Genomic DNA, 106,368 nt, shown 5'->3' with positions numbered 1-106,368 from the left:
GACCGTGGCATCGAGGAGTTGGTCGAGCGCCGGGGTGACGAGCAGGTCAGCCTGGAGTGGCTGGGCGAGCGCCTGCGTGACTTCGTCGACCTGAACCCGGAGTTCGAGACCCCGATCGAGCGGTTCGCCACCTGGCTGGCCCGCCTCGACGACCCGGACGAGGACTGACCGGTCTCAGCCGGTCGCGCCCCGCCCGGCGACCCGCAGGTTGCCGGTACGCCGCAGCTTCTGCCAGCCAGCCGGCAGCCGGTCAGCGCGGTGCCGACCGCCTGGAGCGGTCGGGCCTTCCACGCGGCCACGTGCAGATGCGAAAAATCCCCACCTTCTCCGCCGGGCAGCCGGTGTGACCAGGCAGAACAGGTAACTCTGACCTCGATCTTGTAGGTTGGGTGCCGTGGCGCGCAGCGTATACCTGACCGGCGTTGGTTCGGGCGGGGGAAAATCAACTGTGGCACTCGGGCTGGCCGAGCTGTTGTCCCGACAGGTGGAACGAATAGGCGCGTTCCGGCCGCTCGTCGCCGGTGACGGAGTCGACCCGATCCTGGCCCTCCTCACCGAGCGCTACCGGATGGATCTACCTGTCGACGAGCTGTACGGCGCCACGTACGCCGAGGCGAGCGCGCTCGTCGCGGACGGCCGCCGGGAGGAGCTGATCTCCCGGATCGTCACCCGCTACCGCGAGGTCGAACGGCGCTGCCCGGCGATAGTGGTGGTCGGCAGCGACTTCGCCTACGGCGACGGCACCGGCCCGCGCGAGCTGGCCTTCAACGCCCGGCTGGCGACCGAGTTCAGCAGCGTCGTGGTGCCCGTCGTGGACGGGTTCGGACAGACGCCCGACACGATCGCCGCGGCGCTGCGTGGCGCGTACCATGATCTGGTCGACCTCGGCGCGACGGTGATCGCGGCGCTGGCCAACCGCGTGCCGGAGCCGATGACGCTGCCCGAGCTGCCGGTGCCCGCGTACGCGATCCCGGAGGTGCCGACCGTGTCGGCGCCGACGGTGGCCGAGGTGGCCGCGGCGCTGCGCGGCACGGTGCTCACCGGCGACGAGAGCGCGCTCGACCGGGACGTGCTCGACTACGTGGTCGGCGCGGCGCACGTGCCGACGCTGCTGGACCACCTCACCGACGGGGCGCTGGTGATCACCCCGGGCGACCGGGCGGACCTGCTGGTCGCCGCCGGCGCCGCGCACGTGGCCGGGCAGGTGTCGCTGGCCGGGCTGGTGCTCACGCTCGGCGAGCAGCCCGACCCGCGCGCCATGCGGCTGGTCGAGCGGATGAACACCGGGCTGGCGGTGCTGTCGGTGCCGAGCGACAGCTACGACACGGTCTCCGCGTCCAGCCGGATCGAGGGACGCCCGAGCACCGCCAACCCGCGCAAGGTCGAGGCCGCGCTCGGTGCGTTCGAACGCTGCGTGGACACCGACGACCTGGCCCGCCGGCTGCGGGTCAGCCGGTCCGCGCGGGTCACCCCGCTGATGTTCGAGAACGACCTGATCGACAGGGCCCGCGCCCGCCGCCGCCGGCTGGTGCTGCCCGAGGGCGCCGACGAGCGGATCCTGCGCGCGACCGAGGTGCTGCTGCGCCGGGGCGTCGCCGAGATCACCCTGCTCGGCCGCCCGGACGAGATCGCCCGCCGCACCCGGGAGCTGGGCGTGGACCTCGGCGACGCCCAGGTGGTCGACCCGGCGACCAGCCCGTGGCGGGACGAGTTCGCGCAGGCGTACGCGCAGTTGCGCGCCCACCGCGGCGTCACCGTGGAACTGGCGCACGACATCGTGGCGCAGCCCAACTACTTCGGCACGATGATGGTGCAGACCGGCCACGCCGACGGCATGGTCTCCGGCGCCACCCACACCACAGCCGCCACCATCCGGCCGGCCTTCGAGATCATCCGGACCGTCCCGGGCGTCTCGGTCGCCTCCAGCGTCTTCTTCATGCTGCTCGCCGACCGGGTGCTGGTGTACGGCGACTGCGCCGTCAACCCCGACCCGGACGCCGACCAGCTCGCCGACATCGCCATCTCGTCGGCCGACACGGCGGCCCGGTTCGGCATCGAGCCGCGGGTGGCGATGCTGTCGTACTCCACCGGCAGCTCCGGCTCGGGCGCCGACGTGGAGAAGGTCGCGGCGGCCACCAAGCTGGTCCGGGAACGCCGGCCGGACCTGCTGGTCGAGGGCCCGATCCAGTACGACGCGGCGATCGACCCGCAGGTCGCGGCCACCAAGCTGCCGGACAGCCCGGTCGCGGGGCGGGCCACGGTGTTCATCTTCCCGGACCTGAACACCGGCAACAACACGTACAAGGCGGTGCAACGGTCCGCCGGAGCGGTGGCGGTCGGGCCGGTCATGCAGGGCCTGCGGCGGCCGGTGAACGACCTGTCCCGCGGCGCGGGAGTGCCGGACATCGTCAACACGGTGGCGATCACCGCCATCCAGGCCGCCACGGAGGCGTCGGAATGAGCCGCATCCTGGTCCTCAACAGCGGATCCTCGTCAGTCAAGTACCGGCTGTACGACGGCGACGACGTCCTGGACAAGGGCACCGTCGAGCGGATCGGCGAACCCGGCGGCGGGCCGGCCGACCACGAGAGCGCGGTCCGGGAGATCATCGGCCGGCTCGACCTGACCGGGCTGTCCGGCGTCGGCCACCGGGTGGTGCACGGCGGGCGGAAGTTCAGCGCGCCGGTACGCATCGACGACGCGGTAGTCGCCGCGATCGAGGACCTGGTGCCGCTGGCGCCGCTGCACAACCCGGCCAACCTCGCCGGCATCCGGGTGGCCCGGGAGGCGCTGCCGGACGTCCCGCAGGTGGCCGTCTTCGACACCGCGTTCCACCACACGCTGCCCGAGGCCGCCGCCACGTACGCGATCGACAAGGCCACCGCCGAGCGGTACGGCGTCCGCCGGTACGGCTTCCACGGCACCTCGCACGCGTACGTCTCGCGTCGCGTCGCCGACCTGCTCGACCGCCCGTACGACCAGCTCAACACGATCACGCTGCACCTGGGCAACGGCGCGAGCGCGTGTGCCGTCCAGGGTGGGCGCAGCGTGGCCACCTCGATGGGCATGTCCCCGCTGGAGGGCCTGGTGATGGGCACCCGCAGCGGCGACCTCGACCCGACGGTCATCTTCCACCTGCGCCGCGAGGGCGGCATGGTCGTGGACGACATCGACGACCTGCTCAACCACCGCAGCGGCCTGCTCGGGCTGACCGGCGTCAACGACATGCGCGAGGTGCTGGCCCGCCGCGACGCCGGTGACCCGGACGCGGCGCTGGCGTTCGACGTCTACTGCCGGCGGATCACCGGCTACGTCGGCGCGTACTACGCGCTGCTCGGCCGGGTCGACGCGATCGCGTTCACCGCCGGGGTCGGCGAGCACGCCGCGCCGGTGCGGGCGGCGTCGCTGGCCGGGCTGGAGCGGCTCGGCGTCGCCGTCGACCGGGCACGCAACGACGGCCACGGCGACCGGCTCGTCTCCCCCGACGGCGCGGAGGTGGCGGTGCTGGTGGTCGGCACCGACGAGGAGCGGGAGATCGCCCGCGAGACCCGTGAGGTGCTCGGCGTCTGACGGCCCGGTCCTCCGCCCGGCCCTCCGTGCGGCCGGGCGCGGTCGGGCCTGCGCCGGGCCGCCCGGTCAGCCCAGGGCGATCCAGGCGATCAGGGCGACCACCACGACGGCGGCGACTGCCACACCGGCGATCAGCGGCAGGCGGGACGGCGCCGCCGCCGACGCGGCCGGCTCGGGAGAATCGACGAATGCGCGGAACTGCGCGGTGTTGCCACTCGGGTCGGTGTAGTTCTCAGCCATGCGGCTGACCCTAGCGAAGCCCACCGGACCGGTCCGCCCCGCCGGGCCGCCACCTGCGGATCCGGGCGGCGGGATCGGGCAAACCCGGCCACCCGGTGGAGGCGGGAGCCGCCCGGGTGGCGGCGTCGACCGGCCCGGACGGCGGGCGCGGACCGACCGCTCGGCTGCCTACCGTGCAGGTGTGAGGGGGCAGCGGCTGGTCGCCGCGCTGATGACGGCGCTGCTGGCCGGTTGCGGCCCGGCCGTGGCCACGTCCGGCCCGGTCCCGGCAGGCGTCGGATCGGCGCCGGAACGCTCGTACGCGGTGGGGATGCGGCAGTTCACGCTCGACCCGGACGGCAGGCGCCCACTGCCGGTCACCGTCTGGTACCCGGCGGCCCCGTCGTCGCCCGGCCCGCCCACGTCTGCTTCCGCCACCCCCTCCGGCTCTCCCCGGGCCGTACCGGCGAGCCCTGCTCCGGCGCGCGGACCGCGCGTCCGGCCGGGCGCGCCGTTCGCCGCCGGACGGTTCCCGGTGGTCCTCCACAGCCACGGGCTACGCAGCCTGCCCGCGTTGCACGCGGCGCTGACCAGCCGCTGGGCCGCCGCCGGATTCGTGGTCGTCGCGCCCACCTATCCGCGGACGAACCAGCGCGCCCGCCCGTTCACCCGCGAGGACGTCCGGAACCAGCCCGCCGACGCCTGGCGGCTGATCCGTCACCTGGTCCGGCTGGGCGCCCGCCCCGGGGATCCGCTCGGGGCGCACCTGGCGGTGGACCGGTTCGCCGCCGCCGGGCACTCGGCCGGCGGGCACACCACGCTCGGCATGTTCACCTCCGGGCAGTCGTCCCCGCTCCGGGCCGGAATCGTGATCGCCGGTGGCCGCATGGTCGCCGGCCCTTCCCGGCCGCTCGCGCCGATGCTGTTCGTGCACGGGAGCGCCGACCGGATCGTGCCGGAGTCGATCGGCCGGGCCGCGTACGCCCGCTGCCTCGGACCGGCCGCCTTCCTGAGCCTCACCGGACAGGGCCACGGCGAGTACCTGACGCCGGGACGACCCGGCTTCCCCCAGGTGCTCGACACCACCACCGACTTCCTGCGGTGGACGCTCTACGCCGACCGCGCCGCCCTGCACCGCCTCCCCACCGACGCGACCGCCCCGAACACCACCACCTTCACCACCCGCGCCCTCCCCACCTGACGCGTCCTACCTCCCCCTCCCCCTTTGTCCCGTCGATCATGAAGTTGACGGCGTCCGCTGTCCGGTTCGTCGCCGCCAACCTCATGATCGACGGGGTCTGGGCGGGCGGCGCGGGCCCGGCGGGCGGCGAGGTCTGGGCGCGGTGGGTAGCGTGCGCGGGATGGACGGGGTGGACGGGGTGGCGGGCCGGCAACTGGGGGCGATCCGGGAAGTGGTCGACGTCGCCGGCGCCTGCGGGATCGACGTGTGGCTGCGTGGCGGCTGGGCGATGGACTTCCACCTCGGCGAGGTGACCCGCCCGCACGTCGACGTCGACTGGTACTGCTGGCGGCGCGACGCCGCGACGCTGGCCGACCGGCTCGGCGCGCTCGGCTGGCGCCCCGACCCCCGGATGCCCGCCGCGACGCAGCTCGACCTGCTGCGCGACGACGTCGAGCTGAGCTTCGCGTACCTCGACCGGGACGCGGACGGCCGGGTGGTCGTCGGCGCCGGACCGTGGGCGGGCACCGCCCTGCCGGAGGGCATGCTGGCCGGGCCGCCCGGCCGGATCGGCACGCTCGCGGCACCCGTGATCAGCGTCGCCGCGCAGATCGAGTTCAAGGAGATGTTCCCGGTCTGGATGCCGGAACGCCCGCGCCGGCCCAAGGACGCCGCCGACCTGGCCCGTCTCCGGGCGTCAGCGGGTGGTCACCCGGCGCGCTGACCGGGCCTGGCCGCCGCGATCGCGAGGCACAATCGAGTTCATGCGCCGTCGTCCCGTCGCCCTGCTCACCGCCGCCGTGCTCGGCGCCGCCCTCGCCGGCTGCTCGCAGCAGCCCACCGCCCCGGCCGGGCGGCCCGCCCCCGACACCCCACCGACGAGTGCCACACCGGCGCCGCGCGTACCCGCCGGCAAGGCACCCACGGAGAGCTTCGCTGTCGGCGTACGCCAGGTGAAGCTGAACCGCGACGGCGACCGGCCGTTGCCGGTGACGCTCTGGTACCCGGCGGCGGGCGCGGCCGGCGGCGCGGTCGAGCGGTCCGCCCCGGCGGCGGACGGGCGGTTCCCGGTGGTGCTGTTCAGCCACGGGCTCAGTGCCCGACCGGAGGACTACCAGGCGCTGCTGACCCGCTGGGCGGCGGCCGGGTTCGTGGTCGCCGCGCCGCGTTTCCCGCACACCTCCCGGGGCACCGACGGCAACCCGCTGGACGTGCTCAACCAGCCGGCCGACGTGTCGTACGTGCTGACCCGGGTGCTCGCGCTCGGTGAGAAGGCGGGCGATCCGCTGCGCGGCCGGCTGGATCCGGAGCGGGTGGCCGCGACCGGGCACAGCGCCGGCGGCGTCACCACGATCGGGCTGTTCACCGCGGGCCGGGACGAGCGGCTGGACGCGGGCATCGTCTTCGCCGGCACCGCGCTCGGCGTGGGCACCGCGTTCGCCGGCGCCGCCGCGCCGCAGTTGTTCGTGCACGGCGAGGCCGACGAGGTGGTGTCGTACGCGGCGGGCAAGGCCGTGTACGACGCGGTGCCGTGGCCGAAGGCGATGCTCAGCCTGCCCAAGGGCGACCACGGCCGGGCGCTGCTCGGCGACGGCAAGGCGCTGGGCGTGGTCGCCGACACCACAGTCGAGTTCCTCCGCTGGACGCTCTACGGCGATCCGGCGGCGAAGAAGCGACTCCCCGCCGACGCGGCCCGCGGCGGCCTGGCCACCCTCGACGACCACCTGTAAGGAAGGGCCCCTTCTTAACGTCTCCGGTAGAGAAGGGGCCCCTTCTTAACAGGCCATCCGCGCCGCCCGCGCCGCCCGCGTCAGGCGGTGTGGTCGACGACCACCTTGCCGAAGACATCGCCGGAGTGCAGCCGGTCGAACGCCTCGGAGATCCGGCTGAACGGCACCACCCGGTCGATGACCGGCCGGACCTCGTGCTCGGCGCAGAACGCGAGCAGCTCGGTCAGCTCGTCCGGGGTGCCCATCGACGTGCCGAGGATCTCCAGCTGCATGGCGAAGACCCGGCGCAGGTTGATCTTCGGCTCGTGCCCGGAGGTGGCGCCGGAGACCACGATCCGGGCCGTCGGGGCGGCCGACTTCAGCGAGTGGTCGAAGGTGGCCGCGCCGACCGTCTCGATCACCACGTCGACCCGTTCCGGCAGCCGCGCGCCGGGTTCCAACGCGGTCGCGCCCAGCTCGGCGATCCGCTCCCGCTTGCCGCCGTCGCGGCTGGTCGCGTACACCCGCTTGCCGAGCGCGACGCCGAGTGCGACGGCCGCGGTGGCCACGCCACCGCCGGCGCCCTGGACCAGCACCGACTCGCCGTCGGCGACCCGGCCCTTGGTGGTCAGCATCCGCCACGCGGTGAGCCAGGCCGTGGGCAGGCACGCCGCGTCGGTCGCCGACAGGCCGTCGGGCAGCGGCAGCAGATTCATCCGGGGTACGGCGACACGCTCGGCGAACGTGCCCTGGTAGTGCTCGGAGAGGATGGAGACCCCGCGCGGGTCCCCGGGGGTGGGCACGACCGGGTAGATGACCACCTCGTTGCCGTCCGGGTCGGTGCCGACCGCGTCGCAGCCGAGGATCATCGGGAGCTGGCCGGCGGTCAGGCCCACGCCGCGCAGCGACCAGAGGTCGTGGTGGTTGAGCGAGCTGGCCCGGACCTGCACGGTGACCCAGTCGTCCTGCGGGTGGGTCGGCTCGGGACGGTCGCCGACGGCGAGCGCGGCGAGCGGGTTGTCGGCGTCGAAGGCCGAGGCATAGGCAGCACGCATGATCGGCACGGTAACAAGCTGAGCAGCAGTTAAGAAGGGGCCCTTCCTCTACCGGAGGCGTTAGGAAGGGCCCCTTCCTTACATCTCAGCGGCGGGCGACGCCGTCGCGGCGGGCGGCTTCGGCGACCGCCTCGGCCACCGCCGGCGCGACGCGCGGGTCCAGCGGCGACGGCACGATCGCGTCGGCGGTGAGCGACTCGGCGACCACGCCGGCGATGGCGTCGGCGGCGGCCACCTTCATCGAGTCGGTGATCCGGGTGGCCCCGGCGTCCAGCGCGCCCCGGAACACACCGGGGAACGCGAGCACGTTGTTGATCTGGTTCGGGTAGTCGCTGCGCCCGGTGGCGACCACCGCCACGTGCCGGGCGGCCACCTCGGGGTGCACCTCCGGGGTGGGGTTGGCGAGCGCGAACACGATGCCGCCGGGGGCCATGCCGGCCACCGCCGCCTCCGGGATCTGGCCGCCGGAGACGCCCACGAGCACGTCCGCGTCGCGCAGCGCCTCGGTGATGTCGCCCTGCCGGCCCTCGGCGTTTGTCATCTCGGCCAGCTCGGCCTTGGTGCCGGTCAGCTCGCGGTGCCGGCCGATGATGCCGCGCGAGTCGCACACCACCACGCGGTCCGGGTCGACGCCACCGGCGATCAGCATCTTGGTGACCGCCACCCCGGCCGCGCCCGCGCCGCTGACCGCCACCCGCAGGTCGCCGAGCTTGCGGTTGAGCAGCGCCGCGGCGTTGCGCAGCGCGGCGAGCACCACGATCGCGGTGCCGTGCTGGTCGTCGTGGAAGACCGGGATGTCCAGCGCCTCGTCGAGCCGGCGCTCCACCTCGAAGCAGCGCGGGGCGCTGATGTCCTCCAGGTTGATCCCGCCGAACGAGGGCGCGAGCGCCTTGACCGTCGCAACGATCTCGTCCACGTCCTGGGTGTCCAGGCAGACCGGCACCGCGTCCACGCCCGCGAACTGCTTGAACAGGACCGCCTTGCCCTCCATCACCGGGAGCGCGGCGCGCGGGCCGATGTTGCCCAGACCGAGTACGGCGGAACCGTCGGTGACCACGGCGACGGTGTGCGACACCCAGGTGTAGGTGTCGGCGAGCGCGGGGTCGGCGGCGATCGCCTCACACACCCGGGCGACCCCCGGGGTGTACGCGAGGGAGAGATCCTCGCGGCTGGTCAGCGGCACGGTGGAGGCGACTGCCATCTTGCCGCCGACGTGCAGGCGGAAGACGGGATCGGCGGGGTCCGGGGTGGACGAAGACATGGTGACTCCAGGATCTGTCGAGCAGACGGACCGGCCGGCGTGGTCAGCGGTGGTCAGCGACCGGCGGCGCGGCGGTGCGGGGGTCACCCGGGCACTTTTCGAGCATAGTCACGCACCGGCGCCCAGTATGTGAGCGGGGTCATATCCGATGCGGCTCCTACCGGCGCTTGACCCGTCCTGGACGCGGCCACCAGCGGGCCACCACCCGGCCGCGGACGTCGGCCACGCCGTACGCCCGGGAGTCGTCGGCGACGAACTCGTTGTCGCCGCGCAACCACCATCCGCCGTCGCGCGGTTCCACGGCGCGCTTGACGACGAGCAGGTCGGGACGGCTGCGGAACACCGCGACGACGACGTCGCCGGGGCGCACCGGCCGGCCTTTCGTGCGGACCAGCACCGCGTCGCCGTGACGCAGCGTCGGGGCCATGGACGGGCCGGTCACCAGCACCGGCACCAGCGAGCCGCGCAGGGCCGGAGGTTCACCGGTGGGCGCCATGTCACCTCCCAGCCCCAGAGGGCGTCTCCAGGAGTAATGTCGTCTTGGATCATCGCAAACAACCCATGGAGGACCCTGATGCGCCTTCCCCGCATCCTCACGCCCCGGGTGACGGCCAGCGCTCACTGCGACCTGCCCTGCGGCGTATACGACCCGGCCCAGGCCCGGATCGAGGCCGAGTCGGTCAAAATGATCTGCGAGAAGTACCAGGCCAACACCGACCCGGAGTTCCGCACCCGCGCCATCCTGATCAAGGAGCAGCGGGCCGAGCTGGTCAAGCACCACCTGTGGGTGCTCTGGACCGACTACTTCAAGGCGCCGCACTTCGAGAAGTACCCGCACCTGCACCAGCTGTTCAACGAGGCCACCAAGCTGGCCGGTGCGGCCGGCGCCAAGGGCGGCACCGACCCGGCGAAGGCCGACGAGCTGCTGGCGAAGATCGACGAGATCTCGAAGATCTTCTGGGAGACCAAGCAGGCGTGACGTCGCCCGACGGCACTCCGACGATCCGGCCGGTACGTCCCGAGGACGTACCGGCCGTCGTCGCCATGGTGCACGAACTCGCCGAGTACGAGCGCGCGCCCGAGCAGTGCCACCTCACCACGGCACAGCTCGACGCGGCCCTGTTCGGCCCGTCCCCGGCGCTGTACGGCCACGTCGCCGTCGACGCGTCGGACCAGCCGGTCGGCTTCGCGCTCTGGTTCCTCAACTTCTCCACCTGGGCCGGCGTGCACGGCATCTACCTGGAGGACCTCTACGTCCGCCCGGACGCCCGGGGCACCGGCGCCGGCCGGATGCTGCTCGCCACGCTGGCCGCGATCTGCGTCGAGCGCGGCTACCAGCGCCTGGAGTGGTGGATGATCCACTGGAACCCGGCGGCCCGCTTCTACGCCGCGATCGGCGCCACGCCGATGGACGAGTGGACGCCGTACCGCCTGGCCGGGCCGGCGTTGCGCGAGCTCGCCACGCACGCGGCGGCCGCGCCCACGCGTCCCGCCCGCTGACCGGGTAGAGTCCCGCACCGGGGGGAGGAGCCGTGACTCAACTGACCGGGCACCCGACGACCGATGACGACGTCGTCCACCTCACCGTGCCCGCCGACGGTGGTTACCTCGGCGTGCTCCGCACCGCCACGGCCGGCCTCGCGGCCCGGCTCCAGTTCGCCCTCGACGAGATCGAGGATCTGCGCATCGCCGTCGACGAGGCGTGCGCCATGCTGCTCGCCATCGCCACCCGCGACGCCGAGCTGGAGTGCCGGTTCGCGGTCACCGACGACGCCCTCACCGTCGAGGTGACGGTGCCGACGGTCCGGGGCGCCACGCTGCCGTCCGAGTCGTCGTTCGCCTGGAAGGTGCTGACCGCGCTGACCACCGGGGCGAACGCCCACGCGTCCGGCGGCCGGGCCACCATCTCGCTGCTGACCCGCCGCGCCGGCGTCTACTGACCGACGCGCGGCCACGGCCCGGCGGCGCTCAGCCGGCCGGCTCGCCGAAGCCCAGCGCGCGGTTCGTCGGCCCGCTCACCAGCAGCCCGACCATGCCGATCCCGAGCACGATCAGCGGCACCCCGAGCCAGCCCATGCCGCCCTCGATCATGAACCACCCGACCGGCAGCAGCATGAGCTGAAGCACGATGGCCGGCGCGCGGGCACCGGCCCGGCGGCGGGACAGCGCGCCGCCGAGCGCCCAGAGCGCCACCGCGCCGCCGACCGCGAAGACGGTCACCAGCAGTGCCGAGGTCAGATCCGTCGTGTCGGCGGTGAGGTCGGACCAGATGAGCCACACCGCGATCAGCCCCAGCGCCACCGCCTGGGCACGTAGCAGGAGCACCGCGGCGCGCAGCGTGCCGGGGAGCGGGTCGGAGTCGATCGTCACGGGCGCCACGATACCGGTGGGTAGTCGCGGTACAGTGCCGCCCATGCGGGCCGTCCTGGTGGTCAATCCGAAGGCCACCACCACCAGCGAGCGCAGCCGGGACGTGCTGGTCCGGGCGTTGCGCAGTGAAGTCGACCTGTCGGTGCGGTACACCCGCCGGCGGGGCCACGCCATGGACCTGGCCCGGGAGGCCGCCCAGGAGGGCGTCGACCTGGTGGTCACGCTCGGCGGCGACGGCACCGTCAACGAGGTGGTGAACGGCCTGATGGCGGCGGAGCCGCCGACGTTCCGTACCGGACAGACCTCGGCCGAGCGGCTGCCCGCGCTGGCCACTGTGCCGGGTGGTTCCACGAACGTCTTCGCCCGCGCGCTCGGGCTGCCCCGGGAGTGGCCGGACGGCACCAGCATGATCCTGGAGGGGCTGCGGCTGGGCCGGTCCCGCACGATCGGGCTGGGCCGGGCCGACGACCGCTACTTCACGTTCTGCGCCGGCTTCGGGCTGGACGCGGCGGTCATCCGCCGGGTGGAACAGGCCCGCAAGAAGGGGCGCGTCTCCACCCCGGCGCTCTACTTCCGCTCCACCGCGGGTCAGTACTTCGTCGGCTCGGACCGCCGTCACCCGTCGATCACGCTGGAGCGCCCGGGTGAGGCGCCCGCGACGGAGCTGGCCACCGCGATCATCCAGAACACCGCGCCGTGGACGTACCTGGGCGACCGGGAGATCAACCCGAACCCGGAGGCGTCGTTCGATCTGGGGCTCGACGTGCTCGCGTTGCGGCGGCTGCGGGTCGCCAGCACTGCGCGTACGGCGGTGCAGTTCTTCTCCAAACGACCGGATCCGCACGGCAAACAGGTGCTGCGGCTGCACGACGTGGCGGAGTTCACGCTGGTCTCGGAGCGCCCGCTGCCGTTCCAGCTGGACGGGGACTACCTCGGCGAGCGGGAGAAAGTCCGATTCACATCCGTACCGGCCGCACTGAGAGTAATCTGCTAGGTCTCGGGTATCCCAGTCGGTTGACGCGGACCCCCCGCCGCGCGGGCGCGGTGGGCCGCCACGCCGAGGAAGGGTGCCGGAAATGTCAGCAACGTCACGCAGACCGTACTACATTGATTATCGACTGTGGCACGCCGGGTAACCAGGGCTCTGGCAAACCCGGACAAATGGGTGGTGAGCCCGCTCACTGTTCGGAGTTTTTCCGAGCGTCACCCTTGACATCGCTGTAGTTCGTGAAAGTATTCACAAGCGAACTCGTGTTGCCGGGACATTGCCTGGATATGCTCGTTCGGTTGAGCTGTTCCAGCAGGTCCGGGCACCCCACAGCCTGCTCACGCTGCGCCGAAATGATGGATGCTGACCGTCACCATTCGGCAATGCGGACGCATATAGAAATAGCAACGAAGCGTTATCTGGCCACCCACTAAGAATGAGGAGTGTTGCCGCCATGGACTGGCGCCACGATTCGGTCTGCCGCGACGAGGACCCGGAGCTGTTCTTCCCGATCGGGACGTCCGGCCCGGCCCTCCTTCAGGTGGAGCAGGCGAAGGCCGTCTGCCGGCGCTGCCCCGTGACCGACCAGTGCCTGCAGTGGGCGCTGGAGTCCGGTCAGGACGCCGGCGTCTGGGGCGGGATGAGCGAAGAGGAGCGTCGCGCGGTGAAGCGCCGCGGCGGCCTCCGAGTGCTGCGCGCTCACTCCGCCTGACCCGTACACGCTGACCGCCCCGGCCGGGATTCCGGCCGGGGCGTTCTGCTGTCCCGGACCGGGTCAGCCCGCCACCGCCGCCACCCGCCGCCGCACCAGGTCGGCCAGTTCCGGCAGGTCGGTCAGGGGATCCGCCACGGCGACCGCGCCCGCCGACCGGGCCGACGCGCGTACCCCGTCGTGGAACCGGCCCGGGGCCAGGAAGTAGGCGGCCACCGCGACCCGGCGGGCACCAGCCGCGCGCAGTCGCGTCACCGCGCCGCCGACCTCCGGGGGCGCCGCCGAGGCGTACGAGACGCGGCAGGGCACTCCGAGCCCGGCGCCGAACGCCGCGGCGACCCGGCCCACCGAGGCCCGCGCCGCCGGATCCCGGGTACCGGCCGCCGCCAGCACCACCGCGTCCAGCCCGTCCGGCCCGTCACCGGTCGCCTCCACCAGACGGCGGCGCAGCCCGTCCAGCAGCCCGCCGTCCACCCCGCCGCCGGTCGGCCCCAGCACGTCCGTCACCCGTACCTCGATGTCCGCGCCGGCCGCCGCGACCGCCGCCGGGATGTCCACCTTCCGGTGGTACGCGGCGGTCAGCAGCAGCGGCACCAGGACCGCCCGCGAGTGACCGGCGTCGGCCAGCCCGCGCAGCACCTCGGCCGGCCCGGGATCGGTGTGGTCGAGCCAGCTCGGCAGCACCGGACGACCGGGGCAGGTGTCCGCCACGGCCCGGGCCAGCGCCCGGGTCGCCTCCGCCGCACGCGGGTCACGGCTGCCGTGGGCCACCAGCACCACCGGTGGCCCGGCGCTCAGGTGTGCAGGCCGCACTCGGTCTTCTCGAACATCGCCCAGCGCCCGGCCCGCGGGTCTTCCCCCGCCTTCGTCCGCCGCGTGCACGGCCAGCAGCCGATCGAGCCGTAGCCGCGGGCGAACAGCTCGTTCACCGGGATGTCGTACCGGGCCACGTAGGCGTCCACCTCCCGCTGCGTCCACGCCGCGATCGGGTTCACCTTGACCTTGCCGCGCCGCGCGTCGAAGCCCACCACCGGCGTGTTCGCCCGGGTCGGCGACTCGTCCCGGCGCAGCCCGGTGGCCCAGGCGTCGTACCCGGACAGCGCCCGCTCCAGCGGCTCCACCTTGCGCAGCTGGCAGCAGTCGTCCGGGGACCTGTTGAACAGGCGCGGACCGTACTGGCCGTCCTGCTGCCCCACAGTCATCCGTGGCCGGATCGACCGCACCCGCACCGGCATCCGCCGGGCCACCTCGTCGCGGACGCGCAGCGTCTCCGGGAAGTGCAGCCCGGTGTCCAGGAACACCACGTCGACGCCGGGCGCGACCCGGGAGACCAGGTGCGCCACCACGCCGTCGGCCATCGAGCTGGTCACGCAGAAGCGCTCGCCGAACGTCTCCACCGCCCACCGGGCGATCTCGATCGCGGGCGCGTCGGCCAGCTCCCGGCCGGCCTGCTCGGCCAGCTCCCGCAGCTCCTCCGGGTCGCGGCGCGTCGGCTCGGCCGCGCCGATCAGGCCGAGGCCGGCGGCCGAGACGAGGCCGCTCACCGGGTCACCGCCCGGCTCAGCAGGCCGGTGAACTTCACCGCGAAGACCCGCGCGCAGGCGTGGCACTCCCAGGCGCCGTGCCCGGCCTCGTGCGGTCGCAGGTCCTCCTCCCCGCAGTACGGGCAGTAGAGAGGCGCAGATCGGGCATCGCTCATCGGAGCTCCTCCTCGTCGGCTCTGATCACCCAGTTGGCGAACGTCTCACCCTCGGTCCGGCCGGCCAGGTAGCGGCGGGCGAGCCGTTCCACGTACTCCGGAAGCTCCTCGGCGGTGGTCTTCAGACCGCGCAGCTTGCGGCCGAAGCCGGCGGTCTGCCCCTGCGCCATGCCGAGGCCGCCGCCGAGGTGCACCTGGAAGCCCTCGACCTGCCGGCCGTCCGGGCCGACCACGAGCTGGCCCTTGAGCCCGATGTCGGCGACCTGGGTGCGGGCGCAGGCGTTCGGGCAGCCGTTGAGGTGGATGGAGATGTCCGCGTCGAAGTCGCGCAGCCGCTCCTCCAGGCGCGCGACCAGCTCCTCGCCGCGCCGCTTGGTCTCGACGATGGCGAGCTTGCAGAACTCGATGCCGGTGCAGGCCATCGTGCCGCGCCGCCAGGCCGACGGCCGGGCCTCCAGGCCGATCCCGCGCAGCGCCGTGACCAGCGAGTCGGTCCGCTCCGGCGCCACGTCCAGCACGAGCAGCTTCTGGTACGGGGTGAGCCGCACCCGGTCGCTGCCGTGCGCCTCGACCACGTCGGCGAGCTGCGCCAGCTGGGTGCCGGACACCCGGCCCACCACCGGGGCCGCGCCCACGTAGTTCGCGCCGTCACTCTGCCGGTGCACGCCGATGTGGTCGACCGGCTTCGCCGGCAGGTTCGCGGCCGGACCGTCGAGCAGCGTGCGGCCCAGGTACTCCTTCTCCAGCACCTCCCGGAAGCGCTCCACGCCCCAGTCGGCGACCAGGAACTTCAGCCGGGCCCGGTTGCGCAGGCGGCGGTAGCCGTAGTCGCGGAAGATGCCGACCACACCGGCCCACACGTCCGGTACCTCGTTCAGCGGCACCCAGACGCCGAGCCGCTTGGCGAGCATCGGGTTGGTGGAGAGCCCGCCGCCGACCCACACGTCGAACCCGGGCCCGTGCTCCGGGTGCTCCACGCCGAGGAACGCGATGTCGTTCGCCTCGTACGGCGTGTCGACCAGCCAGGAGATCGAGGTCTTGAACTTGCGGGGCAGGTTGGAGTACGCCTTGTCGCCGACGTACCGGCGGACGATCTCATCGATCGCCGGCGTCGGGTCGAGCACCTCGTCGCGGGCCACCCCGGCGACCGGGCTGCCGAGGACGATCCGGGGGCAGTCGCCGCACGCCTCCGTGGTCTGCAGGCCGACCGCCTCCAGCCGGCGCCAGATCTCCGGCATGTCCTCGACCCGGATCCAGTGGTACTGGATGTTCTGCCGGTCGGTGATGTCGGCGGTGTCCCGGGCGAACTCGCGGGAGATGTCCGCGATCACGCGGAGCTGGGCCAGGTTGAGCTGGCCGCCGTCCACCCGGACCCGGAGCATGAAGAACTCGTCCTCCAGCTCGTGCGGCTCCAGGACCGCGGTACGCCCGCCGTCGATGCCGGCCTTGCGCTGGGTGTAGAGGCCCCACCAGCGGAACCGGCCGCGCAGGTCCTGCGGGTCGATCGAGGCGAAACCGCGGTGGGCGTAGATGTTCTCGATCCGGTCCCGCACGTTCAGCGGGTCGTCGTCCTTCTTGATCCGCTCGTTGGGGTTGAGCGGCTCACGGTGTCCGAGCGCCCACTGCCCCTCGCCGCGTGGCCGGCGGGGCGCACGGGCGGCAGGCGCCGGGGTGTCGGGACGGGTCGGGGTGCTGCTGACCGCCATCGCGGCGTCCTCCATGGTCTGCTGCGGTGCCTGGAGCGCGGACGCGACGGCCGGCCCTGGAGAGGGCCGTGGACGGCGATGTCGATGACGGCCGGCGCGAGTACGCGCCCGAGACGGAAAGGTCGGGCGTCGTCAGTGGGCCGGACAGATCGCGCTGCGCACGCGGCCGTAATCGACGTGGCGACGAGCCACGAAGCGGCGGACGACAGCGGTGGTCATGTGCCTCATGCTGCCACACCACGCCCCGCACGACCACAGCTCCACACTGTGATCCCACATCACGGGCCCACCCCCACATCGACCCCTGCCCCTGCCCCTGCCTCGCCCTCCCGCCCCGCCCACCACTCCGTTGATCATGAGGTTGGCGGGGACAAAAGGGACGGTGAGTGCCGCCAACTTCATGATCGACCGGGTCGGGGCGTGGGGCCGGGGCGAGGGCGGGGTGGGCCGGGTGGGTGGGAATCGGTGGAGCGGGCGGGCGGGAAGGGCTGGGCGTGTGAGGCTGCGGGGGTGAGGAGGTTCGCGCCCGCGTCCGTCCGCGGCCGGTCGGGTCCGGTGGTGTGGGTGGTACCCGGACTGCTCACGCTCGCGGTGACACTGACCGGCATCGGGCATGCCCAGCCGTGGCGGGACGAGCTGGCGACCTGGAGCGCCGCCACCCGCCCGGTGCCGGACCTGGCCCGGATGACCCGCACGATCGACGCCGCGACCGGGCCGTACTACCTGCTCATGCACGGCTGGACCGCCCTGGCCGGCACGTCGCCGACCGCGCTGCGACTGCCCTCCGCGTTCGCGATGGCAGTGGCTGCCGCGCTCACCGGCCGCCTCGGCGCGGTGCTGGTCGGCCGTCGCGCCGGGCTGCTGGCCGGACTGCTGTTCGCGGTACTGCCGGTCACCTCGCGGTACGGCCAGGAGGCCCGCCCGTACGCCCTCGCCACGCTGCTCGCCGTGCTGGCCACGCTGCTGCTGGTCGAGGCGCTGCGCCGGCCGACCTGGCGACGCTGGGCCGGGTACGCCCTCGCCGTCGCCGCGCTCGCCCTGCTCCACCTGATCGCGCTCACCCTGCTCGCCGCGCACGCCGTGGTGGTGCTGCTGACCGCCGCACGTGGCCCCGCGGGGGTCGTCGATCCGCCCGGCCAGTCCCGAGCCGAGATGCCCGACGCGAGCCGGCCACGCCGCAGACACCCGTGGCGTTCCACCGAGCCACGAGATCGAGCGCCGGAAGCGGAACCGCAGGACGTGACCGGCGAGGCTCGGGAGGCGTCGGCGCCCGGCCGACGGGTGCTGGCCGGGTGGCTGCTGGCGCTGGTGCCGGTCGTCGTGCTCGTCACCCCACTGGCGCTGGTCGCCCGGGGGCAGCGCGGACGGCAGCTCGACTGGGTGGACCCGGCGCGGCTGCCCGACCTGGCGGCACTACCGGGCGCGCTGGCGCAGAGCGGCGTGGTCGGCGGGTTCGTGCTCGCGCTCGCGGCGCTCGGCGCGGCCCGGCTGGGTCGCCGGGCACTGCTGCCCGCCGCCGCCGTGCTGCTGCCGGTGGTGCTGCTCTTCGCCGCCGGAACGACGGTGCCGCTCTGGGTGACCCGATACCTCGTCTTCACCGTGCCGTTCGCCTGCGTACTGGCCGGCGCCGCGCTGGCTGCCGCGCGGGTCACTCCCGCACCGGCCCGGACGCCGGGAACAGCGACGCCCGCCGAACCCGAGCGCACGGCGACACCCGCCGCAGCCGGCCGCCCTGCCGCGCCCGCGGAAGCAGAGCAAGGGCCGACGTCGCCGCGCGGACGGATCGCGGCGGGAATCGCGGTGGTGGTCCTGGCCGGGCTGCTCGGCCTGCCCGACCAGGCGGCCCTGCGCCGTACCCACGAGTGGCCGCGCAGCGCACCAGTCGACTACGCGGGCGCGGCCGGGATCATCCGCGCCGAGCAACAGCCCGGCGACGCGATCGTCTACGCGCCCCGGGACGGCTGGCTGTTCCCGGATCTCGGCATGGCATACCACCTGGGGCCGAGGCTGCCGCGCGACGTGCTCGTGGTCCGCGACCAGCGTCAGGACGCGAGCCTGTGGGCCGTGGAGTGCGACGACCCGGCGCGCTGCCTGGCCGGGGTGGACCGGGTCTGGCTGGTGGTCACCGGCCGCCGCGCCGACCCGCCGGCGACGGTGCCTGGTGCGAAGGGCGACGCGCTGCGCGCGGGCTACACGGTGCGGCGGGTGTGGCCGCGGCCGGGGATCACGGTGGCCCTGCTCGTCCGGTAAGGCGGTCGGTGGTGCCGCGGGCCAGCGGTACGACGATGGCCGCCTCGGTGCCGCCGCCGGCGCCGTTACGCAGCTCGATGGTGCCGCGCAGCTCGCCGGTGACCAGCGCCCGGACGATCTGCAGGCCCAGGTTGCCGCCGCGCTCGGCGTCGAACTGCTCGGGCAGTCCCCGGCCGTTGTCGGCGACTGTGACGTGCAACTGCTTGCGGGCCCGGTGCGCGGTGACCACCACCTCGGGCCGGGGCGCGGAGACCGCCCCCTCCACCGCAGGAGGCGCAGCGGTCTCCTCGTCGGCCGGCGGGAAGCCGTGTTCCACGGCGTTGAGCAGCAACTCGTTGAGCACCATCACCAGCGAGGTGGCGATCTCGGCGGGCAGGATGCCGAACGTGCCGCGGCGGCGCATGCCCACGCTCACCTCGGTGGCGGCGACCTCGGTGGCGGCGCTGGCGACCCGGTCGACGATGCCGTCGAACTCGACCGCCTCGTCGCTGGACAGGGAGAGCGTCTCGTGGACGAGCGCGATCGAGGCGACCCGGCGTACCGATTCCTCGAGCGCCACCCGCGCCTCGGGCATGGCGACGCGCCGGGCCTGGAGGCGCAGCAGCGCGGCGACGGTCTGGAGATTGTTCTTCACCCGGTGGTGGATCTCCCGGATGGTGGCGTCCTTGGTGATCAGGGCCCGGTCGCGGCGGCGTACCTCGGTGATGTCGCGGACCAGCACCAGCGCGCCGATCGGCACTCCGGCGGGCATCAGCGGCAGCGCCCGGGTGAGCATGGTGGCGCCGCGGGCGTCGATCTCCCGGCGGGGTGGTGCCTCGCCGCGCAGCGCGGCGAGTACGGCGTTGCCCGCGTCGGTGCCTTCCAGGGGGTCGCCGGCGAGCCGACGGTGCAGCTTGGCCAGGTCCTCGCCGACGAGGTGGGAGGCGTAGCCGAGGCGGCGGTACGCGGACTGCGCGTTCGGGCTGGCGTAGGTGACCTTGCCGTTGGCGTCGAGCCGCACCAGGCCGTCGCCGACCCGGGGCGCCGAGGTGGTCTCTCCGGGGTGCCGGGGCGGCGGGAACGTGCCGTCGGCGATCATCTGGGCGAGGTCGTCGGCGGTGGTCAGGTAGTTCAGTTCGAGCTGGCTGGGGGTGCGCGCGGTGGACAGGTTGGTGTCCCGGCCCACCACGGCGATCACCTCGCCGGCCTCACCGTCGCCGGTGCGCAGCCGGACCGGGATCGCCTCGTGGCGGGCCGGGACGTCGCCGTACCAGACCGGATCGCCCTCGCGCCAGATCCGTCCCTGCCGGTGGGCCACCTCCAGGTGGGCCACCTCGGCCCCGCCGACGATGCGCCCGACCTGGTCGTCCAGGTAGGCGGTCGGTGCGGTGGTGGGACGGACCTGGGCCACGCAGAGGAACGTGCCGTCACCGTCCACCGGCACCCAGAGCAGCAGGTCGGCGAAGGACAGGTCGGACAGCAGCTGCCAGTCGCCGGCGATCCGGTGCAGGTGGTCGATGTCGGCCGGGCGGAGCGCGGTGTGCTCCTCGGCGAGGTCACGGAGGGTGGACACGCCACACAGCGTGCCACGCCGGGCCTCACATCGTCGCCGTGACCTTCTTCAAGCCGCGCGGCGCGTCCGGGTCCTCGCCCCGGGCCAGCGCCAGGGACAGCGCGAGCCGTTGCAGCGGCAGGATGTCGAGCAGCGGCGCGTACCGCTCGTCGACCTCGGGCACCGCCATCCGGGTCTCGCCGACCTCGGCGGAGCCGACCACGACCACGTCGGCGCGGCGCTCGCCGAGGCGGGGCAGCACCTCACGCATGGACGTGCCGCCGGGGCCGGAGCCGACCACGGCGAGCACCGGGACGTCCGGGTCGGTCATGGCGAGCGGGCCGTGCAGCAGGTCGGCGCCGGAGAAGGCGAGAGCCGGGAGGTACGAGGTCTCCATCAGCTTCAGCGCCGCCTCCCGGGCGGTCGGGTACGCGTACCCCCGGCCGGTGGTGACGAGCTGGGCGGCGAACCGGTAGCGCGGGGCGAGCCGGGCCGGGGTGTCGTCGGCGAGCGTCTGCGCGGCCAGCTCGGGCAGGCGGCTCAGGGCGGCGTGCTCCTCGGCGGGCAGCACACCGTCGCCGGCGCGTACGCCCTCGATCAGCATGAGCAGCGCGAGCAGCTCGGCGGTGTAGGTCTTGGTGGCGGCGACGGCGCGTTCGTGGCCGGCGGCGATGTCGACGCTCAGCTCGGCGGTCTCCACCAGCGGCGAGCCGGGGTTGTTGGTGACCGCGAGGGTGAGCGCGCCGGAGGCGCGGGCCACCCGCAGCACCTCGGCCAGGTCGGGTGAGCCGCCGCTCTGGCTGACGCCGACGACGAGCGCGTCGGAGAGGTCGGGCCGGGCGCCGAAGACGGTGATCGCGCTCGGGGAGGCCAGCCCGGCGGGCAGGCCGAGGCGGATCTCGGTCAGGTAGGCCGCGTAGAGCGCGGCGTGGTCGGAGGTGCCCCGGGCGGTGAAGACGACGTGCCGGGGGTGCCGTTGCGCGACGACGGCCGCCACCTCGGCGATGGCCGCCGCGTGCTCGGTGGAGAGCAGACGCTCGTAACCGGCCGGCTGCTCGTCGATGTCGGCGGCCATTCCGGCCCCTGCTCGCGTCACTCCAGAACCTCCTTCTGCGCGTTTCCCGCGCGTTCGATGCTCAGTCTTGCACGTTTGAGCAGCCTCAATCAACGCAACGAGCAGGAGTGCGCAGTGGATCACTAATTGACGGAAGATCCCCTAGGCTTGCCCGGCTGACGACCGACCCGACCGGCGAGAGGACGACGTGCCCGAGGACGACGCCGCGCTCTCCGCGGAGGAGGAACTCGCACTGGCCCGGCTGGCGCTGGGCGAGGGAGACCTGCGGCACGCCGCCGACCACGTGGCCGCCGCGCTGGTCCGCTCCCCCACGCTGCCCGAGGCGCACGAGACGCTCGCCCGGCTCAACGCGGCCAGCGGCGGCGACCTGGACCTCTTCCCGCTCGGTCAACAGGCGTTCGTCGGCGCCGTGGTGGCCCGCGCGCACCTGCTCGCCGCCGCCGGCCGTCCCGCCGAAGGGCTCGACCTGCTCGCCGCCGCCACCGGCTACGCGCCCGCCGCGCCCTGGGCCGCCGTGCCCTGGGTGACCGCCGCCGACCTGCCGGAACGCCTCGACCCCGAGCGCACCGCGCGGATCCTCATGCAGGTCTGCGCGGCGGCACCGGACCCCGCGCCGCGCCGGCTGCGCGAGCCGCTCGCGCCGTACCTCACGCTGGCCCGCAACGCGATCACCGTCCATCCGGCCCATCCGCTGCTGCTGGGCGCGGCGTCCGCGCTGGCCCGGCGTCTCGGCGAGGTCACCCTCGCCGTCACCTGGGCCACCCGGGGGGTACGCGCACAGCCCACCAAACTCGGCGAGGTGTGGCTCGGGTACGCGTACCGCAGCGCCGGCCGGACCGCCGACGCGCTCGCCGCACTGGAACGCGCTGTCGCGCTCGACCCCGACGACCTCGCCGTCTACGCGGACATCGCCGGCACGCTGGCCGACAACGGCCGGCTCGACGCGGCGCTGGGCTGGATCGACCGGGCGCTGGCGAAGGACCCCGCGTTCGACTGCGCGGTGCACACCGCGCACCGGCTGCGCTACCTGCGCGACGGCGACGTGGACCACCTGGTGGCGCTCGCCGACTTCGTCCGCGACCACCCGGACGACACGCACGAGCACGGTGACCTCGCCGAGTGCTGCCGGGGCCGCCCCTGGCTCGGGCAGGTGACCCCGGCGGGTGACGACACCCCGCCCCCCGACGGTCCCGCTCCCTCGGCAGCGGCGGTACGGCGGCTCCAGCAGCTCGCGCACCCGGCGTGGGCGCATCCGCCGGCCGCGTACGACGCCGCAGTCGGACTGGCCACACTGGACCTCACCGACCTGCTCGCCCTGCTGGCACACCCGCCGGAGGCGCCGGCGACGGCGCTGGGCCGGGTGCTCGGCGGGCAGGATCCGGCACTGTGGACGCGCTGTGCGCAGGTCTGGGCCTGCCTCGGCCTGCTGCACCACCGCACCGACGAGCCGTGGGAGCGGTCGACCCGGCGTCGGGTGCTGGGGGAACTGGCCGCCGGTGATCTCGGCCCGGCCGCCGAGGCGGCACTGTTCGCCCTGGTCACCGCCGCCTGGGTGCACCCGGACACGCGCGCCGACGTGGCCGCGCTGGTGTCCGGGCGGATCACCGAGGTGGCGGCCGGGCCGATCCGGCGTACCCCGGTGGCGGTGTCGCTGGCGTACCTGGCGCGGGCCACCCCGGCCCTCGACCCGGCGGCACGTGCCACCGCCGGGCGGCTGATCGCCGGCGCCGAGGGCGGTCCGCTGCGGCGTCTCTGGCGACGCCTCACCGCCCTGTTCCGCCGAGGCTGAGCGCCGGAACCCATTTCCTGCCGGTTCCCCGGCCCCCACCACCCAGCCGACCCACCCCACCCCGCGCACCGGTTCCCGGGGTCGGGCCTTGTTGCACCAGGCACCCGCAGGCCGCCACCTCGGGGAAGTCGCGCGATCAACTCGCCTTCGACCCCGCCACCACCCCGAACTGGCGGGCGGTGGGCGTCAACCACGACCCCAGGCCAAGCCGCGCGCCGGCTTTCCAGAGCCGGTGCCCCGCCAGTTCGGGGAAGTGGCGCGATCAACTCGCCCCGGACCCCGCCACTTCGCCGAACTGGCGGGCGGATGCAGCGGGCACCGGGGCCGCGACGGCGCGTCAGGCGACGGGGGCCCTGCCGAGCGCGGCCTCGGCCTCGTCCTCCGGTGTGGTGCCGGCCGGCGGTACGTCGTTCGTCGCGCGCAGCGGCACCTCCTTGATGAACCAGGCGAGCACCGGTACGGCCACGGTGAAGACGACGGCCCAGAAGAAGACGTGCGAGATGGCGTCGGACAGGCCGCCGAGCACCGCCTCGCGCATCGGGCCGGTGAGCTTCTTGAGCGCCTCCAGGTCCATCGCGCCGCCCTCGCCGCCCGAGCCCGCGAACGCGGAACCGGCGGCCGAGTCGGCCAGGCGGTTGGCGAAGATCGCGCCGAAGAGGGAGACGCCGAACGAGCCGCCGATGGACCGGAAGAAGGTGGCCGCGCCGCTTGCCGCGCCGAGGTCCTTCTGTTCCACGCTGTTCTGCGCGATCAGCATCGAGGTCTGCATGAGGAAGCCCATGCCGACGCCGAGCACGATCATGTAGAGCGAGGACTGCGCCTTGCCGGTGTCCACGTCCAGCAGGCTGAGCAGGGCCATCCCGGCGACCATGACCACGCCGCCGACGATCGGGAAGACGCGGTAGCGGCCGGTCTTGGTGATGGTCCGGCCGACCACCAGCGACACCACGAGCATGCCGAACATCAGCGGGAGCAGCAGCAGGCCGCTGTTCGTGGCCGACGCCCCCTGCACGGTCTGCTGGTAGAGCGGCAGGAAGTTCATCGCGCCGAACATGGCGAAGCCGAGCAGGAACCCGATCACCGAGATCAGCGCGAAGTTGCGGTTGGCGAACAGGCTCAGCGGCAGGATCGGCTCCGGCACGCGCCGCTCCACCACCGCGAACGCGCCGAGGGCGAGCGCCGCCAGCACGGCGAGGCCGAGGATCTGCGGCGAGATCCAGTCGTACTCGTTGCCGCCCCACGTGGTCACCAGCACGATCGCGGTGATGCCGACGGACAGCAGCGCCGCGCCCAGCCAGTCGATCTTGTGTTCGGTGCGGTACTTCGGCAGGTGCATGGTGGTGGCGAGGACCAGCAGCGCCGCGCCGCCCAGCGGCAGGTTGACGTAGAACGCCCAGCGCCAGGAGAGGTTGTCGGTGATGAAACCGCCGACCAGCGGGCCGGCGACCATCGCGATGGCCATGATGCCGGCGATCATGCCCTGGTAGCGGCCCCGCTCGCGGGGCGGGACCAGGTCACCGATGATCGCCATGACGCCGACCATCAGGCCGCCGGCGCCGAGGCCCTGGACGGCCCGGAACGCGATCAGCTCGGTCATGCCGGTGTCGGCGCCGCCGAAGACGCCGGAGCCGGACATGCCGCAGAGCGCGGAGCCGACCAGGAACACCACCACGGCGGTGAGGAAGACCGTCTTGCGGCCGTACAGGTCGCCGAGCTTGCCCCAGATCGGCGTCGAGACGGTAGTGCCCAGCACGTACGCGGTGACCACCCAGGTGAAGTGGTCGGCGCCGCCGAACTCGAAGACGATCCGCGGCAGCGCGGTGCTGACGATCATGTTGTCGAGCATCGCGAGCATCATCGCGATCATCAGACCGAACAGGACGACCCGGACATTGGGTCTCGTGGTCACCTGGGCTGGTTGACTCATCGGTAGGCTCCCCCGCAGATCGGATGATCGACTTACTTGCCGCCCGGCTAGTTTACTTACTAGCCGGACGGTAAGCTGATGGCGGGCGCACGTCAAGCGGATTGGAAGGATGTCGGCCGGTGAGGGAGACCACAGGTGGCACGCGGGAGCGGATCCAGGCCGTCGCCTTGGAACTCTTCACCGAACAGGGCTACGAGAAGACGTCGCTGCGGGAGATCGCCGAGCGGCTCGGCGTGACCAAGGCGGCGCTCTACTACCACTTCAAGAGCAAGGACGAGATCGTCACCAGCCTGGTCGACGACCGGCTGCGCCGGATGGACGAGCTGATCGCCTGGGCCGCCGACCAGCCGCCCACCCTGGCGACCAGGCGGGCCCTGATCGGCAGGTACGCCGACAGCATGTTCGCCGGCGACCTGCCCCAGGTGATGCGCTTCTTCGAGCAGAACCAGACGGTGCTCAAGAGCCTCGTCGCCGGCCAGCAGATGCGGGACCGGATGATGCGGCTGGCGCACGAGCTGTGCCGGGGCGACGACTCACCCGCCGCCCAGCTCCGCGCCGCGCTCACGCTGTTCGCGGTGCACAGCAGCTGGTTCGCGGTACGCGCGCCGGGCATCACCGACGACGAGCGCAAGCGGATCGCGCTCCAGGTGGCCGACGAGCTGCTCGCCAAGATCGGCGAGACCGGCGAGACCGGCCAGGGCTGAGCCGGTTCAGCCCGCCGCGCTCAGGTCCAGACGCAGGCCGCGCAGGTCGATGCCGGGCAGCGGCGTCCAGTCCTTCTCCGGGTACCTGACGAAACCGAGCCGCTCGTAGAGGCGGTGGGCGTTCGCCGCCATCCCGGCGCGGACGCAGATCACCACAGCCGTGCAGCCCAGCTCCGTGGCGCGCGCCACGCACGCGGACGCGAGCGCGGCGCCCGCGCCCCGGCCCTGCGCGGCCGGATCCACAGCGAGCATCCGGAACTCGGCCTCGCCCGGGCCGGCCAGTTCGGCGTACGGGGTGCCGGGCAGCACGAACGTCACCGCACCGAGCACCTGGCCGGTGGCGTCGTCGACGGCCACCAGCACCTCGCCGGTCTCGGCGCGGCCGGCCACGTCGGCGAGCACCGGCGCGTACCCGCTCTCGTCCTTGAGCTGGCCGTCCGCCTCGTACGCGGCGACGGTCAGCCGGGCCACGACGGGGAAGTCCGCCGGCTCGGCGCGGCGCACCCGCAGGCCGGTCAACCGATCTCCGCGATCAGGTCGCCGTCCTGCACCACGTCGCCCTCGTTGACGGCGAGCTTCTGCACCACGCCGTCGGACTCGGCGACCACCGGGATCTCCATCTTCATCGACTCCAGGATGACGAGGGTGTCGCCCTCGGACACCGTGTCGCCGGCCGCCACGACGACCTTCCAGACGTTCGCCACCATCTCGGCGCGGATCTCCTCGGCCATCTCGCGGCCCTCCTTCTCCCCGACAGCTCCCCGACAATCCTGCGAACGGTATCCAATCATGACGCCGGTCACGCCGGGCCGCGCACCACCGGGCCGCGATCCGCCCCGCCGCGCCCCGGCGGGCGGTGACGGCACTAGCATCGTGCGGGTCGGCCACCGGCGAGCCCGGTGGGCCACACCGCGACCTCCGCCGCGCTCCGCCGCGGACGGAACCGTGACCAGCACAAGGAGGCAGAGCATGGCGAAGAAGGCCCGCAAGAAGAAGGCCCGTAAGAAGAGCGGCGCCAACCACGGCAAGCGCCCCAACTCCTGATCATCCGATCAGGCGGCGCAGTCGCCGGACAGCGCGACGGCCCGGGTCCGTGATCGGACCCGGGCCGTTTCGCGTCGTTCGTCAGTCGGCCAGTTCGCGGGACTCGGTGGTCTCGAAGACCACCAGCTCGGTCAGCCGCAGGCGCAGCCGCTCCCGCAGCTTCTCCGGGGCCGCCTCGTTGCCGCAGCACCGGGCGACGAGCGCCTTGACCTCCTGCTCGATGCCGTACTCGCGCAGGCACGGCCCGCACTCGTCCAGGTGGTGCCGGATCAGCACCCGGCGCTCCTCGGCGCACTCCAGGTCGAGGTAGAGGTAGACCTCGGCGAGGACCTCGTGGCAGTCCGTCTCGTGCGGTTGTCCACAGCTCACGGTCACACCTCCCGGCCGGCGGCGGCGGTCGAACCCTTCTTCGACGAGGCGGCGCTGAAACCCCGCTCCGCCGCGTACTGCTCCAGCAGCTTCCGCAGATTACGTCGGCCACGGTGCAGACGGGACATCACGGTGCCGATCGGCGTGCCCATGATGTCGGCGACCTCCTTGTAGGAGAAGCCCTCGACGTCGGTCAGGTAGACGGCCAGGCGGAACTCCTCCGGCAACTGCTGGAGGGCCTCCTTGACGTCGCTGTCCGGCAGCCGGTCGAGCGCCTCCGTCTCGGCCGAGCGCAGGCCGCTGGACGTGTGCGACTCGGCCTCGGCGAGCTGCCAGTCGGTGATCTCCTCGGTCGGCGCCTGGATGGGCTGGCGCTGCCGCTTGCGGTAGGTGTTGATGTAGGTGTTGGTCAGGATCCGGTAGAGCCAGGCCTTCAGGTTCGTGCCCTGCTCGAACTGGTGGAAGGCGGCGTACGCCTTCAGGTACGTCTCCTGAACCAGGTCCTCCGCGTCCGCCGGGTTGCGGGTCATCCGCAGCCCGGCAGCGTAGAGCTGATCGACGAAGGGCATCGCGTCCCGCTCGAAGCGGGCCCTGCGCTCGTCCGTCTTCTCGGTGGTCAACCGCACATCCCCTCGCGTCGGATGCTTTCCCGCCGAGGATACGCGTACCCACTTACCGGCAGATTCACTTCCGGAGTGTGTGCCGGTGCTCACGACCGACGCCGCCGCGGGCCACTCCGGCGCGTCGAGCAGCCGCCGGAGCTGGCGCTCGTCCCGTTCGTCCCGTTCCCGGCTCCGTGTCTCGATCGGCACCGGTCACCCCCCTCGCGATGGCTCTGTCGTCGTCCACAGGGAGACAACGCGAGTTGTGGGGCGTGGCATTCCTCCGGCCCCACCCGATCCTGGTCCCGGCCTCGGCCGCGACCGACGCTGGGACCAGGAAGGGCCTGGGAGGGTGGCCCCGGCGCGCCCGAACCGGGCGGCCGGCACCAACCGGTGCAACGACCCGCCGCGCCGGACGGTCACGGCGCGCGCCGCCCGGTCAGGACGACCACCCGTGTACGCGCAGCCAGTCCCGCACCACGGCGGCCGTACCGGCCGGATCGCGGCGCAGGTCGTGGCGCTCCCCCGGCCGGACCACCACCTCGATGCCGGGGCCCGGCTCGGGCACGCCGAACGGATCCCGGTCGCCGTTGACGACGAGCGTGGGCAGCCCGGTGAGCAGTTCGCCGGCCCGGGAGCGTTCCGGTCGTCCCGGCGGGTGCAGCGGGAACGCCAGCGCGACGACTCCGGCCGCGCCGACGGCGGTGGCGGTACGGCAGGCCACCCGGGCTCCGCTGGACCGGCCGCCGACCACCCAGTGGCGCACCAGCGGGGCACGTCGGCGCAGGTCGGCCAGGACCGCCGTCCACGCCTCGTCGAGGTGCCCCGCGGGAGCGGGCGCGCGTCGCCCGGCCACCCGGTACGGCTGGGTCACCAGGGCCACCCCGGCCCCGGCGGCGAGCACCGCGTCCCGCACCGCGGTCAGGTCGGGCGCGTCCACGTCACCACCGGCGCCGTGCCCGAGCACCAGCACCGTGGTGGCGTCGGCGGGTGTGTCGAAGCGGAGCCGGGCGGGCCCGCGTGGAGTGTCGATCTCGTCGTCGTGCCGCACCGGCCCATTCTGCGCGGACCGGCGCGCCCGACGGTGGTCCGGCGCGGAAACGCCGACGTCGCCCGCGGCCAGCCGGAGCGGGCCACCGGCGACGTCGGGATCAGCTCAGCGGAACCAGCGTGAGCAGGCGGTCGCGCACCGGCGGACCGGCGTCGTCGAGCGCGTCCGGATCCGGCTGCACCTCGCTGCGCCAGGCCACCAGCATGGCGCGCCGCTCACGCGGCGTGGTGCCGCCCCAGACGCCGTGGCAGTCGCCCACCTCAAGCGCCCAGGCCAGGCAGGAGCCCTGGACGTCGCAGGTGCGGCAGAGCGCCACCGCCGCGTCGGCCGGTTCGTTCGGTGCCGGAAAGAACGTCTCCGGATCGACGTTCTGACAGGTGCCCCTGGTGCGCCACGCGTCGTCCTGGCGTCGTTCGCTCAGCGCCCGCAGCAGTCGCGGATCGCGCCGTGCGGCGGCTACCTCGTGCGGACGCGGCATACGTGCCCGTGTCAATACACCCACCTCCCCCGTGGGAACCGGCGTAGATCTCTCACAAGATCGATGGATGTCATCCGCCCCGTGCGAACAGACGCCCATCACCGGCGCTGTGTTCTATCGCATTCGAATACGTAAGGACAAGGGTCTTCAATGAAACTGACTGAACGTCCGGGCGACTTTTCCGGCCCAACCCCGACAAACGGGGCACCCGCATGTGGCGGAGCGTGATCAGAACAGCGTCGGTCCGGCGGGCGTCCCGGCACCCGCCGGAGCCACCGCGGCGACCAGCTCCGGGCCGTCGTTGCGGACGTCGCCGACGGCCCGGGACACGGGCCGGATCTCCAGCCCGGCGAGCAGGCCGGCGTCCGGCGGCGCGAGCAGTTCCGCCGGCTCCTCGGCCGGGCCGAGCCACTCCGCCCAGCGCTCCGGCGACAGCAGCAGCGGCATCCGGTCGTGCACCTCGGCCAGCTCGCCGGTTGCGGCGGTGGTGAGCACGCTGAACGTGAGCCGGGCCGCGCCGGCCGACTCCCAGACCGACCAGATGCCGGCGAAGGCCAGGACCGAGCCGTCCCGCGGGGTCATGAAGTAGGGCTGACGCCCGCCGTCGGCGAGGCGGACCCACTCGTACCACCCGTCGGCGGGGACCAGGCAGCGGCGGCGGGCGAAGGACGGCGCGTACGCCCGGCTGGTGGCCACCGTCTCGGCCCGCGCGTTGATCATGCGGGCGGCCCCGGCGGCGCTGCGCGACCACTGCGGGAGCAGGCCCCAGCGGCCGAGGGAGAGCAGTCGATGACCGTCCGGGGCGAGCCGGACCAGCGGCACCGGGTCGGTCGGCGCGACGTTGTAGTCCGGCGTCACCCCGCCGGTCTCGTCGGCCGACTCGAACAGCGCGCTCAGGTCGGCGGCGCTCCGGGTCGTGGCGTACCTCCCGCACATGGCGCCCACGCTAGCCGCATCCGGACGTTCCGGCTGTCCCGCCCAACGGGAGCAGAGGCGACGGGCGGTTCCACCGGCCCGCGAGCTTGGCAGAATGTAACGGTGAGCAATCCGACCGCGACGCGTCCGCCGCAGCAGTGGACCGCGCCGACCGCGAGCGACCCGGTCGCCGCGACGCTGCGCCTGCCCGGCTCCAAGTCGATGACCGCCCGGGCCCTGGTGCTCGCCGCGCTCGCCGGCGGGCCGTCGACACTCGCCCGGCCGCTGCGCGCCCGGGACACCGAACTGATGGCCGGTGGCCTGCGCGCCCTCGGCGCCCACATGTCGATCTCGGACGACGACCGCTGGCTGGTCCGCCCCTACCCGCTGGCCGGTCCGGCGCACGTCGACGTCGGCCTGGCCGGCACCGTGATGCGGTTCCTGCCCCCGGTGGCCGGGCTGGCCGCCGGGCGGGTCACGTTCGACGGCGACGCGCACGCCCGGACCCGCCCGCTCGGGCCGCTGATCGGCGCGCTGCGCGCGCTCGGCGTCCGGATCGACGCGCCACCGGCCGGCAGCCTGCCGCTCGTCGTGCTCGGCGCGGGCCGGGTGACCGGCGGCGACGTGGTGATCGACGCCTCCGCGTCCAGTCAGCTCGTCTCCGGGCTGCTGCTGGCCGCGCCGCGCTTCGACAGGGGCGTCGTGGTCCGGCACGTGGGGCCGCCGGTGCCGTCCGCGCCGCACGTGCGGATGACGGTGCAGATGCTGCGTGCCGCCGGCGCCGCCGTGGACGACACCACGCCCGACGTCTGGACGGTCGAGCCGGGCCCGCTGTCCGGGCGCGGCTGGGAGATCGAGCCGGACCTGTCCGGCGCGGCGCCGTTCTTCGCCGCCGCACTGGTCACCGGCGGCGAGGTGACGCTGCAGGGCTGGCCGCGCAGCAGCCTCCAGCCGGTCGAGCGGCTCCGGGAGCTGCTGCACCGGATGGGCGGCGAGGTGAGCCTCGGCACCGACGGCCTGACCGTGCGCGGCACCGGCACGGTGCGCGGGCTCGACGCCGACCTCTCCGACGTCGGCGAACTGACCCCGGTGCTGACCGCGCTCACGCTGCTCGCCGACGGCCCGTCCCGGCTCACCGGCATCGGCCACATCCGCGGCCACGAGACCGACCGGGTCACCGCGCTCGCCAAGGAGTTCACCGCGCTCGGCGCGGACATCACCGAGACCCGCGACGGACTGGACATCCGGCCCCGCCCGCTTCGCGGCGGGACGTTCCGCACGTACGCCGACCACCGGATGGCGCACGCGGCGGCGGTGGCCGGGCTCGCCGTCCCCGGCATCGAGGTCGACGACGTGGCGTGCACCTCCAAGACCATGCCGGAGTTCCCGGCACTATGGTCGGGGATGGTGACCGGCAAGAACTGACAGCGGGGGGACGTCCTGGCGACGAAGCGGCGCGAGTACGACGAGGACGACGTCCGGGTACGACCGGGCCGGTCGTCGCGCCCGCGTACGCGCACCCGGCCCCGGCACGCCGACGCCGTCGACGGGTTCGTCATCGCCGTCGACCGGGGCCGCTACACCTGCGTGCTCCCCGGAGCCGGGCCGGACGCGCCGCTCGTGACCGCCATGCGCGCCCGCGAGCTGGGACGCAAGTCGGTGGTGGTGGGCGACCGGGTGGGTCTGGTCGGGGACACGTCCGGGGCGCCGGGCGCGCTGGCCCGGATCGTGCGCATCGCCGAGCGGACCTCGGTGCTGCGGCGTACCGCCGACGACGACGAGACCACCGCCGAGGGGCGGCTGGAACGGGTGGTGGTCGCCAACGCCGACCAGCTGGTGATCGTCAGCGCGCTCGCCGACCCGCCGCCGCGTACCGGGTTCATCGACCGCTGCCTGGTGGCCGCGTACGACGCCGACATCGAGCCGCTGCTCTGCCTCACCAAGGCCGACCTGGCCGGCCCGGAGGCGGTGCTCGGCTACTACACCGAGCTGGAGCTGCCGTACGTGCTGATCCGCCCGGACTCCGACCTGGCCGCGCTGCGGGCACTGCTCGCCGGCCGGGTCTCGGTGATGGTGGGTCACTCCGGCGTGGGCAAGTCGACGCTCGTCAACCGCCTCGTCCCGGACGCCGAACGGGCGGTGGGCACGGTCAGCGCGATCGGCCGGGGCCGGCACACCTCGACCAGCGCCGTGGCGCTGCGGCTGCCCGCCGAGCCCGGCGCCGACGGCGACACCGGCTGGATCGTCGACACCCCGGGGGTACGCAGCTTCGGGCTGGCCCACGTGTCCGCCGAGAGCCTGCTGCACGGCTTCCCGGACCTGGTCGAGGCGACGGTGGACTGCCCGGCCAACTGCCCGCACACCGCCGACGAGGCGGACTGCGCGCTCGACGCCTGGGTGGCCGCCGGGAAGGCGGACGCGCGCCGGCTCGCCTCGTACCGCCGGTTGCTGGCCTCCCGCAGCGGCGAGGGCGACCCGCGCGAACCGGAGCGCAACCCCGGCGATCCGCTCGCCGGTTCCTGACCGGCGGACCGGCGGCGACCCGCCGTCGCCGGCCGGGCCGCCGCCACTAGCGTGTCCGTCATGACCGGGTACGCCGACGACCTCGCCCTCGCCCACCTGCTCGCCGACGCCGCGGACGCCGTCTCCTCGGCCCGGTTCCGCGCGCTCGACCTGCGCGTCGAGTCCAAGCCGGACCTTACCCCGGTCTCCGACGCGGACACCGCCGTGGAGCGGGAGATCCGCGCGCTGCTGGCCGCCCACCGTCCCGGCGACGGCCTGCTCGGCGAGGAGTACGGCGAGCAGCCGCCGGCCGGCCCGGACGGGCGGCGCTGGGTGATCGACCCGATCGACGGCACGAAGAACTTCGTCCGGGGCGTACCGGTCTGGGCCACCCTGATCGCGCGGCTGGAGCACGACCGGCCGGTGCTCGGCCTGGTCTCCGCCCCGGCGCTGGGCCGCCGCTGGTGGGGTGCGCTCGGCGCGGGCGCGTTCGCCGGTACCGGTCCGGCGGACGGCACGCCGATCCGGGTCTCCGGCGTGACAGCGCTCGGCGACGCGAGCTTCTGCTACTCGTCGCTGACCGGGTGGGAGCAGGCCGGGCGGCTGGACGCGGTGCTCCAGCTCATGCGCGACACCTGGCGCAGCCGCGCGTACGGCGACTTCTACGGCTACATGCTGCTGGCCGAGGGTGCACTGGACGTGATGGTGGAGCCGGAGCTGTCGCTGTGGGACATCGCCGCGCTGGTCCCGATCGTCACCGAGGCGGGCGGAGTCGTCACGGATCTGGCCGGACGGCCCGCGCCGGCCGGTGCCGACTCCGCCGACATCAGCGCCGTGGCCAGCAACGGGGCGCTGCACGACGACATCCTGGCCCGGCTCGGCCGTCCAGCCGAGCGCTGACCCGGGGGGAGCCTCTATCCTCGCCAGGTGGTTTCCTCCGGTTGGTGCTTCCTGGCGGCGATGATCATCGCGTACGGCTTCGCCAACCTCCTCCAGTCGGTCGCGGCCGCGCGGACCACAGTGCACCACACGTTCGACCCGGGGCTGCTGCTGCGCCTGGCCGGGCACCGGACGTACCTGATCGGCCTGACCTGCCAGGTCGTCGGCTTCGTGCTGGCCTTCCTGGCCCGCCGCGACCTGCCGTTGTTCCTGGTCCAGGCCAGCGTGGCGGCCGGGCTCGGGGTGACCGCCGTCCTCGGCGTGCTGGTGCTCAAGTGGCGGCTGCCGGCGGCCGAGGTGGTTCTTCTGGTGCTGCTGTTCGCCGGCATCACCGCGCTCGTGCTCTCCGCCCAGCCGGCGCCGTCACGGCAGCTCGGCACCGCCGGGCTGGTCGGCCTGGCGGTGGCGGTGCTCGCGATCGCCGCCTCCGGCTTCTTCGCCGCCCGGCTGCACGGCGCGCTCGGGTCGGTGGTGCTCGGCTCGCTGGCCGGGATGGCGTTCTCCGCCGCGGCGGTGGCGGCCCGCCCGCTCGCCTCGGCCGGATCGGTCGAGGCGTTCCTCCGCGACCCGCTGCTCTACCTGCTGATCGTCCACTCGCTGATCGGCCAGTTGCTGCTCGGGCTGGCCATGCAGCGGGGGTCGACCACGGCGGCGGTGGCGGCGATGGACGCCGCCGGGGCGGTACCCGCCGCGATCGTCGGCCTGCTGCTGCTCAACGACAAGATCTGGCCCGGTCGGGAGTGGCTGGCCGGGCTCGGCTTCCTGGTGACGCTCGCGGCGGTGGTCGGCCTGACCCGGTACGCCGAACCGCAGCACCACCACAGCGGCGCCCGCCAGAAGGCGATGGTGGGCGCCGCGATGGTGCCGGTTCAGGCGGCCTCGACCGGCCCCCGTTCGGAGACGACCACCTCGACCGGCGGCGTCGCCTCGACCGGCGTCGGCTCGATCGGGGTGGCCGGGCGGCGCCGCCCGATCACCCGCTCGTAGAGGCGTTCCAGCGCGGCGGCGGTCCGTTCCCAGGTGTAGCTGCACCGGACCCGGTCCACGGCGGCGTGCCCGTACGCGAACCGTCCGGCGTTGTCGGACAGCAGCCGGCGCAGCGTGACCCCGAGCGTGCGGACGTCACCCGGCGGCACCAGCTTGCCGGTCACCTCGTCCACCACCGCGTCGGCGATGCCGCCCATGGCGTAGCCGACCACCGGTACGCCGCAGGCCATCGCCTCCAGCGACACCCGCCCGGCTGACGCGTAGTGCGGGGTGCAGGCCACCACGTCGGCGGAGCGGTACCAGGTGGCCATCTGGTCGTGCGGCACCGCGCCGACCAGCTTCACCTGCTCCGCCACGCCCGCCCGCTCGGCCAGCTCGCGCAGCCGGCGCGCCTCGGCGTGCCCGTCCAGCCGCTCGGGCGGCGGACCGCCGGCGATCACCAGCTCCGCGTCACCGACCAGCCGCATCGCCCGGATCAGGTCGTCCTGGCCGTGTCCGGGCGCGAGCCCGCCGACGGAGAGGATCCGGGCCCGCTGGTCCCGGGGAGCCGCCTCGCCGTCCGGGTGGAACTGGCCGGTGTCCACGCCGGTCGGCACCATCGCCACCGCTGTGCGTTGCAGGCCCATCCGGGTCAGCTCGTCGACCTCGTCGTTGCACTGGGCCACCGCCACGTCCACGGCCCGGGTCAGCGCCCGCTCCAGCGGGATGCGCTCCCCCGGCCCGGTGTACCCGCGGCCGAGGTGCCGCAACTGCTCCACGCCGAGCGAGTGGAACGTCTGCACCACCGGGATGTCCGTGGCGCGGACCGCGTGCGCGGCGGCCAGCCCGCCGACCCAGTAGTGCCCGTGCACCACGTCGGGGGTCCAGTCCCCGGCCCACTGCCCGGCCAGCCAGCGGCCGTACTCGGCGACGAACGGGACCAGCTCGGCGGTGGAGAGCATGTCGGGCGGGCCGACCGGGACACGTTCCACCCGGTAGCCGTCGAGTTCGGTCAGGGCGGGCTGGGCAGACGCGGCACGGCGCTCGTAGACGCGGACGTCATGGCCCCGGGCGGCGAGCTCCGCCGCCACGCGCGCAATGTGCTCCTGCGTCCCGACGGTGGGACCGTCGGTGGACGAGCCGGCGTGCGCGCATACAAGGCCGACGCGCATGGTGCACCTCCATGCGTTTCTCGCGAGCGGGGTCTCCGGTCAGAGCGTCCCATTAACCCAGGTCCGGTGCGCCCAAACCTGACAGATCGGGGTCACCCGGCCAGTGCGTCCCGTGGGCGGGACAGCCGACCGATGCCGATCACCGGCGAAAACGGTCGGCATGACCGCCCCGGCCCGGGGTACCGACGGGGAATGCCGCTGACCCGCAGCCTCTCCGACGCCACAGTCGTCATCACCGGCGCCTCCAGCGGGATCGGCGCTGCGACCGCGTACGCGCTGGCCCGCCGGGGCGCCGACGTGGTGCTGGCCGCCCGGACCGAGTCCGCGCTGCGCCGGGTCGCGTCGTTCTGCCGGGAACTGGGCGGGCGGGCCCTGGTGGTGCCCACCGACGTGACCGACCCGGAGGCGGTGGAGCGGCTGGCGGGGCGGGCGGTGGCCGAGTTCGGCCGGATCGACGCCTGGATCAACAACGCGGCGGTGGGCACCGTGGGGCTGTTCGACGAGATCCCGGTGGCCGAGTTCCGCCGGGTGGTGGACGTGAACCTGCTCGGCGCCGTGTACGGGACGCGCGCCGCGCTGCCCTGGCTCGACGCGGCCGGCGGCGGGGTGCTCGTCAACAACGCCTCGGTCCTGGCCGAGGTGGCGATGCCGTACCAGTCGGCGTACAACGCGACGAAGCACGCGATCCGCGGTCTGGCCGACACCGTCCGGCAGGAGCTGCGGGTGACCGGCCGGGGCACCATCTCGATCTGCACCGTGCTGCCCGCGACCATCGACACGCCGTTCTTCCGGCACGCCGCCAACCACTCCGGCCGGGAGCTGACCCCACCGCCGCCGGTGTACCCGCCGGAGATGGTCGCCGAGACGATCGTCAAGCTGCTGCGGCGGCCCCGGCGCGAGGCGTACGCGGGCGGCGCGGCCCGGCTGATCGGGCTCCAGTGGCGGCTCGCCCCGGCGCTGGCCGAGCGCGTGCTGGGCTGGTACACCGCGCGCACCCAGTTCGGCCCCGGCGTACGCGCCGACTCCACCGGCGCGGTCTTCACGCCGGACGCGGCGGCGGAGCGGACCGACGGGTGGTCCGGCCGGCGCGGTCAGGTGCTCAGGCTGAGCGCGGCGGTCGGGCTGGCCGCCGGCACGGCTGTCGGCACGGTGGCGGCGCTCAGCCGCCGGTCGCGGGCCGACCGGTCGTGAGTCCCGTCGACCGGACCGGTGCGCGGGCGTGGACCGAGGTGCACAATGGGGCGATCATGCCGACGGATGCGCGTTGCCTGGTGGAGACCGACGACTCCTCGCCGACGGTCCGGCTGACCGGGGTGCTCGACCGGTCCGAGGTGGAGGCCGTACGGGACGCGCTGCTCGCCCGGCTGTGGCGGCAGCCCGGGGTGCTGCTCGTGGACCTGTCCGGGGTGCGGATCCCCGATCCGATGGCACGCGACGCGCTGGACGAGGTCTGCCGGGCGGTGGACGACTGGCCCGCCGCGCGGCTGCTGCTCGACCCGGACGGGCCGCACCCCGACGCCCCGCCCGAGCCGCTCGACGCCGCGCTGCCCCCGGTGGTCGAGGCCGCCCGGCAGGCGCGGGTGCTGGTGGCCGACGGCTGCGCCAGGTGGGGACTGCCGGAGCTGGCCGAGCCGGCCTGCATCGCGGTCACCGAGATGGTCAACAACGTGGTGGCGCACGCGGTCACGCCGATGACGCTCCGGCTGGCCCCGCGCGGCGGCGCGCTGCACGTCGCGGTCCGGGACCACTCGACCGGGCGGCCCGCGTACGGCGGTCCGGCGCCGGTGGACTCGGTGGGCGGGCGGGGGCTGCTGCTCATCGACACGGTGGCCCGGCGCTGGGGCAGCACGGCGCTGCCCGACGGCAAGGTGGTGTGGTGCGTGCTGTACGCCGAGGACGAGGCGGCGTACCGCAACTGAGGTGCTTTTCGCACTGTTTCTCCCGATCCACCCGGCCGGACGCGGTTAGGGCGGGGAGCGCAGTGGGTAGTTCCCGGGCATGCGCGACGACGAGTACCCCACCCCCGTGTCCGATCCCGAGGCGGCGGGCCTGCCCGACACCGCCGACGACGACTCCACCGCGAACGACGACGTGCTGACCGGGCGCGAGGCGGACGGCCCCGAGCCGGCCCAGCTCCCCGGTGACCGCACGCCGGTCGCCGTGGACCAGTTCGGCACCACGGCGGAGGAGCAGCTCGACGGCGAGTCGCTGGACTACAAACTCCAGCGCGAGCAGTACGAGCGTCCCGCCGACGATCCGCTCGCCGGCCCGGTCGACCCGGACATCGCCGCCGAGGCGGACAGCGAGGAGGCCGCCGCGCAGGCCCAGCTCGACGCCGACGTGATCGACCCGGGCCCGGTCTCGGACCCGGACTCCCCGGTCTCGGTGTACGACCACGGCCAGCTCGGCACCGTCGCCGACCACCAGGTGGGCCGGCTGGTCGAGCCGGACGAGGGCGCACACACCGACCAGGAGACCGACAACGTCGCCTACGACGCCGGCGCGGCCGGTGGCGGGGCCAGCGCGGAGGAGCTGGCGGTGCACGAGACCCGGCCGCCGGAGGCGCGCTGACCGCTCAGTCGTCCAGGCCCCGCTCGATGGCGTACCGGGTCAGCTCGACCCGGTTGTGCAACTGGAGCTTGCCCAGGGTGTTCTGCACGTGGTTCTGCACGGTCCGGTGGGACAGGCTCAGCCGGTCGGCGATCTGCTTGTAGGACAGCCCCTTGGCGACCAGACGCAGCACCTCGGTCTCCCGTTCGGTGAGCCGGGGTGCGTCGTCGTGCGGGGCGGGCGGCGCCGCGGCCAGCCGCCGGTACTCCCCCAGCACCAGCCCGGCCAGGCCGGGCGTGAACACCGGCTCACCGGCCGCCGTGCGGCGCACCGCGTCGAGGAACTCCGCCGGTGCGGCCGACTTGATCAGGTAGCCGGTGGCGCCGGCCTTGACCGCGTCCAGCACGCCCTGCGGCTCGCCGCTCGCCGACAGCATGAGCACCCGCACGTCGGGCAGCGCGGCGCGCAGGCCCCGGATCACCTCGACGCCGGAGATGTCCGGCAGCTGGAGGTCGAGCACGACGAGGTCGGGACGGGCCGCCGCGGCCACCCGTACCGCCTGCCGGCCCTCGCCGCTGGTCGCCACCACCTCGTGGCCCGCCTCGGTCAGGTCCCGGGCCACGCCCTCGCGCCACATCGGGTGGTCGTCGACCACCATCACCCGGACGCTCACCTGCGGCTCCTCGGCACGACCAGCTCGATCTCGGTGCCGGCGCCCGGCGCGGACACGATCCGCACCTCGCCGCCCAGGTCCGCCACCCGGCCCCGGATGGACTGCGCCACCCCGAGCCGCCCCTGCGCGGCGGCCTCCACCAGCCGCCCGTCCGGGATGCCCGGCCCCTCGTCGCGTACCGAGACGGTCACCGTCTCCTCCTCGTCCTCGATCAGCACCCAGGCCCGGCCACCGGCGTGCCGGGCCACGTTGTCCAGCGCCGCGCCGACCGCCGCGCCCAGCTCACCGGCGGTCCGCGCGGGCAACGGCACCGGTGTGGCAGGCGCGGACACCACCACCGTGGCCGAGGCGTACCTGTCGATCAGGTCGCGCAGGTCCTGCTCGTCCCCGCCCGGGTCCGGCGGCGCGCCCGCCCGGCCGATCAGCGCCCGCAGCGCCGCCTCCTGCTCGCCGGCCAGCCGGGCCAGCTCGGCCGCCTCGCCGTCCAGGTCCGCGCCGCGCCGCCGGACCAGCGCGAGCACCTGGAGCACCGAGTCGTGGATGTCGCGGGCCAGCCGTTCCCGCTCGCGGGTGGCCGCCTCCAGCTCCACCGCCCGCTGCAACCGCTCCTCCGCCTGCACCGCCAGCCGCGCCACGTGCCCGACCACCACGCCGGCGAGCAGCATGAGGATCGCCCCGGTCAGCGCGGACGGGCTGATCCGGTCCCGGGTGGCGAGGTCGGCGCCGCCGAGGACGATCGCGGCGACCGCGCCACGTCGCCGCCCGCCGGAGACCGCCCAGGCCAGCACCGGCCCGGCCAGCCAGGCGGCGGTCAGCATCGGCACCCCGGCGGCCAGCGCCGCGCCGCCCACCACCCACGGCGTGACCAGGATGATCGCCAGCACCACGCCGAGGTCGGCCAGGAGCAGCGGCCAGCGCCGCCCGGCCGGACGGCCGTAGCCGGCCGCCGTCACGCCGCTCCACGCCAGCATCGCGAGCAGGACACCGCCTGCGGCGACCGGGTGCGCGTAGCGGTCCGCGTCGCGCAGCACGACCAGTCCGACGTACGCGAGCGCGGCGAAGCGGAACACCGCTATCGATCGCCAGAAGGGGCCCTCGAGGCCGGAGGACGACGGCATGTGGGCCACCCTGTCACAGCCGGTCCAGGGCACCCCGGGCGGTGCGGCCCGAGAAACCCTGACGTACGGTGGAAATGCCGCGAAAGTCGTCGAGAGCCATCGTCGGGACGGGGTCATGACAGACGCAGAACTCCCCGCACCGCGTACGGTTGTGCCCATCGAACCTTCCCTGCTTCTCGCCACCGCCTTCGACCAGGCGCAGGTGACCGGGCTGCGGCACTCGGTCACCTCCTGCGCGCACGGTTCCGGCCTGTCCGGCCAACGGCTGGACGACTTCGTGCTGGCGGTCAACGAGCTGATCACCAACGCGGTCCGCCACGGCGGCGGGCAGGGCTGGCTACGGCTCTGGGAGCGGGACGGCGAACTGGTCTGCGAGGTCGCCGACCACGGGCCCGGGATCAGCGAACGGCGGCTGCGCGACCGCGAGCGGCCCGCGCCGGACACCGCCGGCGGCTGGGGTCTCTGGCTGGCCCGGGAGCTGAGCGACGCGATGGAGGTGGAGAGCGGCGACGCCGGCACGGTCGTCCGGATCACCGCCGCGCTCGCCACCCGCCAGCCCGTCACCGGCCCACGGGACGGCTGACCCGCCGCCGTCAGGCGAACAGGGCGCTCACCGACTCCCCGTTGTGGATCCGCCGCATCGCCTCGGCCAGCGCCGGCGCCACCGACAGCACCTCCAGCTTCGGCACCCGCTTCTGGGCCGGGATCGGCACCGTGTTGGTGCAGACGATCTCCAGGACGCCCTCCTGCGCGCTCAGCCGCTCCAGCGCCCCGCTGGAGAACAGGCCGTGCGTACAGGCCAGCCGGATCGAGCGGACCCGCCGCTCCCGCAGGTGCGAGATCAGCTCGATCACCGTGCTGCCCTTGGCGATCTCGTCGTCCAGCACGATCACGTCCCGGTCCGCCACGTCCCCGATGATCGTGCTGATCTGCACCCGGTCGTCGCTGAAACGCTGCTTCGCGCCGGCCGCCACCGGCGTACCGAGCATCCGGGCGAACGCGGCGGCCTCCTTGGCGTTGCCCAGGTCCGGCGAGACCACCACCGCGTTGCTCAGGTCGTACCCCTTGAAGTGGGCGGCCAGCTCGCGCAGCGCGTGCAGGTGGTCCACCGGGACGCTGAAGAAGCCGTGCACCTGCGGCGAGTGCAGCGTCATGGCCAGCACCCGGTCCGCGCCCGCGGAGGTGAGCAGGTCGGCGACGAGCCGGCCACCGATGGAGATGCGCGGGGCGTCCTTCTTGTCGGACCGGGCGTACGCGTAGTGCGGCAGCACCACGGTGATCCGCGCGGCCGACGCGCCCCGGGCCGCGTCGATCATGAGCAGCAGCTCGACCAGGTGCTCCTGCACCGGCGGCACCAGCGGCTGGATGAGGAAGACGTCGCGCTCCCGGCAGTTCGCCTGCAACTGCACCTCCAGGCAGTCGTTGGCGAACCGGGACACCCGCACCGGGTGCAGCGGGACGTGGAGGTGGGCGCAGATCTCGGCGGCGAGGTCGGGATGGGCCGACCCGCTGAACACGGCAATGTCACGCACGTCTGATGATCGTACGGGCCGCCGGAGGGAGACGGTGGACGCTCGCGGCGGGTACGGTGCTGCCGTGACCGCAGAGTTCGTCGCCGCCATCGACCAGGGCACCACGTCCTCGCGCTGCATCGTCTTCGACCGGGCCGGTGAGATCGTCGCCGTGGCCCAGCGCGAGCACCGGCAGATCTTCCCCCGGCCCGGCTGGGTGGAGCACGACGCCGAGGAGATCTGGACGAACGTCGAGCACGTGGTGCGCGAGGCGCTGGCGAGCGCCGACATCGGCACCGAGTCGCTGGCCGCGGTGGGCATCACCAACCAGCGCGAGACCACAGTGGTGTGGGACCGGGAGACCGGCCGGCCGGTGGCGAACGCGATCGTCTGGCAGGACACCCGCACCGGCCCGCTGCTGCGCGAGCTGACCGAGACGTACGACGAGGAGCGGCTGCGGGCCCGCACCGGCCTGACCCCGGCCACCTACTTCGCCGGCCCGAAGCTGTGCTGGCTGCTCGACCACGTCGACGGGCTGCGCGAGCGGGCCGAACGCGGCGAGGTGCTGTTCGGCACCATGGACAGCTGGCTGATCTGGAAGCTGACCGGCCGGCACGTCACCGACGTGACGAACGCCAGCCGCACCATGCTGATGGACCTGGAGACGCTCGACTGGGCCCCGGAGCTGCTCGACGCGCTGCGCGTCCCGGCCGCCGTGCTGCCGGAGATCCGCAGCTCGGCCGAGGTGTACGGCACCGCCCAGGGGGTGCTGGCCGGGGTGCCGGTGGCGAGCGCGCTCGGCGACCAGCAGGCGGCGCTGTTCGGGCAGACCTGCTTCCAGCCCGGCGAGGCCAAGTGCACCTACGGCACCGGCAGCTTCCTGCTGCTCAACACCGGTGCCAGCCCGGTGCCGTCGCGGCACGGCCTGCTCACCACCGTGGCGTACCGGATCGAGGGCCAGCCCGCCGTGTACGCGCTGGAGGGCGCCATCGCGGTCACCGGCTCGCTGGTGCAGTGGCTGCGCGACAACCTCGGCCTGATCTCCTCCGCCCCGCAGGTCGAGGAGCTGGCCCGCACCGTCGACGACAACGGCGGCTGCTACGTGGTGCCGGCCTTCTCCGGCCTGTTCGCCCCGCACTGGCGCAGCGACGCCCGGGGCGTGATCGCCGGGCTGACCGGCTACATCACCAAGGGGCACCTGGCCCGCGCGGTGCTGGAGGCGTCGGCCTTCCAGACCCGCGAGGTGGTGGACGCGATGAACGCCGACTCCGACGTGGCGCTGCGCCGGCTGCGGGTCGACGGCGGGATGACCGGCAACGAGCTGCTGATGCAGTTCCTCGCGGACGTGCTGGACGTGCCGGTCGTGCGGTCCCGGATCACCGAGACGACGTGCCTCGGCGCCGCGTACGCCGCCGGCCTGGCCGTCGGGTTCTGGCCCGACCTGGCCACGCTGCGCGAGAAGTGGCGCTCGGACGCGCAGTGGGAGTCGACGATGGACCCGGCGCACCGGGAGCGTGAGATGCGCCAGTGGCACAAGGCGGTGCGGCGCACGCTCGACTGGGTCGACTGAGCGTCAGTCCCAGCGGTTGCCGGTGAGCTTCTCGTACACCTCGACGTAGCGGGCCCGGGTCGCCTCGATCACCTCGGCCGGGACCTCGGGCGCGGGCGGCTGCTTGTCCCAGCCGCTCGCCGTGGCCCAGTCCCGCACGTACTGCTTGTCGTAGGAGAACTGGGCGCGGCCCGGCTGGTACGACTCGGCCGGCCAGAACCGGGACGAGTCGGAGGTGAGCACCTCGTCGCCGAGCACGAGCGTGCCGTCCGCCGCCCAGCCCAGCTCCAGCTTGGTGTCGGCGATCAGGATGCCCCGCTCGGCGGCGATCTCCGCGCCGCGCCGGTAGACGTCGATGGTGATCTGCCGCAGCCGCTCCGCGACCTCCGGCCCGACCTTGTCCACCACCTGCTCGTACGTGATCGGCTCGTCGTGCTCGCCCTTGGGCGCCTTCGTCGACGGCGTGAAGATCGGCTCGGGCAGGATCGACGCCTCGACCAGGCCGCGGGGCAGCGGCACCCCGGAGACCGAGCCGGTGCGCTGGTATTCGGCGAAGCCGCCGCCGGTCAGGTACCCCCGGGCCACACACTCGACCGGCACCATCTCCAGCCGCCGGCAGCGGATCGCCCGGCCGGCGAACTCCGCCGGCACGTCCGTCGCGGAGATCACATGGTTCGGCACCAGGTCGGACAGCTGCTCGAACCACCACAGCGACAGCGCGGTGAGCAGGCGGCCCTTGTCCGGGATCGGGGTCGGCAGCACCACGTCGTAGATGGAGACGCGGTCGGAGGCGACCAGGATCAGGTCCTCGCCGTCGGCGTAGACGTCCCGGACCTTGCCCGAGTGCAGAAGTTCCACGGCGCTAGTACACCATGACCGGCACGGACCGCCCGGCGCGCCCACCGCCGTCCCGCCCGGCGTTGACACCCGGCCGGGGGCCGGTGAAATGATCCGTCCACCCCACCTTCGGAGAGACCTTTGCGCGCTCCGCAGTCCGTACCCCGTCCCGGGATCGACCGGCGACGGTTCCTGGGCGCGCTCACCGGGCTGCCGCTCGCCGCCGGCGGGCTGCCGCTGCTCGCCGGGTGCAGCCCGGAGGAGGTGGCCGCCGACGAGGGCCCGATCGAGCTGTCCGTGTTCTGGTGGGGTGGCGCCCGCCGGGCCGCGGCCACCGAACAGGCGCTGCGGCTGTACTCGCAGCAGAACCCGCGGGTCAGCTTCCGGGTCACCTGGCAGGGGCTGGGCGGCTACTACGACCGGCTCGCCACCCAGGCCACCGGCGGGAACGCGCCGGACCTGTTCCAGATCGACGACACCCTGCTCGCCGAGTACGCGGGCCGGGACATCCTGCTCGACCTGACCCGGTACGTCGCCGACGAGCGGCTCGACCTGCGCGAGGTGCCGGAGCAGCTGGCCCGCTACGGCCGGGTGGACGAGCGCACGGTGGGCGTGCCGGCCGCGCAGACGAGCGCGGCGCTGGTGTTCAACCGCCGGCTGCTGCGCCGGCTGGGCCAGCCCGAGCCGCGCACCGGGATGTCCTGGAAGGAGTACGTGAACTGGGCGGCCCGCGTCACCCGCGCCTCCGGCAACCGGGTGGCCGGCACCATGGACGCCTCCGGCGACTACCGGGCGTTCTGGCTCTGGCTGCGCGGCCAGGGCAGCGAGCTGTACCAGGGGCGGCAGCTCGGCTTCAGCTCCGCCGAGTTGCTCGCCTGGTTCGAGTTCTGGGAGGTGGCGCGCTTCGACCGGGCCACACCGAGCGCCGCCCTGGTCGAGCAGGCCGACAGCGGCGAGCTGGCCCGCCAGCTCGTGGTCACCGGGCACACCGCTGCCTCCTTCGCCTGGTCACACCAGCTGCCCGAGTTGCAGGGCCTGACCGACGACGAGCTGGGCGCGGTGGCCTTCCCGGGTACCCCGGCCGCCCAGTGGCCCCGGGCGTCGATGTACTGGGCCGGTTTCCGGGGCACCCGCCACCCGGCCGCGGTGGTGGACGTGCTCGACTTCCTGACCACGAACGTGGCGGCCGGCCGGCTCCTCGGCGTCGAGCGCGGCCTGAACGCCAGCAAGCAGGTGCGCTCGTTCGTGGCGGCGGAGGTGACCGGCCGGGCCGAGAAGCGCATGGCCGCGCTCGGCGCCGAGCTGGACGACCTGGCCGGCCCGTCGCCCGCGCCGCCGCCGAAGGGGCACGCCGCGGTACGCGAGCTGCTGATCGACGCGGCCGAGAGCATCCGCGGCAAGCGGGCCGGCGCCCGTACCGCCACCTCCCGCTTCATGGCCCAGGCGAACGCCGCGCTCGCGAGCTGACCCGCCCCTCCCCCACCCCGCCCGGCGTGGGCGGGGTGGGCGGGGATCAGCGCGGGGGGCGGTTGCGGCGGTTGCGGGTGAGCAGCACCACCAGCAGCACGATGCCACCGACCACCACGAGGCAGCAGAGCAGGCCGAGGAAGCCGAACCCGCCCCGGGAGCGCCGGCGCGCGGCCTCCACCACGATCTCGCCGGTGCCCGACGACGCCCAGGCCGCGACCGGTACGAAGACCGAGAGCACGACCGTACCGAGGACCGCGCCCAGGCGGCCCCACCACTTGTTCCATGCAGACATGCCCCCATCCTCGCCGAGGTCCGCAACCGGGGCACGGCGGACAGGGCGGATGTCGCCGGACACGGCGAAGGGCCCCGGAGAGAACTCCGGGGCCCTTCGTCACGAGTAGCGGGGACAGGATTTGAACCTGCGACCTCTGGGTTATGAGCCCAGCGAGCTACCGAGCTGCTCCACCCCGCGTCGGCTCGTAAAGCTTATCGCACTCCGTTCCTGGAGATCAGCCGGGTACCCGGAATCCCCCTCGGGCGCCGCACGGCGATCCGACGTCTCGCCGGGCGAGGTCGAGCCCGAGACTCTCTGGCCGAAAACGATATGACTGAGAGTCATAACTATGACTCTCAGTCATACGCGTCTCGGGACTTCTCTTCCGCCGGGCCGGTCGGGGACCGTGACCATGGCGAGCCCCCCCGCACAGGGGTACGCACGACACCGGCGAGAACGGCGAAGGCCCCGGAGTTCTCTCCGGGGCCTTCGTCACGAGTAGCGGGGACAGGATTTGAACCTGCGACCTCTGGGTTATGAGCCCAGCGAGCTACCGAGCTGCTCCACCCCGCGTCGGCTCGACAACCGTAGCGCACCGACCCGGGGAGGCGCAAAACGGGTACTCAGTCCAGCCACCGCCGGATCGCCTCGGCCGCCCGGCGGCTGTCCGCGTCGAACTGGGCGCGCTGGGTCGAGGTGCTCTCCCAGCCCTGTTCCCACAGCACCGTCACCACGTCGCCGGAGCGCACCGCGCGCACCAGGTGCACCTCGTCGCCGCCGCTCGGATCGCCGTTGGCGTCCCGGTACGGCGTCCGCGTCTCGAACAGCACCGACTCGTCGCCGTACCCGGTGTCGGGCAGCAGGCGCTGCCGTACCGTCGTCGGCGGCGTACCCCGGGCGGGCTGCTCGGGGCAGGCCCGCACCGCCGCGCGCAGCTCGGCCAGCGCGGCGCCGGCACCACCGGACCGGTAGATCGTGATGCTGTGCCGGTAGTTGCCGGACGGCACCTCGTCCGCCGGCGCGCCGGCCCGCCGGTACGGCAGCGACCGGGCCCGCTGCGCCACCACCCGCTCGTCGCCGGGCGTCGCGCCGCACAGCACCGGCAGCACCGGCCCCGGGCCGAAGTAGTTACCCGTACCGGCGTCGTTCGCGGCGGGCAGCACGAAGAACGCCCGGTCCGGGATCGTGGTCGGGGTCACCGCGGCCGGCGGCGTGGTGGTCACGACCGGGCCGCGCGAGCCGGAGGTACGGCCGGCGGACGGCGACGGCACGGCTGTCGACGGCGCGACCGAGGGCGCGGCGGACGACGGCAGCGGGGTGGGCGTACCCGCGGGGGGTGGAGCCGGGTCGGGCCCCGGCCCGGCGGCGAGCACCAGCTGGCTTCCGGCCACCGTGCCCGCGACCAGCCCGGCGGCGGCCAGGACGGTGATCGCGGCGCGGCGCCGGGCCCAGCGGTCGGCGCTGCGGCGCAGCCGGTCCGGTGCCGGCAGCACCCGCTCGTCGGTGTCCGCGGCGAGGGACAGGTAGTAGCGGTGCAGTTCACGCGACATCGTTGACCTCCAGCTCCTCGGCGGCGACGCCGGGCAACAACTCGGCCAGCCGGGCCCGCCCCCGGGACAACCAGGACTTCACCGTGCCGGCGGGCACGCCGGCCTCCCGGGCGATCTCCTCCACCGGCAGGTCGAACAGGTAGTGCAGGGCGAGCGCCTGCCGGTACCGGGGCGGGAGCTGCCGCAGCGCCGCGACCAGCAGCACGGTGTCCTCGCCGGGCGGCCCGACGTCCGGTGGCGGGCCGGTACGGCTGGCCGCGAGGCGCCACCCGCGCAGCCGCCGGAACCGGTCCGTCGCCAGCCTGCTGATCACCAGTCGCAGCCACGCCTCCGGGGCGGGATGGCCGGCGAGCTTCGCCCACTGCCGCCAGGCCCGGGCGTACGCCTCCTGCACGAGATCCTGGGCCTCGGCCGGGTCACCGGCCACCGCGTAGCCGTACCGGACGGCCCGCCCGGACGTGCTGCGGTAGAAGTCGTCGAAGCTGTCCGCGTCCCGCATGTGCCCTCCGCCCCCACACGTTCACCTGCACTGTTGACGGCGCGGCGGGGTCCGGGGTTGCGGCCGGAGAGTCCGTTCGACGACACGAGCCCGTGGTCCGGGTGACCGTTGCGGTCCCGGACCACGGGCTCGTGGTGTCAGTTCGGCGTCAGCCGCCCGGTGACGGCGCGGGTGACGTCGGCGCCGGTGGCGAGACGCTGCCCGACGGCGCCGGGTTGCCCGAGCCGTTCGCCGCGGCCTGGGCCTGCTGGAACGCGCTCATCGCCTCGTCCAGCGCCTTCAGCGCGCGTCCGTACCGCTCGAAGTCGCCGGACGCCTGCGCGGCCTTGACCTCGCCGATCGCGGTCTGCACCCGGGCGGCCGCCTGGGCCAGCTCCCCGCTCATCGGCGGCGGCGTGTTGTTGTTGTCGCCCCCGGTCGGCGGCGGCGTGGGGTTGTCGTCGGTGCTGGGCGGCGGGTTGGTGTTCGGCGCCCGCTTGCCCTGCTCGACGAGCTGCTTGATGCCGTCGCTGAGGTTGTTGGCGAGCACCACGTACGAGCCGCCGTCACCGTAGGAGAGCAGCACCTTCTGCAACAGCGGGTACGCGTCCTGGCTGCTGCTCTTCACGTACACCGGCTCGACGTAGAGCATGCCGTCGGCGAACGGCAGCGACAGCAGGTTGCCGTACTGCACCTGCGCCTGGTTGGACGAGAGCAGGTTCAGCTGCTGCCGGATGTCGCCGTTGTTCGTCATCTGCTGGTGCACCTGCGTCGGACCGGAGATCCGGGTCTGGTCCGGCAGCTCCAGCACCTCCAGCTTCGGCTGTCCGTCGACGTACGACCCGGAGACCAGCGCGGCCAGGTTCTGCCGCCCGTTCGGGGTCACCGCCGAGGTCAGCTGGAAGCGTGGCCCGTCCTGCCCGGGGAACTGGGTGAACAGGTAGTACGGCGGCTGCTTCTGCCCGCTGTCCGGCGCGTCCGGCACGTTCGGCACCTGCCAGAAGTCCTGGCCGGAGTAGAAGTCGCCGGGGTCGGTGACGTGGAACTTGGTCAGCAGGTTGCGCTGCACCTTGAACAGGTCGGCCGGGTAGCGGAAGTGCTCGGCCAGCTCGGCGGGAATGTCGCCCTTGGGCAGCACCAGGTCACCGCCGAACGCCTTGTTCCACGCCTTGAGCACCGGGTCGGTGTCGTCGTACGAGTAGAGCTTCACCGTGCCGTCGTACGCGTCGACAGTCGCCTTCACCGAGTTGCGGATGTAGTTGACGTTCTCCCGGGCGAGCTGGAACGTGCCCCGGCCGGTCAGCTCGTCGGCCGTCTCGGCCTGGAGGTTGACCCGCTCGGCGTACGGGTAGGTCGCCGCCGTGGTGTAGCCGTCGATGATCCACAGGACGCGCCCGTTCACCACCGCCGGGTACGGGTCGCCGTCGAGCGTGAGGAACGGCGCGACCTTCTCCACCCGGTCGCGCGGGTTACGCACGTACAGCAGCTTCGAGTTCTCGTTCACCGCCTCGGAGAGCAGGAAGTTCGACTCCTGCTCCTTGATCGCGTAGAGCAGCCGGCGCGGGAACGAGCCGATCTTGACGCCGCCCTCGCCGGTGTAGGTGTAGTACTGCTCGCCGCCGGTGGAGGTGGGCCGGTCGAACTCGACGTTGCGGTCACCGGTCTGCCCGACGATCGCGTAGTCGTTCGCCTCCATCCGCTCGCCGTAGTAGATCCGCGGCTGCTGGGCCGGGATCTCCTCGGTCGGCGCGGAACACGCCTCCTGCGCCTTCTCGCCGAGGAAGCCGGAGACGAAGTACGGCTGACCGCCGCAGACCACCTGGTTCGCCGGGGCGGCCACCAGGCCGTACCCGTGGGTGTAGACGGTGTGGCGGTTGATCCAGTTGCTCTGCTGATCGGTCAGCTCGCCGTAGTTGATCTCACGGACGCCGACCACGTAGTCGGAGGTCTTGTCCTTGACCGAGTACCTGTCGATGTCCAGCTTCGAACCGAAGTCGTAGAAGCCGCGGACCTGCTGCAACTGCGTGTACGTCTCGGAGACGAGCTGCGGGTCGAGCAGCCGGATGTTCGACACCACCGAGGTGTCGGTGGCCAGGCTGGCGGGTGGAACGAGGTTGCTGGCCGCGTACGGTGTGGTCTTCGCGCCTTCCAGGCCGAACGCGGACCTGGTGGCCTTGATGCTGCGTTCGATGTACGGCGCCTCCTTGTCGCGGGCGCTCGGCTTGACCTCGAACGTCTGCACGGCCCACGGGTAGATGCCGCCGATCGCCACCGCGGAGACGCCCAGCAGGGCCAGCGAGATGCCCGGCCAGACCAGGTTCCGCATCACCGCGTTGGAGAACACGATGATCGCCAGCGCCACCACGATCGAGATCCAGGCGAGGATCTCCTTCGCCGGGAGCAGCGCGTTCACGTCGGCGTAGCCGGCGCCGTAGAGCTTGGCGCCCTCGTTGTACTCCAGCAGCATGGCCCGCCGGTCCAGCACGTAGGCGACGGCCTTGAGCAGCACGAACACGGCGACCAGCGAGCTGAGGTGGGCGCGGGCGGCGTTCGTCATCCGGTCGCCGACGCCCTGGAGGCGCACGCCGCCGAAGATGTAGTGCACGGCGAGCGCGCCGAGCAGCGACAGCACCACCGCGGTGAAGCCGACGCCGAGCACGTAGCGCCAGAACGGCAACTGGAAGACGTAGAAGCCGACGTCGACGCCGAACTCCGGATCCTTCACACCGAAGTCACCGCCGTTGCGGAACAGCAGCCACTGGCCCCAGCGGCTCTGCGCGGAGAGGCCGGCGAACAGCCCGACGACGGCGGCGGCCAGCGCGATCCAGGTGCCGAGCCGGGGGCTCAGCAGCATCCGGTAGCGCTCCAGGGTCGCCTGCTCGGCCGAGTGCGGGCGCATCTTGGGCCGCAGCCGGTGGGCCAGCCAGAGGTTGCCGCCGACGAGCAGCGCCATGCCGGCGCCGACGACGAGGAACAGCAGCACGCGGGTCGCGAGTACGCCGGTGAAGACCTGGGTGTAGCGGACCTCGTCGAACCAGAGCCAGTCGGTCCAGGCGTTCACGCCCCACCCGAGGAGGGTGAACAAGATGAACACCCCGATCAGGACACCGATGGTGACGCGTCCGCGCCGGCTCATCCTCGGTAAGGGACTGCTACGCATGACCACTGTTGGCTCCGCACGCTCGATGTGATCGGCTCCGACCAGGCACCAAGAGTACGGGGTGTTCCTGAGCACGTCGGGTCAAGGTCACGTCACGATCCGCGCCGTGACCGCCGCCCGGCCCGCGTCAGCAGCGCGTCGGCTGTCCCCCGGCGCGCAGCGTCTCGAGTGCCGTCAATGCCTCACCCAGCGTGGCGACCTTCAGCAGCGGCAGGCCCGGCTGCGGGTTACGGACCGCCTCGGCGCAGTTGTCGGCGGGCACCAGGAACGCCTTCGCGCCCGCGTCCTTGGCGCCGACCAGCTTCTGCGCGATGCCGCCGATCGGGCCGACGCGACCCTCGTCGTCGATGGTGCCGGTACCGGCGATGATCTTCCCGCCGGTGAGGTCGGCCGGCTCCAGCTTGTCGATGATGCCGAGCGAGAACATCAGCCCGGCGCTCGGCCCGCCGATGTCACCCAGGTCGATCTTCAGGGTGAACGGGTGCGGCTGCTGCTGGTCGATCTCCACGCCGATGCGCGGCCGGCCGTCCTGCTCGCGGCTGGTCACCGTGGCCGTACCGGGGGTGCCGCCACGGGTGTAGCCGATCGTCAGCGCGGTGCCCGCCGGCTTCGCCCGGATCAGCTCGGTGAGCTTCGCCGCGCTCGTCACCGGCACCCCGTCGACCGATGTGACCACGTCGTCGGGGCGCAGCACGTCGACCGACGGGCCGCCCGGCGTGACCGCCTTGACCAGCACCTTGATCGGGTAGCCCAGCTCACGCAGCGCCGCCGTCTCGGCGCTGGTCTGCGAGTTCTGGAAGTCCTCCGCGTTGCGCTTCTCGACCTCCTCCTGCGACTCCCCCGGCGGGTAGACCAGCTCCCGCGGCACCACCGCCTCGTCCGAGGAGAACCATCCGGCGAGCGCCGACCGCAGCCGCACCGTCGGCTGCACACCGACTGTGGTGAGCCGGAGCTGACCGGCGGAGGTGGACGTCGCGCGGCCGGTCACCTGGATGACCTCCTTGCCGTCCTCGCTGCCCAGCGTGTTCACCGTCGGACCCGGGCCGAGCACCACGTACGGCAGCGGCACGCTCAGCACGCCGATGCTGAGCAGGGCGGTGAGCAGGGCACCGAGGAGGACGGTCACGCCGCGACGTCTCATGGGCCAGAGCGTACCGATCCGTCCCCTGCCATCCGGCGCGGTGACCGGCGGACTTCGCCCTCAGCGCAACGCCGAGTGGCACGACCTGCGGCGGGGCCCGCGTACCGTAGACGTCGTGCCTGATATTCCGTTCGGCTTCGCGCTCCCGGGTGGTCAACCACCGGACCCCAACGATCCCGCGGCGATGCAGCAGTTCATGTCGCAGTTGCAGCACCTGCTCTCGGCGCCGGGCAGCGGGCCGGTCAACTGGGACCTGGCCCGGCAGGTAGCCGCCAGCCAGCTCGCCGCCGCCGGCGACCCGGCGGTGTCGCCGTTCGAACGCAACGCGGTCGAGGAGGCGCTGCGCATCGCCGACCTGTGGCTGGAGCCGGCGACCTCGTGGCCCTCCGGCATCCGTACCTCGGTCGCCTGGAACCGCAACGAGTGGATCTTCAAGACGCTCGACGTGTGGCGCAAGCTCTGCGACCCGGTGGCCAGCCGGATGGTCGGCGCGATGGGCGACCTGGTGCCGCCGGAGGCCCGCGCCCAGCTCGGCCCGATGCAGTCGATGGTCGCCACGCTCGGCGGCGCCCTCTTCGGCGGCCAGCTCGGCCAGGCGCTCGGCTCGCTCGCCGCCGAGGTGCTCTCCGCCGGTGACATCGGCCTGCCGCTCGGCCCCGCCGGCACCGCCGCGCTCGTCCCCGCCAACATCAAGGTGTACGGCGAGGGCCTGGAGCTGCCCGAGGACGAGGTACGCCTCTACGTGGCCCTGCGCGAGGCCGCCCACCAGCGGCTGTTCCAGCACGTGCCGTGGCTTCGCGGGCACGTGCTGACCGCGGTGGAGAACTACGCCGCGGGCATCCGGGTCAACCGGGAGGCGATCGAGGAGGCGATGGGCCGGGTCGACCCGACCGACCCGGAGTCGATGCAGGCGATCGCGCTGGAGGGCATCTTCACGCCCGAGGACACGCCCGCCCAGAAGGCGTCGCTGGCCCGGCTGGAGACCGTACTGGCCCTGGTCGAGGGCTGGGTCTGCCACGTCGTCGACAGCGCCGCCGGTGACCGCCTCCCCAACGTGGTACGCCTCGGCGAGGCGTTCCGCCGCCGCCGCGCCGCGGGTGGCCCGGCCGAGCAGACGTTCGCCGCGCTGGTCGGCCTCGAACTGCGGCCCCGCCGCCTGCGTGAGGCGACGGTGCTGTGGGCGGCGCTGACCGAGCACCGCGGCATCGCCGGGCGGGACGCGGTCTGGGGCCACCCGGACCTGCTGCCCTCCGACGACGACTTCGCCGCCCCGGAGGCGTTCGCCACGACGAGCACCGATCTCGACGACGAGCTGGCGAACTTCGACTTCTCCGCCCCCGGCGCCCCGGAGGAGAAGTCCCCCGGCGAGGACGACGACAAGCGCTGACGCGTACGCGAGCGGGGCCCGCACGGTTCACCGTGCGGGCCCGTCCGCGTCCCACCCCGTCCCGCCCCGTCCCGTCGATCCTCGATCGGCTTGTTGCCGCGTCGAGCGCCGCCCATCGGGCGAGACTGGCGTTCCGCGAGGTGGGATCGGTGGAGATCTTGGTAGGAAAGGGCCCCTATGGGGGCCGTTTCCTACCAAGATCTCTCGGAGCCGGGAGCCGGGAGCCGGGAGCCGAGAGCAACTGAGAAACCCACTCACAGGTCGACGACGTCGGCGGGGTGGAGCGGTGTGGGCGCGGGCAGGGCGGCGGCGGGGTGTCAGACGGGGTGGCCGGACAGCAGGGCGCGGGTGGCCTCCCAGCCCTCGACGGCCGGATCGAGGGCGGCCAGGTCGGCCGGGCCGCGCATCCGGTGCCAGCCGGCGGTGACCGCCACGTCCCCGGGGCTCGGTGCCGCCCGCCGCACCTCGGCCGGCGCGGCGGCGTCCAGGTCCAGCGCGGGCAGCCACGCCGGTACCGGCAGCCGCGCGGCCACTCCCAGCAGCCCGGTTCCGCCTCCCTCGACCGGGGCCACCGCCACCGGCCGGGTGGTGAGCGGGCGCAGCAGCTTGCCGAGCGTCAGCCCCGGCACGTCCGGCGCGTCCGCCGCCACCACCGCCACCTGGTCGTAACCGCCCGCCCCGTCATCGCGGGCCGCCTGGTCGCCGGTGATCGCCGCGAACACCGCGTTCGGCGTGGGCTCGGGCACCTCGTACACCTGGGTGCCGGGCCAGACCACCGCGTCGGCCAGCCATCGGTCCCGGGCGGTGACCGCGACGGCGGTCTCCACCTCGTTCAGCGTGGCGAGCAGGTCGACCACGTCCTCGGCGAGCGCGGTACGCCATCGCGCCGGATCGACTCCGGGCGGCGTCCAGGTCACCGGGCCGAGCAGCGCCACCACCACACGTCGCGACATTCGCCGACCTTAACCCCACCCCGGCCCGCGTCCGTTCACGATCATGAGGTTGGCGGTGACGAAGCGGACGAAACCTGGGGTCAACCTCATGATCGACCGTGACCGGCGGGGCGGTGGTCAGGGGATGGCGGCGGTGGCTGCCACGCCCTCCAGGTAGCCGCGGGCACGCTCCGACCTCGGGTAGCGGGCGACCAACGCCCAGAACTCGGCGTTGTGGCTGGGCACGATGAGGTGCGCCAGCTCGTGCAGCAGCACGTAGTCGATCACCCAGTCGGGCATGTCCTGGACCCGGTGCGAGAGCCGGATGGTGCGGTCTGCGGGCGTGCAGGAACCCCAGCGGCCGTTCTGGTTGGTCACCCAGCGGACGCTCGCCGGCGCGGCGGCCGACCCGTATTCGGTCAGGTAGAGGTCGATCAGGCGGGCGGCGCGGGCGAGCAGTTCGGCGTCCGAGCGGGCCAGCCGGCCCTCGCGGGCGGCGAGCCGGGCGAGCATCCGGTCGACCCACTCGCTCTCCTCGGCCCGGGAGAACTGGTCGGGGATCAGCACGACGACGCGCTCACCGTCCCGGTACGCGGACACCGTGCGCCGCCGACGCTGGCTGCGCCGCACCTCGACGACGGGCTTCCGCGTCACGGCCATTACCGGTCCGCGCAGCCTCGGTTGACTGTCACGATGGAAAGCTAATGCGTACTGACCAGGACTCCGCAAGAGTCAACACGACGACACGCGCCCGGAAAGTGGCGGTTGATTGTCAGGAGTCCGGAAAAAATTCTTTGCGACGGTAGCTGACCATCACCTGACCGGCCCTGTTCACGTTAAGTGATCTACGACGAGTGACAGTCGGCAGGGCCGCGCGAAGCGGATCTGGGTGCATTCATCCGGCGTGTCCGCGCGAAACTGACTTATCCGACGTTACTCGGCATGCACACTCTCGACGTCGACTTGCTCACAGAGTCGGCGCACAGCTGACATGGAACTGCCCGTACCTGGGTAGGGTCCGCCAACCACGGTCAGGTGACTGACCGCGGAGAACCCCCGGCGCCGGTGCCACGCGTGGGCCGCCGCAGGGAGACCGCCGGGACACCTCCGGCGGACGAGACGAGGAGGCTACCGTGGCCGACCAGGCCCAGACCTACAACGGTTACTGCGTGAAGTGCAAGGAGAAGCGGGACTTCGAGGGGCACGTGGAGGTCTCGAAGACCGGCATGAACATGGCCAAGGGCAAGTGCCCGGTGTGCGGCACAACAGTGAACCGCATCCTGGGCAAGGCCAAGGTCTGACCCGTACGACAGACACCGGGGAGGGCGGCCGTCGGCCGTCCTCCCCGGTCGTGTAGCCGACAGAGTTACCGGCTAGTTGTGGAAAACCGGCGAGAACCTGTGGACAACGCTGGCCACGGCTCGCCGCACCTGTGGACAACGAGCGACGGAGCGCGCGGAGACGGTCACGATCAGTGGCGTGACCGACCCGACACCGCTCGTCCGTCCCGTCCTGCTCCCCGGCCTGACCCGGCTCTGGCGTGACCGGTACACGCTCCAGCTCGGCGAGCCGCCCGGCCGCGCGGTGCTGCTGGAGATGTCCTCGCCGGGGACGGCCCGCCTGCTCGACCTGCTCGACGGCACCCGCAGCGAACGCGCCGTGCTGGCCGAGGCGCGCGCCGCCCGGGTTCCGCCCGACGAGGCACGCGCCCTGTTCGACACGCTCCGGGACGCCGGGCTGGTGGTGCCGGCGCAAGCGCTGCTCCCCCGTGACCTCGCCGGGACGACACGGGCCCGCCTGACCGCCGAGGCCGCCGCGCTGGCGCTCGCGTCGCCCGACCTGCCCGGCACACCGGCCCGGCTGCTGCGCCGCCGCCGCGACGCCCGGGTGCTGGTCACCGGCACCGGACGGCTCGGCGCGGCGGTCACCGTCGCGCTGGCGCAGGCCGGCGTCGGCCACGTCGTACCCGATCTGGCCGGCCCGGTCGGCGGCGGTGACCTGGTCGGGACCGGCCTGACCGCCGCGGAGCTGGGCCGGCCGCTGGCCCTCGCGGTACGCGCGGCGCTGGAGCGGTGCGCCCCCGGAACTGTCACCGTCCCGTCGCGGGCGACCCGGCCGGACCTGGTGGTGCAGCTCGGCGTCGACCGTCCGGCCGAGCTTCTGGCCACCGGGTACGCGCGCCGGCGTCAGCCGCACCTGCTGCTCGACCTGCGCGGCGGCGTACCGGTGATCGGCCCGCTGGTCCGCCCGCCCGTCGGTCCCTGCCTGCGCTGCCTCGACCTGCACCGCGGCGACCGGGATCCGGACTGGCCCGCGCTGGCCGCCCAGCTCGCCGCCGACCGGGGCGAGCGGGCCTGCGCCGCCGCCACCCGGCTCGCCGCGGCGGCCTTCGCGACGGCCGAGGTGCTGGCCCAGCTCGACGGCGCCCAGCCGGAGACGCTCGGCGGCGCGGTGGAGATCCGCGGGCCGGGCCGGGTCCGCTACCGACGGTGGCCGCCGCACCCCTCCTGCGGTTGCTGCCGGCGTCGCCCGATCCGGTCGGCCCCGGCCGCTACCCGCCGCACGGCAGCAGCGGAGGCCCCGCGTCGGTAACAATGGCCGGGTGACCGACATCCCGCGCCGGGCCGTGTCCCGCACCGCCAAACTCGCCGCCCTGCCGCTCGGGTTCGCCGGTCGAACCGTCCTCGGCATGGGCAAGCGGGTGACCGGCCTCGCGTCCGACGTCATCTCCGCCGAGATCCAGCAGCGCACCGCCGAGCAGTTGTTCAGCGTGCTCGGGCAGCTCAAGGGCGGCGCGATGAAGTTCGGCCAGGCCCTGTCGGTGTTCGAGGCGGCGTTGCCCGAGGAGGTCGCCGCGCCCTACCGGCAGGCGCTCACCAAGCTCCAGGAGGCCGCGCCGCCGCTGCCGGCCGCGACGGTGCACAAGGTGCTCGCCGAGCAGCTCGGCCCGGACTGGCGCGACCGGTTCGTCGAGTTCGACGACACCCCGGCCGCCGCGGCGAGCATCGGCCAGGTGCACCGCGCGGTCTGGCGCGACCCGGGGTACGAGGCGGAGGGCGGCCCCCGGCACCGGGACGTGGCCGTGAAGATCCAGTACCCGGGTGCCGGTGACGCCCTGCTCGCCGACCTCAAGCAGCTCTCCCGGCTCGGCGGCATGTTCCGGGCCATCCAGCCGGGGCTGGACGTGAAGCCGCTGCTGGCCGAGCTGCGCGAGCGCATCACCGAGGAGCTGGACTACGAGCTGGAGGCCGAGTCGCAGCGGGCGTTCGCGGCCGCGTACGCCGACGACCCGGACATCTTCATCCCGGAGGTGCTCGACGCCGCACCGCGGGTGCTGATCACCGAGTGGGTGGAGGGCATCCCGCTGTCGCAGATCATCCGGGAGGGCACCGAGGAGCAGCGGAACGAGGCCGGCCGGCTGATGGCCGAGCTGCACCTGTCCGCGCCGGAGCGGGCCGGGCTGCTGCACGCCGACCCGCACCCGGGCAACTTCCGGCTGCTCCCGGACGGCCGGCTCGGTGTGATCGACTTCGGGGCGGTGGCCCGGATGCCGCAGGGCACGCCCGAACCGATCGGCCGGATCGCGGCGCTGGCGCTGCGCGAGGACGCCGACGCGGTGGTGGAGGGGCTGCGCGCCGAGGGCTTCGTCAGCCGTACCGAGTCGATCGACGCCCCGGCGGTGCTCGACTTCCTGCGTCCGATGCTGGAGCCGATCGCCGCCGACGAGTTCCGTTTCACCCGGGCCTGGCTGCGCGCCGAGGCGACCCGGCTGGCCAGCCCGCGCTCCCCCGCCTACCAGCTCAGCCGGCAGCTCAACCTGCCGCCGTCGTACCTGATGATCCACCGGGTCACGCTGGGGTCGATCGGGGTGCTCTGCCAGTTGGAGGCGAAGGCGTCCTACCGGTCGATCCTGGAACGCTGGCTGCCGGGCTTCGCGCCGGTGGCCTGAGCGCAAACCGGCGCCGGAAGACCACGAAGGGGCGGTGACCTGGTCGGTCACCGCCCCTTCCTCACGATCGTTCTACAGGACGCCCAGGTCGCGGGCCGACTGGCTGCGACCCCGCATGGCGACGGTACGGGCGGAACGGGTTGCCTCAGTGCTCGTGGTGGTGCGACCGGCCTGAGGCCGGCGCATTCGAGCCCTGGACAACGCTTCGTGGAGTAGTTGCATCTCGAATCCGTTCGGCAGGTTCAGCATCAGGGTTTCTCTTTCAGGTCGGCCGGTGGAGGGACACCGGCATCGGTCGGTCTCGGAACGTAGGTGTGTCAGGCTGCCAGCCGGACGGAGCTTCGCGACTCGGACAGCCCGCTGGCCGCCAGTCGCGCCTCCGCCTCGACCCGGAGCTGCGCGTCACGGGCGAGATCCTCCTTGCGCGGACGGCCACGGGGCCGCTTGCGCGGGACGACCGCGCCACGCTCGAAGATCTCGCCGCCCCAGACGCCCCAGGGCTCCGCTCGCTCCACCGCACCGGCCAGGCACTCGACGCGCAGCGGGCAGTCCCCGCAGAGCGACTTGGCCAGCTCGAGCTCGGCGGGCGAGTCGGAGAACCACAGGTCGGGGTCGAACTTCCGGCAGGGCAGGTTCGCCTCCACGTCGACGCTCACGTCGAGGGGGGCCAACGCCAGACTCATCCTCCGGTCACCTCTCTCTCACTTCGATCTCGTGGATCGCATTCCGACGTACTTCGGCGGGACAAAAAACTGAGGCCGCGGATCCCGGTGTGCGGGTTCCGCGGCCTCGAGGTGAGCCGGTGGTCTGATGGATCAGACCGGTCTACCTCGAGGTGGAACGCCGCGGACATCCGTGCGCTTCTTGGCGCCATCGATGCCCATGCCCGCGAAGCCACTGGTCCCCTCGACTCCGGTGATCGGCGCAACGGTCAGGTTCAGCTCGGCCTGAACCTGGACCTGGTGCACCTGCGGAGCCGACGGTCGAGCGGCGAGGGCCACCCGGACAGCCGACAGCGGAGCGACGGCAGACGGCATCGCCGCAAGACGCTCATAGGTGAAGATCTTCATTGGTGCCACCTCCCTACTCTCCTCGTGCCGACCGTGGACTCATCCCCGTTGAGCAGCCAGAACGGCGCCGCTCGCGAGGTGTGCCATGAGGCTATTCCTCGCCCTCGGGGGAGGGCAAACGATTTACGGCTAGTTTTCAGAAGTTTTCTGTGGGCAGACGTCGTCCACCGTGGCGCCCGCCACCAGGGCGAGCACCGTATCCCCGTATAGCCCGACTTTTCGGGGCCCGATCCCGGCGATCGCCACCAGTTCCTCGGTGCGTCCGGGCTTCCGTTCGGCCAGCGCGGTCAGGGTGGCGTCGGTGAAGACCACGTACGCCGGCACCTTCTGCGCGCCCGCGACCCGCTGCCGCCACTCGCGCAGCCGCTCGTACAGCTCCTCGTCGATGTCCGACGGGCAGGTCGGGCAGCGGCCCAGTTTGCGGTCCGCGCCGGCGAGCAGCGTGGCGCCGCAGATCCGGCAGGAGACCACCTGCGGCCGCCGCCGCTCGGCCCGCCGCGCCGGCCCGGCGCCGCCGGCCCGCTCGCCGCCGCCGGACCGGTCGAGCTGCGGCAGGAACCGCGACGGCCGCCGGGCCCGGCCACCCGGCGAGCGGGCCGTGGCGTACGACAGCCAGAGCCACTCCCGGGCCCGGGTGATCCCGACGTAGAGCAGCCGCCGTTCCTCCTCGACCTGCTCCATCGTCTTCGCGTACGTGGTGGGCAGCGTGCCCTCGGCCAGCCCGACCAGGAACACCGCGTCCCACTCCAGCCCCTTCGCCGAGTGCAGCGACGCGAGCGTCACCCCCTCGACGGTGGGCACGTGCTGCTGGGCGGCCCGCCGGGCGAGTTCCTCGGTGAACCCGGTCAGGCCGGGTTCCTCCTCGGCCTGCGCCGTGTACTCCTCGGCGAGCTGGACCAGGGCGGCGAGCGCCTCCCACCGCTCGCGGGCGGCACCGCCGGGCGGGGGCGCGTCGGGCGCCCAGCCGACGGCGGTGAGCGCCTCGACCACGGCGGCCGGCAGCGGGGTCCCCGCGTCGGCCGACCGGGTGGCGGCGCGCAACGCGATCATCGCCTGGCGCACCTCGGGCCGTTCGAAGAACCGCTCCGCGCCCTGGAGCACGTACGGCACCCCGGCCTCGGACAGCGCCTTCTCGTACGCCTCGGACTGCGCGTTGGTGCGGAACAGCACCGCGATCTCCCGGGCCGGGGTGCCGCCCGCGACGAGCGCCCGGCAGCGCGCGGCGACCGCGTTCGCCTCGGCCGGCTCGTCGGTGAAGATCCGCAGGTCCGGTTCCGGGCCGGGCCGGCGCTGGCCGTGCAGTTCCAGCCGCAGCCGCGCCTCGGTGCCCCGGGCCTGCGAGATCACCGCGTTGGCGAGCCCGACGACCTGCGGGGTGGAGCGGTAGTCGCGGACCAGCCGGACCACTGTCGCGCCCCGGTGCAGGCGGGGGAAGTCGACCAGGTACGAGGAGGTGGCGCCGGTGAACGAGTAGATCGTCTGGCTGGCGTCGCCGACCACTGTGAGGTCGTCCCGGCTGCCCAGCCACGCCTCCAGCAGCCGCTGCTGGAGCGGGTTGACGTCCTGGTACTCGTCGACCACGAAGTGCCGGTACTGGTTGCGCACCTGCTCGGCCACGTCCGGGTGCTCCTCGATGCCCCAGACGGCGGCGCGCAGCATGTCCTCGAAGTCGATCACCCCGTTGCCGCGTTTGAGCCGCTCGTACGCGTCGAACACGTCTGCCACCCGGGCCGGCTCGTACGGCGTCTCGCGCAGCGCCTTGGCCGCGGCGACGACGTATTCCCCGGGCTCGACAAGCGACGACTTGGCCCACTCGATCTCGGCGGACAGGTCCCGCGCGGCGGCCCGGTCGGCGCGCAGGCCGACCTTGGCGGCGGCGAGCGTGACCACCCGCACCTTGCTGTCCAGCAGTTCCGGCATGGCCCGCCCGGCCAGCAGCCGGGGCGCGAAGTAGCGGACCTGCCGCAGCGCCGCGGCGTGGAACGTGCGCGCCTGCACCCCCTGCACCCCGAGCACGCCGAGCCGGCTGCGCATCTCGGCGGCGGCGCGGGCGGTGAAGGTGACCGCCAGCACATGCCGGCCGGCGATGTCGCCGGTCAGCGCCCGGTACGCGATCCGCGAGGTCACCGCCCGGGTCTTGCCGGTGCCGGCGCCGGCCAGGATGCAGACCGGCCCGGCCGGGGCGGTCACCGCGGAGCGCTGCTCCGGATCCAGCCCGGCCAGCACCTGTTCCGCCGCTGAGTGAACGCCCACAGCAGGGAATCATCCCAGCATCGTGTGACGTTGCAGCGGTTAGCCTGGCCTGATCGGACCGGGCGCGAGTCACCCCTTGGAGGATCAGACCATGCTGACGATGTATTCCACCCCGTGGTGCGGCTACTGCCACCGGCTGAAGTCGCAGCTCGACCGGGAGGGCATCGCGTACGAGGTGGTCGACATCGAGCAGGACCCGACGGCCGCGGACTTCGTGATGAGCGTCAACGGCGGCAACCAGACCGTCCCGACGCTGCGCTTCGCCGACGGCAGCGCCCTGACGAACCCCTCGATCACCCAGGTCAAGCAGCACCTCGCGGCGCTGCCCGGCTGATCTCCCGCGACACCACGAGCGGCCGTACCCGATCCGGGTGCGGCCGTTCGCCGTCGGTCAGGAGCCTCCGCGGCTGAGCACACCGTCGTCGGCCGGCCGGCGTGGTGACGGGATCCGGACCGGCGCGGTGACCGGCGCGGTCAGCCCGCGGCCCCGCCACAGGTAGAGGCCGGCCGCCGTGGTGACGGCACCGACGAGGGCGAACAGCAGCCGGTAGTCGAACACGCCGACGAGCAGTGCGCCGGTGCCGATGGAGAGCGCCTGCGGACCGCTGACCAGGGCCTCGGACGCGGCGGTGACCCGGCCGAGCAGCCGCGGCGGCGTCCGCCGCTGGATCAGCGTGTTCAACCCCACCATGGTCAGCGGCAGCGACAGGCCGGCCAGCAGCAGCGCCACCACCCCGAGCCACAACCGGGGGTACGCCAGCGCCAGCGCTGCCGGTCCGAAGAACGTGACGCCCGCGGCGAGCGCGCCGACCTCGCCGAACCGGCGGACCACGGCGGCCGAGAACAGGCCGCCGACCAGCCCGCCGACGCCCTGCACCATGACCAGCACGCCGACGAACGCGGCGTCGCGGTGCAGGCCCAGATCGACGTACGCGAAGATCAGCGACTCGGTGAAGCCCATCACCAGCGAGCCCAGCCCGTATCCGAGCAGCGCCCGGCGCAGCGCCGGCTCGCGGGTCAGGTGGCGCAGCCCGGCACCCAGTTCGGACGGCCCACGGCGATCCGGCCGCGATGGGGTGCCCTCCTCCACGCGCAGCCGCGCGACCACCGCCGCCGCGGTGACGAAGCCGGTCATGGCGAGCAGGACCAGCAGCCATCCGCCCACGGCGGCGTACACGCCCGCCCCGGCCAGCGGACCGATCAGCCGCAGCCCTTGCCGGACGGTCTGGAGCAGCCCGTTCGCGTCGGCGAGCAGCTCGGGCGGAACCAGTTGCCGGATCAGGCCGTTGAGCACGGCGGTGAGCGTGATGTACGACAGCCCGTAGAGCGCGGCGACCACGTAGATCACCCAGACATCGGACCGGTCCCGGACCGTGAGCAGCGGGCCGAGCAGCACCGCCGCGACCAGGTTGGCGGCGATGAAGAACTGCCGCCTGCGGTAGCGGTCGACCACCCAGCCGACCAGCGGGGCGAGCGCCATCGGCGCGATGACCGCGAAGATGGTCGCCCCGGCCATGCTGTCCGAGCCGGTCAGATCCTTGACCCAGACGGCCAGGGCGAGCAGCAGGACCGACTCCGCCGCCATGCTCGCGACGAGCGCGGCGAACAGGAGACGGAAGTCGGGGCGGCGCAGGACGGTGCGCATCGGGGTCCCTCCACGGTCCTCTTTTTGTCTCGTGACACGCCCGTGCCGGAGCCTCCGACGCCGGTCGCGCCGTCCATACTGACCGTGGGGGGCGAATTTCATACAGTTACCGTCGCGTCAAGCGACGGTCGACGGGAAAGAGGACGCCGTGCCTCCTGCCGTACCAGGCCCGATTCTGCGCCGTCGTCGACTCGGCACCGAGCTGCGTCGGCTCCGCGAACAGGCCGGTCTGACCGGTGACCAGGTCATCGAGCGGATCGGCTGGGCCTCCGCATCCAAGTTGTCCCGTCTGGAGAACGGCCGCAGCCGTCCCGACCCGGACGACGTGGACGTGTTGCTGACGCTCTACGGCGCCGACGAGGAGCAGCGCGCGGAGCTGACCGGGATCACCCACGAGGCCGGCGACATGCGCGGCTGGCTGCGCAACTTCCCGGTGATGACCCAGCAGCAGCGCGCCTTCGCCGAACTGGAGGCGGGTTGCGCGGAGATCTCCGAGTACAACCCGGTGCTGGTGCCGGGGCTGTTGCAGACGCCCGGGTACGCCCGGCACCGGATCCTGTCCGCCGCGCAGGTCGCCGCCGAGGCCGGCGACCCGGAGACCGAGGATCCCGAGACCGAGGTACGCGCGCGGCAGGCCCGCCAGTCGCTGCTGACCCGCTCCCCCGACGTGCCCCGCTACACGGCGGTGCTGGAGGAGGCGGCGCTCGGCCGCCGGGCCGGGCCGCCGGAGGTGCTGCACGAACAGCTCGTCCACCTGTGCGAGATGGCGCTGCTGCCGAATGTGACGCTGCGTCTGCTGCTGCGGGACACCCGGGTCGGTGACTGGTACCTTCCGCCGACCGCGTTCTCGGTCTACCGGTTCGCCGATCCCCTCGATCCGGAGACACTCGCCATCGAAGGTGGGTTCACCGACGTCATGTCGACCGAGGTAAACACCCTAAATCGCTATAAAGTGGTGTTCGAGTGGCTATGCTCGTCGGCACTCTCCGCATCGGACACCCTCTCCTGGTTGATCGAGGCGACGGGACGGCTGACCGGCACGGCAGTCGAGTCCACGGTGGCGTACGGGCCGGCAACGGCGCCGGCCCAGCGTCGCCGGGACTCGGGGCGCCTCACCACGGAACGGTGATCCGGCACGGACACCGCCCGCGCTCCGGCGTCGCTCGGTCCCATCGGAGCACCTCACCAGGAGCAAGCACCATGAACGAGATCCACACCAGCACGACCGCCCACTCGGGACGGCTCGCCGGCGCCCCCTGGCGCAAGAGCACCCGCAGCCAGACCTCCAACTGCGTGGAGGTCGCACCGCTCGGCTCCGGGCCGGCCACCGTGGCGCTGCGGGACAGCAAGGACCCGAGCGGGCCGGTGCTGCTGTTCGACCGGGCCGGCTGGCTCGGCTTCCTCGCCGGCACGAAGAGCGGTCAGTTCGATCTGGACTGATCCGGCGAACCACGGGGGGCCGTCGGCGCGAGCCGGCGGCCCCTCGCGCATCCATCCCCGACAACGGTGCTGACCTGGGATCCCCCGATCGGTCGAGCTAGCGCGTTCCCCTTGCCGGGCGGACACATCGGCGTAACATGACGCGGGAGTGACGTGGAAGTTCCAGCGTGTAACCGCCGATTGTCCGGGGGACACCATGCGGTTCCTGATCGTCCGCACCGAGATCCGCACCGCCGCCGACGCCGACATCGCCGCCGCCTGGGCCGGCGGAGGCCGCCTGCGGGACGAGACGTGCACGCCGGAACCCCGCCGCCAGGTCGTCCACGCCGAGGACCGGGACGCCGCACTCCTGCTCGCCCGCGCACTGTCCGCAGTCGGTGCGGTCCGCGCGGGCCGGCACCGGGTCAAGGTGCTGCCGATCGAGGAAGCCACCCCCGGGCACCCGTACCGCTGGGACGGTGGATGACCGGACGCTGACGTCCGTCGTGGCCGGACCGGCCTCCCCCGCCGTTTTCCCGCCTCACCCGGCCTCGACGGCACGTGTTCCCGGCCCGCGACCGTCGCGGCAACGACGGTCCGGGTCGGGGCCGCGTCCCCGCCCCAGGTCCACCCGGCCCGAGTCCGCCCGGCCTCGCCAGTTCGGCGAGGTGGCTACATCCCACCGCCCTCGACCACGCCACTTCCCCGAGCTGGCGCCACCCACCAGCCGAAACCCGCCAACCCGACGGGCGGGCGGAACCAGGGCGGGTCAGCAGTGGCCGTCGAGCCAGCGGTGCACCAGGAACAACGCGATCGACGACGGCGGCGGCAGGACCAGCCGGTCTCCCCCGCCCACCGGCACCGGCTCACCCGCCAGCGCCCCGCCGATCTCCCGGCGGGTGAACCAGCGCGCGTGCGCGATCTCGGCCGGGTCGACCCGGATCGGCGCGTCCGCGTCGGCGCGGGCCAGGAAGCCGAGCATCAGCGAGCCGGGGAACGGCCAGGACTGGCTGCCCACGTACGCGATCTGCTCGACCGGGACGCCCACCTCCTCGCGGACCTCGCGCAGCACGGCGGCCTCGGCCGACTCGCCGGGCTCGACGTATCCGGCCAGGCAGGAGTAGCGGCGCTGTCCCGGGGTGCGCGGCCAGGCCGCGTTGTTGCCGAGCAGGCAGCGGCCGTCCGGGCCGTCCACACCGTCGTGCACCAGCACGATCATCGCCGGATCGGTACGCGGCCAGACCCGGCCGCCGTCCGGGTCGATCCGCGACCAGCCGGCCTCGTCGGCGCTCGTCGCCTTGCCGGTCGTCGACGAGTAGCCGTGCCGCAGGTGCCAGTTGAGCAGCGCCAGCGCGGTGGTGAACAGGCCCGCGTCCCGGTCGGTCATCAGGTGGCCGACCTCGCGCAGGTGGGCCGGGCGGGTGTCCGGCAGCGCCGGCAGTGGCCCGTCCACCGCGAACACGGGTACGCCGTCCGGCTCGACGCCGAGGAACATCGGCACCGAGCGGGGCACCTCGGGCAGCTCGCCGGGGCCGACCAGCACCAGTTCCGGCGGTGTCGCCGCGCCCCGGACCAGCGCCCGCCCCTCCGCGGCGGAGTCGAGCACCAGCACCCGGGCCCGTTCCCACGCCTCGGTCAGCCAAGCCGGATCGGTACGCCGGTGCGCGGCCCGGTCGAGTGTCGACCGGGCCAGCGGCGGGGCGGGTTCGCCGCTCATGCCGATTCCGTACGCACCGGTGTCAGCGCGGCGAGCGAGTCGGCCACCCGCGCCGCGTCGCCGAGCACGACGGTGACCGCGCGGGCCGGGGCCAGGTAGCGGGCGGCCACCTCGGCCACGTCGTCCACAGTCGTGGCGGCCAGCCGGGCGGCGTACTCGGCGAGGAAGTCCAGCCGCAGCCCGTTGCCGGCGTACGCGCTGGTCAGCGACGCGAGACCGGCTTGGGTGGACATGCCGAGCTGGAGCGTGCCGAGCGCGTACTGACGGGCCTGCTCCAGCTCGTCGGTCTTCGGCGGCACCGTCGCCAGGCGGCCCAGCTCATAGGTCGTCTCCACCAGCGCCGCCGCTGTCACCTCGGTGGCCACCTCGGCGCCGGCGACGAGCAGCGAACCGGCCACCGAGTGCTCGACGAGCGAGTGCGGCCCGTACGTGTAGCCCTTGTCCTCGCGGATGTTCTCCACCCAGCGGGAGGAGAAGTAGCCGCCGAAGATCAGGTTGGCGAGCTGCAACGCGGCGTGGTCCGGGTGCGTGCGGGGCACCGCCGGTAGGGCGAGGCGTACCGAGGACTGCACCGAGCCGGGCCGGTCGACGAGCAGCAGCGGCCCGGGTTCCAGCGGCGGTGCCGGGGGCAGCTCGGCGACGTGACCGTCACCGCGCCACCCGGCGAGCGCCTTCTCGGCCGCGTCCAGCGCCCGTTCCGGGGCCACGTCGCCGACGAGCACCAGCACCGCGCCGGCCGGATGCACGCGCTCGGCGTGCAGCCGGCGCAACGCGGCCGGGCGGACCGCCCGGACCTGGTCCGGGTCGGGCGTCTGCTCCGCGTACGGGTGCCGGCCGTACACCCGCTTGAGCAGCGCGGTGCGGGCCAGGTGCGACGGCTGGCTCTGGGCGACCTGGATGCGGTCGACGAGGCGGTCCCGCTCGGTCTCCACCCAGTCGGCCGGGTAGGTGGCGCCGGTGAGCACCTCGGCGAGCAGCTCCAGCATCCGGTCCAGGCCGGTGACCAGGCCCGCGCCGGAGAGCATCAGCCGGTCCGGGTCGAGGCCGGCGGTCAGTCCGCCGCCGACCTTCTGCAACTCGGCCGCCAGCTCGGTGGCGCTGTGCGCCTCGGTGCCGGAGAGCATGGTCTGCGCCAGCATCGCGCCGCGGGCCAGGTGGGTGCGCCCGAACGGCATCCACAGTCGCAGCTCGACCAGCGGTACGGAGGAGCGGCGTACCGCGATCACGGTGAGGCCGTTGGCAAGCGTGCGCTCGGCCTGCTTGGGCACCTTGAGGCGGCGGTTCGGACCGAGTGCCGGCAGCGGCCGGACGGTGGTGGTGGTGGCGCTACTCATCGGGCACCTCCCGGGATGACCTCGACGGATGCGCGGCGCTCGGGCCGCAGGGTGGCGGCGGCGGCGCGGACCTGTTCCTCGGTCACCTCGCCGACCAGCCGGGGCAGGTCGTTGAGCAGGCCGGGTTCGCCGCGTTGCTGTTCCAGCACCGCCATCCGCAACGCGCGGCCGAGCACCGCGTCCGTGTCGCGCAGCAGGTGGGTGGCCATCCGGGCCTGGGTGCGCGCCAGCTCCCCGTCGGTCAGCCCGTCGGTCGCCAGCCGGTCCAGTTCCTCGTCGACGGTGCGCAGCACCTTGTCCACGTCGCCGCCGGGCGGCAGGTGCGCCTGGAGCAGCAGCGCGGTGGGGTCGCGGACGTCGAACGGGTCGCCCATGAAGCCGAGGTACCCGCCGAGGCTGGTGACCGACCGGTCGCGCTGCACCAGCCGCTCGACCAGCCGGGAGGCGTCACCGTCGGTGAGCACCTCGGCCAGCACCACGTAGGGCAGATATCCGGCGAAGTCGTTGACCGGGTCGGGCACCCGCCACGCGCCGGCCACCGCCGGGAGCGGGGCCAGCGCGTCGGTGTACGTGCTGCGCCGCTCGGTGGTCAGGTCGGGCTCGGCGAAGTCGGGCCGCCGCGGGGCGGGCCGGGCCGGCACGTCCCCGAAGTGCCGCTCGATCAGCGTGGTCGCCTCGGCCACGTCGATGTCGCCGCTGACCGCGAGTACGGCGTTGCCGCTGGCGTAGTAGCGGCGGAAGAAGTCGGCGGCGTCGGCGACGGTGGCCGACTCCAGGTCGACGAAGGAGCCGTAGCCGTCGTGCGCGTTGGGGAAGGTGTCGAACATCACCGGGGGCAGCGTCAGCCAGGGGAACCCGCCGTACGGCCGGTTCAGCACGTTGACCCGGATCTCCTCCTTGACCACGTCGACCTGGTTGCGCAGGTTCTCCTCGGTCAGCCGGGGGCCGCGCATCCGGTCGGCCTCCAGGAACAGCGCCCGTTCCAGGGCGTTCGCGGGAAGCGTCTCGAAGTAGTCGGTGTAGTCCAGGTGGGTGGAGCCGTTGAACGTGCCGCCGGCGCCCTGGACGTGCCGGAAGTGGGCGAGCTTCTCCAGGTTCTCCGAGCCCTGGAACATCAGGTGCTCGAAGAGGTGGGCGAACCCGGTGCGTCCTTCGGGCTCGGAGCGGATGCCGACGTCGTAGACCACCGCCACCCCGATGACCGGGGCGCTGCGGTCCGGCGTGAGCACCACGCGCAGGCCGTTGTCGAGGGTGAACCGTTCGACCGGGTACTTCGTCGCTGGGATCTTCGCTCTCCGCGTCGGCACGAGATCGACACTAGCGCCTCGGCACCGGCTCTATCGCCGGTGTGCCCTGGCCGAACGGTGGACTGTTGCGGGACGGGTCTTGACGCCGGCGGCCACTTGCCCCACTCTTCCTACCAACTAAATAGGAATACTGCGGATTGGACATTCGATGAGAGGGCTTCCCCTGCGCCGCCTGGTCACCCTGGCGACCCTGGCCGCGGTCGGCACGGCCACGCTCGGCACCACCGCCGCCTGCGGCGAGGACAGCGACGCCGCCGCCGGGTCCGGCCCGGTCACGCTGCGCCTGGGCTACTTCCCCAACATCACGCACGCCCCGGCAGTGGTCGGCGTGGAGAAGGGGATCTTCGCCGAGAAGCTCGGCAGCGACGTCGAGCTGGACACCAAGACGTTCAACGCCGGCCCGGCCGCCATCGAGGCCGTCTTCTCCGGCGCGCTCGACGCCACGTACATCGGCCCGAACCCGACGGTGAACGCCTTCTCCAAGTCCAAGGGCGAGGCGGTCCGGGTCATCTCCGGCGCCGCCTCCGGCGGCGTCGCGCTCGTGGTCAAGCCCGGCATCACCTCGGTGGAGCAGCTGCGCGGCAAGAAGATCGCCACCCCGCAGCTCGGCAACACCCAGGACGTGGCGCTGCGCTACTGGCTCAAGGAGAAGGGCCTGGAGACCACCAAGGAGGGCGGCGGCGACGTCAAGGTCGTGCCGCAGGAGAACGCGCAGACGGTCGAGACGTTCGGCAGCGGCGCCATCGACGGCGCCTGGGTGCCCGAGCCGTTCGTCTCCCGGCTGGTGAACGCCGGCGGCAAGGTGCTCGTCGACGAGCGCGACCTGTGGCCGGACAAGAAGTTCGTCATCACCAACCTGCTGGTCAGCACCAAGTTCCTCAAGGCACACCCGGACGTGGTGAAGAAGCTGGTCGAGGGCCAGGTCGCGGCGAACGAGTTCGTCAACAGCAAGCCGGACGAGGCGCAGCAGGCCATCTCCGACCACATCGGCAAGATCACCGGCAAGCCGCTGGACCTCAAGCTCATCAAGCAGGCCTGGCCGACGCTGGAGTTCACCAACGACCCGATCCCCTCGTCGCTGAAGACCGGCCTGGACCACGCGGTCGCGGTCGGGCTCACCCAGCCGGTCGACCTGAACGGCCTCTACGACCTGAAGTACCTCAACGAGGTGCTCAAGGCGCAGGGCAAGGCCGAGGTCAGCCAGCCGTGACGACGACCGGCACGACCCCGCGCAGCGCGACCGGCTCGGTCGCGCTGCGCGGCGTGACGAAGGTGTACGGCCAGGGCGAGCAGGCGGTCCTGGCGCTGGACGGGCTGTCGCTCGATGTCGCCCCGGGCGAGTTCGTCTGCATGGTCGGCGCGTCCGGCTGCGGCAAGAGCACGCTGCTCAACCTCGTAGCCGGGCTGGACCGGGTCAGCGGCGGCACGATCGAGCTGAGCGAGGGCGTCAACCCGGGACTGATGTTCCAGGAGCCGGCGCTGTTCCCCTGGCTCACCGTCGAGGGCAACGTCGAGGTGCCGCTGAAGCTGCGCGGGCTCCCCCGTGACCAGCGCAAGGAGCGGGTGGCCGAGCTGCTGCGCACGGTCCACCTGTCCGAGTTCGGCCGCAAGCGGCCGCACCAGCTCTCCGGCGGCATGCGGCAGCGGGTCGCGCTGGCCCGCACGCTCGCGCTGGAGACGCCGGTGCTGCTGATGGACGAGCCGTTCGGCGCACTGGACGCGATGACCCGCGACATCCTGCACGACGAGCTGGAGCGGATCTGGACCGAGCGCAAGCTCACCGTCCTGTTCGTCACGCACAACGTCCGCGAGGCGGCCCGGCTCGCCGACCGCATCGTGCTGCTCTCCAGCCGGCCCGGCCGGATCATCTACTCCACCGAGGTCGCCGTGCCGCGCCCCCGGCGGATCGACTCGCCGGAGGTCTCGGCCATCGCCGCCGAGGTCACCGACCGGCTGCGCAAGGAGGTGGGCCGGCATGGCCAGTGACACCCTCGCCGGGTCGGCGCGTACCGACGCGGAGATCTCCGGGCTCGACGCGCTGGAGATCGCCGGCCGGGAGAAGGGCCCGTCCCGGGTACGCCGCCTGTGGTCGGCCACCTGGCCCAAGTTCGCCGCGCTCGCGCTAACCGTCGCCATCTGGCAGGCGGTGGTCTGGTCCGGGTGGAAGGAGCCGTGGGCGCTGCCCGGCCCGGCGGTGGTCTTCGGCGACCTCGGGGACTACCTGCTCAGCTCGGCGCTCTGGGAGGGCCTCGCCACCACCGCCCGGCGCGCGGCGGTCGGGTTCGCCGCAGCGGTCGCGGTCGGCCTGCTGCTCGGCCTGGGCGTGGCCCGGGTCAAGGTGCTCCGGGCCGCGCTCGGCTCGATGATCACCGCGTTGCAGACCATGCCGTCGATCGCCTGGTTCCCGCTGGCCATCCTGCTGTTCCAGCTCAGCGAGCAGGCGATCTTCTTCGTGGTGGTGCTCGGCGCCGCGCCGTCGGTCGCCAACGGCGTCATCCACGGCGTGGACTACGTGCCGCCGCTGCTGGTCCGCGCCGGCCGCAACCTCGGCGCCCGGGGGCTCAACCTGTACCGGTACGTGATCGCGCCGGCCGCGCTGCCCGCCATCGTGGCCGGGCTCAAGCAGGGCTGGGCGTTCGCCTGGCGCAGCCTGATGGCCGGTGAGCTGCTGGTGGTCATCGCCACCCGCACCTCGATCGGCGCTCAGCTCACGTACGCACGCGAGCTGAGCGAGGCGCCACGCCTGATGGCCATCATGATCGTCATCCTGGTGGTGGGCCTGCTCGTGGACACCGCGTTCGGGGCCGCCGACAAGGCGATCCGCCGGCGCTGGGGCGTGCTGGACCAGGCCGGCAACTGACGTCGTGTACATCTCCGCGCGCGCCGACTACGCGCTCCGGGCCATGCTCGCCGTCGCCGACGCCGCCGTCACCACCGGCGACCCGGCGGCCGGCGGCGGCGAGCTGGTCAAGGCGGCGAGCCTGGCCGAGAGCCAGGACATCCCGCTCAGCTTCCTCCAGGGGATCCTGCTCGACCTGCGGCGGGCCGGCCTGCTGCACAGTCACCGCGGCACCGAGGGCGGGTACGCGCTGACCCGCCCGCCGGACGAGATCAGCGTCGGCGACGTGCTGCGCGCGGTCGGTGGTGCGATCACGAGCGTCCGCGGCATCCCCGCCGACCGGGCCGGCTACCACGGCGTGGCCACCGGCCTGCGGGACGTGTGGCTGGCGGTGGACGGCGCGATCGCCCTGGTCGTGGACCGGACCACGCTCGCCGATCTGCTGAGCGACCGGGCCACGGCGCCCTGACGCGTGCCGGGTCACCGGGCCGGCGGCTGCGCCTCGCGGAGCATGCGGATCTCGCGTACGCCGTCCTGGACCTGCGTCGTACCGTCGGCCACGAAGCCGTTCCGGCGGTAGAACGCCTGGGCACGGGGGTTGGGGTCGGCGACCCACAGCACCGCCGGCTCCGCCTGGTCGAGGACGGCGCGCAACAACGCCGGCCCGGCGCCGGTGCCGTGGTCGGCCGCGTGCACATAGAGGACGTACAACTGCCGCGCCCACACCGCCTCGGCATCGAGCGGCGGGCCCGACATCGCGATCCCCACCAGCTCGCCTCCCCGCTCGGCCACCGCTGCCCGATTCTCGCGATAGCGCTCGTCGGTCAACGCGGCGGTCCAGAACCGCTCCCGGAAGGCCGGGAGGTCCGGATCGTCGAGCACCGCGCCCGGCATGAGCCCGCGGTACGTCTCCTGCCAGCACCGCACGTGGACGCGCGCCATACCGGCGGCGTCCTCGGCCCGGGCTTTGCGAACGGTCACCGACGGGTCCACCGCCGCATCGTAGGCGGCCGGCCGTTCCGGCATCGCCCCTTTTCGGGGCGTCTACTGGGTCTGCGGGGCGCTCATCCCGGGCGTGAAGCTGCGGGCGGCGCCGCGGTCCGGCGAGCCGCCGTCGGACGGCTGCCACGGCCCGAACGCGGCCACCGCGGCGAGCGCCAGACCGGCCCCCGCCACCGCGAGCACCAGCACCACTTCCCGCGCTCCGCCCGATCCGGCTTCCCCCACCATGAACCGCTCCCTCCGCGTCCGGCCGACCCCCCGACCGGTCCCCCGCGCAGCAGCATCACCGGCGGGTTCCGGCCGCACAGTCGGGCAGCCGACCGAACATCGACTGATTCCCGACTCAGGAGCGAACGCCCGGCCCGACCGGAGACGAGCCGGTCAGGCGCGGGCCGCGGTCAGCGGCGGCGCGGGCGCCGGCGCGGACGGGTTCCCGGAGCGGGGTGCGCGGCGGCGGGCGCGGTGATGGTCACCGGCACGCCGGAGGGCTCCCGGGCGCCGGTGAGCCGGGTCAGCTCGCTGTCGCCGGGGCGTACCCGCGTGGTCTTGGGGTTGATGCCCGCGGTGCTCATCAGCCGGGCGACGTCGCGGCGCTGGTCCGGCAGGACGAGCGTCACCACGGTGCCCGACTCGCCGGCCCGCGCGGTCCGGCCGCCCCGGTGCAGGTAGTCCTTGGCCTCGGTGGGCGGGTCGGCGTTGACGACCAGGTCCAGCCCGTCCACGTGGATGCCCCGGGCCGCCACGTCGGTCGCCACCAGCGCGGTGACCTGGCCGGTGCGGAACTGCTCCAGGATGCGGGTGCGCTGCGGCTGCGACTTGCCGCCGTGCAGCGCCGCCGCGCGTACGCCCTTGGCGAGCAACTGGCGGGCCACCCGGTCGGCGCGGTGCTTGGTGGCGATGAACACGATGGTGCGGCCCTCGCGGGCGGCGATGTGCGCCAGCGCGGCCGGCTTGTCCTCCGCGTCCAGGTGCAGGACGTGGTGCGTCATCGCGGTGACGGTGGCGGTGCCCGGGTCGACGGAGTGCGTCACCGGGTCGGTCAGGAAGCGGCGGACCAGCCGGTCCACGCCGCGGTCCAGGGTGGCCGAGAACAGCATCCGCTGCCCGCCCGGCGCGACCTGCTCCAGCAGCTTCGTCACCTGCGGCAGGAAGCCCATGTCGGCCATCTGGTCCGCCTCGTCGAGCACGGTGATGGCCACCTGGTCCAGCCGGGCGTCCCCCCTGTCGATCAGGTCGTGCAGCCGGCCCGGCGTGGCCACCAGCACCTCGGCGCCGGCGCGCAGCGCGGCCGCCTGGCGGCCCAGCGAGAGCCCGCCGACCACAGTGGCGCAGCGCAGGCCGAGCGTGGCGGCGTACGGGGCGAGCGCGTCGGTGACCTGCGCGGCCAGTTCACGGGTCGGTACGAGCACCAGCGCCAGCGGGCGGCCCGGGCGGGCCCGGCGGCCGGCCGTACGGTGCAGCAGCGGCAACCCGAACGCGAGGGTCTTGCCGGAGCCGGTACGGCCCCGGCCGAGCACGTCCCGGCCGGCCAGCGAGTCCGGGATCGTGGCCGCCTGGATCGGGAACGGCGCGGAGATGCCCTGCGCGGCCAGCTCGGAGACGAGCGCCGGAGCCAGGCCGGTGGCGGCGAACGTGGGCAGGGTCGTGGTCATGCGGAAAGCCTTCCTCGACGCGGCACGTGTCGAGGAAGGGCGCCGGACAGCGGCGCGTCACCGGCGTCACCGGTGGTCACAAGCACGAACCGAAAGGGACGGGCCGGCCCGGCAGAGGCGGGCCGGCCCGTGCACCACGCCCGAGAGGGCGCGATGGTGGTGCCGGTTGATCCGAAGATCAGAGCGGGCGGATGTTCTCCGCCTGCGGGCCCTTCTGGCCCTGGGTCACCTCGAACTCGACCCGCTGGTTCTCGTCCAGGCTCCGGTAGCCGGAGGTCTGGATCGCCGAGAAGTGGGCGAAGACGTCGGCGCCGCCGTCGTCCGGGGTGATGAAGCCGAAGCCCTTGTCAGCGTTGAACCACTTGACGGTGCCAATTGCCATGTGTTTCGTCTCCTTGACGGAACGGTCGGCCCGCACGTGTTGCGGGCCGGAGAGGAGCACCCCGCGCGTGGAATACGCGGCGTGCCTGTCGCTGCTGGTCGCCCCGCCCGGAGAACTCCGGACACAACAAAGAGCGCCTGGGGCCACAATCCGCCAGGCGCACACAGAGTCTCTGGAAACCAAAACTGCAACCCGGCCAACGTATCACGGATTCGTGCGCTGCGGGAGATCCCCCGGGATTTCCGGCACGGCGGCCACCAGACCGGCCAGTCCCTCGGCGTCGAGCAGGTCCGCCGGGCGGACGGTGGCGGAGTCCCGCACGTAGTGGAACGCCGCGCCCACCCGGTCCACCGGCACCCCGGCCAGCTCCGCCCAGGCCAGCCGGTAGACCGCCAGCTGCACCGCCGCCGCATCGGCCTCCGGGCCGGACGGCTGCCGCCCGGTCTTCCAGTCGACCACGTCGTAGCGCCCGCCCGGGCGGGCGAACACGGCGTCCATCCGGCCCCTGATCACGACGCCGGCGATGACGGTGGCGAACGGCACCTCCACCTCCACCGGCACCCGGTCGGCCCACTCGCTGGCCAGGAAGCGCTCCTGCAACTCGACCAGCGCCTCGTCCGGGGCCGCGTCCTCGTCCGCCGCGCCGGGCAGCTCGTCCACGTCGAGCAGCCGGTCCGCGCCGAAGCGCTGCTCCAGCCAGGCGTGGAACGCGGTACCACGCCGGGCGTACGGGGTCGGCTCGGTGGGCATCGGGCGGCGCAGCGTCCGGGCCAGCGCCTCCGGGTCGCGGCGCAACGCCACGAGCTGGGTCACCGACATCTGGCCGGGTAGAGCAACCTCGACCGCCTCGGCCTGCCGGGCCAGCTCCGCCCGCTCGACGAGCAGCAGATCGGCCTCGCGCCGCCAGCGGGCCACCTCGGCGTCCTCCGCCGCTCCCGCGGTGGCGAGCACTGCCGCCTCGCGACGGGCCGTCTCCGGGTCCGCCAGGTGACGGCGGACCAGCGCCGCCGCCTCGGTCAGCGCCGGACGGCGGGCGCCCAGCGGGTCGGCCGGCCACTCGGCCCGCAGCACCGTCTCGGTGGTCGGGTTCACCGCGTCCCCGGCCGGCTCCGGCGTCCACGCGTCCACCACGTGCCCGTCCGCGCCGGCCAGGCAGGCGTCGTGCACCTCCCGCAGGAACACCGACGGGCCGCGGAACCGCTTGGTCCCCTCCCCCCACCAGTAGCCGGAGCAGAGCAGCAGCCGGCGCGGACGGGTCACCGCCACGTACGCCAGCCGGCGCTCCTCCCGCTCGTCGTGCGCCCGCCACGCGTCGGTGAAGTCGGTCAGCGCCCGAGCCACGCCACGCTGGTCCTCCGCCTCCGGCAGGCCCAGTTCGGGCAGCCCGTCCGCGTCGCCGCGCAACGGGAACGGCAGCACGCCCAGCCCGCCCAGCCAGTGGTCGGAGTTGCGGACCGGCCCCGGCCAGACGCCCCGAGTCATCCCGGCCACCGCCACCACGTCCCATTCCAGGCCCTTCGCGGCGTGCGCGGTGAGCACCTGCACCGCGCCGGCCACCACCTCGACCTCGCCGGGTGCCAGCCCGCGCTCCTCGTCCTCGGCGGCGGCCAGGTAGGCGAGGAAACCGGCCAGCGTGGCGCCGGGCGTCTCGCCGCTGAACCGGGCCGCCACGTCGCCGAGCGCGTCCAGATGGGCGCGGGCCAGCCCGGCGTCGCCCGCGCCGTCCCGCCCGGCCCGGACCGCCACCTCCACGTCCAGGCCGATGGTCCGCTCGATGTCCGCGATCAGTTCCGGCAGCGACTGGTCCAGCCGGTAGCGCAGCAGCGCCAGCTCCATCCCGTACGAGCGCAGCCGCGCGTAGCCCTCGGCCGAGTACGCCTGCGCCGGCCCCAGGTCCGCCAGCGCCTCGACCAGCGTCGCCTCGTCCAGCGCGTCCACGGTGATCTCCGGGCCCTCGTCGCCGGTCAGCTCTCGCCGGCTGCGGGCGATCGCGCGGGCCCGGCGGTGCAGGGCGACCAGGTCACGCGGGCCGATTCGCCAGCGCGCGCCGGTGAGCAGCCGCAGCAGCGCCGCCCCGTCGGTCGGGTCGGCGAGCACGCGCAGCGTGCACACCACGTCCCGTACCTCGGGGGTGTCCAGCAGCCCACCCAGGCCGACCACGTCGACAGGCAGCCCGCGGGCACGCAACGCCGCCTCGATGGCCGGGATCTGGCTGCGCAGCCGCACCAGCACCGCAGTGGTCGGGCGACGGTCGGCGGGGATGTGCTCGGGCAGCGCGCCGGGCATGCCGGCCGCGCCCCGCCAGGCCGCCAGCACGCTGTCCGCGATCCAGTCGGCCTCGTCGGCGTACGTCTCCAGCAACGCGCAGTGCACGGTGCCGCCGGCCTGCCCGCCCGGCGTGCGGTGCGGGATCGGGTCGCGGACGCTGAGCGCGGCGTGCAGTTCCGGCACCCGCGCGCCGGCCGCCCGCAGCGGCACCGACAACGTGTTGGCGACGCCGAGGATCTCCGGCCGGTTGCGCCAGCTCGTCGTCAGGCTGAGCACGTCGGCGGGGCTGCCGTCGGTGCGGGCGAACTCGGCCGGGAACCGGTCGAGCGTGCCGGCGCTGGCCCCCCGCCAGCCGTAGATGGACTGGCACGGGTCGCCGACGGCGGTGACCGGGTGGCCGCCGCCGAACAGCGCGTTGAGCAGCACCACCTGGGCGTGACTGGTGTCCTGGTACTCGTCGAGCAGCACCACCCGGAACCGGTCCCGCTCGATCACGCCGACGCCGGGATGGTCGCGGGCCACCCGGGCCGCGCGGGCGAGCTGGTCGGCGAAGTCCATCGCCTCGAAGTCGTCCTTGCGCCGGGCGTACGCGCGCACCAGCGGTAGCAGCTTCAGCCGGGTCCGCTGGAGCTGGAGCGCCTTGCGCACGTCGGCGTAGACCCGGCCCGGCCGGGACTGCACGTCGGCGAAGAACCGGCCGGTCCAGGCGGCCAGCTCGTCCGGGTCGACCAGGTGCTCGTCCAGCTCACCGGCGAGCGCCAGCACGGCGTCGGTGATGGTCGACGGCATCCGGTCCACCTCGGACATGTCGCCGTCGTAGTTGCGCACCAGCAGGTCGACGAGCTGCCAGCGGGACGCCTCGGTGAGCAGCCGGGTGGTCGGCTCGTATCCGGCGCGCAGCCCGTGCTCGGTGACGATCCGCCCGGCGTACGAGTGGTACGTGGACACGGTCGGCTCGCCCGCCAGCGGGTCGTCGTGCGGATCCCGCCCCGGCCGGCCGAGCCGCCGGATGAGCTGGTCGAGCCGGGTGCGGACCCGGTGTGCCAGCTCACCTGCCGCCTTGCGGGTGAAGGTGAGGCCGAGGATGTGCTCGGGGCGTACGTAGGAGTTGGCGACCAGCCACATCACCCGCGCGGCCATCGTCTCGGTCTTGCCCGAACCGGCGCCCGCGACCACCAGCAGCGGCTCCACCGGCGCGGCGATGATCGCGGCCTGTTCCCGGGTGGGCGCCGGCAGCCGCAGCAGCCGGGCCAGCTCGACGGGCGTGTAGCGGGGTCCGGCGTCGGCGGTACGCGGCGCGGGCGTGGCGGAGGCGCCGAACAGCGCCGGCTGAACGCTCATGGTCCGGTCCTTGTTCGCGACTGCGGGGCTCGCAAAACCGGCTCACTCCTCGCGCTCACGGCTGACTCTCCGGGGGCGGCTCGACCACCTGGCGGCCCTGGCCGGAGACCGGGCAGCTGGTGCGTACCGGGCAGACCCGGCACTTGGAGTTGGCCACGGCGGCGAACGTCGAGGCGGCCATCGTGTCCGCGGTACGGCGCACCAGCGCGGTGGCCCACCCGGCCTCCGGCCCCTCCCCGGCCGCGGCCTGGGTCTGCTCCTTGGCGTCCCGCGCGCCGGTGCCGAGCTGCACCAGCGCGGCCCCGCCCGGTTCCTCGCCGAACTCGGCGAACCCGCCCGCCTCCACGGCCGCCTGGTACGCGCCGAGCTGCGGATGCTCGGCCACCTCCCGCTCGGTGACAGCAGTCGACTTGCCGGTCTTCAGGTCGATCACCACGAGCCGCCCCTCGTCGTCGACCTCCAGCCGGTCGACCCGGCCGGTCAGCTCGACCGGGCGGGCCGGGTCGTCGAGGCGGACCGCGAACTCGTGCTCGATCGCGAGCAGCCGGCGCGGGTTGCCGGCCAGCCAGCGCAGCAGCTTGTCCACCATCGCCTCGGCGCGCTGCCGCTCCGGACCGGCCATCCACCGGGCGGCCAGCTCGATCGCGTCGAACCGGGCGGCCACGTACTCCAGCAACGCCTCCCGGTCGACGCTGGCGTCCTCCGCGAGCATCGCGGCGGCGTGCACCAGGTTGCCGACGCCCTGCGCGGCGCTGGCCGGCCCGCTGCCGCCGTGCCGTTCCAGCAGCCAGCGCAGGCTGCACCGCAACGCGCTCTCCATCGCCGACGGGGTGACCCGCACCGGCTCGCCCTCGTCGACCAGCGGCCGGTCGTCGGAGAGGCCGCGCAACCCCCACCAGTCCTCCGGGTGCGCGCCGGGCACCCCGGCGGCGGCCAGCCGCGCCAGCTCACCCGCCGCCGCGTGCCGCCGGGTGATCGGCGTCGCCGGGTCGGTGACGGCGGTACGCAGCTCCGCCACCAGCGCTGACAGCGTGAGCCCTCGCGGCGGCAGGGTGACCGGGAGCGCGGCGGACGGCCCGTCCTGCGGATGCTCGTCCCCGTGCGGCACCGGCCCGTCTGCCGTGCCCCCGCGCGTGGCCGTACCTGTCGGGCCGTTCCCGGCCGGTCCGTTCCCCGTCGGGGCCGGGCCGCCGCCACCGCCGGTGGCGGGTGGGTCGGCGGCGGCCAGCTCGTGCAGGAAGCGGCTCGGCTGCTCCTCGTGGTCGTCCCCGCCGACGGCGGCGGACGCGACAGCGGTGACCAGCAGGCGCCGCCGGGCCCGGCTGATCGCCACGTGGAACAGCCGCCGCTCCTCGTCCAGCAGCGCCGACGTCTGCCCGACCAGGCTGGCCCGCAGCCCGGCGCCGTCGGCGCGACCGGCGAGCACGTCGACGAGCCGCTCCGAGCCGAGCAGGCTGCCGCGCAGGCGCAGGTCCGGCCAGACGCCCTCCTGCACCCCGGCCACCGCGACCAGATCCCACTCCAGCCCCTTGGCGGCGTGCGCGGTGAGCAGGCGTACCGCGTCGCCCCGGTCGGCGGCGGCGGCGAGCGTGTCGGCGGGCAGCTCCTGCCCGAGGACATGGTCGAGGAACACCTCGGTACGCGCGCCCGGCAGCCGGTCGGTGAACCGGGCCGCCGCGTCGAAGAGGACGAGGACGGCGTCCAGGTCACGGTCGGCGGCCTCGGCCCGCCAGCGCTGGGCGGTCTCGTGCTCGCCGGTGGCCGCCCGCCCCCTGGTGATCGCCCCGGCCCAGCGTTCGGCCAGCCCGCTCTCCCGCCACACCGCCCAGAGCACGTCCTCGACTGTGGCGCCGGGCCGGCCGGCCGTCTCCCGGGCGGTCGCGAGCAGGTGCGCCACGGCCTGTGCGGGCGCCGCCCAGCGGCGCTCGATGGTGGCCAGTTCCGCCGGTTCGCGCAGCGCCTCGACCAGCAGCTCCCCGGACGGACGGCGGTCGCCGCCGGCCAGCGCCAGCGCCCGCAGCCCCTGGCGCAGCCGCCGTTCGGCCAGCGGGTCGGCGCCGCCCAGCGGCGAGTGCAGCAGCGCGACCGCCGCCTCCTCGTCCAGCCGGTCGGGTTCGAGCGCGCAGCGCAGCAGGAGCAGCAGCGGCGCGACCGCCGGCTGGAGGTGCAGCGGCAGATCCTCGCCGTGTACGACGGTCGGCACGCCCGCGGTGTGCAGCGCGCGCCGCAGGGACGGCAGTTGCCGGCCGGTGGAGCGGACCAGCACCGCCATCCGGGACCACGGCACGCCGTCGAGCAGGTGCGCCTCGCGCAACGCGTGCGCCAGCCAGGCCGACTCGCTGGTGGCGGACCGGAACGTCCGTACCTCCACCGTTCCGGCCGGCGCGCCGGGAAGCGGGCGTAGCCGCCGGTGCGCCGCCGGGCCGCGCAGCCGCCGGGCCAGCCGGGCGGTCGCCGCGAGCAGTTCCGGCCCGGCCCGGTACGAGGTGGTCATCGTGACCTGGGCCGCCGGCGCACCGGACGCGGTGCGGAAGCGGTGCGGGAACGTGGTGACGCCCGCCGGGTCGGCGCCGCGGAACGCGTACGTGGACGAGTCCGGGTCGGCGAACGCGACAAGGGACCGCCCACCTCCGGTCACCACGGCGAGCAGGTCGAGCTGGGCCGGGTCGGTGTCGGCCAGCTCGTCGACGTACACGTGGGCCAGGCGGCGGCGCTCGGCGGCGAGCAGCTCCGGATCGTCGAGCAGCATGCCGGTGGCGGCACGCACCAGCTCCGCCGGGTCGTACGCCACCGAGCCCCGGTTGCTCACGTCGCGCAGGGCGAGCACGGCGACGTACTCCCGTAGGAAGCGCGCGGCGGCCGGCCAGTCGGCGCGGCCCAGCTTCTCGCCCAGCCGGGCCAGCTCGACCGGCCCGACGCCGCGCTCCGCGGCACGCATCAGCAGGTCGCGGAGCTGCTGGGCGAACGCCCGGGTACGCAGCGCGGGGCGCAGATCCTCCGGCCAGCCGACCGGGTCGTCGCCTGGTTCCTCCCCCACCACGTCGAGCAGCTCGCGGATGATCAGATCCTGCTCGGGGCCGGTGAGCAGCCGGGGCGAGGGTTCGCCGCGTTCGGCCGCCGCGCGGCGCAGCAGCCCGAAGGCGTACGCCGGGAACGTACGCACCAGCGGCTCGCGGACCACGCGGTGTCCGTCGCCGGCGATCCGCGCCTCGATCCGGTGGCGCAGTTCGGTGGCGCCGCGCCGGCCGAAGGTGAGCACGAGGATCCGCTCCGGGTCGACGCCCTCGGCCACGCGGGCGGCGACCGCCTCGACGAGCGTCGTCGTCTTGCCGGTGCCGGGACCGCCCACGACGAGCATGGGCCCGTCGGTGTGCGCGACCACCTCGGCCTGCACCGCGTCGGCCCGGCACGAAACGTTCGTGCCCTCCCCGGCCCCGATCCCCGCCGAAGCAGCCGACGGTGGCGACGCGCCGGTCTCGTTCTGCGGCGAAGCGCCTTCGGGCGGCGCGGCGGTCTGCGGGTGCGCGGCGGTCTGCGGGTGCGCGGCATCGCCCGCCGACCCCCCGGATCGCGGCTCCGCATCGGCCGATCCACCGGACCGACCCACCCCCTGCCCCGCCCCGGCGTCATGGGTGACCCCCGCCCCCAGGCCGCCGGGCCGGCGCACCAACCGGTACGCCTGCATCACCGACATCCCACCACGCCGGTACGACACCCGGAAACCGACCGCCGGCCCGCCCGTCACCAGCTCACCTTGCCCGCAGCGCGCACCATTGCCGGCTCCACCCCACGCCCGGCTCCATGCGTTCACGCCACCTCGGCGAAGTGGCGGCATCCCACCCCTAGATCAACACCACCACGGGGAAGTGGCCACATCACACCGGCCCGGACACCACCACCTCCCCGAAATGGTGTCGATCAAGCCCGCCGAGACGGTGGTGAACAAGGACGGGCCGACCGGGCGCGCGTCAGGTGAGGCGGGTGTCGATCAGGTCCAGGGCGGCGGGGACGCTGTCTGCCACCAGCAGCAGGTCCAGCGCGGCCGGCTTGAGGAACTGCTGCTCGCCGAGCCCGCGGATCCAGTCGAGCAGCGGCCGGTAGAAGCCGTCCACGTCGACGATCACCATCGGCTTGGCGTGCAGGGCCAGGGTGGCTGTCGTCCAGACCTCGAACAGTTCGTCGAGCGTGCCGAGACCACCGGGCAACGCCACGAACGCGTCGGACTTCTCGTCCATCAGCGTCTTGCGGCTGGCCAGGCTGTCGGTCACCAGCAACTCGTCGGAGTCCAGGTCGGCGACCTCCAGGTCGACCAGGGACTGCGGGATGACGCCGACGGTGCGACCGCCGGCCGCCCGCGCGCCCTGCACCACGGCGCCCATCATCCCGACACAGCCGCCGCCGCTGACCAGCGTGTGGCCGCGCCGCGCCAGTTCCTCACCGGTCTCGGTGGCCAGCGCCAGCCAGCGGGCGTCGAGGGTACGGGAGGACGCGCAGAAGACACAGACGTTGGCCACGGGTCAGCTCCGTCCAGCCGGGCCCTCGGGGGCGGCCTCGGCGGCGGCGCGCTGGTCGGCGGCCACCCGGGCGACCGCCTCCTCGCGGACCGCCTCCTGCTCGGCGGAGAGCACGGCCTCGGCCTCGACGATGTGCCGGACCGCCTCGTTGACGTCGTCGGTGAGGCGGATCAGGTCGAGGTCGGACGGGCCGATCTTGCCCTCGGCGGCCATGGTGCCGCGCAGCCAGTCGAGCAGCCCGCGCCAGTAGTCGGTGCCCATCAGCACGACCGGGAAGCGGGTCACCTTGCCGGTCTGCACCAGGGTGAGCGCCTCGAACAACTCGTCCAGGGTGCCGAAGCCGCCGGGGAGCACCACGAACGCCTGGGCGTACTTGACGAACATGGTCTTGCGGGCGAAGAAGTAGCGGAAGTCGATGGCCAGGTCGACCCAGTCGTTGAGGCCCTGTTCGAACGGCAGCTCGATGCCGAGCCCGACGGAGAGGCCGCCGGCCTCACCGGCGCCCCGGTTGGCGGCCTCCATCACGCCGGGACCGCCGCCGGTGATCACCGCGTACCCGGCCCGGGCGAGGGCGCCGCCCAGCTCCTCGGCCATCCGGCACTCCGGGCTGTCCGGCTTGCTGCGGGCGGAGCCGAAGACGCTGACCGCCGGGGGCAGGTCGGCGAGGGTGTCGAAGCCCTCGACGAACTCGGAGAGGATCCGCAGCGCGCGCCAGGCGTCCTTGGTCTTCCAGTCGCTGCGTCCCCGGGAGTCGAGCAGCCGCTGGTCGGCCGTACTCGTCGGAATCGCCCGGTTGCGCAGCGTCACCGCGCCACGGTGCCGTTCTCCCCGGTTCCGCTCCTCCCGCTGGCCGTGCCCGGCCGACATTCCCCTGCTCTCGCCCATGGGCTCACCGTAGTAGAGGGGCTCCGGCGCGGCGCGCAGGCCCGGGAGCCGGAGAAATCTTTGGGATCCGGGCAACTAATTCGGTCGCACGTACGTCTTACTATTCACATACCCGGTATACCCCGGGCGACGCGCCTTCGGGGGAGGAGCCAGCGTTGATCAGTAACAGCGAGATGATCCGGATCCGCCGTCAGATGCAGCGGCGGATCCGTGACGTGGTGGCCGAGCGCCGCCGCGCCCGGATGATGGAGACCCACCGGTCCGACCTGACCGGCGAGACCGGCGAGGCGGAAGCACCCCTGACGACGACCGTCTGACGATCACCGGGGCCCGCGCGGCGGGCGCGGACCCCGGTGGTCGCCGCGCGTCAGGCCGGGGCCAGCCAGCGGTGCAGCGTCGCCGCGCCGTCCCGGATCTTGGTCAGCTCGACGTGCTCGTCCTTGTGGTGCGCCAGGTTCGGGTCGCCGGGGCCGAAGTTCAGCGCGGGAATGCCCATGGCCGCGAACCGCGCCACGTCCGTCCAGCCCAGCTTGCCGATCGGCGCGGCACCGACCGCCGCCAGGAACTCCTGCGCCGCCGGGCTCTCCAGCCCGGGCGGCGCGCCGGCCGCCGCGTCGGTGACCTCCAGCTCGAAGCCGGCGAAGACCTCGCGCAGGTGCGCCTCGGCGCCCGCCGGGTCGCGGTCCGGCGCGTACCGGTAGTTGATCTCGATCTCGCAGCGGTCGGGGATGACGTTGCCGGCCACCCCGCCGGTGATCCGCACCGCGTTGAGACCCTCGCGGTAGTCGCAGCCCTCGATCGTCACCCGGCGGGCCTCGTACGCGGTCAGCCGCCGCAGCACCTCGCTCGCGCCGTGGATGGCGTTCACCCCGTGCCAGGAGCGCGCCGCGTGGGCCCGCTCGCCGTGCGTGGTGACCACCGCCCGCATGGTGCCCTGGCAGCCCGCCTCGACGATCCCGTACGTCGGCTCCAGCAGCACCGCGAAGTCGGCCTCCAGCCACTCCGGGTGGCTCTGCGCGACCAGGGTGAGGCCGTTGTACTTCGACTCGATCTCCTCGGCCTCGTAGAAGAAGTACGTGACGTCGTAGCGCGGGTCGGGCAGCGTCACCGCCAGGTGCAGCGCGAACGCGACGCCGGACTTCATGTCGGAGGTGCCGCAGCCGTACATCAGGTCGCCGCGCATGGTCGAGGGGAAGTTGCCGTTGAGCGGAACGGTGTCCAGGTGGCCGGCGAGCACCACGCGCTGTGCCCGGCCCAGGTCGGTACGGGCCATCACGGTGTTCGAGTGCCGGTAGGTGGTCAGGTGCGGCACACCGCGCAGCACCTCCTCCACGCAGTCGGCGATGGCCTTCTCGTTGAGGGATACCGACTCGATGTCGACCAGGGCGCGGGTGAGCGCCACCGGATCGGCCAGGACCTCGGGGGTCAACGGGTTCTGCATGTCTCGCACGGTACCGTCATCCTCGGTGGGCGCGAGGAACACGTGCCGCGCCCCCGGCCGCGAGCAGCGGCGGACGCCGCCGCCGGAGCAGAGAGGTGTCACCGTGACGTCCGCACCATCCGCCTGGGGTATCGGCCTGGCCACCGTCACCGCGCAGGACCAGGTGCTCGACACCTGGTACCCGACCGGCAAACTGGGCCTGGGCGAGCTGCCGCTGGTGCCCGGCGAGGACCGGGCCGACGTGCTCGACCTGCCGCCGGGTGCGATCGGCGAGCGGACGCTGCCCGGGTTGCGCACTGTCGAGGTGACCACGCTGATCGGCTCGCTGGACGACCCGATCAAGGACGCCGCCGACGCGTACCTGCGGTTGCACCTGCTCTCCCACCGCCTGGTGCGACCGAACGAGCTGAACCTCGACGGCATCTTCGGCAAGCTGGCGAACGTGGCCTGGACGTCGGCCGGGCCGTGCCCGCCGGAGCGGGTGGACGAGCTGCGCGTCATCGAGCGGGCCGCCGGCCGCCACCTGTCCGTGTACGGGGTGGACAAGTTCCCCCGGATGACCGACTACGTGGTGCCGTCCGGGGTGCGGATCGCCGACGCGGACCGGGTCCGGCTGGGCGCGTACCTGTCCGCCGGCACCACCGTGATGCACGAGGGCTTCGTCAACTTCAACGCGGGCACGCTGGGTACCTCGATGGTCGAGGGCCGGATCGTGCAGGGCGTGGTGGTCGGCGACGGCTCCGACATCGGCGGTGGCGCCTCGATCATGGGCACGCTCTCCGGCGGCGGCACGGAGAAGGTGCGCATCGGTGAGCGGAGCCTGGTCGGCGCGAACGCCGGTGTCGGCATCACGCTCGGCGACGACTGCGTGGTGGAGGCCGGCTGCTACATCACCGCCGCCTCGAAGATCACCCTGCCGGACGGCCGGACGGTCAAGGCCCGCGAGTTGTCCGGCGTCGACGGGCTGCTGTTCTGGCGCAACTCGGTGACCGGCGCGCTGGAGGCGAAGCCTCGTACCGGCCAGGGCATCACGCTCAACGCGGCGCTGCACGCCAACGACTGAGCCGTACCCCCGTCCGGGTCCGCGCGGCGCGCGCGGACCCGGACGGCCGGCTCACCGCAGGCGGTACGCCTGGATGATCCGCTGGGTCACTGTGTTGCCGGCGTCGTCCCGGGCGGTGGCCCGCAGCGACGCGTACCCCGGGCCGGCCGGGTGCCGGACGGTGGCCGTCCACGCCCCGCCCTGCTTCTTCAGCGCCGCCTTCTGCCAGGTCTTCCCACCGTCGTAGGAGACGTCGACGGTGAGCGCCACGACCCGGCCGGACGGCGCACCGGGCTGACGTTGCACGGTCACCGGCACGGTGAACGTCCGGCCCGCCGGGGCGGAGCTGTCCACCGCCAGTGGCGGGGTGAACCGGACCGCCATGGCCGGCAGCCGGGCCGGTACGTCACCCGGCACCCGCTTGGAGCGGAACGTCCAGCTCGCCGACACCTCGGTGCTCAGGTCGGTGAAGCCGCGCGTCGCACTGGTCTCCACCCGGTAGTTCGCCGTTCCCGGCGGCACGGTGAACTCGCCGTACCCCGGGTAGGGCGACTCGTCGACCAGCTTGCCGTTGCGGTAGAGCCGGGTGTGCTCGGTGTCGTTGAGCGAGCCGCCCGGGTGCCCGGCCGCGTCGCTGTGCACCGGCAGCGAGACGATGACGGTGTCGCCGGTCCGCGTGATGCCCTGTTCCGGCCACTGCGGCTGCGGGAACGACGGGCCGAACGGGGCCTTGTTCCACTCGTCCCGGTAGGTGTGCCCGGCCCGGTAGCGGGTCGGCACTCGTTCCAGCGCCGCCCGCGGCTCCAGCCAGCCCTCCTCGGACCGCTCACCGAAGGCCAGTTCGGCACTCCAGCGGGTGCGGGTGACGCTGAGGTGGTCGATCCGCTTGCCCGGCACCTGGACGGGCACGACGATCGCCGAGCCGCCCATGTTGTAGTCGCGCTCCGCGTAGACGACCAGTTCGTTCTCCATCCCGGCGTAGCCGGCGGCGAACCGGTTCGTGACGGTGGCCAGGTCGGCCGGCCGGTAGTGCCGGACGAAGCCGGTCGGGAACCGGCCCGGGAACAGGTCGTTCAGGCCGTAGAAGTACGGGCTGCGCTCGGGCGCTGTCGGCTCGGCCCACTGGCTGGCGAGCGCGCCGACGAAGACCCTGTCGGAGACGGTGCGGCCGATCTGGGCCGAGTAGAGGCCCTCGAACCTGTCGGTCCACAGCCCGAAGCTGTTGTAGTAGTCGCCGAATCCCCAGGCCGCGGTGAGGTCGATCAGCAGTGGCGCCGCGCCGCGCTGCGGCACCGTGGTGCGGATCGGCTTCGCCCGCCGGGCGTCCAGCGTGAGCCGCTGGTTCCCGGCCACCACCAGTTCCGGCTGGGCCAGGAAGGAGACCTCCGACCAGCCCTGGTCACCGTCGACGAAGATCAGGCTCTGTACGCCGTACCGGCCCTTCGGCACCCGGATCCGGGTCTCGCCGCCGGCGCCGTAGACGTCCCGGTAGCTACCGGCGTCGAGCCCGAGCAGAACGGTGTAGTAGCCGTCGGTCAGGGCACCGGAGCGGTTGCGGTGGGTCACGGTCAGGTCGTAGCTCTCCACCTCGCGGTCGACCGCGAGCGGGGTCACCGCCACCGTGTCGCCGGCGCGGGCGAGCAGGCGGCCGGTCCAGTAGCCGTCGGCGCCACCGAGCCGGGTGTCGATCACCACCGTCACCTGGGCGCTGCCGCCCGCCGGAACGGTGAGCCGGGAGGTGCTGAGGGTCAGCATGCCGGCCGGCGCGGTCCGCCCGCCCGGTCCGGTGAACTGCGTGCTCAGGTCGAGCGTGAGCGGGGCGGTCCCGCCGTTGCGGTAGGTGACCGTCCGGCTGATCGGCTTGTCGTCGGTGTGCGGCCAGGCCGCCACGCCGAACGAGACGGAGGCCGGTTCGCTCGTCACCTGCTGGGTGATCGCGCGGGCGACGTCGACCCGGCCCGCGCCCTGCTGGAACGCGGTCTGGTCCGGGTGCGGCTTCGCCGAGGCCATCAGCGTCGCCTTGTAGCGCTCGGGCGTCCAGCCGGGGTGCTGCTGGGCGAGCAGCGCGACCGCGCCGGCCACGTGCGGGGCGGCCATCGACGTGCCGGACAGCGAGGCGTACCGGTCCCCCACCGGGTCGCCGATCTGGCCGTGCGCGGCCCGCGCGGCCACGATCTCCACACCCGGCGCGGTGATGTCCGGCTTGATCGCCCCGTCGCCGACCCGGGGACCGCGGCTGGAGAAGTCGGCGAGCGCGTCGTCCCGGTCGACCGCGCCGACCGCGAGCGCGGCGTCGGCGGTGGCCGGCGAGCCGACCGAGCCGTCGGCGCCGTCGTTGCCGGCGGAGATCACGAACAGCGTCCCGTGTTGCTCGGTGAGCGTTCCGACCGCCTCCTCCAGCGGGTCCACCTCGGGGGTGTCGCCGCCGCTGAGGCTCATGTTGACCACTGTGGCGTGCTGTTCGGCAGCGGCCCACTGCATGCCGGCCAGGATGGCCGACTCGGTGCAGCCGTAGACCTCGCAGACCTTCCCGGACAGCAGCGTGGCGTCCGGCGCCACACCCCGGTACTTCCCGCCCGAGGCGGCGCCGCTGCCGGCGATGGTGGAGGCCACGTGCGTGCCGTGCCCGACGATGTCGTCCGGGTCCGCCTCCTCGGTGAAGTTGCGCGACTCGGCGACCTTGCCGGCCAGGTCCGGGTGGCTGAGGTCGACGCCGGTGTCGAGCACCGCGACCCGCACGCCCTTACCGGTATAGCCGGCCGCCCACGCGGTCGGCGCGCCGATCTGCGGCACGCTGTGGTCGAGTGTCAGCCGCCGCCGGCCGTCCAGCCAGATCCGGTCGACACCCCCCGCCGCGTCGAGCCGGGCACCGGAGCGGTCGGCGCTCACCGCCTTCCAGAGCGCCCCGGTGTCACCCTTGTCGGCGACGACCGCCGCGCCGGCGATCGCCGGCAGGTCGCGGGTCACCCGCACGCCGGCGAGCGGGGCCGCCGTCCGCCGGGTAACCCCTGGCCGGTACGTCACGAGCAGCGGTACGCTGCCGCGCCGCGCGTCGTCGTACCCGGCCTCGATCAGCCCGCTGACGTCGAACAGGCGCCGGTCGAGCTTGCCGGCGCGGACCAGCGGGAGCGCGTCCTGCGGCGTCACGGTGAGCCGGTCGCGCTCCCGTCCGACCAGGAACTGGATGCCGGCGCGGCCGGTGCCGGGGCGTACCGCGGCACGGCCGCCCGAGGCGACGGTGACCCGGTCGCCGGTGATCAGGGTGACGGTGACCGGTGGGACGCCGGCGGGGGCGGACGGCCCGGTACGGGCGGACGGGCCGGTCGGCGTCGTGGGCGCGGCGGCCAGCGCGGGCACCGGCAGGCCGAGCGCCAGCGTCAGGCCGAGGCCGAACGCCGTCAGCTTTCTGCGGTTCCGGAGCAACCTTCCTCCTTCGTCGAACGTTTCATCGATGAGAGACACATCGACGCGGATATCAGGATTGCATACCGCGTATGCATCGGGAAGTCGCCGATCCGACGGAATCGCCGCCACCCACCGGAGCGGGCCGGGACGATCGAACGATGACCTCCATGAAGGATCGGATGCTGGCCGGCGAGCAGTACATCGCCGACGATCCCGCGATCATCGCCGACCTGGAACGGGCGGCCCGGCTCAGCGAACGCTTCAACCGCAGCGCCGCCGACGATCCGGCGGGCCGCCTCGCCGCGCTGCGCGAACTGCTCGGCTCGCTCGGCGAGGACGCCTGGATCCGGCCGCCGCTGTACTGCGACTACGGACACCAGACGCACATCGGCGCGCGGACGTTCGTCAACTTCAACGCGGTGTTCCTCGACGTCGCCCGCATCACCATCGGCGCGGACGTCCAGATCGGACCGAACGTGCAACTGCTCACCGCGACCCACCCGGTGGAACCGGAGGCGCGCCGAGCCAAGTGGGAGTCCGCGCAACCGATCACCATCGGTGACAACGTCTGGCTCGGCGGCGGGGTGATCGTGCTGGCCGGAGTGACCATCGGCGAGAACACGGTGGTCGGCGCCGGCGCGGTCGTGACGCGCGACCTGCCGGCGAACGTGGTGGCGGTGGGCAACCCCGCCCGCCCGATCAGGAACCTCGACCAGCCGTCCTGAGCTGCGGAAACAACCGTTCCAGCGGATGCGGATTCCCGCCCCGTCGCGCACTCTGGGTAGTAGCGCGTTTACCGGGAGGCACAATGGAACGGGTTCTCGAACTGCGGGTGCACGGGGTCTCCAACACCCCGCCGGATCAGCTGCTCGGCCTGACCGCCGGCGCCAACGGTGACGGTGCGCAACCAACACTTGTCGCCGGCGGTCAGACCACCGGCTTCTACCGGTCCAGCGCAGCGGGCCGGGACGACCCGATCACCGTCGAGGCGTACAGCTGGGGGCAGTTGACCTCCGGCGCGCGGACCCGGCGGGACGTGGAACGGGCGCTGTGGACGCTGATGCTCCCTTTCGCGCTGGCGAACGTCGCGCTGCACGCCCGCGCCGGCATCCCGCCCGACCCGGACCAGGAACGCTGGGCCAGCCGGTCCGGCATCACCGCCTGGCTCATCCGCCTGTTCTGCCTGAGCCTGACCTGCACGCTCGTCGTCACGGTGACCGGCGTGGGCGTGGACCTCATCGCCTGGCAGTGCGTCGGGGCGGACTGCCTCGGCAAGATACCCGGGCCGTGGGAGTTCCTCGGCGACCCCTGGTGGCGTGAGGGCACCCGGACGCTCGCGCTCGGGCTGCTGCTGCCACTGCTCGTGCTGGCCGGGATCGGGCTCGTCGCCTTCCGCACCTACCAGTACGAGGCGCAGATGCCCGCGGACCCGCACCACCACGCGCCGGCCCGGGAGGACGGCGAGCCGGACGGACGGCCGGACCCGCGTGAACCCCCACGGAACCCGCTCCAGGACCCGACGTTCTGGAACGGGGAGGGGCAACTGCGCCGGACCGCCGTGCTGCACCTGTGCACCGGGGCGGTCAGCGCCGCCGCCGTACCGGTCGCCGCCGTGATGATCATGGACCCGCCACGAGGTGTACGGGCCGCCGTCGCCTGGCCCACAGTGGCGCTGCTCGCCGCCGTGGTGGTGATCGCCGTGGTAGCCGTCGCCCGGCCGTGGCTCAGCCGGCGGCAGGGCGCCACCCCGCTCGGCCGGTGGAGCGCGGCGGTCGTGGCGCTCACCGCGCTCGGACTGATCGGGGCGTTCACCCTGCTGCTGCTCCCCGACGGGGCGGCCGGGCAGCCGCTGTCGGCGTACCGGCCGCCGGACGGGTGCACGGCGCAGCCGGTCACCGCCGGCTGCCGCACCGACAGGTCACTGCCCGGGTACGACACGGCTGTCGCGTGGTTGCTCGCGTACCAGGTGCTGTTGCTGCTCGCCATCGCCGCGGCGAACCGCTCCGGTCGCCGGGCGCTGATCGGCCCCGTCGCCGGGATGGTGCTGCTGCCGGTCGGCGCGACCTGGATCGAACGCGGGCTGCCCGTGCTGCCCGCCGCGCCGGGCGAGGTGCGCACCTGGGTTCTCGTCGCTCCGGCCGTCGCGCTGGCCGCCGCCGGACTGTTCCTGCCCCGCCTGCGACCGGCGGTGCCGACCCAGCCGCTCGGCGCGTACACCGATCTCGCCTGGCGCGGCTGCGCCCCGGCCGTCATCGCCGGATTCGGCTGGATGATGGCGGTGGCGTACTGCGCCGGGCTGCTCTACTGGGTCAGCGACCGGCTCGACGCGTCGGCCGAGCCGAGCGGCCCGAGCCGGGTCGTGCCGCCACTGGCCGTCTTCTGGGCCGGGCTGGCCTGCGCGATCGGCCTGGCCGCGCTGATCGGACTGCTGATCCGAGCCGTCGTCCTGCTGCACCGGCTGCGCCGGGTGGAGTACGCCCGGCTGGCCGCCACCCCCGGCCTGTCCGCACACGACCTGCGGCGCTGCCGCGACGTCAGCACCTACCGGGCGCTGCACCGGCTGATCGGCGAGCACGCGGTACGGCTGCTGGGCTGCTACGCCGCGTTCTGCGCCGTCCTGGTCACCCTCTGCTGCGCCGCCGCCCTGTCCGGCGAGCGGCCCAGCCCGCTGTCCCCGTCCGGCTGGCATACCGCCATCCACTGGACCGCCGAGCGCGGCGACGCGCTCCTCGGCTGGCTGCCGGTGGTGATGGCGGCGCTCGGGCTGCTCGTCTACCGCACCGACTCGGTACGCCGCTCGGTCGGCGTGATCTGGGACGTGTGCACGTTCTGGCCCCGGGCCGCGCATCCGCTCGCGCCGCCCAGCTACGCCGAACGCGCCGTACCGGAACTCCAGACCCGGGTGGCGGGCCTGCTGGCGCTGCCGCCGCACCACGGCGACCGGATGGACGGCGTCATCCTCTCCGGGCACAGCCAGGGCACCGTCATCTGCGCCGCGGTACTGCTGCAACTGCCCCGCCGGTGGCGGCGGCGAACCTGGTTCTTCTCCTACGGCTGCCAGCTCACCCGGCTCTACGGGCGGGTCTTCCCGTCCTACTTCGGGCCGGAACGGCTGCGGGCGCTGGCCGGTGCGCTCACCTGGCCCGGGGGGCATGTGGCCTGGACGAACTTCTGGCGGGACACCGACCCGCTGGGCTGGCAGGTCAGCGCCGGTCAACGGGACGTGCCGGTGGCCGACCCGGAGGCGCTGCACCCGTCCGGCGGCGAGGTGGCCGACCCGCCCATCCGCAGCCACAGCGGCTACCCGGAGGCGGTGGAGTTCACCCGCGAACGGGCGGTGGTGGCGCGGCTGCTGCGCCGCACCGTGCCGTCGCCGCGCCAGCGGACCGGCTGACCGTGCGCCACTGCGGCGGCGGGTCGGCCGCGTCACGCCTGCGGCGGGTCGGCCAGGCGTACCACCAGGTCGGCGTACTCGGCCGTGCCGGCCACCCGCCGGGCGTTCTCCTCGTCGCTGCCGAGCGCCCAGGCGCGGGCCTGCTCCGGCGACTTCCCGTACGCCTCGTGGCGCGCGGTGAGCCGGCGCAGCCGCAGCTCCGCGTCCAGGTCCAGGAACCAGATCCGGTGTACGAGGGTGCGCACCTCCTCCCACGGGTCGTCCCGCAGCAGCAGGTAGTTGCCCTCGGTGACCACCAGGCGCACCTCGGGCGGCACCTCGATCGCCCCGGCGACCGGCTCCTCCAGGTCGCGGCGGAACTCCGGCACCCACACCGACGTCGGTTCCAGCCGGCGCAACCGGCGCAGCACGGAGACGAAGCCGTTGACGTCGAACGTGTCCGGCGCGCCCTTGCGCCCGGCCCGGCCGAGCCGTTCCAGCGCCGACCCGGCCAGGTGGAAGCCGTCCATCGGGACCAGCCGGGCGACCGGGCCGAGCGCGGCCACGATCCGTCCCGCCAGGGTGGACTTGCCCGCACCGGGCGCGCCGGCGATGCCGAGCAGCTGACGCGGACCGGCCTCGGCCAGCGCGCGCGCCCGGACGACCAGCTCGTCGAGCCCGAGCACCTCCGCCGCCGGCATCAGCCCAGCACCGGCTCGCTGATGGTGAACCGCGCCTCGACCGCCGCCTGCACCGGTTGCGGCGCCGGGTCCAGTTCCAGTTCGCGCTCCGGCTCGCCGGAGCGCGAGTACGCCGCCCCGACCATCATCATCGGCGGCCCGGCGCTCATCCCGGTGTCGGACAGCTCGCGCAGCGCGATCACCCGGGCGCCGAGCGCCTCGGCGTACTCCCGGGCCCGGACCAGCGCGTCGGCGATGGCGGCCTGCCGCGCCTCCCGGTAGGCCGGGCTGTCCGGACGCAGCGACCACACCGGCCCGGCCACCTCGACCTGCTCCTGGTCGGCCAGGCGGAGCATCAGCTCGCCGAGCGCGGTGAAGTCGGTGGTCGTGACGGTGGTGCTCACGCTGCCCTGGTAGGCCACCACCCGCTCGCCGGCGCGCTTCGTCACCGGCCAGACGTGGACCTGGCCGGTCTCCCGGCGCTCCACCGCCGGCTCGGCCGCGTCGAGCAGCGCGCGCACCGCGGCGGCCCGTTCGGCCAGCCGGGTCAGCGTGGTCTCCCGGTCCCGGTCGCGCGCCACCGCCGTCACCGTGAACCGGGCCAGCTCGGGAGCCACCTCCCGGTACGCCTCACCGCGTACCGCCACGACCGGTGCGTCAGCCATGCCGCTCAGCCTAACGGCGGGGTGGCCGGCAGGTGCCCCATGTAGGTGACCGCGCCGGCCGCCTCCCGTACCCCGCTCAGGTGACCGCCCGCCGCGCCCAGCTCCCGCAGGTACGCCAGCTCGCCCGCGTGGTCGGCGGCGGCCGGGAACTCCCGCCGGTGCGTGCTGAACGTACGCGCCCGCAGGGTCGCGCGGACGTCCCGTCCCTCGGCGAACCGGTCCGCCAGCGCACCCGCGTCGCCACCGCGCAGCGCCTCGGTCAGCTCGCTCAGGAACGCGCCGAGCGCGTCCAGTTCGGCGAGGACGCGGTCCCGGTTGCCGAGCAGCATGTTCGCGGTCCGTTCGGGCGGCCCACCGGCGACCCGGGTGCCGTCGGAGAAGCTGCCGGCGGCGAGCGTCAGCACCGCGTCCCGCAACGCCGACCGGTGCACGGTGCCGGCCAGCGCTCCCGCCAGCACGTGCGGTACGTGCGAGGCGAGCGCGGCGGCGCCGTCGTGCTCCGGGGCGGACATCGGCACCACCCGGGCGTGGAAGACGTCCACCAGCAGCACCGCCAGCCGCCGGAACGCGCCCAGGCCGGCCGGCCCCGGGCAGAGCACCCAAGCGGCGCCGTCGAGCAGGTCCGGGCCGGCCGCGCCCGCTCCGGCCCGATCCGCGCCGGCCATCGGGTGGCCCGGTACGACCCGGTGCCCGAGCCCTTGCACGGTGGCGGCGGTGCTCACCTCGGCCTTGACGCTGCCCACGTCGGTGAGCACGCAGTCGTCGTCGGTCACGGCGGCGACCCGGGCCAGCGTCGCCGGCAGCGTGGGCAGCGGGCCGCAGAGGAACACCACGTCCCGGCCGGTGACCGCCTCCTCGAGCGTGTCGGGCGCGTCGACGCCCCGGTCGCGTACCTGCCGGCGGGCCGCCGGATCGGGATCCCAGCCGGCGACGTCCAGCCCGGCGGCGTGCAGCCGCAGCAGCACCGAACCGCCGATCAGCCCGGTGCCGACCACCGCCGCCCGCGCCAGCCCGCCCGCCACGTCAGGCCTCGGCGAGCCGCCCGGCCACCGCGTCCACGTGCTCGTCGGACTCGGTGAGGGCCACCCGGACGTGCCGGGCGCCGGCCGGGCCGTAGAAGACACCGGCGGCCACCAGGATGCCCCGGCGGGCCAGCCAGTCCACTGTCTCCCAGCAGTCCTCGTCCCGGGTGAGCCAGAGGTAGAGCCCGGCCTCCGAGTGCTCGACGGTGAAGCCGGCGGCGGTGAACGCCGCGCGCAGCTTCTCCCGCCGGACGCGGTAGCGCTCCCGCTGGGCGTCGGCGTGCTCCTGGTCGCCCAGCGCGGCCACCATCGCGGCCTGCACCGGCGCCGGCACGATCAGACCCGCGTGCTTGCGGATCTTGAGCAGCTCGGCCACCAGCGCCGGGTCACCGGCGACGAAACCGGCCCGGTAGCCGGCCAGGTTGGAGCGCTTGGACAGCGAGTGCACCGCCAGCACGCCGTCGTACGAGCCGCCGCACACCTCGGGCGAGAGCACCGAGACGGGCTCGGCGTCCCAGCCAAGCGGCAGGTAGCACTCGTCGCTGGCGACCACCGCACCGCGCTCGCGCGCCCACTCGACCACCTTGCGCAGGTGGGCGGCGGGCAACACCCGGCCGGTCGGGTTACCGGGCGAGTTGACCCAGACCAGGCGGACCCGGGGATCCGGGCCCAGCGCGGTCAGCGAGTCGGTGCGTACCGTCGTCGCGCCGGCCAGCCGGGCCCCGTCCTCGTAGGTCGGGTAGGCCACCGACGGCACCACCACGACGTCACCGGGGCCGAGCCCGAGCAGCGTGGGCAGCCAGGCCACCAGCTCCTTGGAGCCGATCGTCGGCAGCACACCCAGGCCGTCGACGCCCGCGCCGCAGGCCCGCGCGACCCACGCCGCGATCGCGTCCCGCAGGGCGGGCGTACCGGCGGTCAGCGGGTAGCCCGGCGCGTTCGACGCGTCGGCCAGGGCCCGGCGGATCAGCTCCGGCACCGGGTCGACCGGCGTGCCCATCGACAGGTTGATGAGACCGCCCGGGTGCGCCGCGGCCGTGGCGGCCGCGGCGTCCAGGGTGTCCCAGGTGAAGTCGGGCAGCCGTGCCGAGACCGGCGAGCGCCGGTTCAGTGGCCCTCGCCGCGCGGCGGCTGCGCGGCGACGAAGGTGGCGTCCTTCTCCACCTTGCCGATCTTCGAGGCGCCCCCGGGCGAGCCCAGATCCTCGAAGAACTCGTAGTTGGCCCCGGTGTAGTCCTTCCACTGCTCCGGGACGTCGTCCTCGTAGAAGATCGCTTCCACCGGGCAGACCGGCTCACAGGCACCACAGTCGACGCACTCGTCGGGGTGGATGTAGAGCATCCGGTTGCCCTCGTAGATGCAGTCGACCGGGCACTCCTCGATGCATGCCTTGTCGAGCACATCCACGCACGGCTCGGCGATGATGTAGGTCACCGGTCTTCTCCTCCGCAAGACTCGTCGCGATCAACCGCAACGGTAAGAGCCTAGTATCTCGCCGGGGAGGGGGTCGATCGTGCTCCGACAGCAGGACGTGGGACACCGGATCGTGGTCCGCCGGATTGTGGGGATTCGCGAGGGCCGCACGCTGTTCTCCGACGCGCTCGGCGAGCTCGTGGAGCTGAGCGAGACCCACATCACTCTGTCCACCGACGCCGGGCCGCTGCGCGTACCGGTGGCCGAGGTGCACCGGGCCAAGCGGGTGCCGCCGGCCCGGCGGCCCACCGCCGCCGCGGTGGTCGCGCTGGAACTGGCCGCCGACGAGGCGTGGCCCGCGCCGGTACGCGGACGGCTCGGCGACTGGCGGCTGCGCTGGGCCGACGGCTGGACCGGCCGGGCGAACAGCGCGCTGCCGGTCGGCGACCCGGACCGGCCGCTGCCCGCCGCGCTGGACGCGGTGCAGCGCTGGTACGCCGAGCGCGGCGGGCCCGCCCTGGTGAACACCCCGCTGCCGCTCGCCGCGCCGGTCGGCGCGGAGCTGGACGCGCGCGGCTGGACGTCCCGGCCGCCGGTGCTGGTGCAGACCGTCCCGCTGCGCACCCTGACCGTGCCGCCGCCCGCCGTCCCCCTGCCGGCCGCCATCCCACTGCCGGGCGCCGGACCGCTACCCGCCGACGCCCCGCTGCCGGCCGACGCCGCCGCCGGCGTGCCGCCGGTGACGCTGGCGGACGCGCCGGCCGACGACTGGCTGGCGATCGCCGCCGGCCGCAAGGGCGGGCTGCCGGACGCCGCCCGGCAGGTGCTCACCGGGACGCCCCGGGCCCGCTTCGCCGAACTGCGCGAGGACGGCCGGCTGCTCGCGGTCGGGCGGGGCACGGTGACCGGCGGGGGCCGCTGGCTCGGCGTCAGCCTGCTGGAGACGGTGCCGCAGGCGCGCCGCCGAGGGCTCGCCGCCGCGGTCGTCCGCGCCCTGGCCGCCTGGGGCGCCGCCGAGGGCGCCACCCACGCGTTCCTTCAGGTCGAGCAGAGCAACACCGGGGCGGTGGCGCTCTACCGGCGGCTCGGCTTCACCACCCACCACACCTACCTGACCCGGGTCGCCCCGGCGGCCTGAGCGGCACCCCGGTCAGCGCCGGACGATCTTGCGAGGCCGGGTGCGCTTCATCTCGGCGTACCGCTTGAGCTGGCGGGACCGGTAGTCCCGGCCCAGCGCGGTCAGGATCAGGTAGCCGGCCAGCACGCCCGCCGCGGTGGCCGCGAGATAGAGCCAGATCTGGGCGAAGAACAGTCCCGCGCCGCCGCCGAACGGGTTCTCCCCGACCAGCAGCGGACCGACGAACACGGTGAGCGCCAGCGCGACCGCGACCGCGGCGGCCAGGTCACCGGCCCAGCGGCCCAGCGGCCGGTCGGCGCCCCACCGGAACGCGGTGCCGGCCAGGATCAGCCCGATGACCAGGAACATGGCGAGCGAGACGCGGCCGGAGGCGGTGTCGTCGTCCGGGAACGCGAATCTGATGACCAGCCGGGCCACCACGTTCACCCCGAACAACGCGGCCGCCAGCACGCCTACCGCACGCCACCGCTGACCCATCGCACGCCTCCCGCCGTACCGCCCGCTCCCTCGGCGGGCCTCTTGGCTGGAATGTCTACCACCGCGAGCTGTGCGGCGTCAGCACCTCACCGTGCGTCGGGCGGCGTCACCAGGTGCCGGAAGCCCAGCACCGCGAACGTGACCGCGCCGGCCACGATCAACGCGAGGCCGAGCACGTTGTCACCGGCGAGCGCCAGATCGCCCTCGACGGTCCGGAAACCCCCCACCACGATCACCAGGAACCACGGCAACGCGCCGAGCACCACCGCCCAGCGCGTACCCGTCGACCGGTGGGCGAACCGGCCCAGCAGCACCGTCGTCGCCACCACGGCGACGACACCGGCGGCCACCAGGCCGATACCGAGCAGCGCCCGCAGCCCGCCGGAGCGGCCCTGCACCGTCTCCCAGGCCCACGTCGCGAAGATCAGGTCGAGCAACGCCAGCAGGACGCCGGCCCAGACCGTCACGACGCCGCCGGCCACCCGCAGCGCGCGGTCGAGCACCCGCTCCGCCGGGCTCGGCGTCGCGGCCGTCGGCGGCTGCTCGGGGACTGTCGACACGGGTACGGCCGGCAGCGTCACCGGAGACCGGCCGCCGCGACCGGGGACCGCCGCGGGTCGTCCAGGGCGATGCCGGCGAAGAGGTCGTCCTCCCAGCCGTACGGTCCGGCACCCGGCCCCTTCTCGCCGACCGCGAGCGTGAAGTACTCGACGCCCATGAACTCGCCGCCGAAGTTGCCGGCGATCGAGTAGAGCCACGAGTTCGCCGGGATCTGGGTGGCGTGGGCCCGCATCGCCGCCTCCTTGGCGGCGTGCTGGTCGGTGCCGTCGATCCGCGCGGCGATCTCCGCATCAGGCGTGCCGAACGGCAGCTCGTCGGCGCTCTCGATGCCGGCGAACGGATTGTCAGACGACTCGGTGAACGTCTCCAGGCCCGCGTCGAGCACGCTGCGCGGCATCGCCGTCCAGTAGACCTTCGCCGGGGCGATCCCCTCGGCCGCGGCCAGCTCCACCGCCCGCATCGCCACCCGGTGCGCCTGGATGTGGTCCGGGTGGCCGTAGAAGCCGTCCGGGTCGTACGTGACCAGCACCTGCGGGCGGACCTCGCGGATGACCTCCACCAGGTACCCGGCGGCGGTGTCCAGGTCGGCCTGCCAGAACGCCCGCGGGTGCTCGTTCGTGGCCATGCCCATCATGCCGGAGTCGCGGTAGCGGCCCGCGCCGCCGAGGAACCGGTGGTCGGTCACGCCGAGCGCGGCGCAGGCGGCCGCCAGCTCGCCGATCCGGTAGCCGCCGAGCTGGTCCGCCTCGGCCGCGCCGAGCTGCGCCAGCGCCGGGACGTGGATCTCGCCCTCCTCGCCCAGCGTGCACGTCACGAGCGTGACGTGGGCGCCGGTGGCGGCGTAGTGCGCCATCGTCGCGCCGGTCCCGATCGACTCGTCGTCCGGATGCGCGTGGACCAGCAGAAGGCGTCGGTCGGGCAGCGTCGTCACGCCCGTCACTCTAACCGGCGGTCCTGCCCGCTCGACGGTGATGCGTCCGCCCAGGTCGGCCACATCACCTCCGGCGCCCGCCTACGCTGCAGGCGTGGACTTTCCCGAGCTGGCCGCCCGTACCCGTCGGTTCAGCCACGGGGCGCCGCGTGCCGTCACCGTCGCGGGCGACGGCGCCCGGGTGATCTTCCTGCGTTCCGCGGGACCGGAGGACCCGGCCGACGCGCTCTGGCTGCTCGACGTCGACAGCGGCGAGGAACGACTGGTAGCGGACCCGGCGGTGCTGCTGGGCACCGACGCCGAGCCGGCCCGCCTCGCCCCCGGCGAACGGGCGCTGCGCGAACGGTTGCGGCTCAGCTCCGGCGCCATCGGCTCGTACGCGCTTGACTCGGCCGGCCGGGTCGCCGCGTTCGCGCTGGCCGGGCGGCTGTTCCGGGCCGACCTGGTGCACGGCGACGTGATCGAGGTGGCGGCGATCGGGCCGGTCATCGACCCGCGCCCCGACCCGGCCGGCGAGCGGCTCGCGTACGTCACCGACGCCGCCGAGGGGGTGCGCCGGGGCCAGTTGCGGGTGGTGGAGCCGGACGGCACGGACAACCTGCTCGCCGGGGAGGACCACGGCGTCACCTGGGGGCTGGCCGAACACATCGCGGCCGAGGAGTTCCACCGCTACCGGGGCTACTGGTGGGCGCCGGACGGGCGCAGCGTGCTGGCCGCCCGGGTCGACGAGTCCCGCCTGGAACGCTGGTACCTGCACGACCCGGCCGACCCGGCGACCCCGCCGACGTCGCTCGCGTACCCCGTGGCGGGCGGGCCGAACGCGGAGGTCAGCCTGCACCTGCTCGACCTCGACGGCGGCTGGGTCGACGTGCACTGGGACCGGGAGACCTATCCGTACCTGAGTTCGGTGGACTGGACCGAGGGCGGACCGCTGATCACCGTGCTGCGCCGCTCGCAGCAGCACGGCCTGGTGCTCGCCGTCGACCCGCGCACCGGGGAGACGCAGGTGCACGCCGAGCTGGCCGACCCACGCTGGGTGGAGCCGATCCCCGGCACCCCGGCACACCTGCCCGACGGGCGGGTGCTGGTCGGCGGCGAGCTGGCCCACGACGGGTACGACGCCCGCTGCCTGTTCGCCGACGGCACGCTGCTCACCCCGCCGTCGCTGTACGTGCGGCGGGTGGTCGGACGGCTGCCGAACGGTCCGAACGCGGCGGCCGACCTGCTGGTGGAGGCGAGCGAGGGCGAACCGAGCCAGCGCCACCTCTACCGGGTGCGAACCACCATCGGCGGCGGCATGGACGCCCGCCGGATGGGCAGCGACCCCGGCTGGCACACCGCCTCGATCGGCGGGTCCACGCTGGCGGTGGGCATCGCGTCGCTGGAGCACGCCGGGGTCCGCTGGCGGGTGTGGCACGGCGACCGCGAGGTGGCCGAGTTGCGCTCGTTCGCCGCCACCTGCTCGTACGCGCCGCGGCCGACGATGGTCCGGGTGACCGACAGGCGGCTACCAAGCGCGGTGCTCTACCCGGCCGAGCACGTCAAGGGCACCCGGCTGCCGGTGCTGCTGGACGTCTACGGCGGCCCCGGCCACCAGGAGGTGGTGGCGGCCCGCGGAGTCTGGCTGGAACGGCAGTGGTGGGCCGAGCAGGGCTTCGCGGTGGTCACCATCGACAACCGGGGTACGCCGGGCATCGCGCCGTCGTTCGAGAAGGCGATCCACAGGCGGGTCGCCGACGTGATCCTCACCGACCAGGTGGACGCGCTCACCGCGCTCGCCGACAAGCACCCGGATCTGGACCTGGAACGGGTGGCGGTACGCGGCTGGTCGTTCGGCGGCTGGCTGGCCGGGCTCGCGGTGCTGCGTCACCCCGAGTTGTTCAAGTGCGCGATCGTCGGCGCGCCGGTCACCGACTGGGCGTTGTACGACACCGCGTACAGCGAGCGCTACCTGGGCATGCCGGACGACGGGATGGACGTGTACGCCCACCACTCGCTGGTCGAGCTGGCCGCCGAGCCGCTGGGCGACCCGGCGCAGGCCCGGCCGATGCTGCTGGTGCACGGCCTGGCCGACGACAACGTGCTGGCCGCGCACACGCTGCGGTTGTCGGCGGCGCTGCTGGCGACGGGCCGCCCGCACGCGGTGCTGCCGCTCACCGGCGCGAGCCACCTGGCCGCCGGCGGCGTGTCCGAGCGCCTGCTCCGGCTGGAGCTGGACTTCCTCCGCCGCTACTTGTAAGGAAGGGCCCCCTTTTAACGCCTGCGGCAGAGGAAGGGCCCCTTGTTAACGCGAGGCGTTAACAAGGGGCCCTTCCTTCAGCTACCGGCTACTGCTTGACGTAGGCGTTGACGAAGTTCGGGTAGCCGAACACGGAGGAGATGAACACCCCGCCCGCCTTCGACCCGTGCACGTTGTACGCCACGTCCACGTAGAGCGGCACCACAGGCGCGTGCTCCTTCATGATCCGCTCGTCGAGCTTGCCCCACTCCGGGCCCTGCTCGGACGGCGGCAGCGCCAGGATCCGATCCATCTCGGCGTTGATCGCGTCGTCGTTGAAGTACGACTGGTTGCTGTTGCCCTCGGCCTTGATGGTCCGGCCGTCGTAGAGCACCGGCAGGATCGACGCGCCGCTCGGCCAGTCCGCCGCCCAGTTGCCGATGTACAGGTCCCAGGGGTTGTTCTTCTTCTTGACCTCGTCCAGCTTCGCGTCGTCCGGGATGTTCCGCACCGTGATCTTGAAGCCGGCGCGCTCCAGGTTGCCCTTGAGCTGGACCGCCTCCGCCTGCTCGGTGGTGTTGTCGGCGACGCCGAGGACCAGCTCCGGCGTCTGACCGCCGAGCAGCTCCTTGGCCTTCTCCACGTTGCCGTTGGCGCCCGCCGGGTACGCGTCGTACGCCTTGTAGCCGATTGTCGACGGCGGCATCAGCGTGGTGATCGGCTGCGCGACGGTCTGGCCGCCGAGCGCCTTGACCAGGCCCTCGCGGTCGATCGCGTAGTTGAGCGCCTGGCGGATCTTCAGATCCTTGACCCGCTGGGTGTTGATCACGAGCTGGTTGGCACTCGGGGTCGGGGACAGCAGCGTGCGGGACTTCAGCGCCGGGTCACCGGCCACCTTCGCCACGAGCGAGGCCGGCACCGAGTTGAACGCCAGCGCGCTCTGGTCGGCGCCGTTGTCCGCGATCACCCGGTTGTTCGCGGCGTCGGCGGTCGGGCCGAAGCTCCACACGAACTGGTCCGGGTACTGGTGCCGCACCGGGTCGGTCTTCGCGTCCCAGTTCGGGTTGCGGTCGAGCGTGAGCTGGACCCCGACCTGGTTCTTGGCGATCTTGTACGGGCCGGACGAGAACGGCTTCTGGTCCAGGTTGACCCCGGTGTCCTTCTCCGGCTTGAGCGGCGCCGTGGTGGGCAGCGAGACCGCGAACGGCAGGTCGCAGCGGGGCTTGGCGAACTCGAAGCGCAGCGTCTTGTCGTCCGGCGTGGTCAGGCCCGGCGGCAGCGACGTCTTGTTCTTCTTGAAGTCCCACTTGGTGTCGTACTGCGCGGTGTCGGCCAGCCACTCCTGGATGTAGGTGGGGCCGCCGGTGAGGTCGGGGTCGAAGGAGCGGGCGATGCCGTACGCGATCTCCTTCGAGGTGATCGGGCTGCCGTCCTCGAACTTCACCCCGTCCTTGATGGTGAATTCCCAGACCTTGCAGTCGTTGTTGACGTTCTTGCCCGGGGTCTCGGCCAGGTCACCCACGAGGACCAGGCCGCCCTTGCCGTCGTCCTTCCAGGTGGTCAGGTAGCGGGCGAAGAGCGGGTTGGCCATCAGACCGGCGAACGAGTACGTCCGCTGCGGGTCCAGGTGGGAGATCGGGGTCTCCCGGATGATGGTGAACGTCCCGCCCTTGGCCGCGCCGTCGATCTCGGCGGCCGGGCCCTGTGAGTCCTTGGGGTCGGTCGCGATGACCCCGGTCTGCTGCCGGTTGCCGTCCACAGTGGTGCCTTCGCCCGTGTTCTCCGAGCAGGCACCGAGTGCCACAACCAGTGCGATGGCGCCGCCAGCGGCGGCCGCTGCGCGTGGTCGCATGTCCTACCTCCTCCACCCGTGCGCCGAGCGCATCCGCCGACGTCCCGAGGATCGTAAAGAAGAAAAGCTACGAGTTGGATAACAGTTGTCGATAAATTTCGTCGCGGTTCAGCCGAGCCGTACCCGCGGGTCGATCACCGCGTAGAGCAGGTCCACCACCACGTTCGCCAGCACCACGAAGACCGCCGCGATCAGCACGGTCGCCATGATCGTCGGCAGGTCACCCGAGCGGACCGCGTCGACAGCGGTACGCCCCATCCCGTTCAGACCGAATGTCGTCTCGGTGATCACCGTGCCGCCCAGCGCCCCGCCCACGTCCAGACCGGCGATCGTCACCACCGGTGTGATCGCGGCGCGCAGCGCGTGCCGGCCGTACACCTTGCGTTTGGCCAGGCCCTTCGCCCGCGCGGTCCGGACGAAGTCCTCCGAGAGTGTCTCCAGCATCTGCGCCCGGGACAGTCGCGCGTAGATCGCGGAGAAGAGGAACGCCAGCGCCACCCAGGCCAGCACCAGCCCGCTCGTCCACTTCAACGGATTGTCGAACAACGAGGTGTAGCTCGGTACCGGCAGCAGGCGCAGGTTGTAGACGAAGACGATGAGCAGCACCGCGCCGACGAAGTAGAGCTGCAACGAGGCACCGGTGAGCGAGAAGCCGATCGCCGCCCGGTCCAGCCAGCTGCCCCGGCGCAGCGCCGAGAGCATGCCCAGACCGACGCCGAGCAGCAGCCACAGGATGGCCGCCGGGATGACGATGCTCAGCGTCACCGGCAGCACCCGGGCGATGGTGTCGGAGACCGCCTCGTTCGACACGTACGACCAGCCGAGGCAGGGGGCGTCGCACCGGCCGCCCTGGGCGCTGCCCAGGTCCCGGCCGGTGAAGATGCCCTTCATGTAGCCGGCGTACTGGCTGATCAGCGGATCACGCAGGCCCAGCTCCTGGCGGACCCGCTCCAGCCGCTCCGGGTTGCAGTTCTTCGGGCACATGCCGGTGACCGGGTCGCGGGGCAGCGCGAAGAACATCAGGAAGCTCAGCACGCTCACCGCGAACAGTGTGAGCGCGGCGGACAGCAGCCGGCGGATGAGGAATCGCGTCATGGACCGGCCTCCTACCGGGACGACTTCGGGTCGAGCGCGTCGCGCAGCGCGTCACCGAAGAGGTTGAAGGCGAACACGAGCGCGAAGATGGTGATGCCCGGGAAGAAGACGTACGCCGGGTCGGTCTGCAGGTAGTCGAGGCTGCGGTAGATCATGCGGCCGAAGCTCGGCGTCTCGTCGGTGAGCCCGACGCCGATGAACGACAGCGCGGCCTCGCTGGTGATGTACTGCGGCACCGCCAGCGAGAAGGCGACCAGGATCGGCGCCCAGGCGTTCGGCAGCAACTGGCGGAACAGCATGTGCCCGAGACCCGCGCCGCTGGCCCGCGCCGCCTCAACGAACTCGCGTTCGCGCAGCGCGATGATCTGACCCCGGACCAGCCGGGCCGTACCGGTCCAGCCGAACAGGGCGAAGATCGCGATGAGCACACCGATCTGGAAGTACGCCGGCACGGCCTCGCGCTGTCCGTAGAAGCGCAGCGCGACGGTCGGCATCAGGGCCAGCGCGATGATCAGGAACGGCATGGCCAGGGTCAGGTCGGTGATCCAGTTGATCACCGTGTCCAGCCAGCCGCCCAGGTAGCCGGCGAGCGTCCCGAGCGTCACGCCGATCACCGCGGTCAGCACGGCCGCCGCGAACGCGATGAACAGCGACGTCCGCAGTCCGTGCACCATCCGGATGAAGATGTCCCGGCCGAGACCGGGTTCCAGCCCGAACCAGTGCTCCCCGGTCACGCCGCCGGCGTAGCCCAACGGCATGCCGTAGCCGTCGAGGCGGCTCTGGAACTGCTCCTTCGGGCCCACCCCGTACAGCGCCTCGATGAGCGGTACGGCGAGCGCGACGAGCACGAAGAACGCCAGCAGGCCGCCGCTGATCAGCGCGGTGCGGTCCCGCCTGAGCCGCGCGAGGGCGAGCTGGCCGGGTGACCGGCCGACGAACTCCTTCTTACCGTTCTCGTCACCCTCGCCGGGCGACTCGATCTCGGCGAGCGCGACGCCCTCGACCGGCGACAGGCTCATTGGGACACCTCCACGGGTTCGCCGGTCGGCACGCCGACCGGTCCGC

General features: G+C 73.6%; 102 protein-coding genes and 2 tRNA genes. 43 read left to right on the top strand and 61 right to left on the bottom strand.

Translation table 11 applies throughout. The features are described 5' to 3' along the window. From ACPCK6_RS08280 to ACPCK6_RS08270, 3 genes are all read left to right on the top strand, one after another. Positions 1-168, top strand: a 168-nt coding sequence (locus tag ACPCK6_RS08280; RefSeq protein ID WP_423480778.1) for a DUF6104 family protein, incomplete at its 5' end; no start/stop codon positions are given. Between the two features lie 217 nt (positions 169-385). Beyond that, the gene (gene pta / locus ACPCK6_RS08275) at positions 386-2,461 is read left to right on the top strand and encodes a phosphate acetyltransferase (protein WP_423480773.1); all 2,076 of its coding nucleotides are present in this window, start codon (positions 386-388) and stop codon (positions 2,459-2,461) included. After that, positions 2,458-3,570, top strand: a complete 1,113-nt coding sequence (locus ACPCK6_RS08270) for an acetate/propionate family kinase (protein WP_423480772.1) — start codon at positions 2,458-2,460, stop codon at positions 3,568-3,570. Before pta ends, ACPCK6_RS08270 begins: the two co-directional genes overlap by 4 nt. A 66-nt stretch (positions 3,571-3,636) precedes the next feature. Here ACPCK6_RS08270 and ACPCK6_RS08265 read toward each other — a convergent pair whose 3' ends face one another. Further along, positions 3,637-3,810, bottom strand: a complete 174-nt coding sequence (locus ACPCK6_RS08265) for a hypothetical protein (protein WP_396881167.1) — start codon at positions 3,808-3,810, stop codon at positions 3,637-3,639. A gap of 181 nt (positions 3,811-3,991) precedes the next feature. Between ACPCK6_RS08265 and ACPCK6_RS08260 the strand changes: the two genes are divergently transcribed. The 3 genes from ACPCK6_RS08260 (at position 3,992) to ACPCK6_RS08250 (ending at position 6,699) form a co-directional block, all read left to right on the top strand. Beyond that, positions 3,992-4,990 (top strand): alpha/beta hydrolase family protein, encoded by a 999-nt coding sequence (locus ACPCK6_RS08260; protein WP_423480771.1) that lies wholly within the window; start codon positions 3,992-3,994, stop codon positions 4,988-4,990. Between the two features lie 160 nt (positions 4,991-5,150). Beyond that, positions 5,151-5,693: a nucleotidyltransferase domain-containing protein gene (locus tag ACPCK6_RS08255; protein WP_423480770.1), complete on the top strand. Its 543-nt coding sequence runs from the start codon at positions 5,151-5,153 to the stop codon at positions 5,691-5,693. Positions 5,694-5,733: 40 nt separating this feature from the next. Then, positions 5,734-6,699 carry an alpha/beta hydrolase family protein gene (locus tag ACPCK6_RS08250; protein WP_396881164.1) on the top strand — a complete coding sequence of 322 codons (966 nt, stop codon included), beginning with the start codon at positions 5,734-5,736 and terminating at the stop codon, positions 6,697-6,699. Positions 6,700-6,779: 80 nt separating this feature from the next. Here ACPCK6_RS08250 and ACPCK6_RS08245 read toward each other — a convergent pair whose 3' ends face one another. The 3 genes from ACPCK6_RS08245 to ACPCK6_RS08235 form a co-directional block, all read right to left on the bottom strand. After that, complete coding sequence (locus ACPCK6_RS08245) at positions 6,780-7,742, bottom strand: zinc-binding dehydrogenase (protein WP_423480769.1); 963 nt, start codon at positions 7,740-7,742, stop codon at positions 6,780-6,782. Positions 7,743-7,818: 76 nt separating this feature from the next. Then, positions 7,819-8,994 carry an NAD(P)-dependent malic enzyme gene (locus ACPCK6_RS08240; protein ID WP_423480768.1) on the bottom strand — a complete coding sequence of 392 codons (1,176 nt, stop codon included), beginning with the start codon at positions 8,992-8,994 and terminating at the stop codon, positions 7,819-7,821. 157 nt (positions 8,995-9,151) lie between these two features. Beyond that, the gene (locus ACPCK6_RS08235) at positions 9,152-9,490 is read right to left on the bottom strand and encodes a S26 family signal peptidase (RefSeq protein WP_423480767.1); all 339 of its coding nucleotides are present in this window, start codon (positions 9,488-9,490) and stop codon (positions 9,152-9,154) included. A gap of 78 nt (positions 9,491-9,568) precedes the next feature. Here ACPCK6_RS08235 and sodN point away from each other — a divergent pair, with 78 nt between their 5' ends. Genes sodN through ACPCK6_RS08220 form a run of 3 tightly spaced genes read left to right on the top strand, consistent with a single transcriptional unit; the run spans position 9,569 to position 10,934 of the window. Next, positions 9,569-9,973 carry a superoxide dismutase, Ni gene (gene sodN, locus ACPCK6_RS08230; protein WP_013288353.1) on the top strand — a complete coding sequence of 135 codons (405 nt, stop codon included), beginning with the start codon at positions 9,569-9,571 and terminating at the stop codon, positions 9,971-9,973. After that, complete coding sequence (locus ACPCK6_RS08225; protein ID WP_318335558.1) at positions 9,970-10,494, top strand: GNAT family N-acetyltransferase; 525 nt, start codon at positions 9,970-9,972, stop codon at positions 10,492-10,494. The genes sodN and ACPCK6_RS08225 overlap by 4 nt, the downstream gene beginning before the upstream one ends. Positions 10,495-10,526: 32 nt before the next feature. After that, positions 10,527-10,934 (top strand): ATP-binding protein, encoded by a 408-nt coding sequence (locus ACPCK6_RS08220; RefSeq protein WP_013475278.1) that lies wholly within the window; start codon positions 10,527-10,529, stop codon positions 10,932-10,934. Between the two features lie 28 nt (positions 10,935-10,962). Here ACPCK6_RS08220 and ACPCK6_RS08215 read toward each other — a convergent pair whose 3' ends face one another. Next, positions 10,963-11,364 carry a hypothetical protein gene (locus ACPCK6_RS08215; RefSeq protein WP_318335559.1) on the bottom strand — a complete coding sequence of 134 codons (402 nt, stop codon included), beginning with the start codon at positions 11,362-11,364 and terminating at the stop codon, positions 10,963-10,965. A gap of 43 nt (positions 11,365-11,407) precedes the next feature. Here ACPCK6_RS08215 and ACPCK6_RS08210 point away from each other — a divergent pair, with 43 nt between their 5' ends. Beyond that, a complete protein-coding gene (locus tag ACPCK6_RS08210; RefSeq protein ID WP_135241886.1) occupies positions 11,408-12,358 on the top strand; it encodes a diacylglycerol/lipid kinase family protein in 951 nt (316 codons plus the stop codon). 448 nt (positions 12,359-12,806) lie between these two features. Further along, positions 12,807-13,064, top strand: a complete 258-nt coding sequence (locus tag ACPCK6_RS08205; RefSeq protein WP_013288358.1) for a WhiB family transcriptional regulator — start codon at positions 12,807-12,809, stop codon at positions 13,062-13,064. A 63-nt stretch (positions 13,065-13,127) separates the two neighbouring features. On the opposite strand, the gene ACPCK6_RS08200 is transcribed toward ACPCK6_RS08205, so the two are convergent. The 4 genes from ACPCK6_RS08200 to ACPCK6_RS08185 are packed head-to-tail and all read right to left on the bottom strand — an operon-like array spanning position 13,128 to position 16,469. Further along, positions 13,128-13,877: a sirohydrochlorin chelatase gene (locus ACPCK6_RS08200; RefSeq protein ID WP_396881160.1), complete on the bottom strand. Its 750-nt coding sequence runs from the start codon at positions 13,875-13,877 to the stop codon at positions 13,128-13,130. Next, positions 13,859-14,608 carry a phosphoadenylyl-sulfate reductase gene (locus tag ACPCK6_RS08195; RefSeq protein ID WP_396881159.1) on the bottom strand — a complete coding sequence of 250 codons (750 nt, stop codon included), beginning with the start codon at positions 14,606-14,608 and terminating at the stop codon, positions 13,859-13,861. The genes ACPCK6_RS08200 and ACPCK6_RS08195 overlap by 19 nt, the downstream gene beginning before the upstream one ends. Then, positions 14,605-14,763: a hypothetical protein gene (locus ACPCK6_RS08190; RefSeq protein WP_013288361.1), complete on the bottom strand. Its 159-nt coding sequence runs from the start codon at positions 14,761-14,763 to the stop codon at positions 14,605-14,607. The genes ACPCK6_RS08195 and ACPCK6_RS08190 overlap by 4 nt, the downstream gene beginning before the upstream one ends. Continuing rightward, positions 14,760-16,469 carry a nitrite/sulfite reductase gene (locus ACPCK6_RS08185; RefSeq protein ID WP_396881158.1) on the bottom strand — a complete coding sequence of 570 codons (1,710 nt, stop codon included), beginning with the start codon at positions 16,467-16,469 and terminating at the stop codon, positions 14,760-14,762. Before ACPCK6_RS08185 ends, ACPCK6_RS08190 begins: the two co-directional genes overlap by 4 nt. A 555-nt stretch (positions 16,470-17,024) precedes the next feature. Between ACPCK6_RS08185 and ACPCK6_RS08180 the strand changes: the two genes are divergently transcribed. Continuing rightward, on the top strand, positions 17,025-18,719 hold the full coding sequence (locus ACPCK6_RS08180; RefSeq protein ID WP_423480777.1) for a glycosyltransferase family 39 protein: 1,695 nt from the start codon (positions 17,025-17,027) through the stop codon (positions 18,717-18,719). Here the strand turns inward: ACPCK6_RS08180 and ACPCK6_RS08175 are convergent. Beyond that, on the bottom strand, positions 18,694-20,271 hold the full coding sequence (locus tag ACPCK6_RS08175; RefSeq protein ID WP_423480766.1) for a histidine kinase N-terminal domain-containing protein: 1,578 nt from the start codon (positions 20,269-20,271) through the stop codon (positions 18,694-18,696). The genes ACPCK6_RS08180 and ACPCK6_RS08175 overlap by 26 nt on opposite strands. A gap of 25 nt (positions 20,272-20,296) precedes the next feature. Beyond that, positions 20,297-21,325, bottom strand: coding sequence for an SIS domain-containing protein (locus tag ACPCK6_RS08170; RefSeq protein ID WP_423480776.1), 1,029 nt, complete (start codon positions 21,323-21,325; stop codon positions 20,297-20,299). Positions 21,326-21,512: 187 nt separating this feature from the next. Between ACPCK6_RS08170 and ACPCK6_RS08165 the strand changes: the two genes are divergently transcribed. Beyond that, positions 21,513-23,114, top strand: coding sequence for a tetratricopeptide repeat protein (locus tag ACPCK6_RS08165; RefSeq protein ID WP_423480765.1), 1,602 nt, complete (start codon positions 21,513-21,515; stop codon positions 23,112-23,114). Between the two features lie 337 nt (positions 23,115-23,451). Here the strand turns inward: ACPCK6_RS08165 and ACPCK6_RS08160 are convergent, their stop codons facing one another. Further along, positions 23,452-25,041 (bottom strand): MDR family MFS transporter, encoded by a 1,590-nt coding sequence (locus ACPCK6_RS08160; RefSeq protein ID WP_423480764.1) that lies wholly within the window; start codon positions 25,039-25,041, stop codon positions 23,452-23,454. Positions 25,042-25,160: 119 nt separating this feature from the next. Here ACPCK6_RS08160 and ACPCK6_RS08155 point away from each other — a divergent pair, with 119 nt between their 5' ends. Then, positions 25,161-25,745, top strand: a complete 585-nt coding sequence (locus ACPCK6_RS08155; RefSeq protein ID WP_194800497.1) for a TetR/AcrR family transcriptional regulator — start codon at positions 25,161-25,163, stop codon at positions 25,743-25,745. A 6-nt stretch (positions 25,746-25,751) separates the two neighbouring features. Here the strand turns inward: ACPCK6_RS08155 and ACPCK6_RS08150 are convergent, their stop codons facing one another. Beyond that, complete coding sequence (locus ACPCK6_RS08150; RefSeq protein ID WP_396881154.1) at positions 25,752-26,264, bottom strand: GNAT family N-acetyltransferase; 513 nt, start codon at positions 26,262-26,264, stop codon at positions 25,752-25,754. Continuing rightward, positions 26,261-26,476, bottom strand: coding sequence for a biotin/lipoyl-binding carrier protein (locus ACPCK6_RS08145; RefSeq protein WP_135241895.1), 216 nt, complete (start codon positions 26,474-26,476; stop codon positions 26,261-26,263). The genes ACPCK6_RS08150 and ACPCK6_RS08145 overlap by 4 nt, the downstream gene beginning before the upstream one ends. A gap of 238 nt (positions 26,477-26,714) precedes the next feature. Here ACPCK6_RS08145 and ACPCK6_RS08140 point away from each other — a divergent pair, with 238 nt between their 5' ends. Further along, complete coding sequence (locus tag ACPCK6_RS08140; protein ID WP_369700219.1) at positions 26,715-26,789, top strand: 50S ribosomal protein bL37; 75 nt, start codon at positions 26,715-26,717, stop codon at positions 26,787-26,789. An 81-nt stretch (positions 26,790-26,870) separates the two neighbouring features. Here ACPCK6_RS08140 and rsrA read toward each other — a convergent pair whose 3' ends face one another. From rsrA to ACPCK6_RS08115, 5 genes are all read right to left on the bottom strand, one after another. Next, positions 26,871-27,158, bottom strand: a complete 288-nt coding sequence (gene rsrA / locus ACPCK6_RS08135) for a mycothiol system anti-sigma-R factor (protein ID WP_135241896.1) — start codon at positions 27,156-27,158, stop codon at positions 26,871-26,873. 2 nt (positions 27,159-27,160) lie between these two features. Then, positions 27,161-27,970 carry a sigma-70 family RNA polymerase sigma factor gene (locus ACPCK6_RS08130; RefSeq protein ID WP_120573278.1) on the bottom strand — a complete coding sequence of 270 codons (810 nt, stop codon included), beginning with the start codon at positions 27,968-27,970 and terminating at the stop codon, positions 27,161-27,163. A gap of 229 nt (positions 27,971-28,199) precedes the next feature. Beyond that, positions 28,200-28,811 carry an alpha/beta hydrolase family protein gene (locus tag ACPCK6_RS08125; RefSeq protein ID WP_423480763.1) on the bottom strand — a complete coding sequence of 204 codons (612 nt, stop codon included), beginning with the start codon at positions 28,809-28,811 and terminating at the stop codon, positions 28,200-28,202. A gap of 100 nt (positions 28,812-28,911) precedes the next feature. Further along, a complete protein-coding gene (locus tag ACPCK6_RS08120) occupies positions 28,912-29,304 on the bottom strand; it encodes a WhiB family transcriptional regulator (RefSeq protein WP_013288375.1) in 393 nt (130 codons plus the stop codon). A gap of 213 nt (positions 29,305-29,517) precedes the next feature. After that, a complete protein-coding gene (locus tag ACPCK6_RS08115; RefSeq protein ID WP_423480762.1) occupies positions 29,518-30,225 on the bottom strand; it encodes an SOS response-associated peptidase in 708 nt (235 codons plus the stop codon). Between the two features lie 102 nt (positions 30,226-30,327). Here ACPCK6_RS08115 and aroA point away from each other — a divergent pair, with 102 nt between their 5' ends. The 4 genes from aroA (at position 30,328) to ACPCK6_RS08095 (ending at position 34,632) form a co-directional block, all read left to right on the top strand. Then, positions 30,328-31,629: a 3-phosphoshikimate 1-carboxyvinyltransferase gene (aroA, locus tag ACPCK6_RS08110; protein ID WP_396881151.1), complete on the top strand. Its 1,302-nt coding sequence runs from the start codon at positions 30,328-30,330 to the stop codon at positions 31,627-31,629. A gap of 162 nt (positions 31,630-31,791) precedes the next feature. Beyond that, complete coding sequence (gene rsgA / locus ACPCK6_RS08105; RefSeq protein WP_269697612.1) at positions 31,792-32,727, top strand: ribosome small subunit-dependent GTPase A; 936 nt, start codon at positions 31,792-31,794, stop codon at positions 32,725-32,727. A 60-nt stretch (positions 32,728-32,787) separates the two neighbouring features. Beyond that, on the top strand, positions 32,788-33,606 hold the full coding sequence (gene hisN, locus ACPCK6_RS08100; RefSeq protein ID WP_423480761.1) for a histidinol-phosphatase: 819 nt from the start codon (positions 32,788-32,790) through the stop codon (positions 33,604-33,606). 60 nt (positions 33,607-33,666) lie between these two features. Continuing rightward, a complete protein-coding gene (locus ACPCK6_RS08095) occupies positions 33,667-34,632 on the top strand; it encodes a hypothetical protein (RefSeq protein ID WP_423480775.1) in 966 nt (321 codons plus the stop codon). On the opposite strand, the gene ACPCK6_RS08090 is transcribed toward ACPCK6_RS08095, so the two are convergent. Next, positions 34,515-35,783 carry a glycosyltransferase gene (locus ACPCK6_RS08090; protein ID WP_396881149.1) on the bottom strand — a complete coding sequence of 423 codons (1,269 nt, stop codon included), beginning with the start codon at positions 35,781-35,783 and terminating at the stop codon, positions 34,515-34,517. The two genes, ACPCK6_RS08095 and ACPCK6_RS08090, sit on opposite strands and share 118 nt — an antisense overlap. A gap of 192 nt (positions 35,784-35,975) precedes the next feature. Between ACPCK6_RS08090 and ACPCK6_RS08085 the strand changes: the two genes are divergently transcribed. The 3 genes from ACPCK6_RS08085 to ACPCK6_RS08075 all read left to right on the top strand — a co-directional run bounded on the left by ACPCK6_RS08085 (position 35,976) and on the right by ACPCK6_RS08075 (position 38,354). Continuing rightward, positions 35,976-36,974 (top strand): SDR family oxidoreductase, encoded by a 999-nt coding sequence (locus ACPCK6_RS08085; RefSeq protein ID WP_423480760.1) that lies wholly within the window; start codon positions 35,976-35,978, stop codon positions 36,972-36,974. A gap of 56 nt (positions 36,975-37,030) precedes the next feature. After that, positions 37,031-37,702: an ATP-binding protein gene (locus ACPCK6_RS08080; protein WP_396881147.1), complete on the top strand. Its 672-nt coding sequence runs from the start codon at positions 37,031-37,033 to the stop codon at positions 37,700-37,702. 79 nt (positions 37,703-37,781) lie between these two features. Beyond that, complete coding sequence (locus tag ACPCK6_RS08075; protein ID WP_174533914.1) at positions 37,782-38,354, top strand: DUF5709 domain-containing protein; 573 nt, start codon at positions 37,782-37,784, stop codon at positions 38,352-38,354. Positions 38,355-38,358: 4 nt separating this feature from the next. Here ACPCK6_RS08075 and ACPCK6_RS08070 read toward each other — a convergent pair whose 3' ends face one another. Further along, on the bottom strand, positions 38,359-38,991 hold the full coding sequence (locus ACPCK6_RS08070; protein ID WP_423480774.1) for a response regulator: 633 nt from the start codon (positions 38,989-38,991) through the stop codon (positions 38,359-38,361). 11 nt (positions 38,992-39,002) lie between these two features. Beyond that, complete coding sequence (macS, locus tag ACPCK6_RS08065) at positions 39,003-40,124, bottom strand: MacS family sensor histidine kinase (RefSeq protein ID WP_423480759.1); 1,122 nt, start codon at positions 40,122-40,124, stop codon at positions 39,003-39,005. 115 nt (positions 40,125-40,239) lie between these two features. On the opposite strand from macS, the gene ACPCK6_RS08060 reads away from it, so the two are divergent. Next, a complete protein-coding gene (locus ACPCK6_RS08060) occupies positions 40,240-40,707 on the top strand; it encodes an ATP-binding protein (RefSeq protein ID WP_318335579.1) in 468 nt (155 codons plus the stop codon). A 10-nt stretch (positions 40,708-40,717) separates the two neighbouring features. Here the strand turns inward: ACPCK6_RS08060 and ACPCK6_RS08055 are convergent, their stop codons facing one another. Further along, positions 40,718-41,656 (bottom strand): ribose-phosphate diphosphokinase, encoded by a 939-nt coding sequence (locus tag ACPCK6_RS08055; protein WP_194800484.1) that lies wholly within the window; start codon positions 41,654-41,656, stop codon positions 40,718-40,720. 64 nt (positions 41,657-41,720) lie between these two features. Here ACPCK6_RS08055 and glpK point away from each other — a divergent pair, with 64 nt between their 5' ends. Beyond that, positions 41,721-43,205, top strand: a complete 1,485-nt coding sequence (gene glpK / locus ACPCK6_RS08050) for a glycerol kinase GlpK (RefSeq protein ID WP_423480758.1) — start codon at positions 41,721-41,723, stop codon at positions 43,203-43,205. A gap of 3 nt (positions 43,206-43,208) precedes the next feature. On the opposite strand, the gene ACPCK6_RS08045 is transcribed toward glpK, so the two are convergent. Continuing rightward, a complete protein-coding gene (locus ACPCK6_RS08045; protein ID WP_396881144.1) occupies positions 43,209-44,042 on the bottom strand; it encodes a phosphoribosylaminoimidazolesuccinocarboxamide synthase in 834 nt (277 codons plus the stop codon). Between the two features lie 120 nt (positions 44,043-44,162). Here ACPCK6_RS08045 and ACPCK6_RS08040 point away from each other — a divergent pair, with 120 nt between their 5' ends. Further along, entirely contained in the window at positions 44,163-45,488 is a 1,326-nt protein-coding gene (locus ACPCK6_RS08040) for an ABC transporter substrate-binding protein (RefSeq protein WP_423480757.1), read from the top strand. A gap of 46 nt (positions 45,489-45,534) precedes the next feature. On the opposite strand, the gene ACPCK6_RS08035 is transcribed toward ACPCK6_RS08040, so the two are convergent. From ACPCK6_RS08035 to ACPCK6_RS08005, 7 genes are all read right to left on the bottom strand, one after another. Next, on the bottom strand, positions 45,535-45,783 hold the full coding sequence (locus ACPCK6_RS08035) for a hypothetical protein (protein WP_091422247.1): 249 nt from the start codon (positions 45,781-45,783) through the stop codon (positions 45,535-45,537). 106 nt (positions 45,784-45,889) lie between these two features. Next, positions 45,890-45,963, bottom strand: a tRNA-Met gene (locus ACPCK6_RS08030). Between the two features lie 301 nt (positions 45,964-46,264). Then, positions 46,265-46,338 (bottom strand) — tRNA-Met (locus tag ACPCK6_RS08025). A 50-nt stretch (positions 46,339-46,388) separates the two neighbouring features. Then, the gene (locus tag ACPCK6_RS08020) at positions 46,389-47,315 is read right to left on the bottom strand and encodes a hypothetical protein (RefSeq protein WP_423480756.1); all 927 of its coding nucleotides are present in this window, start codon (positions 47,313-47,315) and stop codon (positions 46,389-46,391) included. Continuing rightward, entirely contained in the window at positions 47,305-47,814 is a 510-nt protein-coding gene (locus ACPCK6_RS08015; RefSeq protein ID WP_318335584.1) for an RNA polymerase sigma factor, read from the bottom strand. Before ACPCK6_RS08015 ends, ACPCK6_RS08020 begins: the two co-directional genes overlap by 11 nt. Positions 47,815-47,962: 148 nt before the next feature. Then, positions 47,963-50,953, bottom strand: coding sequence for a UPF0182 family membrane protein (locus tag ACPCK6_RS08010; RefSeq protein WP_423480755.1), 2,991 nt, complete (start codon positions 50,951-50,953; stop codon positions 47,963-47,965). 127 nt (positions 50,954-51,080) lie between these two features. Further along, entirely contained in the window at positions 51,081-52,094 is a 1,014-nt protein-coding gene (locus tag ACPCK6_RS08005) for a YlbL family protein (RefSeq protein ID WP_209310356.1), read from the bottom strand. A 184-nt stretch (positions 52,095-52,278) separates the two neighbouring features. Here ACPCK6_RS08005 and ACPCK6_RS08000 point away from each other — a divergent pair, with 184 nt between their 5' ends. Next, on the top strand, positions 52,279-53,481 hold the full coding sequence (locus ACPCK6_RS08000; RefSeq protein WP_228531986.1) for a zinc-dependent metalloprotease: 1,203 nt from the start codon (positions 52,279-52,281) through the stop codon (positions 53,479-53,481). Between the two features lie 317 nt (positions 53,482-53,798). Here the strand turns inward: ACPCK6_RS08000 and ACPCK6_RS07995 are convergent, their stop codons facing one another. After that, positions 53,799-54,434: a hypothetical protein gene (locus ACPCK6_RS07995; RefSeq protein WP_423480754.1), complete on the bottom strand. Its 636-nt coding sequence runs from the start codon at positions 54,432-54,434 to the stop codon at positions 53,799-53,801. A 117-nt stretch (positions 54,435-54,551) separates the two neighbouring features. Then, the gene (locus ACPCK6_RS07990; protein WP_396881137.1) at positions 54,552-55,073 is read right to left on the bottom strand and encodes a M48 metallopeptidase family protein; all 522 of its coding nucleotides are present in this window, start codon (positions 55,071-55,073) and stop codon (positions 54,552-54,554) included. A 473-nt stretch (positions 55,074-55,546) separates the two neighbouring features. Here ACPCK6_RS07990 and ACPCK6_RS07985 point away from each other — a divergent pair, with 473 nt between their 5' ends. The 3 genes from ACPCK6_RS07985 to ACPCK6_RS07975 all read left to right on the top strand — a co-directional run bounded on the left by ACPCK6_RS07985 (position 55,547) and on the right by ACPCK6_RS07975 (position 58,362). Then, complete coding sequence (locus tag ACPCK6_RS07985) at positions 55,547-55,714, top strand: DUF5679 domain-containing protein (RefSeq protein WP_007464795.1); 168 nt, start codon at positions 55,547-55,549, stop codon at positions 55,712-55,714. 178 nt (positions 55,715-55,892) lie between these two features. Further along, entirely contained in the window at positions 55,893-57,005 is a 1,113-nt protein-coding gene (locus ACPCK6_RS07980; protein ID WP_423480753.1) for a TOMM precursor leader peptide-binding protein, read from the top strand. 10 nt (positions 57,006-57,015) lie between these two features. Next, on the top strand, positions 57,016-58,362 hold the full coding sequence (locus ACPCK6_RS07975) for an ABC1 kinase family protein (RefSeq protein WP_396881135.1): 1,347 nt from the start codon (positions 57,016-57,018) through the stop codon (positions 58,360-58,362). Positions 58,363-58,679: 317 nt separating this feature from the next. Here the strand turns inward: ACPCK6_RS07975 and ACPCK6_RS07970 are convergent, their stop codons facing one another. The 3 genes from ACPCK6_RS07970 to ACPCK6_RS07960 form a co-directional block, all read right to left on the bottom strand. Continuing rightward, entirely contained in the window at positions 58,680-59,045 is a 366-nt protein-coding gene (locus ACPCK6_RS07970) for a WhiB family transcriptional regulator (RefSeq protein ID WP_013288404.1), read from the bottom strand. A gap of 132 nt (positions 59,046-59,177) precedes the next feature. Beyond that, positions 59,178-59,432, bottom strand: coding sequence for a hypothetical protein (locus ACPCK6_RS07965; RefSeq protein ID WP_423480752.1), 255 nt, complete (start codon positions 59,430-59,432; stop codon positions 59,178-59,180). Between the two features lie 129 nt (positions 59,433-59,561). After that, positions 59,562-61,685, bottom strand: a complete 2,124-nt coding sequence (locus ACPCK6_RS07960) for an ATP-dependent DNA helicase UvrD2 (RefSeq protein ID WP_423480751.1) — start codon at positions 61,683-61,685, stop codon at positions 59,562-59,564. A gap of 91 nt (positions 61,686-61,776) precedes the next feature. Here ACPCK6_RS07960 and ACPCK6_RS07955 point away from each other — a divergent pair, with 91 nt between their 5' ends. Further along, the gene (locus ACPCK6_RS07955) at positions 61,777-62,019 is read left to right on the top strand and encodes a mycoredoxin (protein WP_018784736.1); all 243 of its coding nucleotides are present in this window, start codon (positions 61,777-61,779) and stop codon (positions 62,017-62,019) included. 57 nt (positions 62,020-62,076) lie between these two features. Here the strand turns inward: ACPCK6_RS07955 and ACPCK6_RS07950 are convergent, their stop codons facing one another. Beyond that, a complete protein-coding gene (locus ACPCK6_RS07950) occupies positions 62,077-63,330 on the bottom strand; it encodes an MFS transporter (protein WP_396881133.1) in 1,254 nt (417 codons plus the stop codon). Between the two features lie 148 nt (positions 63,331-63,478). Here ACPCK6_RS07950 and ACPCK6_RS07945 point away from each other — a divergent pair, with 148 nt between their 5' ends. The 3 genes from ACPCK6_RS07945 to ACPCK6_RS07935 all read left to right on the top strand — a co-directional run bounded on the left by ACPCK6_RS07945 (position 63,479) and on the right by ACPCK6_RS07935 (position 65,236). Next, positions 63,479-64,459, top strand: coding sequence for a helix-turn-helix domain-containing protein (locus ACPCK6_RS07945; protein ID WP_135241923.1), 981 nt, complete (start codon positions 63,479-63,481; stop codon positions 64,457-64,459). A 71-nt stretch (positions 64,460-64,530) separates the two neighbouring features. Next, positions 64,531-64,770: a DUF397 domain-containing protein gene (locus tag ACPCK6_RS07940; protein ID WP_396881132.1), complete on the top strand. Its 240-nt coding sequence runs from the start codon at positions 64,531-64,533 to the stop codon at positions 64,768-64,770. A gap of 196 nt (positions 64,771-64,966) precedes the next feature. Beyond that, the gene (locus tag ACPCK6_RS07935) at positions 64,967-65,236 is read left to right on the top strand and encodes a hypothetical protein (protein ID WP_396881131.1); all 270 of its coding nucleotides are present in this window, start codon (positions 64,967-64,969) and stop codon (positions 65,234-65,236) included. A gap of 282 nt (positions 65,237-65,518) precedes the next feature. Here ACPCK6_RS07935 and nudC read toward each other — a convergent pair whose 3' ends face one another. From nudC to ACPCK6_RS07920, 3 genes are read right to left on the bottom strand one after another with little or no spacing between them, the layout of a single operon-like run. Then, on the bottom strand, positions 65,519-66,466 hold the full coding sequence (nudC, locus tag ACPCK6_RS07930; protein ID WP_396881130.1) for an NAD(+) diphosphatase: 948 nt from the start codon (positions 66,464-66,466) through the stop codon (positions 65,519-65,521). Further along, positions 66,463-67,800: a M16 family metallopeptidase gene (locus ACPCK6_RS07925; protein WP_396881129.1), complete on the bottom strand. Its 1,338-nt coding sequence runs from the start codon at positions 67,798-67,800 to the stop codon at positions 66,463-66,465. The genes nudC and ACPCK6_RS07925 overlap by 4 nt, the downstream gene beginning before the upstream one ends. Beyond that, complete coding sequence (locus ACPCK6_RS07920) at positions 67,797-69,107, bottom strand: M16 family metallopeptidase (RefSeq protein WP_396881128.1); 1,311 nt, start codon at positions 69,105-69,107, stop codon at positions 67,797-67,799. The genes ACPCK6_RS07925 and ACPCK6_RS07920 overlap by 4 nt, the downstream gene beginning before the upstream one ends. Before the next feature lie 148 nt (positions 69,108-69,255). On the opposite strand from ACPCK6_RS07920, the gene ACPCK6_RS07915 reads away from it, so the two are divergent. Genes ACPCK6_RS07915 through ACPCK6_RS07900 form a run of 4 tightly spaced genes read left to right on the top strand, consistent with a single transcriptional unit; the run spans position 69,256 to position 72,415 of the window. Then, entirely contained in the window at positions 69,256-70,317 is a 1,062-nt protein-coding gene (locus ACPCK6_RS07915; RefSeq protein WP_318335599.1) for an ABC transporter substrate-binding protein, read from the top strand. Continuing rightward, the gene (locus tag ACPCK6_RS07910; protein ID WP_423480750.1) at positions 70,314-71,093 is read left to right on the top strand and encodes an ABC transporter ATP-binding protein; all 780 of its coding nucleotides are present in this window, start codon (positions 70,314-70,316) and stop codon (positions 71,091-71,093) included. Before ACPCK6_RS07915 ends, ACPCK6_RS07910 begins: the two co-directional genes overlap by 4 nt. Continuing rightward, positions 71,083-71,967: an ABC transporter permease gene (locus ACPCK6_RS07905; RefSeq protein ID WP_423480749.1), complete on the top strand. Its 885-nt coding sequence runs from the start codon at positions 71,083-71,085 to the stop codon at positions 71,965-71,967. Before ACPCK6_RS07910 ends, ACPCK6_RS07905 begins: the two co-directional genes overlap by 11 nt. 4 nt (positions 71,968-71,971) lie before the next feature. Next, on the top strand, positions 71,972-72,415 hold the full coding sequence (locus ACPCK6_RS07900) for an RrF2 family transcriptional regulator (protein ID WP_030273860.1): 444 nt from the start codon (positions 71,972-71,974) through the stop codon (positions 72,413-72,415). Positions 72,416-72,426: 11 nt separating this feature from the next. On the opposite strand, the gene ACPCK6_RS07895 is transcribed toward ACPCK6_RS07900, so the two are convergent. From ACPCK6_RS07895 to ACPCK6_RS07860, 8 genes are all read right to left on the bottom strand, one after another. After that, the gene (locus tag ACPCK6_RS07895) at positions 72,427-72,927 is read right to left on the bottom strand and encodes a GNAT family N-acetyltransferase (protein ID WP_423480748.1); all 501 of its coding nucleotides are present in this window, start codon (positions 72,925-72,927) and stop codon (positions 72,427-72,429) included. 63 nt (positions 72,928-72,990) lie between these two features. Beyond that, a complete protein-coding gene (locus ACPCK6_RS07890; RefSeq protein ID WP_396881125.1) occupies positions 72,991-73,176 on the bottom strand; it encodes a hypothetical protein in 186 nt (61 codons plus the stop codon). Between the two features lie 170 nt (positions 73,177-73,346). Continuing rightward, positions 73,347-74,600 (bottom strand): DEAD/DEAH box helicase, encoded by a 1,254-nt coding sequence (locus ACPCK6_RS07885; protein ID WP_396881124.1) that lies wholly within the window; start codon positions 74,598-74,600, stop codon positions 73,347-73,349. Positions 74,601-74,778: 178 nt separating this feature from the next. Continuing rightward, positions 74,779-74,982, bottom strand: coding sequence for a transcription antiterminator/RNA stability regulator CspE (gene cspE, locus ACPCK6_RS07880; protein WP_013288421.1), 204 nt, complete (start codon positions 74,980-74,982; stop codon positions 74,779-74,781). Positions 74,983-75,186: 204 nt separating this feature from the next. Then, positions 75,187-78,591 carry an ATP-dependent helicase gene (locus ACPCK6_RS07875; RefSeq protein WP_423480747.1) on the bottom strand — a complete coding sequence of 1,135 codons (3,405 nt, stop codon included), beginning with the start codon at positions 78,589-78,591 and terminating at the stop codon, positions 75,187-75,189. A 55-nt stretch (positions 78,592-78,646) separates the two neighbouring features. Then, the gene (locus ACPCK6_RS07870) at positions 78,647-82,336 is read right to left on the bottom strand and encodes an ATP-dependent helicase (protein ID WP_423480746.1); all 3,690 of its coding nucleotides are present in this window, start codon (positions 82,334-82,336) and stop codon (positions 78,647-78,649) included. Between the two features lie 223 nt (positions 82,337-82,559). Then, positions 82,560-83,105, bottom strand: coding sequence for an LOG family protein (locus ACPCK6_RS07865; protein WP_262013982.1), 546 nt, complete (start codon positions 83,103-83,105; stop codon positions 82,560-82,562). 3 nt (positions 83,106-83,108) lie between these two features. After that, positions 83,109-83,990, bottom strand: a complete 882-nt coding sequence (locus tag ACPCK6_RS07860; RefSeq protein WP_318335606.1) for an LOG family protein — start codon at positions 83,988-83,990, stop codon at positions 83,109-83,111. A 155-nt stretch (positions 83,991-84,145) separates the two neighbouring features. Between ACPCK6_RS07860 and ACPCK6_RS07855 the strand changes: the two genes are divergently transcribed. Further along, the gene (locus tag ACPCK6_RS07855; RefSeq protein ID WP_013288426.1) at positions 84,146-84,307 is read left to right on the top strand and encodes a hypothetical protein; all 162 of its coding nucleotides are present in this window, start codon (positions 84,146-84,148) and stop codon (positions 84,305-84,307) included. Between the two features lie 50 nt (positions 84,308-84,357). Here ACPCK6_RS07855 and dapE read toward each other — a convergent pair whose 3' ends face one another. Further along, positions 84,358-85,431: a succinyl-diaminopimelate desuccinylase gene (gene dapE / locus ACPCK6_RS07850; protein ID WP_396881121.1), complete on the bottom strand. Its 1,074-nt coding sequence runs from the start codon at positions 85,429-85,431 to the stop codon at positions 84,358-84,360. A gap of 103 nt (positions 85,432-85,534) precedes the next feature. On the opposite strand from dapE, the gene dapD reads away from it, so the two are divergent. Next, a complete protein-coding gene (gene dapD, locus ACPCK6_RS07845) occupies positions 85,535-86,494 on the top strand; it encodes a 2,3,4,5-tetrahydropyridine-2,6-dicarboxylate N-succinyltransferase (protein ID WP_396881120.1) in 960 nt (319 codons plus the stop codon). Positions 86,495-86,545: 51 nt separating this feature from the next. On the opposite strand, the gene ACPCK6_RS07840 is transcribed toward dapD, so the two are convergent. After that, the gene (locus tag ACPCK6_RS07840; protein ID WP_423480745.1) at positions 86,546-89,896 is read right to left on the bottom strand and encodes a S8 family serine peptidase; all 3,351 of its coding nucleotides are present in this window, start codon (positions 89,894-89,896) and stop codon (positions 86,546-86,548) included. Positions 89,897-90,036: 140 nt separating this feature from the next. On the opposite strand from ACPCK6_RS07840, the gene ACPCK6_RS07835 reads away from it, so the two are divergent. Both ACPCK6_RS07835 and ACPCK6_RS07830 read left to right on the top strand, forming a co-directional pair. Next, positions 90,037-90,603, top strand: coding sequence for a sugar O-acetyltransferase (locus ACPCK6_RS07835; RefSeq protein ID WP_396881118.1), 567 nt, complete (start codon positions 90,037-90,039; stop codon positions 90,601-90,603). An 83-nt stretch (positions 90,604-90,686) separates the two neighbouring features. Further along, complete coding sequence (locus ACPCK6_RS07830; protein WP_423480744.1) at positions 90,687-93,272, top strand: hypothetical protein; 2,586 nt, start codon at positions 90,687-90,689, stop codon at positions 93,270-93,272. A gap of 32 nt (positions 93,273-93,304) precedes the next feature. Here the strand turns inward: ACPCK6_RS07830 and ACPCK6_RS07825 are convergent, their stop codons facing one another. The 5 genes from ACPCK6_RS07825 to fdxA are packed head-to-tail and all read right to left on the bottom strand — an operon-like array spanning position 93,305 to position 97,052. Continuing rightward, positions 93,305-93,952, bottom strand: a complete 648-nt coding sequence (locus ACPCK6_RS07825) for a nucleoside/nucleotide kinase family protein (protein WP_396881116.1) — start codon at positions 93,950-93,952, stop codon at positions 93,305-93,307. Then, positions 93,952-94,596 carry an SIMPL domain-containing protein gene (locus ACPCK6_RS07820; RefSeq protein ID WP_396881115.1) on the bottom strand — a complete coding sequence of 215 codons (645 nt, stop codon included), beginning with the start codon at positions 94,594-94,596 and terminating at the stop codon, positions 93,952-93,954. Before ACPCK6_RS07820 ends, ACPCK6_RS07825 begins: the two co-directional genes overlap by 1 nt. 5 nt (positions 94,597-94,601) lie before the next feature. Then, positions 94,602-95,618: a prephenate dehydrogenase gene (locus ACPCK6_RS07815; RefSeq protein WP_423480743.1), complete on the bottom strand. Its 1,017-nt coding sequence runs from the start codon at positions 95,616-95,618 to the stop codon at positions 94,602-94,604. Position 95,619: 1 nt separating this feature from the next. After that, complete coding sequence (gene dapC, locus ACPCK6_RS07810) at positions 95,620-96,729, bottom strand: succinyldiaminopimelate transaminase (protein ID WP_396881383.1); 1,110 nt, start codon at positions 96,727-96,729, stop codon at positions 95,620-95,622. Next, positions 96,726-97,052, bottom strand: a complete 327-nt coding sequence (fdxA, locus tag ACPCK6_RS07805) for a ferredoxin (RefSeq protein WP_007464872.1) — start codon at positions 97,050-97,052, stop codon at positions 96,726-96,728. The genes dapC and fdxA overlap by 4 nt, the downstream gene beginning before the upstream one ends. A 79-nt stretch (positions 97,053-97,131) precedes the next feature. On the opposite strand from fdxA, the gene ACPCK6_RS07800 reads away from it, so the two are divergent. Then, the gene (locus tag ACPCK6_RS07800) at positions 97,132-98,169 is read left to right on the top strand and encodes a GNAT family N-acetyltransferase (RefSeq protein ID WP_423480742.1); all 1,038 of its coding nucleotides are present in this window, start codon (positions 97,132-97,134) and stop codon (positions 98,167-98,169) included. A gap of 12 nt (positions 98,170-98,181) precedes the next feature. On the opposite strand, the gene ACPCK6_RS07795 is transcribed toward ACPCK6_RS07800, so the two are convergent. The 3 genes from ACPCK6_RS07795 to mshB form a co-directional block, all read right to left on the bottom strand. Then, entirely contained in the window at positions 98,182-98,646 is a 465-nt protein-coding gene (locus ACPCK6_RS07795; protein WP_423480741.1) for a hypothetical protein, read from the bottom strand. A gap of 86 nt (positions 98,647-98,732) precedes the next feature. Further along, the gene (locus ACPCK6_RS07790; protein ID WP_423480740.1) at positions 98,733-99,206 is read right to left on the bottom strand and encodes a hypothetical protein; all 474 of its coding nucleotides are present in this window, start codon (positions 99,204-99,206) and stop codon (positions 98,733-98,735) included. A 17-nt stretch (positions 99,207-99,223) separates the two neighbouring features. Continuing rightward, positions 99,224-100,147, bottom strand: coding sequence for an N-acetyl-1-D-myo-inositol-2-amino-2-deoxy-alpha-D-glucopyranoside deacetylase (gene mshB / locus ACPCK6_RS07785; protein WP_423480739.1), 924 nt, complete (start codon positions 100,145-100,147; stop codon positions 99,224-99,226). Between the two features lie 85 nt (positions 100,148-100,232). Here mshB and ACPCK6_RS07780 point away from each other — a divergent pair, with 85 nt between their 5' ends. Beyond that, positions 100,233-102,377, top strand: coding sequence for a prolyl oligopeptidase family serine peptidase (locus ACPCK6_RS07780; protein WP_423480738.1), 2,145 nt, complete (start codon positions 100,233-100,235; stop codon positions 102,375-102,377). 88 nt (positions 102,378-102,465) lie between these two features. Here the strand turns inward: ACPCK6_RS07780 and ACPCK6_RS07775 are convergent, their stop codons facing one another. The 3 genes from ACPCK6_RS07775 to ACPCK6_RS07765 form a co-directional block, all read right to left on the bottom strand. After that, positions 102,466-104,208: an ABC transporter substrate-binding protein gene (locus ACPCK6_RS07775; RefSeq protein WP_194800443.1), complete on the bottom strand. Its 1,743-nt coding sequence runs from the start codon at positions 104,206-104,208 to the stop codon at positions 102,466-102,468. Positions 104,209-104,316: 108 nt separating this feature from the next. After that, entirely contained in the window at positions 104,317-105,303 is a 987-nt protein-coding gene (locus ACPCK6_RS07770) for an ABC transporter permease (protein ID WP_013288442.1), read from the bottom strand. A gap of 11 nt (positions 105,304-105,314) precedes the next feature. Further along, the gene (locus ACPCK6_RS07765; protein ID WP_396881108.1) at positions 105,315-106,322 is read right to left on the bottom strand and encodes an ABC transporter permease; all 1,008 of its coding nucleotides are present in this window, start codon (positions 106,320-106,322) and stop codon (positions 105,315-105,317) included. Positions 106,323-106,368: the final 46 nt, after the last annotated feature.

Source organism: Micromonospora sp. AB353, assembly GCF_049538395.1.
Lineage (GTDB): Bacteria > Actinomycetota > Actinomycetes > Mycobacteriales > Micromonosporaceae > Micromonospora > Micromonospora aurantiaca.
This window is presented reverse-complemented; position numbering and strand designations above follow the sequence as displayed.

Excerpts from the sequence above, each read along its gene's own strand:
- cspE (WP_013288421.1), bottom strand. The coding sequence starts at position 74,982 with ATGGCAATTGGCACCGTCAAGTGGTTCAACGCTGACAAGGGCTTCGGC.
- ACPCK6_RS08095 (WP_423480775.1), top strand. The coding sequence starts at position 33,667 with ATGATCATCGCGTACGGCTTCGCCAACCTCCTCCAGTCGGTCGCGGCC.
- ACPCK6_RS08160 (WP_423480764.1), bottom strand. The coding sequence starts at position 25,041 with ATGAGTCAACCAGCCCAGGTGACCACGAGACCCAATGTCCGGGTCGTC.
- ACPCK6_RS07950 (WP_396881133.1), bottom strand. The coding sequence starts at position 63,330 with ATGCGCACCGTCCTGCGCCGCCCCGACTTCCGTCTCCTGTTCGCCGCG.
- ACPCK6_RS08265 (WP_396881167.1), bottom strand. The coding sequence starts at position 3,810 with ATGGCTGAGAACTACACCGACCCGAGTGGCAACACCGCGCAGTTCCGC.
- ACPCK6_RS08000 (WP_228531986.1), top strand. The coding sequence starts at position 52,279 with ATGCAGCAGTTCATGTCGCAGTTGCAGCACCTGCTCTCGGCGCCGGGC.
- ACPCK6_RS08020 (WP_423480756.1), bottom strand. The coding sequence starts at position 47,315 with ATGTCGCGTGAACTGCACCGCTACTACCTGTCCCTCGCCGCGGACACC.
- ACPCK6_RS08115 (WP_423480762.1), bottom strand. The coding sequence starts at position 30,225 with ATGTGCGGGAGGTACGCCACGACCCGGAGCGCCGCCGACCTGAGCGCG.
- ACPCK6_RS07890 (WP_396881125.1), bottom strand. The coding sequence starts at position 73,176 with ATGGTGGGGGAAGCCGGATCGGGCGGAGCGCGGGAAGTGGTGCTGGTG.
- ACPCK6_RS08170 (WP_423480776.1), bottom strand. The coding sequence starts at position 21,325 with ATGGCCGCCGACATCGACGAGCAGCCGGCCGGTTACGAGCGTCTGCTC.
- ACPCK6_RS07885 (WP_396881124.1), bottom strand. The coding sequence starts at position 74,600 with ATGACCACGACCCTGCCCACGTTCGCCGCCACCGGCCTGGCTCCGGCG.
- ACPCK6_RS07970 (WP_013288404.1), bottom strand. The coding sequence starts at position 59,045 with ATGAGTCTGGCGTTGGCCCCCCTCGACGTGAGCGTCGACGTGGAGGCG.
- macS (WP_423480759.1), bottom strand. The coding sequence starts at position 40,124 with ATGCCGTCGTCCTCCGGCCTCGAGGGCCCCTTCTGGCGATCGATAGCG.
- ACPCK6_RS07995 (WP_423480754.1), bottom strand. The coding sequence starts at position 54,434 with ATGTCGCGACGTGTGGTGGTGGCGCTGCTCGGCCCGGTGACCTGGACG.
- ACPCK6_RS07925 (WP_396881129.1), bottom strand. The coding sequence starts at position 67,800 with ATGAGTAGCGCCACCACCACCACCGTCCGGCCGCTGCCGGCACTCGGT.
- nudC (WP_396881130.1), bottom strand. The coding sequence starts at position 66,466 with ATGAGCGGCGAACCCGCCCCGCCGCTGGCCCGGTCGACACTCGACCGG.
- ACPCK6_RS07830 (WP_423480744.1), top strand. The coding sequence starts at position 90,687 with ATGGAACGGGTTCTCGAACTGCGGGTGCACGGGGTCTCCAACACCCCG.
- ACPCK6_RS08235 (WP_423480767.1), bottom strand. The coding sequence starts at position 9,490 with ATGGCGCCCACCGGTGAACCTCCGGCCCTGCGCGGCTCGCTGGTGCCG.
- ACPCK6_RS07955 (WP_018784736.1), top strand. The coding sequence starts at position 61,777 with ATGCTGACGATGTATTCCACCCCGTGGTGCGGCTACTGCCACCGGCTG.
- ACPCK6_RS08070 (WP_423480774.1), bottom strand. The coding sequence starts at position 38,991 with ATGGTGGTCGACGACCACCCGATGTGGCGCGAGGGCGTGGCCCGGGAC.
- ACPCK6_RS07935 (WP_396881131.1), top strand. The coding sequence starts at position 64,967 with ATGCGGTTCCTGATCGTCCGCACCGAGATCCGCACCGCCGCCGACGCC.
- ACPCK6_RS07795 (WP_423480741.1), bottom strand. The coding sequence starts at position 98,646 with ATGGGTCAGCGGTGGCGTGCGGTAGGCGTGCTGGCGGCCGCGTTGTTC.
- ACPCK6_RS08085 (WP_423480760.1), top strand. The coding sequence starts at position 35,976 with ATGCCGCTGACCCGCAGCCTCTCCGACGCCACAGTCGTCATCACCGGC.
- ACPCK6_RS08255 (WP_423480770.1), top strand. The coding sequence starts at position 5,151 with ATGGACGGGGTGGACGGGGTGGCGGGCCGGCAACTGGGGGCGATCCGG.
- hisN (WP_423480761.1), top strand. The coding sequence starts at position 32,788 with ATGACCGGGTACGCCGACGACCTCGCCCTCGCCCACCTGCTCGCCGAC.
- ACPCK6_RS07965 (WP_423480752.1), bottom strand. The coding sequence starts at position 59,432 with ATGAAGATCTTCACCTATGAGCGTCTTGCGGCGATGCCGTCTGCCGTC.
- ACPCK6_RS08250 (WP_396881164.1), top strand. The coding sequence starts at position 5,734 with ATGCGCCGTCGTCCCGTCGCCCTGCTCACCGCCGCCGTGCTCGGCGCC.
- ACPCK6_RS08075 (WP_174533914.1), top strand. The coding sequence starts at position 37,782 with ATGCGCGACGACGAGTACCCCACCCCCGTGTCCGATCCCGAGGCGGCG.
- ACPCK6_RS08090 (WP_396881149.1), bottom strand. The coding sequence starts at position 35,783 with ATGCGCGTCGGCCTTGTATGCGCGCACGCCGGCTCGTCCACCGACGGT.
- ACPCK6_RS08205 (WP_013288358.1), top strand. The coding sequence starts at position 12,807 with ATGGACTGGCGCCACGATTCGGTCTGCCGCGACGAGGACCCGGAGCTG.
- ACPCK6_RS08060 (WP_318335579.1), top strand. The coding sequence starts at position 40,240 with ATGACAGACGCAGAACTCCCCGCACCGCGTACGGTTGTGCCCATCGAA.
- ACPCK6_RS07860 (WP_318335606.1), bottom strand. The coding sequence starts at position 83,990 with ATGGGCGAGAGCAGGGGAATGTCGGCCGGGCACGGCCAGCGGGAGGAG.
- ACPCK6_RS08210 (WP_135241886.1), top strand. The coding sequence starts at position 11,408 with ATGCGGGCCGTCCTGGTGGTCAATCCGAAGGCCACCACCACCAGCGAG.
- ACPCK6_RS08185 (WP_396881158.1), bottom strand. The coding sequence starts at position 16,469 with ATGGCGGTCAGCAGCACCCCGACCCGTCCCGACACCCCGGCGCCTGCC.
- ACPCK6_RS08240 (WP_423480768.1), bottom strand. The coding sequence starts at position 8,994 with ATGTCTTCGTCCACCCCGGACCCCGCCGATCCCGTCTTCCGCCTGCAC.
- ACPCK6_RS08190 (WP_013288361.1), bottom strand. The coding sequence starts at position 14,763 with ATGAGCGATGCCCGATCTGCGCCTCTCTACTGCCCGTACTGCGGGGAG.
- ACPCK6_RS08270 (WP_423480772.1), top strand. The coding sequence starts at position 2,458 with ATGAGCCGCATCCTGGTCCTCAACAGCGGATCCTCGTCAGTCAAGTAC.
- ACPCK6_RS07875 (WP_423480747.1), bottom strand. The coding sequence starts at position 78,591 with ATGAGCGTTCAGCCGGCGCTGTTCGGCGCCTCCGCCACGCCCGCGCCG.
- ACPCK6_RS07940 (WP_396881132.1), top strand. The coding sequence starts at position 64,531 with ATGAACGAGATCCACACCAGCACGACCGCCCACTCGGGACGGCTCGCC.
- ACPCK6_RS07990 (WP_396881137.1), bottom strand. The coding sequence starts at position 55,073 with ATGGCCGTGACGCGGAAGCCCGTCGTCGAGGTGCGGCGCAGCCAGCGT.
- ACPCK6_RS08015 (WP_318335584.1), bottom strand. The coding sequence starts at position 47,814 with ATGCGGGACGCGGACAGCTTCGACGACTTCTACCGCAGCACGTCCGGG.
- ACPCK6_RS07905 (WP_423480749.1), top strand. The coding sequence starts at position 71,083 with ATGGCCAGTGACACCCTCGCCGGGTCGGCGCGTACCGACGCGGAGATC.
- ACPCK6_RS07770 (WP_013288442.1), bottom strand. The coding sequence starts at position 105,303 with ATGACGCGATTCCTCATCCGCCGGCTGCTGTCCGCCGCGCTCACACTG.
- ACPCK6_RS08010 (WP_423480755.1), bottom strand. The coding sequence starts at position 50,953 with ATGCGTAGCAGTCCCTTACCGAGGATGAGCCGGCGCGGACGCGTCACC.
- ACPCK6_RS07915 (WP_318335599.1), top strand. The coding sequence starts at position 69,256 with ATGAGAGGGCTTCCCCTGCGCCGCCTGGTCACCCTGGCGACCCTGGCC.
- ACPCK6_RS07820 (WP_396881115.1), bottom strand. The coding sequence starts at position 94,596 with ATGGCTGACGCACCGGTCGTGGCGGTACGCGGTGAGGCGTACCGGGAG.
- ACPCK6_RS08145 (WP_135241895.1), bottom strand. The coding sequence starts at position 26,476 with ATGGCCGAGGAGATCCGCGCCGAGATGGTGGCGAACGTCTGGAAGGTC.
- ACPCK6_RS07775 (WP_194800443.1), bottom strand. The coding sequence starts at position 104,208 with ATGCGACCACGCGCAGCGGCCGCCGCTGGCGGCGCCATCGCACTGGTT.
- dapE (WP_396881121.1), bottom strand. The coding sequence starts at position 85,431 with ATGCAGAACCCGTTGACCCCCGAGGTCCTGGCCGATCCGGTGGCGCTC.
- ACPCK6_RS07825 (WP_396881116.1), bottom strand. The coding sequence starts at position 93,952 with ATGCCGGCGGCGGAGGTGCTCGGGCTCGACGAGCTGGTCGTCCGGGCG.
- ACPCK6_RS07765 (WP_396881108.1), bottom strand. The coding sequence starts at position 106,322 with ATGAGCCTGTCGCCGGTCGAGGGCGTCGCGCTCGCCGAGATCGAGTCG.
- ACPCK6_RS07835 (WP_396881118.1), top strand. The coding sequence starts at position 90,037 with ATGACCTCCATGAAGGATCGGATGCTGGCCGGCGAGCAGTACATCGCC.
- ACPCK6_RS08080 (WP_396881147.1), top strand. The coding sequence starts at position 37,031 with ATGCCGACGGATGCGCGTTGCCTGGTGGAGACCGACGACTCCTCGCCG.
- sodN (WP_013288353.1), top strand. The coding sequence starts at position 9,569 with ATGCGCCTTCCCCGCATCCTCACGCCCCGGGTGACGGCCAGCGCTCAC.
- ACPCK6_RS08005 (WP_209310356.1), bottom strand. The coding sequence starts at position 52,094 with ATGAGACGTCGCGGCGTGACCGTCCTCCTCGGTGCCCTGCTCACCGCC.
- ACPCK6_RS08035 (WP_091422247.1), bottom strand. The coding sequence starts at position 45,783 with ATGTCTGCATGGAACAAGTGGTGGGGCCGCCTGGGCGCGGTCCTCGGT.